The organism is Streptomyces sp. NPDC026246 (genome assembly GCF_055567995.1).
In genome coordinates, this window is sequence record NZ_JBVHPJ010000002.1 from 679,506 (window position 1) to 790,866 (window position 111,361).

104 protein-coding genes, 4 tRNA genes, 1 pseudogene and 1 riboswitch (2 of these 110 only partly in view) are annotated in these 111,361 nt (G+C 71.2%); of the genes and pseudogenes, 55 read left to right on the forward strand and 54 right to left on the reverse strand.

Annotated features, from left to right (window positions below):
* The 6 genes from ACZ4M5_RS07155 to ACZ4M5_RS07180 form a co-directional block, all read left to right on the forward strand.
* Positions 1-599: the 3' portion of a hypothetical protein gene (locus tag ACZ4M5_RS07155; RefSeq protein WP_467733911.1), read on the forward strand. Its footprint begins 574 nt before the window's first position; 599 of the gene's 1,173 nt are visible here — the last part of the coding sequence; its start codon lies off the left edge, out of view; its stop codon occupies positions 597-599.
* Positions 590-2,182, forward strand: a complete 1,593-nt coding sequence (locus ACZ4M5_RS07160; RefSeq protein WP_467733913.1) for a hypothetical protein — start codon at positions 590-592, stop codon at positions 2,180-2,182. Before ACZ4M5_RS07155 ends, ACZ4M5_RS07160 begins: the two co-directional genes overlap by 10 nt.
* Positions 2,179-3,513, forward strand: coding sequence for an AAA family ATPase (locus ACZ4M5_RS07165; protein WP_467733915.1), 1,335 nt, complete (start codon positions 2,179-2,181; stop codon positions 3,511-3,513). The genes ACZ4M5_RS07160 and ACZ4M5_RS07165 overlap by 4 nt, the downstream gene beginning before the upstream one ends.
* Positions 3,514-3,801: 288 nt before the next feature.
* Positions 3,802-4,170 carry a hypothetical protein gene (locus tag ACZ4M5_RS07170; protein ID WP_333933522.1) on the forward strand — a complete coding sequence of 123 codons (369 nt, stop codon included), beginning with the start codon at positions 3,802-3,804 and terminating at the stop codon, positions 4,168-4,170.
* A 163-nt stretch (positions 4,171-4,333) separates the two neighbouring features.
* Entirely contained in the window at positions 4,334-4,969 is a 636-nt protein-coding gene (locus tag ACZ4M5_RS07175; RefSeq protein WP_467733917.1) for a bifunctional DNA primase/polymerase, read from the forward strand.
* A tRNA-Lys gene (locus ACZ4M5_RS07180) sits at positions 4,960-5,033 on the forward strand. The genes ACZ4M5_RS07175 and ACZ4M5_RS07180 overlap by 10 nt, the downstream gene beginning before the upstream one ends.
* 82 nt (positions 5,034-5,115) lie before the next feature.
* Here ACZ4M5_RS07180 and ACZ4M5_RS07185 read toward each other — a convergent pair.
* Entirely contained in the window at positions 5,116-6,387 is a 1,272-nt protein-coding gene (locus tag ACZ4M5_RS07185) for a M6 family metalloprotease domain-containing protein (protein ID WP_467733919.1), read from the reverse strand.
* Between the two features lie 307 nt (positions 6,388-6,694).
* Here ACZ4M5_RS07185 and ACZ4M5_RS07190 point away from each other — a divergent pair, with 307 nt between their 5' ends.
* Complete coding sequence (locus tag ACZ4M5_RS07190; protein WP_467733921.1) at positions 6,695-8,560, forward strand: putative bifunctional diguanylate cyclase/phosphodiesterase; 1,866 nt, start codon at positions 6,695-6,697, stop codon at positions 8,558-8,560.
* Here the strand turns inward: ACZ4M5_RS07190 and ACZ4M5_RS07195 are convergent.
* A complete protein-coding gene (locus ACZ4M5_RS07195) occupies positions 8,530-9,627 on the reverse strand; it encodes an LLM class flavin-dependent oxidoreductase (protein ID WP_467733923.1) in 1,098 nt (365 codons plus the stop codon). The two genes, ACZ4M5_RS07190 and ACZ4M5_RS07195, sit on opposite strands and share 31 nt — an antisense overlap.
* A 150-nt stretch (positions 9,628-9,777) precedes the next feature.
* Positions 9,778-10,506 (reverse strand): maleate cis-trans isomerase family protein, encoded by a 729-nt coding sequence (locus tag ACZ4M5_RS07200; protein ID WP_467733925.1) that lies wholly within the window; start codon positions 10,504-10,506, stop codon positions 9,778-9,780.
* Positions 10,507-10,818: 312 nt separating this feature from the next.
* Between ACZ4M5_RS07200 and ACZ4M5_RS07205 the strand changes: the two genes are divergently transcribed.
* The 7 genes from ACZ4M5_RS07205 (at position 10,819) to ACZ4M5_RS07235 (ending at position 16,066) form a co-directional block, all read left to right on the forward strand.
* Positions 10,819-11,766, forward strand: a complete 948-nt coding sequence (locus ACZ4M5_RS07205) for a D-2-hydroxyacid dehydrogenase (protein ID WP_467733927.1) — start codon at positions 10,819-10,821, stop codon at positions 11,764-11,766.
* A gap of 120 nt (positions 11,767-11,886) precedes the next feature.
* Positions 11,887-12,813 carry an ectoine/hydroxyectoine ABC transporter substrate-binding protein EhuB gene (gene ehuB / locus ACZ4M5_RS07210; protein WP_467733931.1) on the forward strand — a complete coding sequence of 309 codons (927 nt, stop codon included), beginning with the start codon at positions 11,887-11,889 and terminating at the stop codon, positions 12,811-12,813.
* Positions 12,810-13,511, forward strand: a complete 702-nt coding sequence (ehuC, locus tag ACZ4M5_RS07215; protein ID WP_467733933.1) for an ectoine/hydroxyectoine ABC transporter permease subunit EhuC — start codon at positions 12,810-12,812, stop codon at positions 13,509-13,511. The genes ehuB and ehuC overlap by 4 nt, the downstream gene beginning before the upstream one ends.
* On the forward strand, positions 13,508-14,158 hold the full coding sequence (gene ehuD / locus ACZ4M5_RS07220; protein WP_467733935.1) for an ectoine/hydroxyectoine ABC transporter permease subunit EhuD: 651 nt from the start codon (positions 13,508-13,510) through the stop codon (positions 14,156-14,158). Before ehuC ends, ehuD begins: the two co-directional genes overlap by 4 nt.
* On the forward strand, positions 14,148-14,933 hold the full coding sequence (gene ehuA / locus ACZ4M5_RS07225) for an ectoine/hydroxyectoine ABC transporter ATP-binding protein EhuA (protein WP_467733937.1): 786 nt from the start codon (positions 14,148-14,150) through the stop codon (positions 14,931-14,933). The genes ehuD and ehuA overlap by 11 nt, the downstream gene beginning before the upstream one ends.
* Positions 14,934-15,130: 197 nt before the next feature.
* The gene (locus ACZ4M5_RS07230; protein WP_467733939.1) at positions 15,131-15,892 is read left to right on the forward strand and encodes an IclR family transcriptional regulator; all 762 of its coding nucleotides are present in this window, start codon (positions 15,131-15,133) and stop codon (positions 15,890-15,892) included.
* A 97-nt stretch (positions 15,893-15,989) separates the two neighbouring features.
* Positions 15,990-16,066: transfer RNA gene (locus tag ACZ4M5_RS07235), tRNA-Lys, on the forward strand.
* Between the two features lie 45 nt (positions 16,067-16,111).
* On the opposite strand, the gene ACZ4M5_RS07240 is transcribed toward ACZ4M5_RS07235, so the two are convergent.
* From ACZ4M5_RS07240 to ACZ4M5_RS07255, 4 genes are all read right to left on the reverse strand, one after another.
* On the reverse strand, positions 16,112-16,609 hold the full coding sequence (locus ACZ4M5_RS07240) for a hypothetical protein (RefSeq protein ID WP_467733941.1): 498 nt from the start codon (positions 16,607-16,609) through the stop codon (positions 16,112-16,114).
* Between the two features lie 109 nt (positions 16,610-16,718).
* Positions 16,719-17,324, reverse strand: a complete 606-nt coding sequence (locus ACZ4M5_RS07245) for a lytic polysaccharide monooxygenase auxiliary activity family 9 protein (protein WP_467733943.1) — start codon at positions 17,322-17,324, stop codon at positions 16,719-16,721.
* Positions 17,325-17,425: 101 nt separating this feature from the next.
* Positions 17,426-18,547 (reverse strand): SPFH domain-containing protein, encoded by a 1,122-nt coding sequence (locus ACZ4M5_RS07250; protein WP_467733945.1) that lies wholly within the window; start codon positions 18,545-18,547, stop codon positions 17,426-17,428.
* A 137-nt stretch (positions 18,548-18,684) separates the two neighbouring features.
* Positions 18,685-20,001, reverse strand: coding sequence for a peptidoglycan-binding protein (locus tag ACZ4M5_RS07255; RefSeq protein WP_467733947.1), 1,317 nt, complete (start codon positions 19,999-20,001; stop codon positions 18,685-18,687).
* Positions 20,002-20,200: 199 nt separating this feature from the next.
* Here ACZ4M5_RS07255 and ACZ4M5_RS07260 point away from each other — a divergent pair.
* The 3 genes from ACZ4M5_RS07260 to glxA all read left to right on the forward strand — a co-directional run bounded on the left by ACZ4M5_RS07260 (position 20,201) and on the right by glxA (position 24,834).
* Positions 20,201-20,274: transfer RNA gene (locus ACZ4M5_RS07260), tRNA-Lys, on the forward strand.
* A gap of 622 nt (positions 20,275-20,896) precedes the next feature.
* A complete protein-coding gene (locus ACZ4M5_RS07265; protein ID WP_467733949.1) occupies positions 20,897-22,897 on the forward strand; it encodes a glycosyltransferase family 2 protein in 2,001 nt (666 codons plus the stop codon).
* Entirely contained in the window at positions 22,894-24,834 is a 1,941-nt protein-coding gene (gene glxA / locus ACZ4M5_RS07270) for a radical copper oxidase GlxA (RefSeq protein WP_467733951.1), read from the forward strand. The genes ACZ4M5_RS07265 and glxA overlap by 4 nt, the downstream gene beginning before the upstream one ends.
* Positions 24,835-24,924: 90 nt before the next feature.
* Here glxA and ACZ4M5_RS07275 read toward each other — a convergent pair whose 3' ends face one another.
* The 6 genes from ACZ4M5_RS07275 to ACZ4M5_RS07300 form a co-directional block, all read right to left on the reverse strand.
* The gene (locus ACZ4M5_RS07275; protein WP_467733953.1) at positions 24,925-25,980 is read right to left on the reverse strand and encodes a glycoside hydrolase family 6 protein; all 1,056 of its coding nucleotides are present in this window, start codon (positions 25,978-25,980) and stop codon (positions 24,925-24,927) included.
* Positions 25,981-26,304: 324 nt separating this feature from the next.
* Complete coding sequence (locus tag ACZ4M5_RS07280) at positions 26,305-26,982, reverse strand: class F sortase (RefSeq protein ID WP_467733955.1); 678 nt, start codon at positions 26,980-26,982, stop codon at positions 26,305-26,307.
* A 2-nt stretch (positions 26,983-26,984) separates the two neighbouring features.
* A complete protein-coding gene (locus ACZ4M5_RS07285; protein ID WP_467733957.1) occupies positions 26,985-27,614 on the reverse strand; it encodes a hypothetical protein in 630 nt (209 codons plus the stop codon).
* Positions 27,615-27,734: 120 nt separating this feature from the next.
* A complete protein-coding gene (locus tag ACZ4M5_RS07290) occupies positions 27,735-28,514 on the reverse strand; it encodes an HAD-IIA family hydrolase (protein WP_398110075.1) in 780 nt (259 codons plus the stop codon).
* A 92-nt stretch (positions 28,515-28,606) separates the two neighbouring features.
* Entirely contained in the window at positions 28,607-29,386 is a 780-nt protein-coding gene (locus ACZ4M5_RS07295) for an LPXTG cell wall anchor domain-containing protein (RefSeq protein ID WP_467733960.1), read from the reverse strand.
* Positions 29,387-29,532: 146 nt separating this feature from the next.
* The gene (locus ACZ4M5_RS07300; protein WP_467734276.1) at positions 29,533-30,618 is read right to left on the reverse strand and encodes an ROK family transcriptional regulator; all 1,086 of its coding nucleotides are present in this window, start codon (positions 30,616-30,618) and stop codon (positions 29,533-29,535) included.
* A gap of 95 nt (positions 30,619-30,713) precedes the next feature.
* Between ACZ4M5_RS07300 and ACZ4M5_RS07305 the strand changes: the two genes are divergently transcribed.
* The 3 genes from ACZ4M5_RS07305 to ACZ4M5_RS07315 all read left to right on the forward strand — a co-directional run bounded on the left by ACZ4M5_RS07305 (position 30,714) and on the right by ACZ4M5_RS07315 (position 33,282).
* Entirely contained in the window at positions 30,714-31,805 is a 1,092-nt protein-coding gene (locus ACZ4M5_RS07305; RefSeq protein ID WP_467733962.1) for a Gfo/Idh/MocA family oxidoreductase, read from the forward strand.
* Positions 31,802-32,320: a heme-degrading domain-containing protein gene (locus tag ACZ4M5_RS07310; RefSeq protein WP_467733964.1), complete on the forward strand. Its 519-nt coding sequence runs from the start codon at positions 31,802-31,804 to the stop codon at positions 32,318-32,320. Before ACZ4M5_RS07305 ends, ACZ4M5_RS07310 begins: the two co-directional genes overlap by 4 nt.
* 95 nt (positions 32,321-32,415) lie before the next feature.
* Positions 32,416-33,282 carry an LLM class F420-dependent oxidoreductase gene (locus tag ACZ4M5_RS07315; RefSeq protein ID WP_467733966.1) on the forward strand — a complete coding sequence of 289 codons (867 nt, stop codon included), beginning with the start codon at positions 32,416-32,418 and terminating at the stop codon, positions 33,280-33,282.
* 98 nt (positions 33,283-33,380) lie between these two features.
* Here the strand turns inward: ACZ4M5_RS07315 and ACZ4M5_RS07320 are convergent, their stop codons facing one another.
* The 3 genes from ACZ4M5_RS07320 to ACZ4M5_RS07330 all read right to left on the reverse strand — a co-directional run bounded on the left by ACZ4M5_RS07320 (position 33,381) and on the right by ACZ4M5_RS07330 (position 35,491).
* Positions 33,381-34,238, reverse strand: coding sequence for a fumarylacetoacetate hydrolase family protein (locus tag ACZ4M5_RS07320; protein ID WP_467733968.1), 858 nt, complete (start codon positions 34,236-34,238; stop codon positions 33,381-33,383).
* A 144-nt stretch (positions 34,239-34,382) separates the two neighbouring features.
* Entirely contained in the window at positions 34,383-35,093 is a 711-nt protein-coding gene (locus ACZ4M5_RS07325) for a YidC/Oxa1 family membrane protein insertase (RefSeq protein ID WP_467733970.1), read from the reverse strand.
* An 86-nt stretch (positions 35,094-35,179) separates the two neighbouring features.
* Positions 35,180-35,491, reverse strand: coding sequence for a DUF6412 domain-containing protein (locus ACZ4M5_RS07330; protein WP_467733972.1), 312 nt, complete (start codon positions 35,489-35,491; stop codon positions 35,180-35,182).
* 170 nt (positions 35,492-35,661) lie between these two features.
* On the opposite strand from ACZ4M5_RS07330, the gene ACZ4M5_RS07335 reads away from it, so the two are divergent.
* The 4 genes from ACZ4M5_RS07335 (at position 35,662) to ACZ4M5_RS07350 (ending at position 39,995) form a co-directional block, all read left to right on the forward strand.
* Entirely contained in the window at positions 35,662-36,678 is a 1,017-nt protein-coding gene (locus ACZ4M5_RS07335) for an SEC-C domain-containing protein (protein ID WP_467733974.1), read from the forward strand.
* A 499-nt stretch (positions 36,679-37,177) separates the two neighbouring features.
* Positions 37,178-37,579: a very short patch repair endonuclease gene (locus ACZ4M5_RS07340; protein WP_467733976.1), complete on the forward strand. Its 402-nt coding sequence runs from the start codon at positions 37,178-37,180 to the stop codon at positions 37,577-37,579.
* A complete protein-coding gene (locus tag ACZ4M5_RS07345; RefSeq protein ID WP_467733978.1) occupies positions 37,576-38,571 on the forward strand; it encodes a DNA cytosine methyltransferase in 996 nt (331 codons plus the stop codon). Before ACZ4M5_RS07340 ends, ACZ4M5_RS07345 begins: the two co-directional genes overlap by 4 nt.
* Before the next feature lie 11 nt (positions 38,572-38,582).
* Entirely contained in the window at positions 38,583-39,995 is a 1,413-nt protein-coding gene (locus ACZ4M5_RS07350; protein WP_467733980.1) for a DNA cytosine methyltransferase, read from the forward strand.
* On the opposite strand, the gene ACZ4M5_RS07355 is transcribed toward ACZ4M5_RS07350, so the two are convergent.
* Genes ACZ4M5_RS07355 through ACZ4M5_RS07365 form a run of 3 tightly spaced genes read right to left on the reverse strand, consistent with a single transcriptional unit; the run spans position 39,970 to position 43,984 of the window.
* A complete protein-coding gene (locus tag ACZ4M5_RS07355) occupies positions 39,970-40,848 on the reverse strand; it encodes a DUF6339 family protein (protein WP_467733982.1) in 879 nt (292 codons plus the stop codon). The genes ACZ4M5_RS07350 and ACZ4M5_RS07355 overlap by 26 nt on opposite strands.
* Positions 40,845-41,840, reverse strand: coding sequence for a hypothetical protein (locus tag ACZ4M5_RS07360; protein ID WP_467733984.1), 996 nt, complete (start codon positions 41,838-41,840; stop codon positions 40,845-40,847). The genes ACZ4M5_RS07355 and ACZ4M5_RS07360 overlap by 4 nt, the downstream gene beginning before the upstream one ends.
* Positions 41,841-41,842: 2 nt before the next feature.
* A complete protein-coding gene (locus tag ACZ4M5_RS07365; protein WP_467733986.1) occupies positions 41,843-43,984 on the reverse strand; it encodes a helix-turn-helix domain-containing protein in 2,142 nt (713 codons plus the stop codon).
* A 526-nt stretch (positions 43,985-44,510) separates the two neighbouring features.
* On the opposite strand from ACZ4M5_RS07365, the gene ACZ4M5_RS07370 reads away from it, so the two are divergent.
* The 6 genes from ACZ4M5_RS07370 (at position 44,511) to ACZ4M5_RS07395 (ending at position 57,532) form a co-directional block, all read left to right on the forward strand.
* A complete protein-coding gene (locus ACZ4M5_RS07370) occupies positions 44,511-44,711 on the forward strand; it encodes a hypothetical protein (protein WP_467733988.1) in 201 nt (66 codons plus the stop codon).
* Positions 44,712-44,824: 113 nt separating this feature from the next.
* Positions 44,825-49,588, forward strand: a complete 4,764-nt coding sequence (locus ACZ4M5_RS07375) for a DEAD/DEAH box helicase (RefSeq protein WP_467733990.1) — start codon at positions 44,825-44,827, stop codon at positions 49,586-49,588.
* Positions 49,585-51,480 carry a UvrD-helicase domain-containing protein gene (locus ACZ4M5_RS07380; protein WP_467733992.1) on the forward strand — a complete coding sequence of 632 codons (1,896 nt, stop codon included), beginning with the start codon at positions 49,585-49,587 and terminating at the stop codon, positions 51,478-51,480. Before ACZ4M5_RS07375 ends, ACZ4M5_RS07380 begins: the two co-directional genes overlap by 4 nt.
* Complete coding sequence (locus tag ACZ4M5_RS07385; RefSeq protein WP_467733994.1) at positions 51,477-54,734, forward strand: helicase-related protein; 3,258 nt, start codon at positions 51,477-51,479, stop codon at positions 54,732-54,734. The genes ACZ4M5_RS07380 and ACZ4M5_RS07385 overlap by 4 nt, the downstream gene beginning before the upstream one ends.
* Entirely contained in the window at positions 54,731-56,593 is a 1,863-nt protein-coding gene (drmB, locus tag ACZ4M5_RS07390; RefSeq protein ID WP_467733996.1) for a DrmB family protein, read from the forward strand. Before ACZ4M5_RS07385 ends, drmB begins: the two co-directional genes overlap by 4 nt.
* Before the next feature lie 276 nt (positions 56,594-56,869).
* Entirely contained in the window at positions 56,870-57,532 is a 663-nt protein-coding gene (locus ACZ4M5_RS07395; RefSeq protein WP_467733998.1) for an HAD family hydrolase, read from the forward strand.
* Here the strand turns inward: ACZ4M5_RS07395 and ACZ4M5_RS07400 are convergent.
* Positions 57,513-58,787 (reverse strand): transcriptional regulator, encoded by a 1,275-nt coding sequence (locus ACZ4M5_RS07400; protein WP_467734278.1) that lies wholly within the window; start codon positions 58,785-58,787, stop codon positions 57,513-57,515. The two genes, ACZ4M5_RS07395 and ACZ4M5_RS07400, sit on opposite strands and share 20 nt — an antisense overlap.
* 286 nt (positions 58,788-59,073) lie before the next feature.
* Between ACZ4M5_RS07400 and ACZ4M5_RS07405 the strand changes: the two genes are divergently transcribed.
* From ACZ4M5_RS07405 to tgmC, 3 genes are read left to right on the forward strand one after another with little or no spacing between them, the layout of a single operon-like run.
* Positions 59,074-59,763, forward strand: coding sequence for a putative ATP-grasp-modified RiPP (locus tag ACZ4M5_RS07405; RefSeq protein WP_467734000.1), 690 nt, complete (start codon positions 59,074-59,076; stop codon positions 59,761-59,763).
* An 18-nt stretch (positions 59,764-59,781) separates the two neighbouring features.
* A complete protein-coding gene (gene tgmB / locus ACZ4M5_RS07410) occupies positions 59,782-60,768 on the forward strand; it encodes an ATP-grasp ribosomal peptide maturase (protein ID WP_467734002.1) in 987 nt (328 codons plus the stop codon).
* Positions 60,752-61,960, forward strand: a complete 1,209-nt coding sequence (gene tgmC / locus ACZ4M5_RS07415) for an ATP-grasp peptide maturase system methyltransferase (RefSeq protein ID WP_467734004.1) — start codon at positions 60,752-60,754, stop codon at positions 61,958-61,960. The genes tgmB and tgmC overlap by 17 nt, the downstream gene beginning before the upstream one ends.
* On the opposite strand, the gene ACZ4M5_RS07420 is transcribed toward tgmC, so the two are convergent.
* The 6 genes and pseudogenes from ACZ4M5_RS07420 to ACZ4M5_RS07445 all read right to left on the reverse strand — a co-directional run bounded on the left by ACZ4M5_RS07420 (position 61,934) and on the right by ACZ4M5_RS07445 (position 65,306).
* Positions 61,934-62,332 (reverse strand): hypothetical protein, encoded by a 399-nt coding sequence (locus ACZ4M5_RS07420; RefSeq protein WP_467734006.1) that lies wholly within the window; start codon positions 62,330-62,332, stop codon positions 61,934-61,936. The genes tgmC and ACZ4M5_RS07420 overlap by 27 nt on opposite strands.
* A 12-nt stretch (positions 62,333-62,344) precedes the next feature.
* Positions 62,345-62,722, reverse strand: coding sequence for a VOC family protein (locus ACZ4M5_RS07425; protein ID WP_467734280.1), 378 nt, complete (start codon positions 62,720-62,722; stop codon positions 62,345-62,347).
* 74 nt (positions 62,723-62,796) lie between these two features.
* The gene (locus ACZ4M5_RS07430) at positions 62,797-63,282 is read right to left on the reverse strand and encodes a MarR family transcriptional regulator (RefSeq protein WP_467734008.1); all 486 of its coding nucleotides are present in this window, start codon (positions 63,280-63,282) and stop codon (positions 62,797-62,799) included.
* A gap of 41 nt (positions 63,283-63,323) precedes the next feature.
* A pseudogene (locus ACZ4M5_RS07435) lies at positions 63,324-64,184 on the reverse strand (alpha/beta fold hydrolase).
* A 44-nt stretch (positions 64,185-64,228) separates the two neighbouring features.
* Positions 64,229-64,726: a DUF2267 domain-containing protein gene (locus ACZ4M5_RS07440; protein ID WP_467734010.1), complete on the reverse strand. Its 498-nt coding sequence runs from the start codon at positions 64,724-64,726 to the stop codon at positions 64,229-64,231.
* A 157-nt stretch (positions 64,727-64,883) separates the two neighbouring features.
* Positions 64,884-65,306: an Hsp20/alpha crystallin family protein gene (locus ACZ4M5_RS07445; protein WP_398110057.1), complete on the reverse strand. Its 423-nt coding sequence runs from the start codon at positions 65,304-65,306 to the stop codon at positions 64,884-64,886.
* A gap of 201 nt (positions 65,307-65,507) precedes the next feature.
* Here ACZ4M5_RS07445 and ACZ4M5_RS07450 point away from each other — a divergent pair, with 201 nt between their 5' ends.
* On the forward strand, positions 65,508-65,822 hold the full coding sequence (locus ACZ4M5_RS07450) for a hypothetical protein (protein ID WP_398110056.1): 315 nt from the start codon (positions 65,508-65,510) through the stop codon (positions 65,820-65,822).
* Positions 65,823-66,522: 700 nt separating this feature from the next.
* Here the strand turns inward: ACZ4M5_RS07450 and ACZ4M5_RS07455 are convergent.
* Both ACZ4M5_RS07455 and ACZ4M5_RS07460 read right to left on the reverse strand, forming a co-directional pair.
* A complete protein-coding gene (locus tag ACZ4M5_RS07455) occupies positions 66,523-68,055 on the reverse strand; it encodes an MFS transporter (RefSeq protein ID WP_467734013.1) in 1,533 nt (510 codons plus the stop codon).
* Positions 68,056-68,108: 53 nt separating this feature from the next.
* Complete coding sequence (locus ACZ4M5_RS07460) at positions 68,109-69,449, reverse strand: DUF445 domain-containing protein (RefSeq protein WP_467734015.1); 1,341 nt, start codon at positions 69,447-69,449, stop codon at positions 68,109-68,111.
* 196 nt (positions 69,450-69,645) lie between these two features.
* Here ACZ4M5_RS07460 and ACZ4M5_RS07465 point away from each other — a divergent pair, with 196 nt between their 5' ends.
* Entirely contained in the window at positions 69,646-70,980 is a 1,335-nt protein-coding gene (locus ACZ4M5_RS07465) for an SGNH/GDSL hydrolase family protein (protein WP_467734017.1), read from the forward strand.
* Positions 70,981-71,100: 120 nt separating this feature from the next.
* Here the strand turns inward: ACZ4M5_RS07465 and ACZ4M5_RS07470 are convergent, their stop codons facing one another.
* The 4 genes from ACZ4M5_RS07470 to ACZ4M5_RS07485 are packed head-to-tail and all read right to left on the reverse strand — an operon-like array spanning position 71,101 to position 74,483.
* Entirely contained in the window at positions 71,101-71,826 is a 726-nt protein-coding gene (locus ACZ4M5_RS07470; protein WP_467734019.1) for a DUF1707 SHOCT-like domain-containing protein, read from the reverse strand.
* Between the two features lie 33 nt (positions 71,827-71,859).
* Entirely contained in the window at positions 71,860-72,867 is a 1,008-nt protein-coding gene (locus ACZ4M5_RS07475; protein WP_467734021.1) for an ABC transporter ATP-binding protein, read from the reverse strand.
* Position 72,868: 1 nt separating this feature from the next.
* A complete protein-coding gene (locus ACZ4M5_RS07480) occupies positions 72,869-73,690 on the reverse strand; it encodes an ABC transporter permease (RefSeq protein WP_467734023.1) in 822 nt (273 codons plus the stop codon).
* Positions 73,683-74,483 carry an ABC transporter permease gene (locus ACZ4M5_RS07485; protein WP_467734282.1) on the reverse strand — a complete coding sequence of 267 codons (801 nt, stop codon included), beginning with the start codon at positions 74,481-74,483 and terminating at the stop codon, positions 73,683-73,685. Before ACZ4M5_RS07485 ends, ACZ4M5_RS07480 begins: the two co-directional genes overlap by 8 nt.
* A gap of 472 nt (positions 74,484-74,955) precedes the next feature.
* On the opposite strand from ACZ4M5_RS07485, the gene ACZ4M5_RS07490 reads away from it, so the two are divergent.
* Positions 74,956-77,352 carry a transglycosylase domain-containing protein gene (locus ACZ4M5_RS07490; RefSeq protein ID WP_467734025.1) on the forward strand — a complete coding sequence of 799 codons (2,397 nt, stop codon included), beginning with the start codon at positions 74,956-74,958 and terminating at the stop codon, positions 77,350-77,352.
* 36 nt (positions 77,353-77,388) lie between these two features.
* Here the strand turns inward: ACZ4M5_RS07490 and ACZ4M5_RS07495 are convergent, their stop codons facing one another.
* From ACZ4M5_RS07495 to ACZ4M5_RS07505, 3 genes are all read right to left on the reverse strand, one after another.
* Positions 77,389-77,709 (reverse strand): DMT family transporter, encoded by a 321-nt coding sequence (locus ACZ4M5_RS07495; RefSeq protein WP_333933570.1) that lies wholly within the window; start codon positions 77,707-77,709, stop codon positions 77,389-77,391.
* Positions 77,710-77,744: 35 nt separating this feature from the next.
* Positions 77,745-77,819, reverse strand: a riboswitch (guanidine-III (ykkC-III) riboswitch).
* 52 nt (positions 77,820-77,871) lie between these two features.
* Positions 77,872-78,228 (reverse strand): GroES family chaperonin, encoded by a 357-nt coding sequence (locus ACZ4M5_RS07500; RefSeq protein WP_369196488.1) that lies wholly within the window; start codon positions 78,226-78,228, stop codon positions 77,872-77,874.
* A 44-nt stretch (positions 78,229-78,272) separates the two neighbouring features.
* Entirely contained in the window at positions 78,273-78,602 is a 330-nt protein-coding gene (locus ACZ4M5_RS07505; protein ID WP_369196487.1) for a DUF3618 domain-containing protein, read from the reverse strand.
* Between the two features lie 95 nt (positions 78,603-78,697).
* On the opposite strand from ACZ4M5_RS07505, the gene bcp reads away from it, so the two are divergent.
* From bcp to ACZ4M5_RS07525, 4 genes are all read left to right on the forward strand, one after another.
* Positions 78,698-79,165: a thioredoxin-dependent thiol peroxidase gene (gene bcp / locus ACZ4M5_RS07510; RefSeq protein ID WP_467734029.1), complete on the forward strand. Its 468-nt coding sequence runs from the start codon at positions 78,698-78,700 to the stop codon at positions 79,163-79,165.
* Positions 79,166-79,305: 140 nt separating this feature from the next.
* Complete coding sequence (locus ACZ4M5_RS07515) at positions 79,306-79,947, forward strand: HNH endonuclease signature motif containing protein (protein ID WP_467734030.1); 642 nt, start codon at positions 79,306-79,308, stop codon at positions 79,945-79,947.
* The gene (locus ACZ4M5_RS07520) at positions 79,944-80,444 is read left to right on the forward strand and encodes an HNH endonuclease signature motif containing protein (protein ID WP_467734031.1); all 501 of its coding nucleotides are present in this window, start codon (positions 79,944-79,946) and stop codon (positions 80,442-80,444) included. Before ACZ4M5_RS07515 ends, ACZ4M5_RS07520 begins: the two co-directional genes overlap by 4 nt.
* A gap of 19 nt (positions 80,445-80,463) precedes the next feature.
* Positions 80,464-80,547: transfer RNA gene (locus tag ACZ4M5_RS07525), tRNA-Leu, on the forward strand.
* A 49-nt stretch (positions 80,548-80,596) separates the two neighbouring features.
* Here the strand turns inward: ACZ4M5_RS07525 and rdgB are convergent.
* From rdgB to ACZ4M5_RS07545, 4 genes are all read right to left on the reverse strand, one after another.
* Complete coding sequence (rdgB, locus tag ACZ4M5_RS07530) at positions 80,597-81,199, reverse strand: RdgB/HAM1 family non-canonical purine NTP pyrophosphatase (protein ID WP_467734033.1); 603 nt, start codon at positions 81,197-81,199, stop codon at positions 80,597-80,599.
* Between the two features lie 102 nt (positions 81,200-81,301).
* Positions 81,302-81,703: a hypothetical protein gene (locus tag ACZ4M5_RS07535; RefSeq protein WP_467734035.1), complete on the reverse strand. Its 402-nt coding sequence runs from the start codon at positions 81,701-81,703 to the stop codon at positions 81,302-81,304.
* Between the two features lie 142 nt (positions 81,704-81,845).
* A complete protein-coding gene (rph, locus tag ACZ4M5_RS07540; protein ID WP_467734037.1) occupies positions 81,846-82,583 on the reverse strand; it encodes a ribonuclease PH in 738 nt (245 codons plus the stop codon).
* 104 nt (positions 82,584-82,687) lie between these two features.
* Positions 82,688-82,921: a PTS sugar transporter subunit IIB gene (locus ACZ4M5_RS07545; protein WP_279552360.1), complete on the reverse strand. Its 234-nt coding sequence runs from the start codon at positions 82,919-82,921 to the stop codon at positions 82,688-82,690.
* Between the two features lie 176 nt (positions 82,922-83,097).
* Between ACZ4M5_RS07545 and ACZ4M5_RS07550 the strand changes: the two genes are divergently transcribed.
* On the forward strand, positions 83,098-84,411 hold the full coding sequence (locus tag ACZ4M5_RS07550) for a PTS transporter subunit EIIC (protein WP_467734039.1): 1,314 nt from the start codon (positions 83,098-83,100) through the stop codon (positions 84,409-84,411).
* 176 nt (positions 84,412-84,587) lie between these two features.
* A complete protein-coding gene (locus ACZ4M5_RS07555; RefSeq protein WP_467734041.1) occupies positions 84,588-85,850 on the forward strand; it encodes a PTS transporter subunit EIIC in 1,263 nt (420 codons plus the stop codon).
* Between the two features lie 64 nt (positions 85,851-85,914).
* Here ACZ4M5_RS07555 and ACZ4M5_RS07560 read toward each other — a convergent pair whose 3' ends face one another.
* On the reverse strand, positions 85,915-86,667 hold the full coding sequence (locus tag ACZ4M5_RS07560; RefSeq protein ID WP_467734043.1) for an MBL fold metallo-hydrolase: 753 nt from the start codon (positions 86,665-86,667) through the stop codon (positions 85,915-85,917).
* Positions 86,668-86,879: 212 nt separating this feature from the next.
* On the opposite strand from ACZ4M5_RS07560, the gene ACZ4M5_RS07565 reads away from it, so the two are divergent.
* Positions 86,880-87,329: a type II toxin-antitoxin system PemK/MazF family toxin gene (locus ACZ4M5_RS07565; RefSeq protein WP_467734045.1), complete on the forward strand. Its 450-nt coding sequence runs from the start codon at positions 86,880-86,882 to the stop codon at positions 87,327-87,329.
* A 52-nt stretch (positions 87,330-87,381) separates the two neighbouring features.
* Here the strand turns inward: ACZ4M5_RS07565 and ACZ4M5_RS07570 are convergent, their stop codons facing one another.
* The 7 genes from ACZ4M5_RS07570 to clpS form a co-directional block, all read right to left on the reverse strand.
* A complete protein-coding gene (locus ACZ4M5_RS07570; RefSeq protein ID WP_467734047.1) occupies positions 87,382-88,332 on the reverse strand; it encodes a PLP-dependent cysteine synthase family protein in 951 nt (316 codons plus the stop codon).
* Between the two features lie 2 nt (positions 88,333-88,334).
* Entirely contained in the window at positions 88,335-88,613 is a 279-nt protein-coding gene (locus ACZ4M5_RS07575) for a MoaD/ThiS family protein (protein ID WP_309096728.1), read from the reverse strand.
* Positions 88,614-88,733: 120 nt separating this feature from the next.
* Complete coding sequence (locus tag ACZ4M5_RS07580; protein ID WP_349362267.1) at positions 88,734-88,829, reverse strand: putative leader peptide; 96 nt, start codon at positions 88,827-88,829, stop codon at positions 88,734-88,736.
* A 99-nt stretch (positions 88,830-88,928) separates the two neighbouring features.
* Positions 88,929-89,351 carry a M67 family metallopeptidase gene (locus ACZ4M5_RS07585; RefSeq protein WP_467734050.1) on the reverse strand — a complete coding sequence of 141 codons (423 nt, stop codon included), beginning with the start codon at positions 89,349-89,351 and terminating at the stop codon, positions 88,929-88,931.
* A 132-nt stretch (positions 89,352-89,483) separates the two neighbouring features.
* Positions 89,484-90,908: an amino acid permease gene (locus ACZ4M5_RS07590; protein WP_467734052.1), complete on the reverse strand. Its 1,425-nt coding sequence runs from the start codon at positions 90,906-90,908 to the stop codon at positions 89,484-89,486.
* Between the two features lie 365 nt (positions 90,909-91,273).
* A complete protein-coding gene (locus ACZ4M5_RS07595; protein ID WP_467734054.1) occupies positions 91,274-91,882 on the reverse strand; it encodes a DUF2017 domain-containing protein in 609 nt (202 codons plus the stop codon).
* Positions 91,883-91,914: 32 nt separating this feature from the next.
* Complete coding sequence (gene clpS / locus ACZ4M5_RS07600; RefSeq protein ID WP_020270284.1) at positions 91,915-92,232, reverse strand: ATP-dependent Clp protease adapter ClpS; 318 nt, start codon at positions 92,230-92,232, stop codon at positions 91,915-91,917.
* A gap of 107 nt (positions 92,233-92,339) precedes the next feature.
* Between clpS and ACZ4M5_RS07605 the strand changes: the two genes are divergently transcribed.
* The gene (locus tag ACZ4M5_RS07605) at positions 92,340-93,689 is read left to right on the forward strand and encodes a nicotinate phosphoribosyltransferase (RefSeq protein ID WP_467734056.1); all 1,350 of its coding nucleotides are present in this window, start codon (positions 92,340-92,342) and stop codon (positions 93,687-93,689) included.
* A 124-nt stretch (positions 93,690-93,813) separates the two neighbouring features.
* Complete coding sequence (locus tag ACZ4M5_RS07610) at positions 93,814-94,404, forward strand: nicotinamidase (protein ID WP_467734058.1); 591 nt, start codon at positions 93,814-93,816, stop codon at positions 94,402-94,404.
* A gap of 12 nt (positions 94,405-94,416) precedes the next feature.
* On the opposite strand, the gene ACZ4M5_RS07615 is transcribed toward ACZ4M5_RS07610, so the two are convergent.
* Positions 94,417-94,761, reverse strand: a complete 345-nt coding sequence (locus ACZ4M5_RS07615; RefSeq protein ID WP_467734060.1) for a hypothetical protein — start codon at positions 94,759-94,761, stop codon at positions 94,417-94,419.
* A gap of 122 nt (positions 94,762-94,883) precedes the next feature.
* Positions 94,884-97,238 (reverse strand): immune inhibitor A domain-containing protein, encoded by a 2,355-nt coding sequence (locus tag ACZ4M5_RS07620; protein ID WP_467734062.1) that lies wholly within the window; start codon positions 97,236-97,238, stop codon positions 94,884-94,886.
* 412 nt (positions 97,239-97,650) lie between these two features.
* Between ACZ4M5_RS07620 and ACZ4M5_RS07625 the strand changes: the two genes are divergently transcribed.
* Positions 97,651-97,926, forward strand: coding sequence for a hypothetical protein (locus ACZ4M5_RS07625; RefSeq protein WP_467734284.1), 276 nt, complete (start codon positions 97,651-97,653; stop codon positions 97,924-97,926).
* Between the two features lie 16 nt (positions 97,927-97,942).
* Here the strand turns inward: ACZ4M5_RS07625 and ACZ4M5_RS07630 are convergent, their stop codons facing one another.
* Positions 97,943-98,722, reverse strand: a complete 780-nt coding sequence (locus tag ACZ4M5_RS07630) for an RDD family protein (protein WP_467734064.1) — start codon at positions 98,720-98,722, stop codon at positions 97,943-97,945.
* A 107-nt stretch (positions 98,723-98,829) separates the two neighbouring features.
* Positions 98,830-100,659, reverse strand: a complete 1,830-nt coding sequence (locus ACZ4M5_RS07635; RefSeq protein ID WP_467734066.1) for an RDD family protein — start codon at positions 100,657-100,659, stop codon at positions 98,830-98,832.
* 245 nt (positions 100,660-100,904) lie between these two features.
* Here ACZ4M5_RS07635 and ACZ4M5_RS07640 point away from each other — a divergent pair, with 245 nt between their 5' ends.
* Positions 100,905-101,315, forward strand: a complete 411-nt coding sequence (locus ACZ4M5_RS07640; protein ID WP_467734068.1) for an SsgA family sporulation/cell division regulator — start codon at positions 100,905-100,907, stop codon at positions 101,313-101,315.
* A 7-nt stretch (positions 101,316-101,322) separates the two neighbouring features.
* On the opposite strand, the gene ACZ4M5_RS07645 is transcribed toward ACZ4M5_RS07640, so the two are convergent.
* Entirely contained in the window at positions 101,323-102,723 is a 1,401-nt protein-coding gene (locus ACZ4M5_RS07645; protein ID WP_467734070.1) for an FAD-binding oxidoreductase, read from the reverse strand.
* 98 nt (positions 102,724-102,821) lie between these two features.
* On the opposite strand from ACZ4M5_RS07645, the gene ACZ4M5_RS07650 reads away from it, so the two are divergent.
* On the forward strand, positions 102,822-104,249 hold the full coding sequence (locus ACZ4M5_RS07650; protein WP_467734072.1) for a tetratricopeptide repeat protein: 1,428 nt from the start codon (positions 102,822-102,824) through the stop codon (positions 104,247-104,249).
* Positions 104,250-104,356: 107 nt separating this feature from the next.
* Here ACZ4M5_RS07650 and hppD read toward each other — a convergent pair whose 3' ends face one another.
* Positions 104,357-105,502: a 4-hydroxyphenylpyruvate dioxygenase gene (gene hppD, locus ACZ4M5_RS07655; protein ID WP_467734074.1), complete on the reverse strand. Its 1,146-nt coding sequence runs from the start codon at positions 105,500-105,502 to the stop codon at positions 104,357-104,359.
* 123 nt (positions 105,503-105,625) lie between these two features.
* Between hppD and ACZ4M5_RS07660 the strand changes: the two genes are divergently transcribed.
* From ACZ4M5_RS07660 to ACZ4M5_RS07690, 7 genes are all read left to right on the forward strand, one after another.
* Positions 105,626-106,096, forward strand: coding sequence for an Lrp/AsnC family transcriptional regulator (locus tag ACZ4M5_RS07660; protein ID WP_398110022.1), 471 nt, complete (start codon positions 105,626-105,628; stop codon positions 106,094-106,096).
* A gap of 19 nt (positions 106,097-106,115) precedes the next feature.
* A complete protein-coding gene (locus ACZ4M5_RS07665; RefSeq protein WP_467734077.1) occupies positions 106,116-106,763 on the forward strand; it encodes an ABC transporter permease in 648 nt (215 codons plus the stop codon).
* On the forward strand, positions 106,756-107,997 hold the full coding sequence (locus tag ACZ4M5_RS07670; protein ID WP_467734079.1) for a betaine/proline/choline family ABC transporter ATP-binding protein: 1,242 nt from the start codon (positions 106,756-106,758) through the stop codon (positions 107,995-107,997). Before ACZ4M5_RS07665 ends, ACZ4M5_RS07670 begins: the two co-directional genes overlap by 8 nt.
* Positions 107,994-108,794 (forward strand): ABC transporter permease, encoded by an 801-nt coding sequence (locus ACZ4M5_RS07675; protein ID WP_467734081.1) that lies wholly within the window; start codon positions 107,994-107,996, stop codon positions 108,792-108,794. Before ACZ4M5_RS07670 ends, ACZ4M5_RS07675 begins: the two co-directional genes overlap by 4 nt.
* Entirely contained in the window at positions 108,791-109,756 is a 966-nt protein-coding gene (locus ACZ4M5_RS07680; RefSeq protein WP_467734083.1) for a glycine betaine ABC transporter substrate-binding protein, read from the forward strand. Before ACZ4M5_RS07675 ends, ACZ4M5_RS07680 begins: the two co-directional genes overlap by 4 nt.
* A 62-nt stretch (positions 109,757-109,818) precedes the next feature.
* Positions 109,819-110,394 (forward strand): ArsR/SmtB family transcription factor, encoded by a 576-nt coding sequence (locus tag ACZ4M5_RS07685; protein ID WP_467734085.1) that lies wholly within the window; start codon positions 109,819-109,821, stop codon positions 110,392-110,394.
* A gap of 14 nt (positions 110,395-110,408) precedes the next feature.
* Positions 110,409-110,588: a hypothetical protein gene (locus ACZ4M5_RS07690; RefSeq protein ID WP_467734286.1), complete on the forward strand. Its 180-nt coding sequence runs from the start codon at positions 110,409-110,411 to the stop codon at positions 110,586-110,588.
* 19 nt (positions 110,589-110,607) lie between these two features.
* On the opposite strand, the gene ACZ4M5_RS07695 is transcribed toward ACZ4M5_RS07690, so the two are convergent.
* On the reverse strand, positions 110,608-111,361 hold the 3' portion of the coding sequence (locus ACZ4M5_RS07695) for a S16 family serine protease (RefSeq protein WP_467734087.1). It continues 38 nt past the right edge of the window; the window shows 754 of its 792 coding nt (coding positions 39-792); its start codon lies off the right edge, out of view — the gene reads right to left on this strand; its stop codon occupies positions 110,608-110,610.

Genomic DNA, 111,361 nt, shown 5'->3' on the forward strand with positions numbered 1-111,361 from the left:
CGGTCGTGGAGATCAAGTCCTTCCCGCTGCTGGACGGTTCGGCTGACCCGGCGAAGGTCGGCGCGGCGGCCCGGCAGGCGGCGGTGTACGTGCTGGCGCTGGAGGAGGTCGCCGCGCGGCTGGAGCCCGCCCCGCGCGTGCGGCACCGGGTCCTGCTGGTCTGCCCCCGGGACTTCTCCAACCTGCCGGCCGCCTCCGCCGTGGACATCCGCAAGCAGCGCGCGGTGACGGCCCGCCAGCTGGCCCGGCTCACCCGCATCGAGGAGATCGCCGACGCTCTGCCGGAGGGCACCTGCTTCTCCCCCGAGCTGCCCGCCGAGCAGCTGACGGCGGCCGTGGAGTCCGTCCCGGCGACGTACGCGCCCGAGTGCCTGTCCGCCTGCGAGCTGGCCTTCCACTGCCGGTCCCGGTCGCGCGAGTCGGGCGCGGTCACCACGCTCGGCCGCCCGGTGCGGGCCGAGCTGGGCGGTCTGACGACGGTCGAGGAGGTCCTCGCCGCGGCCCGCGGCGAGGCCGGCGACCCGGACGACCCGGCGGTGGCCGCGCTGCGCCGGGCCGCGGCCCTGCGCGCCGAGGCACTGGAGGCGGCGTGTCGCTGATCTCCACCCTGGCCCGCCTCGAGGCGGTCAGCACCGGCCGCGCCCAGCCCGCCGCCACCGTCCGCCACCGGCACCTGTCCGGTCAGCCGCTGGTCTTCGTGCCGCTCACCACCGCCGGTGAGGCGGGCGCCCCCCTCGGCGCGCTGGTCGGCACCGACCGGGACGCGCCGCGCCTGCTGGTCGTCCCGCAGCCCCGCGACCGCGACCTGCGCTTCGGCTTCCTGGCGGACCTGGCCGACGTGGTGCTGCCCTACGTGGACTCCTACGGTGAGGTCGTCGAGACCGCCGAGCGCACGGAGACGGACCCGGAGACGGGCAAGCGCGTCAAGGTCGAGGTCGACCTGTGCGCGGACGCGCCGCAGCTGATCGTGCCGAGCCGGGCGGGCATCGAGCTGGTACGGCTGCTCGGGCGCTCCACGCGGTTCCGCCGCACGGCCGAGCAGGACCCTGAGGCGCCCTACCCGGCGCCGCCGAGGGTGCCGCTGCTCGGCCGGTGGCTGACCCACTTCGGGGAGCGGGCCCGGGTGCCCGGCTCCTCGTTGCTGCTGGCGATCACCGACGTCCTGGGCCGTCACTGGGCGACCGGGCAGTCCACGCTGGAGGACCAGCACCTCGGGGCGCTGCTCGCCTGGATCGACCCGCCCGGGGGCGTCACCGGTGCCGAGGCGGCGCTGCGGGCCGAGCTGGAGCGGGACGAGCGGGGCCAGCTGCGCTGCCCGCCGGCCGGCCCCGCCACCGACCCGGCGTTCGACAACAAGCTCCTCGCCCCGGCCATCGAGCGCTACGACCGCGCCCGTACGGCTCTGCAGGCCGCCGAGGACGGGTTGGAGGCCGACGACCGGCTGGGCGCGGTGAGCGCCGCCGAGCGGGAGATCCGCGATCTGGTGCTGAGCCGGACCCGGCCGACCTGGGACGCGGTGTGGCGCGGTGTCGACCTGCTGCGCGAGCTGCCGGAGGGCGCACACGTGGAGGAGCGGTGGACTCGCGACCGCTGGTCGTTCACGGGCCACCGCGACCGGGTGCTGGCCGGCGAGCCCCCGCAGCCGCGCCGCGACGACGCGGTGACGGCGGCGAACAAGCTGGCGACGCGCGAGCGCGAGCAGGCCCGTCTCGAGGCGCAGGAGGCCCTCGACGACCCGCTGGTGCTGGCGGGGCGGCGGCTGTCCGGGGAGGCGTTCGCGGGCGAGGTCACCGACGTGGTGATGACGTACAGCGACGGCAAGCGCCCGAGCCCCCGCCCGCTGGTCACGGTCCGCACGGAGGACCGGCCGTATCTCGGGGAGCGGACGAAGGTGTACCGGTCGCTGGGCGGGAAGCCGCAGTCGGCGGAGTTCGTCGCGGCCGAGGAGGACGGCGCGTACGTCGTGCTGCGGGTCCTCGACAAGATGGGCCGCGGCAAGGAGCCCGAGCCGGGGTCGGTGCCGGAGAAGGGCGACCGGGTCTGCTTCACGCTCTTCGAGCACGAGCAGCGGGGCGGGGCGAAACTGCCCGACCCGGAGGAGACGCCGTGGACGCACGGCGGGCCGCCCGGCGAGGCGACCCTGGAGGCCGCCGATCCGGTGACCGAGGAGGATGTGCTGTGACCACGGTGTTCGACCCCTCGCTCGCCGCGGGCCGGGCGACGGAGGCGATCCTCCATGACACGCTGCACGGCACCGCGCGCGGGGTCGTGGTCGACTCCCCGCCGGGTGCCGGGAAGTCCACGCTGGTCGTCCGCGCGGCGCTGGAGCTGGCGGAGGCGGGCCGCCCGCTGATGGTGGTCGCGCAGACCAACGCCCAGGTCGACGACCTCGTGCTGCGGCTCGCCGAGAAGAACCCCGACCTTCCGGTGGGGCGGCTGCACAGCAGCGACGCCGACCCGTACGACAAGGCGCTCGACGCTCTGGACAACGTCCGCACGTCCGCCAAGGCGGCCGACCTCGCCGGTCTGGCCGTGGTGATCTCGACGGCGGCGAAGTGGGCGCATGTGAAGACCGACGAGCCGTGGCGGCACGCCATCGTCGACGAGGCGTACCAGATGCGCTCCGACGCGCTGCTCGCGGTGGCCGGGCTGTTCGAGCGGGCGCTGTTCGTGGGCGATCCGGGGCAGCTGGACCCGTTCGCGATCGTGGGCAGCGAGCAGTGGGCGGGCCTGTCCTACGACCCGTCGGCCTCCGCGGTGACGACCCTGCTCGCGCACAACCCGGACCTGCCCCAGCACCGGCTGCCGGTCTCCTGGCGGCTCCCGGCCTCGGCCGCTCCGCTGGTGTCGGACGCCTTCTACCCGTACACGCCGTTCCGCAGCGGCACCGGCCACGGCGACCGTGCCCTGGCCTTCGCGGTGCCGTCGGACGGCTCGGGCCCCGACCGGGTGATCGACGAGGCGGCGGCGTCGGGCTGGGGGCTGCTGGAGCTGCCCGCCCGCCACACCCCGCGCACGGACCCGGAGGCGGTCGTGGCGGTGGCCCGGGTCGTCCGCCGCCTGCTGGAGCGCGGCGGGGCGGCGACCTCGGAGCGCTCACCGGACCCCTCGCCCCTCACGGCCGACCGGATCGCCGTCGGCACGGCGCACCGGGACCAGGCGGCGGCGGTGCGCGCGGCCCTGTCCGGCCTCGGCGTCACCGACGTCGTGGTGGACACGGCGAACCGGCTGCAGGGCCGCGAGTACGACGTCACGGTGGTGCTGCATCCCCTCTCGGGCCGCCCCGACGCCACGGCGTTCCACCTGGAGACGGGCCGCCTCTGCGTCCTGGCCTCCCGCCACCGGCACGCCTGCATCGTGGTCTGCCGGGCAGGCGTCACGGACCTCCTGGACGACTACCCGTCGACGGAACCGGTCCAGCTGGGCACGGTGGTGAAGTTCCCGGACGGCTGGGAGGCCAACCACGCCGTCCTGGCCCATCTGGGAGAGCACCGGGTGGCATGGGAGACGTGACGAGGGCGCTCCAGCGAGACGCCCGTCCCCGCCGGCCGGAGGCCGGTCCGCCGCCGGAGGCGGCCGATGAACACAGCCCGGACGGCTGGGAGGCCGACCACGCCGTCCTGGCCCACCTGGCAGAGCACCGGGTGGCATGGGAGACGTAGCGGGCCGGAACGGCGCGGTGGGTGCCGGGTGGTGCGGTGGGTCGTCCGCGTCCGCGATGCCCACTTGCGCGCCGCGCGACAATGGACGGTGGCCCGATCCGCCGGGCGGGCCGAGCGCGCTGTACGAGGAGGAGAAGACATGGCGGAGCCCACGCCGCGTCGGAACGAGCCGCGGCTACGCCCCGCGCCCCTGCTGTTCGAGCCCGCGGAGGCGGCCTCGGACCCCGAGCACTTCTTCGACCTCGAGTCGATCGACGACCCCCGGGCGCTGCTGGCCCGGGCGACGGAGCTGACGCTGGCGTTCCGGGCCGCGGCGGACCGGGCGCTGGAGTTCCAGGCGATGGCGGCGGCGCAGCTGGCCGATCCGCGGCGGTTCGACCGGCTGACCACGGCGGACATCGCCGACCGGGCGGAGTGGACCGAGGACTACGCCAAGAAGATGGTCGAGTTCGGGCGGGACCTGATGCGCGGCGAGGCCGAGGGCCGCGGTCCCGGCGACCCCGCCTGAGCACACCCTGGCCCACCCCGACCCGGCCCCAGCCCAGCCCAGCCCAGCCCAACGATCACCTGGCATATGCCAGGCGGGCAAGATACTCCCCCTCACCCCCGGCTGTCCCGATTTCCCGCAACCCTGGGGAACCACTCGTTCACTGCCGGTAGACCTGTGTGCCATGAGCAGCACATGGAACGCCTCCGAAGTCACGCCGGACGGAGCCGCCTGGCTCGCCTCGGCAGGAACGTATCCGCGGAGCACGCTCGCCCTGTGGGACGAGCAGCCGGGCGCACCGGTCGTCCTGCCCTGCGGCTCGGTCTTCGACGTCGTCAGCGCGCCCGCGATCTTCGGGCGCCGGATGCTGGACCGGCTGTGGGACGACGGCCCCGGCTCGGGCCCCGTCGCCGAGTTCCGCGGTCGCATGCTGCTGTTCGCCGCCCCCGGCACGGCCCAGCGGCTGCCGGCGCTGCTGGAGTGGGAGGAGTGGGGCGCGCACGGCCGGAACGGCGGGGCCGGGGGTCGTACGGACGCGGTGCCGCCGCTGCTGTGCCACGGCACGGGCGACGCGGTGACCGTCCCGGCCCCGGCGTACGGCGACCTCACGGCTCTCCGGGTCGGAGCCGGCGGCGGCCCGGCCGCCGCCCGGTCCGGCTCGCGCTGGCTCGTCGCTCCCGACACCCGTCAGCCCTGGCTCCCCGGGCCCGAGGTGCTGCTGTGGGCGGCCGTGCGGGCGGCCCGCTCGGCCGTGCGGATTTCGATTTTTCCTCCCACCGACCAGGATGCTAAGGTCTACGACGTCAGCAGGCGCCGCTAGCTCAGTTGGTTAGAGCAGCTGACTCTTAATCAGCGGGTCCGGGGTTCGAGTCCCTGGCGGCGCACAGACGGTGAAAGGCCCCTCGCATCAGCGAGGGGCCTTTCGCGTGCGAGCGGGACGTGTCGCGACGCCGGTGGCGCCTGCGGTCAGTGGCCCACCCTGATCTTCACGGTCCAGGCACCCGAGGCCGTGCGTCCCTCCACCCGGACCTCCACCCGCACCCCCTCCCCCGGCACCGTGAAGCTCTCGCCGAGGGCGATCGGCGCGTCCGCCAGCGGCGGGTAGACGGAGTTCTCCCAGCACGCCTCGGTACGCGGATGGGCGTCGATCACCTCGATCGGTCCGCCTCCCGACTGCGCCCCGCCCCGCACCCGGTACACCAGCACCCCCGCCCGGCAGGCCTCGACGTCGTTGCCGACCGGCCCCCGCGCCTCCAGGGCGAGCACACTGTCGGGCCCGGTGCGCACCACGGCGAGCTTGGTGCCGCGCCCGAGCCCGAAGGCCTGGGCCCCGGCGGCACCGGCCGTGGCCGGCCCGGGGCCCGCCGTCAGCGGCTCCAGGGTCAGCCGGGCCGGACCGGCGTCCTGCACACAGCGCACCTGGCTCGGGTCGAGCCAGCCCAGTTTCCACTTGTGCCAGGCGAACAGGTCCGGGGCCAGGCCGAACTGGCTGCCCATCAGGTCCCAGTCGCCGACGTGCGTGTCCCAGTCGCCCTTGCCGTCGGCGGGACGGTGGTACAGGTCGGGCAGGTCGAACACGTGCCCGGTCTCATGGGCGAGGACGAGCCGGTCCGGCGGGTGCTGCTCGAACACCGTGACGACCCGGCGCAGATCGGTGCCGTCGGCCCGCAGCGGGCTCGTCAGGTTCACCACCTTGGTGGCGTCCGAGTCCACACCGGGCGCGTCCGGGTCGGCGACGAAGTACACGACGTCGTAGCGGGAGAAGTCGACCTGCGGATCGGCCACGGACAGGGCGTCGCGCAGGTACGCGGCCCGCCGGCCGGGGTCCCAGTCGCGCTGTATGTCGTAGGCCGTGGACGGCTGCGGCATCCGGATCCAGTGGCGGAGCGGATGCGGGCGCAGGGTGAAGCGGCCGTAGGAGGCGCGGTCGAAGAAGCGGGTGGTCGCCGGGAAGTGGTCGGCGGTCAGCTCCTGCGGGGTGGTCAGCGGGTGGGAGTCGGGGAAGGACAGGAACACCATCACCGCGTTCAGCGACCGGTTCGGCCGCGGATAGGCGGCGTTCCACGTGTCCAGGCCCTCCGAGTGGTGGGCGTCGGTGCGCGTCAGGGCGCAGGGCGCGGCCGAATCGGCCCCGGCGGAGGAGGGACTGGCACCGAGGGAGGTGGCGGCGAGCGCGGACATGGTGGTGAACACGGCCGCGGTGCTGCGCCATCGGGCGCGCGGGAACTGACGCGGCACAGGTACCTCCGGGTACGGTTCGCGGGACACCGCACCCAGCCTGTGATGATTTGTCGTACTGCGCCCTGTTTGCCTGCACCGGTCGGGTGAAGAGGTCGAAGAAATGCGAACGACGACGCCCCCGAAGCACTCACGGAACGTCACAACTGGTCGGGGGCCTGAAGAAGCCGTCCAAGGCTGAGCAGAAACGATCTGGCAGCAGCGCGGACGGGACCGGAACGCCGGACACCGGCTGGAAGGCCCTGGGGCCAGCCTCTATGATCGGCACACTTTCCTGACCTTTCCTGCACGGACAGAGATCGAATACATGCGGGAGCGAGCGGTGAGCGGAACCTCCGAAGGACCGGCGCCCGCGGTGGACCTCGACCGGCCGGTCGTCACAGAGAGTGAGATCGACACGTCTCCCCGTACCGAGACCCCGTCACGGCAGCCCTATCGCTCCGTCTTCACGGCCGCCCCGCTCGCCATGGCCGTCGTCGACCGCGAGGGCGCCGTCGTCAGCGCCAACGACGCGCTCGCCGCGCTGCTCGGCAGCGGACCGGACGAACTCGCCGGGTCCGCCGCCGCCGACCTGGTCGACCTCACCTCCGACGCGCGCACCTGGCACGCCTACCGCGAGGTGCTGCGCGGCCGGCAGTCCCGGCTGCGCTGCACCCGCCGTCTGAAGCACCCCGACGGGCACTCGCTGTGGGTGCAGGTGACGGTCGCCCCCCTGCCGGCCGAGGACCGGGGCGTACTGCTGTCGGTCGCCGACATCAGCGCCCGCCGGGAACTCCAGGCCCGTCTGCGGCACTTGCAGATGCACGACCCGGTGACCCGGCTGCCCAACCGCACTCTCTTCTTCGAACGGCTGTCCGCCGCACTGGAAGCCGAGTCGTACGAGCAGAGCGGCACCGGCCGGATCGGGCTGTGCTACCTGGACCTGGACGGCTTCAAGGCCATCAACGACACCCTCGGCCACCGCGTGGGCGACCGGCTGCTGGCCGCCGTCGCCGAGCGCCTCATGCGCTGCGCGGACGAGGCCGGGCACTCCCGGACCACCGTCCCGCTGGTGGCCCGGCTCGGCGGTGACGAGTTCGCCCTGCTCGTGGAGGACTCCACCGGCACCGAGCAACTGGCGGAGCTGGCCGAGTCGGCGCTGCGCGCGGTCCAGGACCCGTTCGACATCTCCGGGCAGCGGCTGTCGGTCTCGGCGTCGATCGGGGTGGTCGAACGGCATGCGGCCGGGACGACCCCGACGGCCCTGATGCAGGCGGCCGACACGACGCTGTACTGGGCGAAGGCGGACGGCAAGGCCCGCTGGACCCTGTTCGACCCGGAGCGCAACGCGCACCGCATGACCCGGCAGGCCCTCGCCTCCACGCTCCGCCCGGCCATCGACCGGGGCGAGTTCCGGCTGGAGTACCAGCCGCTGGTGGGCATGGAGGACGATCGGCTGCACGGCGTCGAGGCGCTCATCCGCTGGAATCATCCTCAGTTCGGCGTACTGACGCCGAATCGGTTCATCGGACTGGCCGAGGAGGACGGTTCCATCGTCCCGCTGGGCCGCTGGGTGCTGCGCACGGCCTGCGAGCAGGCCCGCCGCTGGCAGCTGGACCACCCCGGCGAGCCGCCGATCTTCGTCAGCGTGAACGTGGCGGTGCGCCAGATCTGGGACTCCGACCTGGTGGCGGACGTGGCGGAGGTCCTGGCCGGGACGAAACTCGAGCCGCACCTGCTGCAACTGGAGCTCACCGAGTCGGCCGTGATGGGTTCGGCGGGCCGCCCGCTGCAGACGCTGAAGGCCCTCAGCGACATGGGCGTGCGCATCGCCATCGACGACTTCGGCACCGGCTACTCGAACCTCGCCTACCTGAGCCGGCTGCCCGTGTCGGCGCTGAAGCTGGACGGCTCGTTCGTGCGCGGCTTCCAGTACGACGACCGGGAGGCCGCTGCCCGGGCCAACCCGGCCGACCAGGTGGTCGTCGAGGCGATGATCCAGCTCGCGCACCGGCTCGGACTGACCGTCACGGCCGAGTGCGTGGAGACCTCGGCGCAGGCCACCCGGCTGCGCAGCATCGGCTGCGACACCGGGCAGGGCTGGCTCTACTCCCGCCCGGTGCCGCCGGACCGCATCTCCGAGCTGCTGGGCACCCCGGGCGTTCAGGCCGAGGCGGGCGTCGGCAATCCATAGGCGTCGGCGATGAGCTCGTAGGAGCGCAGACGGACGTCCCCGCCGTGCGCGTTGGCCGTGATCATCAGCTCGTCGGCGCCGGTGCGCTTGGCCAGGTCGTCCAGGCCGGAGCGGACCTCGTCCGGGGTGCCGTGGACGACGTTGGCGTTCCAGGAGTCGACGAACTCCCGCTCCATGGGGCTGAACGGGTACGCCTCCGCCTCCTCCGGGGTGGGCACCAGACCGGGGCGGCCGGTGCGCAGCCGGACCATGTTGAGGGCGGCGGCCAGCACCTGCCGGCGGGCCTCCCGCTCGTCGTCCGTGGCGAGCGCGGAGACGCCGATGAGGGCGTACGGCCGGTCGAGCACGGCGGACGGCCGGAAGGACTCGCGGTACAGGTCCAGCGCGGGGATGGTGTTCTGCGCCGAGAAGTGGTGCGCGAAGGCGAAGGGCAGTCCGAGCACGCCGGCCAGCCGGGCGCTGAAGCCGGAGGAGCCGAGCAGCCAGATCGGCGGGCGGTGCGGGGACTGGACACCGCCGGGGGACGTGGCCTGCACGGGGCCCGGCACGGCGTGGATGCGGCGGTAGGGGTGCCCGTCGGGGAAGTCGTCGTCGAGGAAGCGGGTGAGCTCGGCGAGCTGCTCCGGGAAGTCGTCGGCGCCCTCGTTCAGCCGCTCGGTGCGGCGCAGGGCGGCGGCGGTGGCACCGTCCGTGCCCGGGGCGCGGCCGAGGCCGAGGTCGACGCGGCCGGGGGCCATGGCCTCCAGCGTGCCGAACTGCTCGGCGATCACGAGCGGGGCGTGGTTGGGCAGCATCACCCCGCCCGAGCCGAGGCGGATGCGCTCGGTGTGGGCGGCGAGGTGGGCCAGGATCACGGCCGGGGACGAGGAGGCCACACCCGGCATGGAGTGGTGCTCCGCGACCCAGTACCGGTGGAAACCGCGGCGCTCGGCGAGCCGGGCCAGCTCGACGCTGGTGCGCAGCGCGTCGGAGGCGGTCCGGCCGGCCCCCACGGTGACCAGGTCCAGTACGGAGAGGGGGACGGGGGCGCTGCCCTGCGCTGCGCCGCGAATCTCGTCTGCCGCCACGGTGGGGTGCCTCCTGCTGTGGGCCGTGTGCTGTCGTTCCGGCTCTAACAGGGGACTGTCTCCGTTTATTCCCGGCCCACGGGGACCCGGCCGGCCGGGCGCCCGGACCACGGGGGCCCGGCCGGCCCGGCGAGGGCGGCGCCCCCGGCGTCAGGCCTGGACGATCGGCTCGCGGGTGAACAGGGCTCCCAGTTCGGGGGCGTTCACGCGGCGGTCCGCCAGGCGCAGGGCCTCCCAGACGGTGACCTGGTTGGCGGTGAGGACCGGCTTGCCGAGTTCCTTCTCCAGGGCCGGGATGTGGGCGGCGGTGCGCAGGTCCGTGCCGGGCAGGAGGAGCGCCCCCGCGTCGGGATGGTCGGATGCGCGTGCGAGGGCGAGGAGTTCGGCCTCGCCCCAGTCGGCCCCGGCCGCCGCGGTGCCGCCCGAGGCGTGGACCGAGACGACGTCGACCCCGTCCGAGCGCAGGAACTGCGCGAAGAGCTGCGCCACGTCCTCCGGGTAGGCCGCGCCGATCGCGACCCGTCGCACCCCCAGTTCCCGCACCGCGTGCACGAAGCCGAAGGACGTCGAGGAAGCGGGCATGCCGGCTGCCTGGGCCAGCGTACGGACCTGGTCCTGCGCGCCGTCCCAGCCGTGCAGGAAACTGCCGGTCGTCGACGCCCACACCACGGCGTCCGCGCCCGCGTGCCGCAGTTCCTGCACCTCGGCCGCCAGCCGGCCGGCCGCGTCGCCCGCCGCCGTCGCGTCCACCCGGTGCGTCTCCTGACCGAGGTCGGTGTGCACCAGGTCCACCCGGATGTCGCTGCCCAGCAACTGCTCCATGCGCGGATAGTCGTCGTCGGCGAAGTGGCCCGGGTAGAGAAATCCCAGCGCTGTCATGTCCAGCCTTCCTGCTGCTCTGCTTCCCGTACTACGGGACCGGGTACCCAGTCGGCGCAGCGCCGCCCACCCTCGTCACCGGGTTGGCCGAGTTCGCCGGGTCGCGCGGCTCGGCGCGGCCTCGGCCGGGGCACCGGTGTCACGTGGGGCGACGGGCGGGCGACGGTGTGTGTTGACGGCCGCGTCCCGAGGGTGCCAGCGTGGTCGGTCCGCCCGGGTCCCCGCCCGGCCGGCTCCGGGCCTGCCCCTTCCCGTCCCCGCCCGGGGTCCGCGCCGGCCGGATCCGCCGAACGGCTGGAGGAACGGCTGCTCATGCCCACCCCCACCCTGCTCGTCCTGGACGCCGAGCCGCTCCCCCGTCTGGGCCGTCTCACCGGGCGCGTCCGCGTCGAGCACACCGACGCGTCCGGGCTCGCCGAGCGCCTTCCGTATGCGGACGTCCTCCTGGTGTGGGACTTCACCTCGCGGGCCGTGCGGGACGCATGGCCGGGCGAGGGCCCGCGTCCGCGCTGGGTGCACACGGCGAGTGCCGGTGTGGACCATCTGATGTGCCCCGAACTAGCCGCCTCCGACACGGTGGTGACCAACGCGCGGGGCGTCTTCGACCAGCCGGTCGCCGAGTACGTCGCCGCGCTGGTGCTGGCCATGGCGAAGGATCTGCCCCGCACGCTGGACCTGCAGCGCGAGCGGACCTGGCGGCACCGGGAGTCCCGGAAGGTCGCGGGCAGCCGGGCCGTGGTGGTCGGGTCCGGCCCCGTCGGCCGGGCCGTGGCCCGCACCTTGAAGGCCCTGGGCGTCACGACGGCACTGGTCGGGCGGACCGCGCGCGCCCGTGTGCACGGCCCGGAGGACCTGGACCGGCTGCTGTCCCGCGCCGACTGGGTGATCGCGGCGGCGCCCCTCACGGAGCAGACGCGTGGCATGTTCGACGCCCGCCGCTTCGGCGTGATGCAGCCCTCCGCACGGTTCGTCAACGTCGGCCGCGGCCCGCTGGTGGTGGAGGAGGCCCTCGCCGAGGCCCTGGAGAAGCGCTGGATCGCCGGGGCCGCCCTGGACGTCTTCCAGGCGGAACCACTGCCCGGGGACAGCCCGTTGTGGCGGGTGCCGGGCCTGATCGTGTCCCCGCATATGAGCGGCGACACCGACGGCTGGCGGGACGAACTCGCCGCACAGTTCGTGGAGTTCTTCGAACGGTGGGCGGCCGGTGAGCCGCTGAGGAACGTGGTGGACAAGAGGCGCGGGTACGTCCCCGGGCCGTGACGTGCCGGGGAGGGCGGACGCCCCCGCAGGCACCGGTCCCGGCCGGCGGGACCGTACGGCACGCGTGCGGGGCTTGAAAAGACCGGCATGACTCGAAGGCGTTCGGGTAGCCGCGCGCCCATGGCTCCACCACACAGAAGCCCGACAAGCCCAGAACACATATCGAGGCCCGGACCGAGACCCACACGCCGGTCGCTGCTCGCGGGGGTGGCGGCGCTCGGCGCGCTGGGCGCCACCGGATGCAGCCGGGTCGCCACCGCCTCGGACGTCGAAGGCGGTGACCTCCTCGACCGGCTCCGCGCGGCGGGCGTCGTCCGTCTGGGAATCGCCGGTGAGATCCCGTTCGGCTACATCGACAAGAACGGCGAACTGACCGGCGAGGCACCGGAACTCGCCGCAGTGATCTTCAAGCGGCTCGGCGTCGACCGGGTGCAGCCGGTGCCGACCGAGTTCGGCTCGCTCATCCCCGGCCTGAACTCCCAGCAGTTCGACGTCGTCGCCGCCGGGATGTACGTCAACCCCGAGCGCTGCGAGCAGGTCGTCTTCTCCGACCCCGACTACCAGATGCTCGACGCCTTCATCGTGCGCAAGGGCAACCCCAAGGGGCTGCGCGACTACAAGGACGTCGTCGAGAAGAAGGCCGCGTTCGCCACCGGGACCGGCTACGCGGAGATCCAGTACGCCGTCGAGGCGGGATACAAGGAGAGCGACATCCTCATCGTCCCGGACCAGGTCGCGGGGCTCAACGCCGTCGAGGCCGGACGCGTGGACGTGTTCGCCGGGACGGCACTCACCGTGCGCGAGGTCGTGAAGAAGTCCGCCAAGGCGGAGGCGACCGAGCCGTTCAAGCCCTTGGTGGGCGGCAAACCCCACGTCGACGGGGGCGCGTTCGCCTTCCGGCCGACCGAGACGAATCTGCGCGACGCCTTCAACGTGGAGCTGCGCAAGCTCAAGAAGAGCGGCGAGCTGTTCCGCATCCTCAAGCCCTTCGGTTTCACCGAGGCCGAGATGACGGACCTGACCGCGAAGGAGCTGTGCGGCGGATGACCTCGGGACTGTGGGAACTGGTACTCAAGGGCGTCTGGGTCACGATCCAGCTGCTCGTCCTCGGCACACTGCTGGCCACGGCGGTCTCCTTCGTCGTGGGCATCGCCCGCACGCACCGGCTGTGGATCGTCCGCTTCCTGGCGGGCGTCTACACCGAGGTGTTCCGCGGCACCTCCGCCCTGATCATGATCTTCTGGGTGTTCTTCGTGCTGCCGATCACCTTCGGCTGGCAGCTCGTGCCCCTGTGGGCGGCCACGCTGGCGCTCGGCCTGACCTACGGGGCGTACGGCTCCGAGATCGTGCGCGGCGCGCTGAACGCGGTCGACCCGGCCCAGCGGGAGGGCGGGATCGCGCTGAGCTTCACGCCCTGGCAGCGGATGCGGCTGATCCTGCTGCCGCAGGCCGTGCCGGAGATGATCCCGCCGTTCTCCAACTTGCTCGTCGAACTGCTCAAGGGCACCGCCCTGGTGTCGATCATCGGCATGGGTGACCTGGCGTTCAGCGGCAACCTGGTGCGGCTGGCGCTCCAGGAGAGCGCGGGGATCTACACGTACGTCCTGCTGATCTACTTCGTGATCGCGTTCCTGCTCACGCGGGGCATGCGCGGGCTGGAGCGGAAGCTGAAGGCGGGCGTGGGGAAGAGGCCCGGCGGTGCGACGCGGGCGCCCGAGCCGGTCGTGGTGGAGGCGGTGCGATGAACTGGGACTGGAGCGCGGTCTCCGACTTCATGCCGCACTTCTGGGACGGCCTGCTGGTCACCCTGCAGGCGCTGCTGCTCGGCTCGGTGATCTCCTTCGCGCTGGGCCTGGTGTGGGCGCTGCTGATGCGGGTGCCGTCGCGCTGGGTGACCTGGCCGGTCGGGGCGGTCACGGAGTTCGTCCGCAACACCCCGCTGCTGGTGCAGCTGTTCTTCCTCTTCTACGTGCTGCCCGAGTGGGGCGTGGCCTTCTCGGCGCTGACCACGGGTGTCGTCGGCATCGGACTGCACTACTCGACGTACACGATGCAGGTCTACCGCGCCGGTATCGAGGCGGTGCCGGCCGGCCAGTGGGAGGCGGCGACGGCGCTGAACCTGCCGCTGCGCCGCACCTGGACGGCCGTGATCCTGCCGCAGGCGATCCGCCGGGTCGTCCCGGCCCTCGGCAACTACGTCATCGCGATGCTCAAGGACACCCCGATCCTGATGGCGATCACGGTGCTGGAGATGCTCGGCGAGGCGCGGCTGTTCGCGCAGGAGAGCTTCCGGTTCACCGAGCCCGTCACGCTGATCGGCGTGGCCTTCATCGTCATTTCCTACCTGGCCAGCCTTGGCCTGCGAGCCCTGGAGCGTCGCCTTGCCCACTGACACCCTCCCCAACCCCGAGAAGAACCCCCTCAGGAGCACCGGCGAGCTGATCCGGCTGGAGCAGGTCACCAAGCGGTTCGGCGACAACACCGTCCTGGACCACCTGGACTTCTCCGTGGACGCCGGCAAGCACGTCACCCTCATCGGCCCCTCCGGATCGGGCAAGACCACGATCCTGCGGCTGCTGATGACGCTGGCCAAGCCCGACGAGGGCACCATCACCGTGGACGGGCAGCGGCTGTTCCCGGCCTCCGACAAGGAGGTCCGCGAGGTCCGCAAGAAGATCGGGATGGTGTTCCAGCAGTTCAACCTGTTCCCGAACATGACCGTGCTGCGGAACATCACCGAGGCGCCCGTCACCGTCCTCGGCATGTCCAAGGACGAGGCGGTGGAGCGGGCCAAGGGGTTGCTCGACCTGGTGGGCCTGGCCGACAAGTGCGACGCGCACCCGGCCCAGCTCTCCGGCGGCCAGCAGCAGCGGGTGGCGATCGCCCGGGCCCTGGCGATGCGCCCCCGGGTCCTGCTCCTGGACGAGGTCACCTCCGCGCTCGACCCCGAGCTGGTCGCGGGAGTGCTCGACGTCCTCAGGGACATCGCCCGCTCCACCGACATCACGATGCTCTGTGTGACCCACGAGATGAACTTCGCCCGGGACATCTCCGACCAGGTACTGATGTTCGACTCCGGTCGCATCATCGAGTCGGGCCCACCGGAGAAGATGTTCAGCGAGCCGGAGAAGGACCGCACCCGGGAGTTCCTCAGCGCAGTCCTGTGACTACGCCTGGTGACCAGGCGGAACGCGGACCGCCCGGACCGGGACATGCCACCGGCATGTGCCGGAGTGCCGTTGCCCCAGTTCGGGCGGTCCGGAATCTTGTCAACCCCCGCTCCGCACAAGGCGTTTGCCCGCTAGCCTGGAACAGGTCGACCGACCGGATCACGGCCCTACAGCACGCGCAGGGGGAGACCACCGTGGCGCTGAAGCACGAGCCGCCGACCACCCCGCACCACTCGGCCCAGGACGCGCTGCGCGTGCTGGAGACCGTGGCGCACCGCCCCGGCGGCGTCACGGACACCGGCCTCGCCCGGCACACCGGCATCGACCCCGAGCGGCTCCCCGCGCTGCTGCGCATGCTGCGCCGCGAGGGCTACGTCGAGCAGATCGCCGACGGCGTCTACGTCACCGGTGAGACCCTGGCCGGTCTCACCTCCGCCCGGCAGCGCGAGCAGGCGCTGCGGGACACGCTCCAGCACACCCTCGACCGGCTGCGCGACTCGGTCGGCGCGGCCGTCTACCTCAGCCGCTACGTCGACGGCGAGATCAGCGTCACCCAGTACGCCGACAGTCCCGCCCTGCCCAAGGTCAACGAGTGGGTCGACTTCCGCTCCTCGGCCCACGCCACCGCCATCGGCAAGAGCCTGCTCACCCAGCTCGACCACGCCGGGCGCCGCGACCACCTGGCCCGCCACAGGATGGCCCGCCTGACCTCCCGCACCATCACCAGCGACCGGCTGCTGCTGTCCCGGCTGGAGGCCCAGCCGCCGACCGTGCCCGTCCTGGACCTCCAGGAGTACGCGGTCGGCACGGTGTGCGCGGCCGTCCCGATCACGGCCGGATCCTCGGCCGGCTGCCTGGCCCTGTCCCTGCCCGTGGAGCAGGCTCACCGCCTGCGCCGGGCGGCCGAGACCCTCAACCGCAGCGCGGCCCCGGTCCTGCTCTCCCTGGCGATCTGAGGCCTGCCGTCCGGGTGGTCCGGAGCACCCCTTCGGACCGGGTAATATTTTCTCGTCGCCAGCCGCGGAACACGTTCCGGCGGCCGGCGTGGGTCATGCGCCGCTAGCTCAGTTGGTTAGAGCAGCTGACTCTTAATCAGCGGGTCCGGGGTTCGAGTCCCTGGCGGCGCACCATACGTCGAAGGGCCCCTCGTGGGAGCGAGGGGCCCTTCGACGTGTTCAGGGCAGCATGGACGTCCCGTTGTCGACCACCCCGACGACGCTGTCGCCGTAGGTGCCGAAGGTCTGGCTGTAGGCGGTCATGAAACCGGCGCAGAAGACGACGACCACGCCCAGGAAGGCCAGGACGCCGACGGCGCTCACGGTCTGCCGCACCCGGCTCGGCGGCTGGGCCGTGGCCACCACCCGGGGGCCGCCGCTGTAGTACACGGTGACGTAGTCGCCCTCGATGGTCGTGCCGGGACCGCCGTCCTCCTCGAAGCGGACGACCCGGCCGTCATGGGCGATGAACTCGTAGACGTGGTGGAGCGTGGTCCGCACGGACGTGTCCCCGCGCCCGCCGCCCACCGTGGTGTACGCCCGCACGCAGCGCCCGTCGGCCGTCAGCCCGCTGTTCCAGGCGCCCCGGATCTGCAGCCAGCGCCGTACGACGCGGTAGGCCATGAAGAGTGCCAGGGCCATGATCGAGCCGGGCACGACGTAGAAGACCACGTCCATTGCGCACCCCCGAGGTCCGTGCGCCGTCCCGAGCGGCCGGCGTGGCAGCAACCTACCCACGCCGGCCGCGCCGGTGACTCAAGGGAACCTCAGAGGTGCGCGGTACGCGTCAGAAGGTGACGTCCGAGCAGGCGTAGAACGCGTTGGCCGTGTCGGCGATCGTCCACACCGCGACGATCACATGACGGCCGCTCAGCCCCGACGGCAGCCGGCCGCTGTGCGAGAGCGTGGACGGCGGCCGCTGGCCGTTGTACGGCACCGTGAAGAACGGCGTGAGGTTGAGGTCGGACCGGGACAGGTTGTGGTTCTGGTTCCAGCCCGGCTTGGTGATGTAGTACTTGAAGTCGCTCGTGGCGTGCATGGCGGTGAACTGCCAACGGAACGTGTAGTTCTGACCACCCGTCACCTTGGTGGCCGGCCAGGCCGCACCGGACGGCGTCCGGGGCGCGCTGAGCTGGCTGAAGTGGCCGACGCCACCGTTGCAGATCTGCCCGTCGGCCGGCCCGGAGGCCGGGAAGCCCTTCGGCCCCTCGACGCTCTGCGGTTCCCACTGGATGGAACCGCAGTTGGTCACGGTGCCGTTCTGGCAGAGCTTCTGCCTGCTGATGGGGAGGTCGGTGTAGCCGTGGCCGCTGGCCCCGCCGGAGGAGAGTACGAGAGCTCCGGTCGTGGCCAGTCCCACCGCGAGTGCGGACGCCTTGGTCCTTGTGCGCATGCTGCCGCTCCTGGGAAACGTGGGGGAGGGTTCAGTGAGCCGTGCATGTAGGTCTAGACCAAGGGGAGCGTATGACCGTTAGTTGAACATGTCCATACCAATCACGGAGCTGTTTCGCCGCGGCCCGAGCAGAACGCCACCGTCAGGTCCTTCACCAGCACCTTGCGCTCGTAGTCGTCCAGTTCGACCAGTCCCCGCATGGTCAGCCGGGTCACCGTGTCCTCGACGGAGTCCACGACCGAGGTGAGCACGCTCGCCCGGTGCTGGGCGTCCAGTGCCGCGATCCGGCGGCGGTGCATCGCGGCGGCGACCTCCGGGGCGTACTCCACCCGCAGCGGCTGCACCGCGTACACCTCCAGGCCGACCGGTGCCGCGTCCGCCGCCACCAGCCGCGTCAGCGCCTCCCCCGCCGCTGCCCCCGGCCCCCGGGCCCCGCCCGGCATCTCCACGGGCACCCGGGCCAGCGCCGCCTCGACGCACTCGCGCAGGTACGTCTCGTGGTCCTCGACGCCCAGCGTCGCCCGTGCGGTGTCCCGCACCCGCCAGACCACCAGGACCACCACGCGCAGGGCGACCCCGCTCGCGTCGGCCGCCGGGACCGGCTCGCTGCGCCAGTGCCGCAGCCGCACGTCCACCCGGCGGCGCAGCAGCAGCGGATTGACCCACAGCAGGCCGGAGCGGCGCACGGTCCCCCGGTAGCGGCCGAACAGATCCAGCACCCAGGCCCGGCCGGTACGCCCCCGGGCCAGTCCGCCGAACCCGAACAGGCCGAGCGCACCGGCTCCCGCGTACGCCGCCCACTGCGCGGGGCCGAGCCCGGCCCCGGAGACGGCCGGCAGCCCCAGCGCCTGGACCGCCAGGGGCGGCAGCACCCCCGCCCACCAGGAGGTGGCCGCGCACCCCGCCGCCCCGCACAGCCCCGCGAGCACGCCGGCCGCGCCCGGCAGCACCCGCGCGGGCCGCTCCGCGAGGCCCGGGTCGGCCCGCGGCACCGCGTGTGCCGGAGCGGCCCCCGGCCGGCGCAGGCGCGGCTGCTCCCCCGTGCCGTGCCTGCGGCTCACGACCGCCGGCTTCAGCGCCACCGCCGCCGGGTCGGGGTCGTCGCGGAACAGCAGGTGGACGGGGATCTCGGTGGTGGACTCGTTCTGGATGAGCCGGGCGGGCCGGACCGGCCCCTCGGCCGGTCGGTCGGGCTCGGACGTGTGGGAAGTGGTCGTACTCATGCGTGCCTCCAGCCTCCGCGCCAGATGCGTCACAACGGTGGTCCCGCCGCCGGACCCGTTCGACGGGCCCGGCCCGGGTGTCTGGGCCGGCCGGCCGGGGGCACGGCCCGGGGGCCGGGCACCGCCGGCCGGCGGCGTCACAGGAAGAGCCGCCGCCAGGTCTCCGGGCCCGGGTAGCCGTCCGCCGCTCCACCCCGCCAGCCCTGGGCGCGCTGGAACGCCTCGACGGCCCGCCGGTCGGCCTCGGTCCAGTGGGGGCCCGGTCCGATCTTGTAGAACCTGCCGTACCCCTTGCGCACGAGCTGCTGCCCGAGCCGGGTGACGTAGGCGTTGTCGGCTCCGGGCCGGAACATCGCCCGCCCCGGGTAGCCGGGCACTCCGTGGGAGGCGGGCGGCGGCCCCTCCACCCCGCCCGTGACGTCCTTGCCCTTGCCCGTGACCAGCAGCTCCCAGGTGAGCGGGCCGGGCAGTCCGTCGGCGTCCGCGCCCGTCCAGCCCTGCGCCTGCTGGAACGCGCGGGTCGCCCGCCGGTCGGCGTCGGTCCACCGGGGTCCGGGGCCGGCGGCGTAGGCACCCCCGGCACCCCGGGCGACGAGCAGGCGGCCGAGCTGGGTGACGTACTTGTTGTTCGCGCCGGGGCCGAAATACACCGCCCCGGGGTACGGCGTCACGGCCGGGGAGCCCGGGTTCCCGCCGCCCGGTCCGGGAGCCGGCTCCTCGGCGGTGACGCCCTTGTAGCGATAGGGGACGTACCGGTCGGAGTCGCTCCAGTAGGCGTACGGGGTGGACTGCCGGCGGGTGTGCGGGCGGGTCTGCTCGTAGGCGGTGTAGGTGGTGTGCGCCGCGTCCGTCCAGCCGCCGAAGATGGTGACGTGCGAGCCGCTGGTCGGGGAGGCCGCATTGTGGAACAGCAGAATGTCGCCCGGCTGGAGTTCTTCTTTCGTGATGCGTTCCCCGTACTGGGCGAGACTTCCGGTCCATTCGTTCCCCGGCAGTTTCCAGGCCATCGAGACATAGCCGGAGCAGTCCTGCCGGTAACCGTCGGACCAGTACGCGCTCATGCTGTACGGCACTTTCGCCGCGACCCAGATCTTGGCCCGGTCGATGATCTCCGTGCGGGTGATGGCGGTGGGCTTCGGCGCGATGGACTGCGGCGCCGCGTGCCCGCCCGGACCGTGCAGCGGTGCCCTCTCGCCCTGCGGCGTGTCGGGCTCGTCACCTGCGGGAAGGCCACCCGGGCGGTGCGATGCGTGCGGGGCGGCGGCGGCCGGTACGGCATGCCCCGCGCCGAGGGCGGCGGAGGCCACGGCGGCCAGGGCGAGCGCCCGGTGGGCGGCCGGGTGGGCGGTGCCGCGGCCGGCCCGGGAATGCGGCAGGACCCGCCGCCAGTACAGGCATCCGGGACAGTCGCAGTCGCTCGCGGGGTCGAATTCCTCGAATACCGGAGACTCCATGCGATTCCCCTCACACTTCCGGCGGAATGTACGGCACCCGTGCACGTGCGGGAGCGCGTCGTCAGTTTCGCAACTGTCTTCCCGACGCGCATGCTGACGGTCCGAATGATGTACGCGGGACCCGCCGGGGGGCGGCCCGGGCCGGCCGGGGATGGTCCGGAGCACCCCCGGGCGTCCTGTAGAGTTTCCGTGTCAGCAGGCGCCGCTAGCTCAGTTGGTTAGAGCAGCTGACTCTTAATCAGCGGGTCCGGGGTTCGAGTCCCTGGCGGCGCACAGACGGTGAAAGGCCCCTCGCGGAAGCGGGGGGCCTTTCGCGTTCCCGGAGGTGCTCCGCACTGTCGGCTTCCTTGGCTGAAACCTTTCTCTGCGGAGAACGCCCACCCTGCGCCCGCGGGGCCGGATACCCTCTCGCCGTGAACAGGGCGCACCCCTCGTCCGCACCTGCTGCCGAGTGCGTGCACGGGCGCGGCGCGAGCGGGAGGGGCGGGAGGAGCACGCCTACGGCATCCGCGCCTTTTTGTCCACACCCGCCCCACAAAGCTCCTGTGCGCACCATAATGAGCGCGGATGACCGGTGAACACCGTGTTGCGCATCTTGCGATCATGAGGGACGCCGTAGAACGCTGAGCCCCAGTTCATCAGAAAGCTGCGGCTTCGTGGCAGTTGGGGGGATCCGTACCGGTTGTGCGGAGCGGCGGGAGTAGGGGCTCCCGGACCGTGAAGCGATGCCGTGGGGCGCATCTGCAACCGGAAGGTCGCATTTCCATGTCTATGGGCGTGTATGACGTGGTGATCGCGACATATCACCGAAAGACGCCTGTGCCGGTCTAGGGGGACCCGCAGGCGGCACGAAAGCTACGCGACACGCGGCTGTCCGCGTGTGGGGGGAAGACACATGACGTCGAGGCCCACGGGTGCCCGGCAGGACCACGACCCGTCCCGGACCACCCAGCTGAGGGTGCCGGCTCACCGGATGAGTACCACGGGCACGTTCCGGCGGATCAGGAAGACACTGCCGCGCTACGACTACGAGCACTACAGCCGGCTCGCAGGTCCCCTCACCCAGCCCGATCCGCACAAGCCGTACCGGGTGCAGTACCGCTCGCTCATCTCCCGGGAACCGCACCGCATCCGGGTCGCCCTGATGCTGGCCGCGGCGCCCGTGCTCTCCCTGGTGCTGCTGTTCTGGCTGCTCCAGCCCGAGCACTGGACCGAGCGCGACCACCCGGCCTTCGACTGGCTGCCCGCGCTGGACCTGGTCATGCTCGTCTCGATCGGCCTGATCGAGTTCTTCCGCTGCATGAACGTGCTGTCCAACGCGCACGCCACGCTGGTCGCCCGCGACCCGGTCCCGGTGGTGCCCGAGACCGGCACCAGAGTCGCCTTCCTCACCTCCTTCGTGCCCGGCAAGGAGCCGCTGGAGATGGTGACGAAGACCCTGGAGGCGGCCGTCAGGATCCGCCACCGCGGTCTGATGCACGTGTGGCTGCTCGACGAGGGCGACGACCCCGAGGTGAAGGCGGTCTGCGAGCGCCTGGGCGTGCACCACTTCTCCCGCAAGGGCGTCGCGAAGTGGAACCAGGCCACGGGTCCGCACCGCGCCAGGACCAAGCACGGCAACTACAACGCCTGGCTGGAGGCGCACGGCGACGACTACGACTTCTTCGCCTCGGTCGACACCGACCACGTGCCGCTGCCCAACTACCTGGAGCGGATGCTCGGCTTCTTCCGTGACCCGGACGTCGGCTTCGTCATCGGCCCGCAGGTCTACGGCAACTACGACAACCCCATCACCAAGGCCGCCGAGTCGCAGCAGTTCCTCTTCCACGCGCTGATCCAGCGCGCGGGCAACCGCTACGGCTCCCCGATGTTCGTCGGCACCTCCAACGCCGTGCGCATCAAGGCGCTCAAGCAGATCGGCGGTCTGTACGACTCGATCACCGAGGACATGGCCACCGGCTTCGAGATGCACCGTCACAAGAACCCGGCCACGGGCCGCAAGTGGCGCTCGGTGTACACCCCGGACGTGCTCGCCGTCGGTGAGGGCCCGAGCGCCTGGACGGACTTCTTCACCCAGCAGATGCGCTGGTCGCGGGGGACGTACGAGACGATCCTCAAGCAGTACTGGAAGGGCTGGTACTCACTGCCGCCGGGCAAGCTCTTCAACTACACCATGATGATCGTCTTCTACCCGATGTCGGCCCTGAACTGGATCCTGGCGGCGCTGAGTTGCTGCCTGTTCCTGGGGCTGGGCGCCTCGGGTGTGAACATCGACCCGGCCGTGTGGCTGATGCTCTACGGCAACGCCTCCGCCCTGCAGATCGGCCTGTACGTCTGGAACCGCCGGCACAACGTCTCACCGCACGAGCCCGAGGGCTCCGGCGGGGTGGCCGGCATGGTGATGTCCGCGCTGTCGGCGCCGCTGTACGCCAAGGCGCTCATCGACTCGATGCTGCGGCGCAAGAGCAAGTTCGTGGTCACGCCCAAGGGCGACTCGGCGAGCCCGGATCGCTGGTTCGGCACGTTCCGCTACCACTGGTACTTCGTCCTGATCTTCGGTGGCTCGATCGCGGCCGGCCTCACCCTGGGCCACGCCCACCCGGCCATGATCATCTGGGCGACCTTCGCGCTGCTGATCACGGCCTCACCGGTGTTCGCCTGGCGCTGGCAGCTGCGGCAGGACGCCAGGAGGCCCGGCGGTGACGCCGGGGGCCCGGAGCAGGGACCCGAGGCGCCGCACCGCACGCGGCCGCCGGACGCTCCGCGCGCGCAGACGCCGCACACCCCGCGGCACACGCCCGGCTGGGCCGCCGCCCCCGACCCGGAGGGGGAGGCCCAGGGAGCCGGCCAGACCATGCAGATCGCCCTTGGTGGACTTGGGGGACGTAAGAAATGAAGGACCGTGCAGGCCGCCGCCGGGCCCGTCGACTCGCGATCGGCACGGCGGTGGTACTCGCGCTGGCCGGGATGAACGGACCGTGGCTCTACCGCTTCGGCACCGCGAAATACCACCAGTACACGATCAACAAGCCGGAGTACAAAGCCGCCAACGGCAAGTGGGAGATCGTCGACTTCCCCGAGGAGTACCGGCAGAACACCATCCACGCGGCGCTGCTGCGCACCGGCAAGGTGCTGCTGGTCGCGGGGTCCGGCAACAACCAGGACAACTTCGACGCGAAGAGGTTCGACACCCGGATCTGGGACCCGGTCAGGGGCACCGTCAAGAAGGTCCCGACGCCCGCCGACCTGTTCTGCACCGGCCACACGCAGCTCGCCGACGGCAACCTGCTGATCGCGGGCGGCACCAAGCGCTACGAGAAGCTCAAGGGCGACGTCACCAAGGCCGGCGGCCTGATGATCGTCCACAACGAGAACCCGGACAAGCCGATCACACTGCCCGCCGGCACGGCGTTCACCGGCAAGGACAACCACCGGACGTTCGTCTCCAAGGACCCGGTGCTCGTCCCGCGCGCGAAGAAGGTCTTCGACAAGGCGACGGGGAGGTTCCTGCGCAACGACCCGGGGCTGGGCCGGATCTACGTCGAGGCGCAGAAGCGCGGCAGGAAGTACGAGACGGGCACGCAGGACAACTACCGGGTGCACGGCCTGCAGGGCGCCGACGCCCGGAACACCTACGGCATCGCGCAGAAACTCGCCCTCGACAAGAAGGACTTCCAGGGCATCCGGGACGCCTTCGAGTTCGACCCGGTGGCCGAGAAGTACATCAGGGTCGACCCGATGAAGGAGGCTCGCTGGTACCCGACGCTCACCACCCTGAGCGACGGGAGGGTCCTCAGCGTCTCCGGCCTCGACGACATCGGCCAGCTCGTCCCCGGCAAGAACGAGGTGTTCGACCCGAAGACCGGGAAGTGGGCGTACACCGGCAAGGTCCGGCAGTTCCCGACCTACCCGGCGCTGTTCCTCATGCAGAACGGCAAGGTCTTCTACTCAGGGTCCAACGCGGGCTACGGGCCGGACGACGTGGGCCGTGAGCCGGGTGTGTGGGACGTGGACACCAACAAGTTCACCGAGATCCCCGGGCTGAGCGACCCCGAGCTGATGGAGACGTCGGGCACGGTGCTGCTGCCGCCGGCGCAGGACGAGAAGTACATGGTGATCGGCGGCGGCGGTGTCGGCGAGTCCCAGCGGTCCAGCGAGAAGACCCGGATCGTCGATCTCAGGGCCCCGGACCCGAGGTTCGTGGACGGCCCGGCCCTGGACAAGGGCACGCGCTACCCGAACGCCTCGATCCTGCCCGACGACAGCGTGCTGATCTCGGGCGGCTCGGAGGACTATCGGGGCCGTGGCGACTCCGACATCCTCGAGGCACGGCTGTACGACGCGGAGAAGAACGCACTGCGGCGGGTCGCCGACCCGCTGGTGGGCCGCAACTACCACTCCGGGTCGATCCTGCTGCCCGACGGCCGCGTGATGTTCTTCGGCTCCGACTCGCTCTACGGCGACAAGGCCAACACCAAGCCCGGCGAGTTCGAGCAGCGCATCGAGATCTACACACCGCCGTACCTGTACGGCGGTGCGGAGCGACCCGAGCTGTCGGGCGGTCCGCGGACCGTCGAGCGGGGCGGGACGGGGACGTTCACCTCGCGGGACGCGGCGAAGGTCGAGAAGGTCCGGCTGATCCGGCCGAGTGCGGCCACGCACGTCACGGACGTCGACCAGCGGTCGATCGCGCTGGACTTCACGGCCGACGGCGACAAGGTGAAGGTGACCGTGCCGGAGAACCGCAACCTGGTCCAGTCCGGCTGGTACATGCTGTTCGTGACGAACGCCGACGGCACACCGAGCAAGGCCCGGTGGGTGAAGGTGCCGTAGGACCGTCCCGGCCTCCCGCGTGCAAGGGGCGCCCCCCGCTCGGGGGCGCCCCTTGCACGCGGTCGGTGGGCCCGCGGCCCGGTCGTCACGTCAGCCGGTGGCCTTCGCCAGGTCCAGGGCGTAGTCCTGCCACCACTGGCCGGCCTTGGGGCCGCCCTTGCACTCGCCGTCGGACTCGCCCGGCCGCTTGACCCACAGATAGGCGTCGACCAGCGGGTCGGCAGTCCGGGTCGTCGGGGTCTCACCGAGGGCGCGGCCGGGCGGGTTGCACCAGCGTTCGTCCGGATCGCCGCCGGTGTAGGGGCCGTTGCCGTTGCGGCTGGTGTCGATGACGAAGTGCTTGCCCCCGACCCTGGCGGACAGCTGCCTGCCGTAGGCGAGGGAGTCCTCGGTGGAGTAGAAGTTGGAGACGTTCACCGAGAAGCCGTCGGCGCGGGCGATGCCCGCCCGCTCCAGGGGCTCGAAGATCCGGTCGGGGTCCTGCCAGCCGGCGTTGCCCGCGTCGAGGTAGACCTTCGTGTTCTTCAGCGCCTTCAGCGCCGTGACCGCGCCTTCGAGGAGGTCGTAGCGCTCCTCGTGGTACTTCTGCGGGGTGCAGCCGTCCACGAGGTGGAGCAGCGCGTCCGGTTCGAGGACGACGGTGGCGGACCGGTCGCCGATGCCCGCGGCCACGCCGTCGACCCAGGCGCGGTAGGCGTCGCCGTCGGCGGCGCCGCCTTGGGAGTACTGGCCGCAGTCACGGTGCGGGATGTTGTAGAGGACGAGCAGCGCGGTGCGGCCCGCCTCGTCGGCGGCTTCGGTCAGGCCCCGCGTCTGCCCCTCCGGGTCGTCCGGTCCGATCCACTCGGCGACCGGCTGTTCGGCGATGCGGCGGATCTGCCCGGCTTCCCGCTTCTTGCCGGCCTTCTCCAGGGCGGCCACCTGCCGCGCCGCCGTCCCGTCCGGGTTGACCCAGAACGGGGCGCTGCCCCGGGGCTGCCGCGTGTCCCCCGCACCCGCGGTCCCGGCGTCGTCCTTGCCGTCCCGGCCGTCCCCGCCGTTTCCTCCGTCGCCCGGGGAACATCCCGTGACCAGCAGCGCCGCCCCCAGCACCACCGCGGACGCCCGCCTCCCCGCGAGCGCCCCGACCCCCCTGCTGCCGTACATCCCATTCCCCCTCGGGTACACCCGTACAAGCCTCAATCCTGACATACGTCCCGTGGCGCCCAGGCGGTTCGAAGTCCACCCGCACGGTGACGCAGCGCCACCGTATCGGGACTTCCCGTCATCCACCCCCTAGGCCCGGACGACCCCCGAGCCCTACAGTCGGTGGGGGCCGTGTCTTCGGCCAGAGGTTCACCCACCGTGGCTCCCATGGCCTCCCGCGCGGTGCGCCGGGTCACTCCCGCAGCCCGTGCGCGCGCGGTCGAGGACCGACCCGGTCGGCGGCTCCAGGGGGAGCGGGCCGCCGACCGGGTCCGGTGGCCGCCGTCAGGGGCCGGTTCCGGTCAGGTACGCCGAGACCACCACGTTCGCCGTGTAGCTGCGGGTCGCCCGGTCGAAGCTGCCGCCGCAGGTGATCAGCCGCAGCTCGGCCCGGCCCGACTCGCGGGGGCCGTAGGCCTGGTGGGCGTCGAAGTGGTCGCGGCTGAGGACCTGGACGGACTCCACGGTGAACTCGGCGACCTCGGCGTCGGCCCGGACCACCCGGATCGTCTGCCCGGGGCGCATGGCGCTGACCCGGAAGAAGACGGCCGGCCGGGAGTCGGTGTCGACGTGACCGACCATCAGCGCGGTTCCCCGGGCCCCGGGCGCCGCCCCTGCGGCGTACCAGCCGACCACCCCCGGCTGGTCGAACGGCGGCGGATCGAGGGCCCCTTGGGCGTCGAGGCCGCGCGCCACGACCGGGGCCTGGACGCCGAGCCCGGGGATGTCCACGCGCTGCGGCACCGCGTCGCCCAGCGGCCGGTGCGCGGGCGGCAGCTTCACGTCCGGGGGGCGTCCGGCCGCGGCCATGTCACCGGTGGTGGGCGCCGAGATGCCGTGCCGCACGTCGGTGACCTCACGGCCCCAGAGCCACAGCCCCAGCAGCAGCACCACCCAGGCCACGCCCGCGAGCATGCGGCCGGTGCCGGAGGGGCGCCGGTACGTCTGTTCCTGGTCGGACATGGTCAGCCCGTCCCCCGTCGCCTGCGGACACCGCCCCGTACGACGACCGTGGCGGCGACGCCCGCCAGGACCAGGCCGGTCACGCCCTGGGCCGTGCCGGGTCCGGCCGCGCGCTCCCCGCCCGCCGCGAGTCCCGCGGCTCCTCCGCCACCGGCCCGGACGGGCGCGACGGGTGTGGCCGGTGGGCTCGGCACCCGCTCGTCCTCGGCGGGAGCCGACGGCTGCCCGCCCTTGCCGGGCACGGGCGGCTGCCCCGCCGCTCCGGGCGCGGGCACGGACGACGACCGCGGGCGGCCGTCGCCGTCCCGGACGGTGAGGACGCCGGTCCGCGCCGTGCCCCCGCAGGCGATCCGCACCGGGTACCTGCCCGGCTCCAGCGTGGAGCGGACACGGCTCTCACCGGTGAGCGTGCGGTCGCCGGCGACGGTGAGCCGGGCGTCCGCCACGAACGCCCGCGAGACGGCGACGGCCGTGCGCCGCGCGCAGTCGGTCACGCGGAGCGTGACGTCACCGCCCGGTGCGGGGGCCGCCGGGGCCACCGTGACGCCCCCTCCGTCCGCCGCGTGCGCCGCCGGGGAGAGGAGAACCGCGGCCAGGGCGCCGGTGCAGACAGTGACTCTCAGGGAACCCATCGTGAACCTCCAGACGCCTGGAGCCTCCCCCGCACGGTGGGCCGCCGCATCCGCAGGGACGCGGCGGCTGCTCCGTACGGGTGGTGACGGGTTTGGCCCGCGCGGGTGCCGGTGCCCGGGTCAGATCCGGTCGACGAGGTCGGCGATGGAGTCCACGACCTGCGACGGCCGGTACGGGAAGTCCTCGACCTGGTCGGGCCGCGTCAGGCCGGTGAGCACCAGGAACGTCTGCATCCCGGCCTCCATGCCGGCCAGCACGTCGGTGTCCATGCGGTCGCCGATCATGGCGCTGCTCTCGGAGTGCGCCCCGATGGCGTTCAGGCCGGTCCGCATCATCAGCGGGTTCGGCTTGCCCGCGAAGTACGGCTTCTTGCCGGTCGCCCGGGTGATCAGGGCGGCCACCGCGCCGGTCGCGGGCAGCGGGCCCTCGGTGGAGGGGCCGGTCTCGTCGGGGTTGGTGCAGATGAAGCGGGCACCGCCGTTGATGAGCCGGACCGCCTTCGTCATGGACTCGAAGGAGTAGGTGCGGGTCTCGCCGAGGACGACGTAGTCCGGCTCGTGGTCGGTGAGGATGTAGCCGATGTCGTGCAGCGCGGTGGTCAGCCCGGCCTCGCCGATGACGTACGCCGAGCCGCCCGGCCGCTGGTCGTCCAGGAACTGCGCGGTGGCCAGGGCCGAGGTCCAGATGCTCTCGACCGGCACCTCCAGGCCCATGCGCCGCAGCCGGGCGTGCAGGTCGCGCGGGGTGTACATGGAGTTGTTGGTGAGGACCAGGAAGGGCCTGCCGGACTCCCGCAGCTTCTTCAGGAAGGCGTCGGCGCCGGGGATCGGTACGCCCTCGTGGATGAGGACGCCGTCCATGTCGGTGAGCCACGACTGGATGGGCTTGCGGTCTGCCATGTGCGGGATCTCCTGCCGTACGCGGTCCAGCGTGCGATCCAGCCTAAACAGTGCCGGGATCTTGGGGAACGGCCCGGCCCCATGGACGCGGTCTAGCGGCGGCGGCGTGCGAGGAGCAGGGCGCCGCCCGCGGCGAGCAGCAGGGCCGACGCGGCGGCCGCGATCCGGACGCCGGACCCGGTGCTGGCGAGTTCCTCCGCGAACGGGAAGCGGTCCTCGCGGGGCGGGGCGGAGGAGTCGGGGCTCGGTTCGGGCTCGGCGTCGGGCCGGTTCCCGGTGCCGGGGTCGGTGTCGGTGTCGGTGCCGCCCTCCTCGATCCGGAAGCGGTAGTCGCCGGACTGCCCCACCCAGTCGCCGTCGTCGTCGTGGCGCTGGACGACCGCCGCGTTGACGGTGACGTCGTTCGGCACGGCGTCCGAGGTGAGCGCGAGCCGCACCTTCACGGTGACGGTCCCGCCGGGGCCGACGGTGAACCCGCGGAAGCCGCCCTCCTCGTCGGAGAACGCCCCCACGAGTTCGTCCTCGCCGGTCTGCTCGAACCGCACGGGGTGGGCCCGCGGGCCGTCGAAGAACTCCAGCCGCGGCTGGGAGGGTTCCAGGGCGCGCTTGTCGTCGACCAGCACCACGACGGGGTGGATGTCCTCGCACGTGCGGTCGGTCGTGTTGGTCAGGTCGACGTACCAGGTACCGAACCCGCCGCCGGCCGTGTACGTGCCGGGTCCGCCGTGGACGCGGGTGGTGAGCGGGAAGGTGTGGTCGTCGGGCGCGGCACAGGCGGGCGCCGGGTCGTCCGCGTACGCCGGGTGGGCACCAGGGAGCAGGACGGCCGCCGCCGTCGCGAGGCAGAGGTGTACGGGCGTGCAGGGTCGCATGATGACGTGACCTTGCCGCGCGGGGCCTCCGGTACATCAGCCGCGCCGGGAAGCCCCCCGAACGGCGGCGCACAACCGCCCGGTCGGCGGACACCGTCCTCGGCCCGCCCGCCCGGCACGACCCCGCCGGGCCCGCGCGGGCGCCCTCACCCGCCCCCGCGCCCGAACACCGGCCCCAGCACCAGGTGGGCCGCTCCGGCCGCCACGACGCGGTCGCCGCCCGGGGCGATCCGCACGGGCACCTCGTCCTGGCCGGTGCGCCGGGCCCGGGCCGTCAGGACCGCGCCGACGCCGCGGACGAACGCCTCCGGCGCCGCCGCCACCGTGCGCCCGCCCAGCAGGACCACGTCGATGTCGAGCAGGCTCACGAGGTTGCCCGCCGCGGTGCCCAGCACCCGGGCCGCCTCCGCCGGGTCGCCGCGCCCCACCGCGGCCAGGCACAGCGCCTCGACGCAGCCGCGCTGGCCGCAGGTGCACGGCGGGCCGTCCAGCCGGATCACCTGGTGGCCGAACTCCCCGGCCCCGGTCCGGGCGCCCCGGTGCACGGCGCCGCCGAGGACGAGCCCGGCGCCCAGGCCCGTACCGAGGTGCAGGTAGGCGAAGGAGCCGGCCTCTCCCGCGGCGGCCAGGCCGAGGGCCGCCGCGTTGGTGTCCTTGTCGACGACCACGGGCATCGCGAGCCGTTCCGCCAGGGCCTGCCGCAGCGGGAAGCCGTCCCACTCGGGGAACCCGGTCACCCGGTGCAGCACGCCCCGGGTGTGGTCGAGCGGCCCCGGCAGCGCGACGCCCGCGCCCAGCAGGGCGCCGCCGGACCCGTGCGCCGCCTCCCGCACCGCGCCCGTCACCGCCGCCAGCACGGACGCTGCTCCCGCGCCCAGGTCCAGCGCGGCCCGCCGCTCCGCGACCACGCTCCCGCGCAGGTCGACGAGCACGGCCCGCACCTCGTCCCGGTCCAGGTGGACGCCGACCGCGTGCCCGGCCTCGGGCACCAGCCGCAGGACCGTGCGCGGTTTGCCACCCGTCGAGGCGCGCCGCCCGGCCTCCGCCGCGAGCCCGTCCTGCCGCAGCCGGGCCGTGATCTTGCTGACCGCCTGGGGGGTGAGACCGGTCCGCTCGGCGAGTTCGAGCCGGCTGATCCCCTCCTCCCCCGCGGTGCGCAGCAGGTCCAGGACCAGGGCGGTGTTGTGGCTGCGCAGGGCCGGCAGGTTCACCCCACCGCCCGTGCCCCGCATGCCGCCCGCTCCGCCCGTCCTGTCGTCCGCCCTGTTCACGCCCCCATTGTCCCTGGCGCTTGCACTTTGGCAACAGCGTTGCGAAAGTGGACGGCATGACTGGCACACCCACCGGCACCGCTTCCGGCTCGCCGCTCCGCGTCGGCCTCGTCGGCTACGGCCTCGCCGGCTCCGTCTTCCACGCCCCGCTGATCGCCGCCACCGAGGGCCTCGTGCTCGACACGGTCGTCACCTCGAACCCGGAACGGCAGCAGCAGGCCCGCGCCGAGTTCCCGGACGTCCGCCTGGCCGCCTCACCGGACGAGCTGTTCCAGCGGGCCGGCGAGCTGGACCTGGTCGTGGTGGCGTCACCGAACAAGACCCATGTGCCGCTCGCGACGACCGCCCTGAAGGCCGGTCTGCCGGTCGTGGTCGACAAGCCCGTGGCGGGCAGCGCGGCCGAGGCACGCGCCCTGGCCACCCTGGCCGAGGAGCGCGGACTGCTCCTGTCGGTCTTCCAGAACCGCCGTTGGGACAACGACTTCCTCACCCTGCGCAAGCTCCTGGACGAGGGCGAGCTGGGCGACGTCCTGCGCTTCGAGTCCCGCTTCGAGCGCTGGCGGCCCAAGCCCAAGGGCGGCTGGCGGGAGTCCGGCGACCCCGCGGAGATCGGCGGCCTGCTCTACGACCTCGGCAGCCACGTCGTCGACCAGGCCCTGGCCCTGTTCGGCCCGGCGGCCTCGGTGTACGCGGAGACGGACGTCCGCCGCCCCGGCGCGGAGACCGACGACGACACGTTCATCGCCCTCACGCACACCGGCGGCGTCCGCTCCCACCTGTACGTCTCCGCGACGACCGCCCAGCTCGGCCCGCGCTTCCGCGTCCTGGGCTCCACCGCCGGGTACGTCAAGTACGGCCTGGACCCCCAGGAGGCCGCCCTGCGCGAGGGCCGGCGCCCCGGGCCCGGCTGGGGCGTGGAGCCCGAGTCGCTGTGGGGCCGGGTGGGCTCCGGCGAGTCCCCGGTGACCGGCGGCGGCCGCCCCGAGCCGACCCTCCCGGGCGACTACCCCGCCTACTACGCCGCCGTGGCGAAGGCCCTGCTGGAGGGCGCCCCCAACCCGGTGACGGCGCGCGAGGCGGCCGCCGCCCTGGACGTGCTGGAAGCCGCCCGCCGTTCGGCGCGCGAGAAGGTGACGGTGACCCTGTGACCGCCAGGAACAACCCGCACGGCCAGGAGCTCGGGCCGAGGTTCCACCCGGAGCTGACCCCGAGCCTGGAGGAACTGGAGAAGCAGGAACGCCGCCTGGTGTTCCGCCGGTTCACCCACGACGACGCCTGGGCGCTCGGCTCGCTGCTGGTCGAGATGGCCCGGGAACGGCAGGCCCCGGTCGCCGTGGACATCCACCGGGCCGGACAGCAGCTCTTCCACGCCGCGCTGCCCGGCTCGACCCCGGACAACGACGCCTGGATCGCCCGCAAGCGCCGGGTGGTCGAGCGGTACGGCTCCGCCTCCTACCTGGTCGGCGCCCGCTTCCGCGCCAAGGGCACGACCTTCGAGGAGTCCTCCCGCCTCGACCCGGACACCTACGCGGCCCACGGCGGCTCCTTCCCGATCACCGTCGAGGACGTGGGCGTGATCGGGGCGGTGACGGTGTCCGGCCTGCCGCAGCTCGAGGACCACCGGCTCGTGGTGGAGGCGCTGGAGCGGTTCCTCGACCTCTAGGGGTCGTCCGCCCAGTCCGGCGGAATCAACCCCGGCTCCCTCCGGTTGGCACCTGCCGTACGCAGGACCTGGCGCCCACCGGAGGGAACGGACAGATGAGCACGCCCGTCAAGGAAGCGGTCGGCCGGTACGGCGTCTGGAGCGTGGGCCTGCGCTCGGAGGACCCGCAGCGGCGCGGGGAACTCACCGAGGCCGCCGCCGAACTGGAGGAACTCGGCTTCGGCGCGCTCTGGCTGGGCGGCAACTCCTCCGCGGCCAACGCCGCCCCGCTCCTCGAGGCGACCTCCCGGGTCGTCGTCGGCACCAGCATCCAGAGCATCTGGCAGCACGAACCGGCCGCCGCCGCCCGGGCCTTCGCGGACCTGGAGTCCGCGCACCCCGGCCGGTTCCTGCTCGGCCTCGGCGTCAGCCACGCCCAGCGGGTGGAGCAGTACGCCCGCCCCTACACGGCCCTGGTCGCTCACCTCGACGCACTGGACGCCGCCGGGATGCCGGCGGACCGGCGCCTCCTGGCCGCGCTCGGCCCCAGGTCGCTGCGCCTGGCCCGCGACCGGGCGGCGGGCTCGATCCCGTACCTGGTCACTCCCGAACACACCGCGCACGCCCGGGAGATCCTGGGCGACGGTCCGCTGCTCGCCCCGGAGCTGGGCGTGATCCCGGAGCGGGACCCGGACCGCGCCCGCGCGCTGGCGCGCGCGTTTCTGGAGCTCTACCTGCCGCTGCCGAACTACACCGACAACTTCCTGCGGCACGGCTTCACCGAGGACGACCTGCGCGACGGTGGCAGCGACCGTCTGGTGGACGCCCTGTTCGCCTGGGGAGACGCCACGGCGATCCGCACGAGGATCGACGCCTTCTTCGAGGCGGGCGCGGACCACGTGGCCCTCCAGGTCCTGACCGGCGAGCCCCGCGACGCCCTGCCGAGGAAGGCGTGGCGGCACCTGGCTTCGACACTGGCGTGAGCGGAGCGCCCTGAGGGGCGCGGGGAACTGCGCGACCAGCCACCGACTGCCCGCAGCCGGAAAACGGACCGGAGTTCCCCGCTCCTCCCGGCGAAGCCCTACGCGTCCTTGACCTCCTGCCGCTGCCGTCCGAGCCCCTCGACCTCCAGCTCCACGACGTCCCCGGCCCGCAGGTAGGGCTTCGGCTCGGGCTGCCCCATGGCCACGCCCGCCGGGGTCCCGGTGTTGATGACGTCTCCCGGGTAGAGGGTCATGAACCGGCTGACGTACCGCACGACCTCCCCGACCGGGAAGATCTGCTCGGCGGTCGTCCCGTCCTGTTTCAGCTCCCCGTTGACCCACAGTCTCAGCGACAGCGCCTGCGGATCGGGCACCTCGTCCGCGGTCACCAGCCAGGGCCCCAGGGGATTGAACGTCTCGCAGTTCTTGCCCTTGTCCCAGGTGCCGCCCCGCTCGATCTGGAACTCCCGCTCGGACACGTCGTGCGCCACCGCGTATCCGGCGACATGCGCCAGCCCTTCCGCCGCCGACTCCAGATACCTGGCCGTACGCCCGATGACGACGGCCAGTTCGACCTCCCAGTCGGTCTTGCGGGAGCCCCGGGGCACGAGCACGGTGTCGTCGGGGCCGATGACCGTGTCCGGTGCCTTCATGAACACGACGGGCTCGGCGGGCGGTTCGGCCCCGGTCTCGCGGGCGTGGTCGTGGTAGTTCAGCCCGATGCACACGATCTTGCCGATCCGCCCCAGCGGCGGCCCGATCCGCAGCCCGGCCGCATCCAGGGCGGGCAGCGTGCCGGCGTCGGCGGCCGCCCGGACCCGGGCGAGCGCCTCCTCGTCGGCGAGCAGCGCGCCGTCGACGTCCGGGACGACACCCGACAGGTCCCGCAGGATCCCGTCGGTGTCGAGCAGCGCGGGCCGCTCCGCCCCGGCCGTACCGACTCGCAGCAGCTTCATGATCAGTCTCCCTCGATCGCGGGCGCCCGTCCGACGCGCGCGACCCGGATGCGGCGGGGAGCCATCGGCAGGGCTGGTCGATCCTCCAAGGTCGGGGTGCAGTCCGCAATACCCCGTTCACGTACTGGACCCCGCCCCGGTGGGTCAGCGGTACAGCGCGGCCCGCTCCATGACACTCCACGTCGTGCTGGTGACGACGTACAGCGCGGCGGCCAGCGGCACCACGGCCACGGTGACCAGCGTGAAGAACGACATGAACGGCATGACCCTGGCCACCGCCCCCGCCCCGGGCACCTGTTCGGCGTCCCCGGAGGGCAGCACCGGGTGGGCGGCCATCATGCGCTTGCTGAGCCGGTAGCTGAACACGGCGACGCACGCCACCACGGCGAACAGCCCCGCGTACACCAGCCCCGCCCCGCCGAACAGCCCGCCCTGGAGCGCATCGGCCCACCGCCCGCCGAGCGGCGCGGCGAGCAGCCGGTGACCGAGCAGCCCGTTGGCCTCGCCGCCGATCGTGTCGCTGGAGAACAGGTGGTAGAGCAGGAAGAAGGCGGGGACCTGCAACAGCCCGGGCAGGCAGCCGGCCAGCGGCGACACCTTCTCCTCGGCGTGCAGGTCGAGCACGGCCCGCCGCAGCTTCTCGGGATCCCCGGCGTGCCTCCCGCGCAGCTCGGCGATCCGCGGCTGCAGCGCCGTCCGCGCCTTCTGGCCCCGCGCGGCGGCCCGGGACAGGGGATGGACGAGGAGCCGTACGAGCGCGGTGAACAGGACGATCGCGGCGGCGGCCGCGGAGGCGCCGAACAGCGGCTGGAGCAGGTCGGCGAGCTGCTCGACCAGGTGAGCGAAGACGGACATGGGTGAGCCCTCCGGGGGTCTCGTCGTGCCGGAATCAGGACAGGCGGCATGACGACCCGCGCGGGGTCACCTACACGGAGACACCCCTACGCGACGGTCGCCCGGAGGGCGTGACCGGGAGCCCGGGGCCGGGTGCGTCCCCGGGCGTCGGGATCGCGCTGGGGCAGGAAGGCCGTACGGCGGTCGCGGTCGCGGATGGCCGTGCGCACCCGGGTGCGCGGCACGGCGGGCGCGCAGCGCGAGGCGACGACGGAGCAGACGGCGAGGGCGGCCGAGGCGGCGGCGGTCGCGGCGAGGGCGACGGTGGCGAAGAGGCTGCCGGTGTCGAGCAGCAGCACCGAGGCGACGAGGAGGAACAGCGCGAGGACGGGACGCAGTGCGGACCTGGTGCGGTTCACCGACTGCCCCTCCTCTCGTACGCGCGTATCCCTGCTGACGTTATACAGGATCGCCCTCCCGGCCGGACCGGTGCGGAGCGCGGGTGCACGGCCGGGAGCCGTCCGTCCGCCATCGGGTCCGGCCTGCGCATCTCTCACGCTTGTCACCTCCCGGCAGTACGGTGTCCCCCATGCGCCCCGACACGCCTGCCGAAAACGTCGACCACACCGCCGAGGCGGCACGCCTGGAGCGGACCGCCGGCCTGTACCCCGAAGACGCCGAGGCCCTGCTGCTGCGGGCGGCGGCCCATCTCGAACTGTCCGGCGACCGCCCCAGCGCCACCAAGCTCTACGACCGCCTCCTGGCCTCCCCCGGCGGCCTGGACGACCCGCACCTGGTCCGCGCCCTCAAGGCCTCCAACCTCTGGGAGTACGGCCACGAGGCCGAGGCCCGGGCGATCATCGAGGGCGTCCGCGCCTCGGCGCCCCAGGACCCGGCCCCCTGGGTCATCGTCGCGGAGGCCCTGGAGAACCACGACGAGCTGGAAGCAGCGCACGAGACCTTCACGGAGGCGGTGCGCCACCTTCTGACGGACGTGGCGCACCCCGCGCAGCCGACCCACCCGCTGCTCTTCGGCCGCCACCGGGTCCGCCGCATGCTGGGCCGCTCCCACGACGAGTGGGACGCCCTGGCGGACTCGGTGCACTCCCTGCCGGTCTCCCTGGACGAACTGCACGACCCCAAGCGCGTCTGGTCCCTCGGCTCGGAGAACCCGGCGGAACTGGAGGCGGAGATCCTCCGCCTGCGAGCGGAACTGGGCGCGTACCGCGCGGCGCTGTCCCGCCCGTTCCCGGTGGCGATCCTGCACTGGCCGGCGCCGGAACTGACGGAACTCCTGGAGGCGTACCCGGCGTTGGCCGAGGAGTACCCGTCCCAGGAGGAGCACCTGGCCTCGATAGAGCGCGCCCTGCGCGAACTGTCCGCCTCCGGCACCCCGAACCTGGGCATCGTCACGGGCACGGTCCCCTCCTACGAGGCCTTCGCGGCCTCGGAGGGCAGCTCCCCGACGGACCCGACGCTCCTTCCCCAGTACGCGACGACCTTGGCGGCACGGGGGCGGGCGGTGGCTTGGCCACCGCAGCAGGGGGCGGGGTGCTGGTGTGGGTCGGGCGAGGCGTACGCCCGCTGCCACGGCAACACCGCCTGAGATCCCACTGCCCTCGTCCAGGCGGACCACCGGCAGGTCACCGCTGAGCCGACCCGGCGTGCGCGGAAACGCTGACGCGCCCGTCACGCCGGGCACCTGCGCAGCACACTGCGGCGCTCCCCACCGTGGCCCCCGCTTCCCCGGGCCGCCCGCTCGCCTCTCTCCCGTGCTGGAGCGGCCCGGGTCAAGGGTGGCCCGCAGGGCCATCGGCGCAGCCGACGCGGAACGCAGCGCAGCGGAGTGAAGCGCCCTTGAGGCGGGGCGCGGAAGCGCGACACTGGGCATGGATGCGGGCGGCCCGACAGCCGAGGACGATCAGCTTGCGGTGAAGGCCCTTCGGATGTCAGCGGCTACTGCTAGAACTGATCGCATCGCCAAGAGTGATCGGGGGCGGATCAGCCGGCGACCGAAAGCAGCGATCATCGACCGTGACGACATGCATGCGTGAGGCTCGACAGTGAACAGCATGACGCCTTCGTCTCCCGGCATCTCGGCCCGCATGAGCAGACAGGCGAGCAAGGACACCGCTGTCGAGTTGGCCGTGCGGAGGCTGCTGCACGCTGCCGGCCTGCGTTACCGCGTGGAATACCCGGTGCCAGGTCTGCCGCGACGCCGTATCGACGTGGCGTTCCCGCGAGCGAAGGTGGCCGTCCTCATCGACGGGTGCTTCTGGCACGGCTGCCCTCAGCACGCCACCCACCCGAAGGCCAACGCGGACTGGTGGCGGACCAAGCTCGAACGGAACATGGCCCGGGACAAGGAGACGACGGAGCATCTGATCGCAGCAGGGTGGGCTGTGCTGCGGTTCTGGGAGCACGAGGCCCCCGAGGATGTGGCGGTACGAGTCGCAGCAGCGGTGCACGAACGTCGGTCGGTACTGAACAGGGGGAAAGAAGAGTGAGCGGCCTCACTTTCGTGGATGTGTGCTCCGGGGCGGGCGGGCTTGCCCTCGGTCTTGAGCGGGCGGGGTTCGAACCGCGTCTCCTGTTGGACGACGACGATTCCTCCGTCGCGACTCTGCGGGCCAACCGGCCACAGTGGAACGTGCTGCACACCAATCTGCTGGACTTCGACCCGGCCGAGCACCCGGTGAGCCACGACGTGGACCTCCTGGCGGCGGGCCTGCCGCGGGTGAAGTCGAGTGCGACCGTCGGACGGGCCGATTCGGACATGGAGGAGCGGCTGTTGGAAGCCGCCGTCTATCTCGTCCATGCGATCAGGCCTCGGGCAGTGCTCATCGAGAACGTCCCCGGCCTCGCCCACGCGGACGAGTACCAGCCGTTCCGCGACTTCGCCCGGGCTGAACTCGCCCACTTAGGGTATGAATTCAGCTGGTTCGTCATGAATGCTGTCGATTTCGGGGTGCCGCAGAGTCGTAAGCAGGGCGTGCTGGTCGCCGTGGAGCGGAACCGCGCCCAGGCGTTCCGACCGCCGACGCCCACCGTGCTGGAGCCGACGACGGTCGGCGCCGCCCTCGGCCCGTCCATGGCCGCTCGCGGCTGGCAGGACGCCATCCGCTGGGCCGCACAGGCCGACCAGCCGGCTCCCACACTGGTCGGAGGGTCGAAGAACCGGGGCGGTGCCGACCTGGGCCCGACCGGAGCCAAGAACAAGTGGGCGACCATGGGCGTCAACGCGCACTCGCTGGGTGACACGGTTCCCGGCCCGGAGTTCGTCTGGAACCCCGAACTCGGCAGGGACAACATGGTGAAGATCACGGTCGAACAGGCGGCCCTGCTGCAGGCGTTTCCCGAGTGGTGGCAAATCACCGGGCTCAAGACCGCCCGCTACCGCCAGATCGGACATGCCACCCCGCCGCCCGTCGCAGAGGCCTTGGGACGGGCCTTCGCGGAAGCACTCGACGGCGAGCCGGCAGTCCCCTCGGCCGGCTAGACTTCCGCCACATGACCAGCACGGCGCCACACCAGTCCGTCCTCGACAAGCCATTTGTCCTGGATCTCTTCGCGGGTCCTGGAGGGCTGGACGTCGCCGGGCACGCACTCGACATCCCGAGCCTCGGCATCGAGTGGGACAGGAGCGCGTGCCTGACGAGATACGCGGCGGGGCTGGACACCCTCCACGCGGACGTGAGCGCGGTACGCAGGGATGCCTTCGAGTCGCTCCCGCCGGAGGTCAACGTGCTCGCCGGTGGCCCCCCGTGCCAGACGTACTCGGTGGCCGGCAAGGGCGCCGGTCGTAAGGCCTTGGAAGAGGTCAAGGAATACATCGAGCGCCTGATGGCCGGGCACTCCGACGAAGCGATCGACAAGAGCTTGAAGAAGCTCAGCGATCCGCGCACCGCGATGGTCCTGGAGCCCCTCAGGTACGCAATCCAGGCCACCAGGAGCCCCAACAGGCAGAAGCGCCCCTACGACGTCATCGTCCTGGAACAGGTCCCCGCCGTCGAGGCGCTCTGGAACCACTACGCCAAGGTGTTGGAGCAGACCGGCCTCCCCGACGGCACCAAGTACAAGGTCGTCGTCGACGTCCTCGACACCGAGACCTACGGGGTACCGCAGACACGATCCCGGGCAGTGCTGATCGCTCGTCGCGAAGGACTCGGTCAGCCGTCGCTTCCCGCGCCGACGCACCGCGCGTACGAGGCGAAGGAATGGAATCGCAGGGCCGAACTGTCGGCGAGCGGAATCCACCAACCCACACTCGACGACAAGGACACCGACGAAGAGGCCGAGAAGTCCCGGGCAACCGACGACAGTGCCCTGAGGCCTTGGAAGTCGATGGGGGAGGTGCTCGCCCGTCCGGTGGGCACGCACCCGGGTCGGCGCACTCCCTTCCTGGTCCGCTCGAACTACGGCAGCTCCGGTGTTCCGGGGCGGCGCGGGGTGCGGACCGATCTGCAGCCCGCCGCCACCGTGACCGGTCGCATCTCCCGCTTCGTGGTCTTCGAGCACCTGGACGAGCAGGTCGTGCGCGAGGGCGCGCGATTCAGCATGAACGAGGCGGGCATGCTGCAGAGTTTCCCGCCGGACTATCCCTGGTCCGGTACGGCACAGGCCCAGCAGGTGGGCAACGCCGTGCCGCCCGTGTTCGGCGCCCACCTGCTGAGCGCCGCGCTCGGTCTTCCCGTTCCGAACCCGGATGTCCTCAGAAAGCCGTGGGTACCGGCCACGGAGGAACAGCGGGCCAAGCTGCGCAGCCACGGCTGCGGAGCCGCGGACACCTGTACCGCCAGGTGCCCGCGTCCCGAAGATCAGGCTCCGGCCCGCTCCGCCGCACATCCCCGGACCGATACGTCGAAGAAGCAGTCGGCGGAGCCGGAAGCGCGACGGGTCAGTCGACGCCCTTCCTACCCCTGACCGGCGCTGTCTCGAACAGCTCCGTGAAGTACTTGGTGAGCGCGGCCACAGAGTCCTCCGGAACGGGGTCCTCGTCGGGCCCCTCCGGGAGGTTGTGCCGCCCCACCGGCAGCGCCGATCCCGCCTCGGCGATCCAGTCCCGTAGACGAGTCGGGTCCTTGGGCGCGTCCGGGGCCAGGACGTCGTAGATCAGCGTCGCTCCTGCCGCGTTGATCGCGACACTGAGTCCGTTGACCTCTCGCCCGCCGGTGACTTGTCCGTTCTGCAGGAGACGGACCAGGGCCTGAGCGGTGGGGCGGTGATCGACCAGGCCGCCCCTCAGAACTGTGTGGATGAGGTCCTGGTTCCCGCAGGCGACCTCGACGGGCGCGTAGTCCGGCCCGTTCCGAAAGAGCTCGGCCGCCCACCAAAGACGGGAGAAGCACTGGCGGTCCGCGGGACCCCGGAAGCGCTCCGGGGCGATTCGCCTCTCCGGCCTTTTCGCTGTCGGCTCCGACAAGTGACGCCAGGCGACGTAGTCGGGAGCCACCGCCAGGGCGATGTGGTTCCACAGCCTCTTGTCCGCCGCCTCCCGCCGTGTCAGGCGCAACGTGGCGTGAAGCCGCGGAGCGAGCCACGCGTCAGCTCTGGTCCGGTCCTCCCGGAACTCGAACATGGCGTCTTCCACCAGGCTTCGGATCGGCTCGACCGACCATCTGGCGTCGTCGTCGGGAAGCGACTCGACGACCTTGGCGAGATCGATACCGCCGTGCACCTGTTCGCCTTTGAGCAACTCCTCGGTGAGGAACGGATCGACGGCCGAGGCGGAGAGCAGCCCGAGCCGCTCCGGTACGTGGTTCGGTTGCTTGATCACGTCTCGCTCTCCCGGTTCATCTGTTCCAGACTGCGGATGGCGTAGGCGAGCGCCTTGCCGGCATCGGCACGACGGGCCGCCGCGTAATGGATACGGGTCTGCAGCTCCACCCAGCCCGAGTCGCCCGTTCGCCTGCGATGGACCTGTCGTAGGGCCTCTTCGACGTGCACGCCGGGGACGACGTCCGGGAGCATCTCCCGCAGTACCTCGCCCTGCCAGTCGTCCGGGAAGACCGGTCCACCACCCGCTTCCACCTCCAGCTCGCCGATGGCACCGTGGAAGACCGCAGTCCAGACATCGGTGGCCATCTGAGCGACGAGGAGGTCACGCACCTTGCCCTCCACGCCGGAGCCGCTGCTGCCCAACAGCGCGATGATCCCGTCCACGTCGGTGTTCACGAACACCGTCGGGACTCTGGCGGAGACGTCCACGATCCAGGGCACGTCGGCATAGGGGTGCAGCCACTCCCTGGAACTCTTGCTGAACGAGGCTTTCTGTACATCCAGTTGGAGGCCACGTACCGGCTCGTCGGAGACCGTGTCGACGAGCCAGCTCCGATCGGTCTCGGCGATCGACCGGCCCTCCACTCCGTCAACCGTCCCGACGGCGTGCACGGCCAGGGAGGCGCGACCCAGGTGATCGTCACGCAGCACCTCCAGCGAACCCGACCAGTCCCGACCGTCCTCGGAGTCACGAGTGAGAGCGGTGGAGGTGCGCACATTCGTCTCGCCGTCCGTCAACACGGCGAGAACGCACAGGTCCGACCACGCAGCGTCCGGCGCGTTCGCACCTGGTGGCAGTGTCGCCGAGAGACCGATTGTGGCACTCACCCAGTCGGTGTGACCCGCGATGCCCAGCGCCACGGCTTGTTGCTGGGTCGAGTAAGCAGTGGTCTCCAACTGGTCCCTGGTGCCGTCGGAGAGCTTGAGGGAGACCGAGGTCACCCTGAGTGTGACCGGTCGGTTGAGTCGCTTGTACGGGTAGATCTTCACCGTCACTCCCCCTTGCCGGCACGGAGTTCCACCACGAGGCGGGTGAGTGTGGTCCTGACGGGGTGGCTGGTGACGTCGGTGGAACCGCGGAATTTCGCGCGACGCACGCCTGGTGTGAAGCGCAAGGTTCCGTTCTCCACCTCACATCCCTCGACGGCCGCGAGTTCCGCCCAGTCCAGCTTCGGGCGGCCGCCGGAGCGTACGTCCATCTGGGCGACCGGAACCATCGGCACGATTTCGTCGCCACGCGGAATGCTCACTTCCGCTGTGATCTGCCACTCTCCACCGTCGCCGATGGCCGCGTCGAGCCCGTCCAGGACCGGGACCACGGGCCCGGAGGGCGCCTTGGCCTTGGGCCTCGACTTCACGGTCAATGCCTTGCGCAGCGCCTCACCACCCTCGCGGCTGCCGCGCTTGGGCCGTGCGACGAGTTCCCTCACCGCTGTGTTGACCTCGGTGGTCAACGCGTTGATCCGTCTGTACGCGGAGGGTGACCAGCGCAGGGTCAACTCCTCCGTCTGTCCCCAGCGGTCGTGCTCGGGCGGTTCCGCCGCCCGCAGGAACTCCTCCGCCTCCTTGGCGAAGGGGGCCGATTCTCCGGCAGCCTCCCCCATCAGAAGTACGGCCTGGAAAGGGTTGGTCCCGATCGGCAGGTTCGGAACACCCGCCCTTTTCACGGTCATGCGGTTGCCACGCAGCGAGTGCACCTGGTTCTTGGGGGTGTCCTTGTCGTTGTCGGCGTCCGTCACCAACAGGACGGCCTGGTGCGTGCCGAGGGACCCGTGCGCTCCTCCGGAGAGCGGCAGCTTCAGCGGCACGCTCCGCGCGGCCACCTGCCCGGCCTCGGTGAGCCGATCCACGGTGGTTCCCTCGTAGTGCGCCCGCAACGCACGGGTTCGAGACGGTTGCTCGGCAGACGGGTCCACCTGCTCCTCCGCCACGACGACATCACCGTTGCGCAGGGTACGGACCGACACCTCCAGGAGCGGAAGCTTGTTGCCTCCTCCGGTCATCGCCGCCCAGAAGTCACGTCCCAGCGCCGTGACCAGACGACGGTGCATCTTGCGGATGTCGCGAGTGTCCCCGCCGTCCTCGTCCAGGTTCTCTTCGTCGGCGTCGGACGAATCGTCCTCGAGGCTGGCCACGTCGTGCGCGCCGACGATGAGGAAGGACGTACCGGGTTCGTCGCTGTCCCGGGTCAGGTGCAGACGAGCCACGGTCTCCTCGTCCGCCCACCAGGAGCGGGCGACCATGGCGCCGGGCGAGTCGGGATCCGGGCGCCCGAACCAGGCGGGTCCCGCGTAGGGCTCACCATCGACCTCACGCCACGGCAGTTCGAGACGGCCGATGACCCGTCGCTCGGTACGCCCTTCGTGGGGCTCGGACAGAGTGGAGTTGATGAGTACGAGGCCGAGCGCGCTGGTGGCCCACAACGTGGCCTTGCCCAGGCCGTACGAACCGCCCGCGCCATGACCGGACTTGAGACTCTCCAACTGGCGCCTGACCACGGCCGCGAACTTGCCGTCCGCGTAGTCGTCTCCGATCAGCCCCGAAGCGTTGTAGTCGTCGACCCGGAGCAGGACCAAGCGGCCCTTCTCGTACATGTCACGGACTCCGGCGTCCACGACCCGGCCGACCTTCTGGTTCCCGGCGATCTCCGAGACGGCGGAATAGTGCGGGAAGAGGTCGTTCCAGAGAATCGCCTCGCGGAAGGCCTCCAGTGCCTCACCGGTCAGCTCGTGCAGGGTGTAACGGACGCGGACCGGGCGACCGTTCTCCGTCTGTCGCTCGTCGAGGCTGTTCTGGCAGGTCTCGCGTGCGAGCACCTGAACGTCGGCATCGAACGCGAAGGCCGCGGCATTGCCCAGGTCACGGCCACCGTCGGGATAGCCGGGTCGGTGGTACCAGGTGACCGGCAGGCCGGCTTGGGTGTCGGTGGTGCGGGTGTGCACTGTGCCGAGGTCCGTGCCGAGCGCCTTGGCGATGTCCGACATGACCGTCGGGCGCGGAGTCGATCTGCCGGTGATCCATGCGGAGACGGCAGCTCTTGTCAGCTTCAACTCCTCGGCCAGTTCGGCCTGTGTCTTGCCCGCGAGTTTGAGCTGCCGAGCCAGCCATGGCCCGAACTCCTCACTTGTCTCCACGCGCCACCTGCTCTTCCTCGAGTGTCCCAAGGAGAGGCTAATTTGACGAGACGGAGCTCGTCAACCAAAAGTTAACTACCCTGGATCACCTCAGGGTCATCAGATCAATGCCCGAACTGTCCGAATATGCGCACATTGCCCGGGTGCGCCTGCCCCAAAGAACGGAACGACCAACTCCCTTTAAGGGAACGGAAGTTCGGGGTTGCACATTCGAGTGACCCCCGATAACTTCGGCGACGGTGGAGAATCCACCTCGCTCGAAGGACTGAAACGGGGTTTCGGGCGGCCGTGGAACCCGTATGCCAAGAACCAGCGTCATAAGGGGATCGAAAGCCTCCACAGAGGGGCCATCCCCTCGCCCGGAAGCAGTTCTTCAAAAGTGCTGGCGAGGGGAAACGTTCAACCGCTAGCGTCATTCTCGGGGGAGAAGCCATCCCTCGAGATGCAACTCGTTCCACGGGGACGTGTACCCAAATACACCCCTGTAGGACCATCAGGACACGACCTATCAGGGGTGTAGCACTCAATGGACGAGCAGGATTGTGGCGACTTCCTGGTTTCGAGCCGGGAATTAGCCTCGTTCGAGGCGACGATCAAGACGGCAAGAAGCAAGGTCGAGGTGGCGAGAGTTCTCCAGACGCACGACCTGTCCGAGGACGACTTCACCCGCAGCTTCCCTTACCTGGCCAAGGTGGTTCGAGACCTGCCGGACATCGACGCTCCATAGGCCTGACCACAGCACACCGTATGAATCACGGGCCGGCCACTTCGTCGAATCCGGAAGCCGGCCCGTCATTCACGATCCAGCCCGGCCATCGCTACCTCAGGAGCGCAGAAGCAATGCCGTCTTCGACCTCTCCCGTGATCCAAACAGTTCTCGAACAGTCCTCCCGCGTCCTGCAGACCTACGCCGTGGATCCCGGGCTTGTGGCCGAACATGCCAACGGCGAGCGCCGCATCACCAAGGGTGGATATGGCGACCGTCAGCTTTTCGAACTCGTCCAGAATGCCGCCGACGAAATCGCCGACCAGCCCGGCGGTCGCATCCATGTCGTCCTCACGGAAAATCACCTGTACTGCGCGAACGAGGGGAATCCGGTCACCGCAGAAGGTGCCGAGACGATCCTCCGAATGAGCATGTCGAAGAAGCGCGGAGGCCAGATCGGTCGATTCGGTGTCGGCGTCAAATCGGTGCTCGTGGTGACGGACGCTCCTGAATTCTTCAGCCGTACGGGAAGCTTCGGATTCGACCGCGCCTGGTCGTACGAGCAGATCAAGGCCGTTCCCGGCGTGGCGGCACGCTACGGCCCGGAGTTCGACGCCCCTGTGCTGCGCATGGCCCGTCCTCTCGACCTTCAGGCCGAGCGCGCGTCCGACCCCGTCCTGAACGAGTTGCTGACCTGGGCGACCACTGTTGTACGACTCCCCTTGCTTCCGAAGGCCGATGATCGGCTGGGCCGGGACATGCACGGAGGCCGCGCCAAGGACCATGGCGAGCCCCGTGAAGAGTTCCCGTTGGGCTTTCAGCTCTTCTCCCCGCATGTCGCAAAGGTCGTGCTGGAGGACCGCCGGCCCCGGCCCGTGGCCCGACGCATACTCAGCGCCCAGCAGTCCGGCGACCTGCACACCGTGGCCGAGGAACGGACCGGAAGGGCCGTCGCCACCGAGCGGTGGCGGGTGTTCACGACCTCCCACGAACCCGGCCCCGCAGCCCGCGACGACGCCGGAGAACTGCACGACCGCGTCTCTCTCGAACTCGCCTGGGGCGTGCCCTCTCTGGAGAAGGACGCGGAGAGCGGTCTGCACATCAGCCCTCGGTCCCGTGGTCGTGGCAAGTTCTGGTCCTTCTTCCCCACCAAGTACGAGATGTCCCTGAGCGGCATCCTCAACGGAGCTTGGAAGACCAATGAGGACCGTCAGAACCTGCTCGATTCATCCCCGTTCAACCAGGAGATGATCAGGGTCTCGGCGCAGTTGGTGGTCAGCGCCCTGCCGGCCCTGTCCCCCGCCGAGGATCCGGCCGCCTACCTCCCCCTGCTTCCCGGACGCGTCAAGGAAGCGATCAGTTGGGCCGACGAGTACCTGACCCGAGAGATCTGGTCTCGTACAGCGGAGAGCCCTTCCCTGCCCGACCAGGACGGCGTCCTGCGCGTCCCGACGGAGCTGCGGATCCATCCTCGCCTCGACCGAGACCTGAAGAGGCTCTCCGGTTGGCTCCGCATGTGGCACGAATGCCCTGGTCGTCCCACCGACTGGCTGCACCCGAGCGTCGAGGCCGACTCCCTGCGCTCGGGAAAGGTCGAGCACGTTCTCGCGGCGGCCGGGCACGGACGGACCGATGTCCGTGAATGGCTGGAGGCGCTGGTCGAGAGCGGCAGCCCCGAGGCGTCGGCCGTGGCCATCCGCATCCTTGCGGACATGATCGAGGTCCGTTCCCCGTACGCCGACGAGGCGCGCAGGGCCCGTGTCGTACTGACGGAGGAGCACGGCCTCGTCGCCCCGGTCCACGGCAAGGTGTTCCGCCGGGCCGACCAGGGCGGACTGCGCGAGTCGCTGGTGTACGTCGTCGACCGGCTCGCCCAGGACCCGTCGCTGATGCACGCGCTCAACGTCCTGGGCATCCGGGAGGCCGATGTCGAGGGCCGGTTCTTCAGCGTTCTCGACCAGGGCTTCGACCACTACAGCGAGTCGGACTGGCAGCGGTTCTGGGAACTGTTCCGTCAGGCCGGGGCACATCGCGTGGCCCACAAGCTGTTGGAGCGGGTGCCCACGCCACGCTCGACGCTCCGCGTGCGGACCGCGGACGGACGGTTCCGGCCCATCGAGGACTGCATGCTGCCGGGTGTCGTGGTCGACGCGAAGCGTGATCCGAGCGTCGCCGTCGACATGGCGTTCCACTCCGACGACACTCCCTTCTTCTCACAGATCGGGCTGCGGGAACGACCGTCCGGCGGGGTGCAGCCCCGGGCGGACGAGGACTGGTTCGAGGAGTACCGCGAAGCCGTTCATGCCGCCTACTTGCGCAGTCTGGACACCCGCGCCCCGCGCCCGGCACTCAACCGGATGAAGGTCGAAGGTGCCGCGATCGGTGGCCCGCTCCATCTCTTCCGCGCCCTTTCCGAGGAGTCGCGCGCGGCCTTTCTGAAAGTGCTGCCCGACGACGCCGTGGTGGACAACTGGACGCGCCAGATCGGCGCGCAGACCAGCACACGCCAGGCCGTGGCCTCGCCGATCCGGTGGATGGTGCGAAAGTACGGCACGGTCTCCACCTCCCAGGGGATCAAGCCCCTCAGGGAGGCCGTCGGCCCACAACTCGCCGCCTACCGCGACGTGCTGCCGGTCGCCGACATCACCCCCGAGAAGGCCCGCAAGCTTCGCCTTCCGACCACCGTCGACGAGGTTCCCGCCGATCGTTGGGACGCGCTCCTCGACGAGGTGTCGCGCAGCGAGGACGACTCGTTCGTCGGCGCGACCTACGTGATGCTGACCCGCTTCGGTGCCGACTTCCCGGAGGACTCCCTGACCCGCTGCCGGGTCGGCGACACCTGGGACACCCGTCCCGACGACGAGATCACCCTTGCTGTCGGTGCGGCCGAGTACCGGGCGCTTCGCGCAGAGCAGCTACCTGCGCTGCTCGTCCAGACCGTCGACGATGCGGAACTGATGGTCGAAAAGTGGGGCATGCTCCGCTACGCCGACGTGATCAGCCGAGAGACCCGTGAAGTGCCGGAGGGCGATCCCGTTCCTCTGGTCGAGCTTTTTCCCGCTCTGCGCCAGCGTCTGAACAGCGGGAACCGGAACGCCATGGTGCAACGGTGCACCGAGCTGGAGGAGGTCGTTCGCAGCCCCAAGGGCACGAAGCCCTCAGTTCTGGACGCCGTTCGTCAGGACGGCATCGTCAAGGTCCGGGTGCCCTTGGAGCGGGAACCGATGTTGCGGTTGATCGACCGCGAACTCGGCCTCGGTCTGGGTGCCGCCGGTTGCCGTGCGGTGCTGGAGCACCAGGACCGCATGGCTCGGGACAGTGAACTGAAGGCGGCGCAGAAGGCGGTCCGCGAGGCCGAGGACGTCGTGTCCAAGATCGAGCTGCTGATCGGTGCGGACGCGCTCCGGAGCGGCCTGCCCGAGGGGCTGATGGAGGCCGAGTTGCAGTCTGCAGACGGCGCGGAGCCCTCCGGGCGGCGCATCGCGCAGATGGCGTTCAACGCGCACGGGGACGGGGTGCTCCAGCAGCATGCTCGGGACATCCAGGCCCGCTTCCCCAACGCGCCTGTCTCCTACGGTGGGTCGTCGGCGGCCATCGCGTTCGTCACGGAACTGAAACTGCCTGTCGCGTTCGCCGGTTCGAGGACTCCGTCGCCGCCTCCGTTCGAGACCGTGGAGGGTCCTCGAGACTTTCCGAGCCTCCACGACTACCAGGAGGACCTGGTCCGGAACATCTCCACCATGCTCGACCGGCTGGCTCCGCAGCGCGGCATGCTCTCCCTGCCCACCGGCGCCGGCAAGACCCGGGTCACCGCCGAAGCGGTCATCCGCTGGGTGAAGCGGGTCGGAGACCTCAAGGGCCCCCTGCTGTGGATCGCGCAGACCGAGGAACTGTGCGAACAGGCTGTACAGAGCTGGAAGTTCGTGTGGTCCAAGGTCGGCGCCGAGCGCCCTCTCACGATCAGCCGACTGTGGAGCAGCAACGAGGTGGGAGACGTCGTCGATCACCCCCACCTGGTGGTCGCCACCGACGCCAAGCTGGAGCGCTGCCTGGGCACCGACCAGTACGCCTGGCTGCGACAGTCCGCGTTGGTGATAGTGGACGAGGCGCACACCGCGATCTCCAAGCGGTACACCGAGATCCTGGGGCGGTTGCAACTCACCCAGTACGAGACCGGTCGCCATCTGCTCGGCTTGACGGCGACTCCGTTCCGCAACACCAACGAGGAGGAGACCCGCCGCTTGGTCAACCGCTTCGGCAACCGCCGACTGGACGAAGGAGTCTTCCCCTCCGGGGACCCCTACCGGGATCTCCAGGAGTGGGGGATGCTCGCTCAGGTCGAGCATCGCACCCTCAGGGGCGGCAAGATCGAGCTGACCCGGGACGAGAGAACGCACGCGGACCGCATGGCGATGCTCTCTCGCTCCGCCGAGCAACGGCTCGCCGAAGACCACGAGCGCAGCCGCCGCATCGTCGACGAGGTCGCCGGCCTGGCGGACGAAGGGCCTACGCTGCTCTTCGCCACCTCCGTGGACCACGCCAAGTATCTGGCGGCCATGCTCAACGATCGTGGCATCCGCTCGGCCGCGGTCGACTCGACCACCAACACGCAGGACCGTCGCACCCGTATCGAGAATTTCCGAAACGGCCGCATTCGTGTGCTCACCAATTACGGTGTTCTCACCCAGGGCTTCGACGCGCCTGCCACCCGCGCCGTGGTCGTGGCCAGGCCGGTCTACAGCACCAACGTGTACCAGCAGATGATCGGTCGCGGCCTGCGCGGACCTCGGAACGGCGGCAAGGCCTGCTGCCTGATCCTCAACGTCAGCGACAACATCGAGAACTTCGACACTCAGCTCGCCTTCACCCAGTTCGAGCACCTCTGGAGCCGTTCGTGACCGACGCCTACCTCGACAGTCCGCCGCTCACCGAGGAGCAGCGGACCGTCGTGGAACAGCCCTGGGACGCCCGCGTCCTTGTGACCGCCGGTGCGGGGGCCGGCAAGACCCACACCCTGGTGCGCCGACTGGACGCGCTGTGCGGGAACTCGGCCTCCGAGGAGGCGCTGGAAGCCTACGAGATCCTGGTGCTGACCTTCTCGCGGGCCGCGGCGCGGGAGCTGCGGGAGCGGATCAGCAGGCACGGCGAGCGAGCCCGCCGGGTGCGGGCTCAGACGTTCGACGCCTGGGCGCTCGGGGTGCTGCGGCAGGCGTACCCGGACGAGGATTGGAGCGCGACCCCCTTTCTGGAACGGATCGAGGCCGCTGCCCGCGCGGTCGAGAAGGGGGCCCTGGAGGCCGGGGACTCCGTGCCCCCGGCGCACGTGGTCATCGACGAGGTGCAGGACCTGATGGGCGACCGCCGGGATCTCGTGGAGACCCTGCTCGACCGCTATCAGGACAGCTGCGGCTTCACCGTGGTCGGTGACGCCGCACAGTCCGTCTACGGCTTCCAGATCACGGACCCCACCGAGCGGGCCGACGAGACAGGCCGCTTCTTCGACTGGCTGCGAGCCTCGTACCCGGACGACCTCGTCGAACTCCGACTGACCGAGAATTTCCGGGCGACCACGCCGGAGGCCGAGATAGCGCTGGCGCACGGGGAGCGCCTGCAGAACCTCACGGACGCGGACGAGGCCGAGACTCTTTACGAAGAGATGCGCGAACTGCTCCTCGATCCGACGAACGGCATGGGAGCCCTGACGGACCCGTTCACCCTGGAGTGGTTGCGGGACTTCCCCGACACCTGCGCGATCCTCACCCGCGACAACCACCAGGCCCTGGTCGTCTCGGAGCTGCTTCACGAGCATGGTGTGGAGCATCGGTTGAGACGGCCTCTGGAGGACCGCCCCACTCCTTACTGGGTGGCCGAGTTGTTGCGTCGTACGGAGTCCGCGACGCTTTCCGAAGAGCGGTTCCGGTCGTTGCTGGCGGAGATGACCCTGCCGTACGAGTCGGCCCCCGAAACGGTGTGGACCGTGCTGCGCCGGGCGGCGCGAGGCCCGGGGCGAGGTGTACTCGACCTGGATCGGCTGCGTCGCCTGATCGCCGACGGTCGCTTCCCGGACGAGCTGGCCGATCCGGAGACAGCGCGCGTCGTGATCTCGACGGTGCACCGGGCCAAGGGCCTGGAGTTCGACCGGGTGATCGTCCTGGCTCCGCCGACCGTGGCGGAGTTGCGCCGGCGATACAAGGAAGAGCTGGACCTTCCGGCCGAAGCACGTGCCCTGTACGTGGCCCTGACCCGCGCCCGTCAGGACCTGTACCACTTGGACCCGCCGAAGCTGCCGATCATCAGGCGCGCCGGTGGCGGGAAGAACGGCCGCAGGTTCCTGGGGGGTTGGAAGGCGTACGACCGGTACGGGATCGTCGGCGAGCCCGGAGACGTGTGCGCGGACGCCCCTCCCGGCCACGATGCCGGCGCGACCCAGGCCTACCTCCTGGAGCACGTCGCCCCGGGCGACGAGATCCTGCTTCGCAAACTTCACGACCTGCCGCCTGGTGAGTGGCAGAGCCCGCCGTACGTTCTGTTGCACGACGGGCGGGAGATCGGCGAGGTCTCGGAGCGGTTCCGACTCGATCTGTTCCAGGTGCAGAAGGTCAACCGTAGGTGGGACCCCTGGTGGCCCGACGAGATTCACGGTCTGCGGGTGGACACCCTGGAGACGTTGGCGGGCAGCACCGCCGCCGGTGCCAACGCCGGCCTCGGCGACCGGGGTGTGTGGATCGCGCCCCGGATCACCGGAATCGGCAGGTACCGACGGTCGGACGACGAGGAGCAGCGCGCATGAGCGACACGGACCACCGGCACGCCGAGCACTACCGGGTCCGGGACGAGGAACTGCTGGTGGGTCTCCGCCGCGAGCTCCTCGGACCTGCCCCGGACGCCGCTCCGACGGACCGAGAGGAAGTCCTGGCCCAGGACGCCCCGATCGACCGCTATCTCACCGGTGTGCTGTACCCGCGGTCGGCGGATGCGGAAGCCGAGCAGCGGCTGCTCGAAGACGAGGCGGAACACGAAGGGCTGGACGACTCGCCCCTGCGGACCCGCGACAACCTGGAGGAGTCCGGGACGGCGCAGGAGGTCGGTGCCGCCGGCTCCCGCCGCCCCTCCTCCATGGGGCTCACCTTCGCGATCGACCCGGCCATAAGCGGCTCCGTCGTGGTCCGTGCGCGAGCCGCCGCGTACCGGCCCACGGACGCGGACGGCAGGCCTGTTCCCGCTCGCCGTGCCGAGGCACGCACCATCGCCGATCAGCACGAGCAGTGGCGACGCGAGGAACTCGCGCTGTCCGAAACCACGGTGGACGTCACCACTCCCGCCCCGGACCTTCGGTTCGAACTGGCCGAAGGCGTCGGGCTGCGCGTCAACGTCCGGCGTCCCGACCGGGCCATGGGCACGGTGACCGTCACCGTGACCCTGGTCAACACGCACAAGGTCGGCGAGCGTGAACTGCAGGACGCGTTCTCCCTGTTCCAGTGCGGCCTCGTGATCCGCGCGGCCGACGGATCCAGCGCCTTCGTCGAGCGTCCCGCCCCCGACCTCGCGCACGACCCGGAGATCGCCACCAGCCGTCTGCTGCACCGCCATGCCCCGACCTTCGCCGTCGGGCACGGCTGCGCCGCCGATTGGGACTGGACACCGCCACCGATCGGCATGACCGATTCGCGGCGGGCGGGTGTGCCCGAGGTGCGCAGCGAGTTCGTGCCGAGCGTCGAGGTGTTGCTCACCGACTCCAATCCGGAGATCGACAGCTCCGCCCTGTCCATGCTCGGTCTCGCCTCGAACCCGGACGCAGAGGTCCTCGCCGCCCTCGAAGAGCTGGCCACGGGTTACGAACGATGGATCGACCGCAAGCAGGCCGAGGCCGACGCCCTGATCGGCAGCCCGCACGAGAAGGCCGCGCAGAAGCAGGTCGACGCGTGCCGCGAGGCACTGGGCCGGATCCGGGAGGGCATCGACCTCCTGCGCGACAAGCCCGACCTCATGACGGCGTTCAGGTTCGCCAACCAGGCCATGGCCGACCAGCGGGCCCGCAGCGCCTGGGTGCAGAACGGCCGCCAGGGATCCCCGGAGCCGGAGAAGGGCCGTTGGCGGCCGTTCCAGATCGCCTTCGTCCTGCTCTGCATGGCCGGCATCGACGATCCCGAGCACAGGGACCGCGAGATCTCCGACCTCCTGTGGTTCCCCACCGGCGGTGGCAAGACAGAGGCGTACCTGGGCCTGATCGCGCTCACCTCCTTCCTGCGCCGGATCCGGCTCGGGGCGAACGGCGGTGGAGTCACCGTGCTCATGCGATACACCCTGCGCCTGCTGACACTTCAGCAGTTCGAGCGCGCCACGATCCTGCTCTGCGCCATGGAGCGGATGCGTCGCGACAAGGTGTCCGAGCTGGGCAGCGAACCGTTCTCGCTCGGTATGTGGGTCGGCGAGTCGGCCACTCCCAACCGGCTCAAGGACGCGAGCGACCAACTGGCACAACTCCGCAAGGACCTCGACAAGCGACTGGCGACCAAGAACCCCGTCCAGCTGCACGCCTGCCCCTGGTGCGGCACGCGCCTGGACGCCCGCGCGTACGAGGTCGTCGAGGACGCCAAGCGCATGCACGTCCGCTGCCCCGGCGTGGACTGCGACTTCGCGGACGGTCTGCCCGTCCACCTGATCGACGAGGCGGTGTACGACGCCCGACCCACACTGGTCATCGCCACTGTCGACAAGTTCGCGTCGATGCCTTGGCGTCCGGCCACAGCGGCCCTCTTCAACCGGGACGACCCGAGCGACCGGACCCCGCCGCCCGAGCTGATCGTCCAGGATGAGCTGCACCTCATCTCGGGACCGTTGGGCACACTCACCGGCCTCTACGAGACAGCCGTCGACGAACTCGCCGGACGCCCCAAGGTGATCGCCTCGACGGCTACGATCCGCCACGCCGCCGATCAGGGCCGCAGCCTCTTCGACCGCGAGGTCCGCCAGTTCCCACCCGCGGGCCTGGACTCCCGGGACTCCTGGTTCGCCGTGGAGACGCCGCGCGAGGACAAGGCGAGCCGACGCTACGTCGGTCTCCTGGCACCCGGCACCAGCCAGTCGACCCTCCTCATCCGCACGTACGCGACCTTGCTGCACAGGGCGAAGCAGGCACAGACCTCGGACCAGGTGCGCGACGCCTACTGGAGCCTGGTCGGCTACTTCAACAGCCTCCGGCTGCTGTCAGCGGCAGAACTCCAGGTCCACGACGACGTGGTGGCGTACCTGGAGCTGCTGGCCGCGCGTGAGGAGACCACTGTGCGTACCGTCGAGAACTATTCGGAGCTGACCAGCCGCGTCGACGCGAGCGAGATCCCGGCCCGCCTAAAGGGCATCGAGCGTGAGTACCCCGAGCGGGATGTCGTGGACGTCCTCCTGGCCACCAACATGATCGCTGTCGGCGTCGACGTGAACCGGCTCGGTCTGATGGCGGTGATGGGTCAGCCTCAGACCACCGCCGAGTACATCCAGGCCACCAGCCGCGTCGGCCGCGCCCACCCCGGCCTGGTCACCGTGATGCTCAACGCGACCAGGTCGCGCGACCGCTCTCACTACGAGAACTTCCTGCACTTCCACAACGCGCTGTACCGCGAGGTCGAGTCCACCTCCGTCACCCCCTTCTCGGCCCGCGCCCGCGAGCGGGGACTGCACGCCGTCATCGTCGCCCTGACCCGGATCCTGCTCCCGGAGGCTCGCCCCAACGAGGCCGCGGGCAACGTGGAGTCGTACGCCCACCGCATCCGCGACGAGATCAAGCCCGTCCTCCTGGACCGTGTTCGTGCCGTGACGCCTGCGGAAGCCGAGGCTGTCTCCCTGACCTTCGACGAGTTCCTCGACTGGTGGTGCGACGAGGCCGACGTCCATGGCGGCCTGCTCTTCGAACCGAAGAAGGGCAGGCGCACCCCCTCGCTTCTGCAGCCCTACGACGACGAGGCGGAAAACGCCGAGGCCTGGCCCACTCTCTGGAGCCTGCGTGACGTCGATGCCGAGTCCGCCCTGTTCATGGAGGCCACCCGATGACACCGCCCCCCGCCCGCAGGCGTCGTTCCGGCGCCGATGGTTCGGCGCCTGCCCACAACCTGCCTCGTCGCGGTGCCATCCGTCGCGCCCAAGCGATCACCACGTACGGCGTCGGCTCACTGATCGCGGTCGATCACGAGTCCTTCGTCGTGTCGGGCCTGGACGGGGCCGATGAGCAGTGGCGCATCGACGAGGCGCCACGCATCTATGAACGTCGACTCGCGCGCATCCTGGGGGTGGAGCACTTCCGGCTGCCACCGGCGTCCGACGAGAGCAGCAAGGACGGCCTCCGGGTCCGTCGCTTCCCGCTCATGCATTCCTGCCCCGACTGCAATGAGCTGCGCCGCCATCGGGACTTCAACCCGCCGCCCGGCAGGAGCGTCTGCGGTACCTGTGAGGCGGATCTGGTCCCCTCTCGCTTCGTGATCGCCTGCGAGGCGGGCCACCTCGACGAGTTCCCCTACTGGCACTGGATCCATCGAGCCGCGGGGCGCGGTACGACGACCGCGGGTCAATGCGGCGGCACGCTCAGGCTGCGCACCTCCGGACGCAGCGCCTCGCTCCGATCGATCCGCGTCTCGTGCAGCTGTGGAGTGCCCGAGGTGTCGATGGAAGGCTCCTTCCGCAAGAGCGCGCTCAAGGATCTCGGCCTGCGCTGCCGGGGCACCCGGCCGTGGCTCGGCACCTCGGTCCCGGCGGAGTGCTGCAGTCTCACCCCGCGAACCCTCCAGCGTGGTTCCTCCGCCATCTGGCAACCGGTGTTGAAGTCCGCGCTCTCCATCCCGCCGTGGAGCGACGGACGCGCAGATCCGCTGTCGCCGTACTGGGATCGACTGCGCGAACTCGACAGCCGAGCGGAAGTGGAGGATCGCCTCAAGTTCGTCTTCGGAGACGACCTCCCCGTCCCCGTAGACGAGGTGATGGCGCTCCTTGCCGCGGAACGCGAGGAGGACCTCACGGGGGACGAAACACCCTCCTTCGACCACCGCTACCGTGCTTTGCGCAACAAGGAGTACGAGCGCCTCCGCGCCGGCAACGACGAGCGCGAGCGCTCCCGCAAGGAACAGTTCATCTGCGAGACTCCGCTCGGCGACACGACCGTTCTCGACGGCATCGGGGTCACCAGCCCCATGCTGGTCAAGAAGCTCCGCGAAGTCCGCGCGCTCAAGGCCTTCACCAGGGTCGCCGATCCGGACTCCGTCTCCGAGGCCAACGAGGCCGAGCTCTCCTCGGCCGCCATGAGTTGGCTGCCCGCCATGGAGGTTCGAGGAGAGGGCGTCTTCCTCCGGCTGGCCGAGGGCCGGCTCGCCGACTGGGAGAGCGTCACCGAGGTGGCCGAGCGGGCCAAGCGGATTCGTACGGCACACCGCCGCATGCTGGAGCGCAGGGCCTCCGACCCCACCCAGGTTCCGCCTTCTCCGGCCACCCCTCGCATGGTGCTGTTGCACACCCTCGCTCACGTACTGATCAACGAGTGGAGCCTGGACGCCGGCTATCCGGCTGCCGCCCTACGCGAACGCCTCTACGCCGACGAGGAAATGGCGGGGTTGCTCGTCTACACCGCCACCAGTGACTCCGCGGGCAGCCTCGGCGGACTGGTCGCCCAGGGCGAGCCCGATAAGCTGGCGAGCACGATACGCTCCGCAATCCGACGGGCCTCGTGGTGCTCCGCCGATCCCTTGTGCATCGAGGCCGAGGCGTCCGGCACCGGCGGCACGAACATGGTCGCCTGCCACGCGTGCGTGATGCTGCCGGAGACCAGCTGCGAGCACAACAACACCCTGCTCGACCGCGCGCTGCTGGTCGGCACCCCGGAGAATCCCGAACTCGGCTACTTCGCAGACATCCTGCGCCAATGACCGTTCGGCCGGTGAAGCTGCACTACGGGGCCTTCCGGCGGCCGTGTTGATCGAATCGATCTTGAAGGATTACACGTAGTGATATCACCCGAATCCGACGCCGACAGCCGTACTCGAAGATGACGAAAATGTGCGGGATCGCGGTGGACGCTGATGCGTGGAGATCCTTCGTCCTGGCCATGGACCGCACCAGCGTGAGGCCCTGATCGAGACGTGACTCAGCACACCCCTTCGATTGGGCAACGCTGAACAGCTACACGTCGATAACCTGCCCCCATGATTCGCGCAGTGGTCTTCGATGTAGGTGAGTGCCTCGTGGACGAGACCCGGGAGTACGGGACCTGGGCCGACTGGCTGGGTGTGCCGCGGCACACCTTTCATGCGATGTTCGGGGCCGTCATCGCCCAGGGACGGGACTACCGGGAGACGTTCCAGGAGTTCCGGCCCGGGTTCGATCTGTACGCGGAGCGGGAGAAGCGGGCTGCGACCGGCAAGCCGGAGTCGTTCGGCGAGGACGACCTGTACGCGGATGTCCGACCCGCTCTCCGGCAGCTCCGTGCCGACGGACTGTGGCTAGGTATCGCCGGAAACCAGACCGTACGGGCCGGAGGAATCCTGCGGGAGCTGTTCTCCGAGGACGTGGACCTGATCGGCACCTCCGACGACTGGGGCGCGAGCAAGCCCGACCCCGAGTTCTTCAAGCGCGTGGCCGCGATCGTGCCCTTCGAGGTGGGCGAGATTCTGTACGTCGGTGATCGGTGTGACAACGACATCCGGCCGGCGGGGCAGGCAGGGATGCATACGGCGCTGGTCCGTCGCGGGCCGTGGGCCCACATTCAGTGGAACAGCTCGGAGGCCGAGCGCCTGCCGACCTTCCGTGTCGAAAGCCTCGGCGAACTGACCACTCACATCGCCGACTTCAACGCCTCAATGCGCTGAGCGTCGTCGACCAGCCGTACAGCCGGTCGTCGAGATCCCGAACACACCGCTCGTGCCGGTGCGGAGTCAGCGCGCGTCGGACTTCCCGCACCCGGTCCATACCGGTGGCGTACCAGGTGAGAGCCAGCTGATCGAGTGCCTTGCCCGCGTACTCGCAGGCCTCCTGGGGGTTGCCCGAGGCCGCTTCGACGGCTGCCAAGTCGCCGTACACGACAGTTCGTTGTTTCTCCTCGCCCGGAGTCATGGCTTCGAGGGCCTGGAGGAGCGCGGCCCGGGCTTGCGGGAGGTGACCGGCGAGCAGTTGGGTGTTTCCCTTGAACGCCATGAGCCGCGCCGGGGAGAACCAGTCCATCCACGGGGGTGACGGATGCTCGTTGCCGTCCTCCAGGACGTCCTCGGCGTGGGTGATCAGGTTCAGCGCGGTTCGGGTGTCGCCGCACCTGGTCTCGCACTCGGCTTCCACGGCGTCCAGCCATGCGAGGAACTCGGCGGAGGCGGGGGCTCGGCGGGCGTAGGTCCTGGCTGCGATCATTCGCTCCTGTGCTCCCTCCTGATCGCCCGCCCAGCCCGGGATGAAGGCCATGTGCGCGATGATCGCCGATCCGAGCAACGGATCGTCCGCTTCACCCGCTGCCTGCAGGGCGAGGAGAAGCGTGTCGTGCGCGGTGGTCGGCTCGGAGAGATCGAAGAATTCGATCCGGCCCGCCAAGAGGTAGGTCTCGGCCACCGCGGCCGCGATCGTGCGGCGAGTGGAGTCGGACGTCTCCGGAAGCAGGGCGCAGCCCAGCGTCGCGTGTGCCATCACGGCCGGGTGCAGTGTGGTCGGTGCGACCGACCAGTAGAGCCTGCGGTGGGAACGAGTGACCGCCTCGAAATCCGCCCCGGCGGTCGGCGGATGCGCGGTGGCTACTGCACGGCCTGAGCCCATCGCCAGACCCAGCGCTGCGGTCCCGCCCGCGGCCGGCCTGCGTCGGATCGGATCGGGTACCACTCCCTCCGCGCCCCACGGCGGCGCGAAGCCGAGCGCCTCCAGGTTCTGACCGAGCAGGTGGACCAGTACGCGCTGACAGTCTGGTTGCGGCCAGGGTGGGTTGTCCGACTCCCAGCGTCGGACCTGACGCACCCCGATGGACAGGCCTCGAATGCCCATGCCCTTCGCGTGCTCGGTGAGCGCGTCGGCCAGGTCCTGTTGTGAATTGAAGCCGGCGGCCACCCGAGCGGCTTTGAGTCGAACGTTGCCTGTAGGCCTTGGCACGAGCCACCTCCTTCTGCTGACTGCGCGTTCCAACCCTCCCATGTGAGTCCGCTACGGAACACCTATTCCACCCCAGGGAGGTATTCAAGCCCTCTCCACGTCCGCTCAACGGCCTTCCAAAGTCCTCGAATAGGCAAGCCGATCAGTGGACTCTGTTGCCCCGTACGCAACCGCAGGACAACGAGGGAGCACGTTGGTGTACACACACGAGGACGTGGACGGAGGGGTCTCGGAGTGGCTGGCACGGACACATCCGACGCCCGAGCGCGTATGGACGGAGTGGGCCATGCAAGGCGTCGCGCTGCTGCCGCTCGGCGAGCGAATCGCCGCGGTGCGAATGGCGTCCGAGATCGTGCACGCCGCCGTCCGGTCCGAGGACCAGGACGACGTGGCGGCTGAGCTCGGCGACTTACTGGGAGGAGGGATCATCTTCGACCGCCGAGTGGCGGGCGGCACCTACTACGCATTGGTCGACGTGCGTGCCGGCCTCACGTGGGCTCACGACGATGTCGTCACGTGCCTCGGTCGCGGCACGTACCTGGGGGTGCCGCGCATCGACAGACGGCAACCACCTGGGACGTACTGGGTGGTTCCGCCTCGGCACGAGGGCGACGTGTGTTCCCCGCTTTCAGTTCTCGGTCTGCTCGAAGCAGGTCGCGCTCGTCAGGCTGCCGAGCGGGAGCTCCGTTCGCCCGACAACGAGGAACTCATGACTGCTGTGGTTGTTCAGGGCCCCTGGGCCATGCGGCTGGTGACGGACCGGCTGCCCGTACACCCGCCGTCTTACGCGAGCGTCGCCCTGGACGGGCCTTCACAGACGGCTCGGTACATGGACACCGATGGCCGGGTGGTCGAAATGGGTAAGCACGGCACGTCGAGGACGACAGGTACGGCATCGGTCTCCGGAGGCGGAGACGGGCAGAATCCGCAGCCGCAGACCCAGGACGACCACACCACCGACTACGAGTCGGACTGACCCGTGGCGTCCACGGTATTGGTCATCACGGCGCTGGAGGATTTCACCGCGGACCGCGTCATCCGTGCGCTCAATGAGCGCGAGGTGCCTGTCGTGCGCATCGATCCCGCCGACCTCGGGCCCGACCTGACCTTCGGGTTCCGCCTTGACGAGGACGAGCCCGCGTGGGTCGGACGGCTCAGCACCCCGAGCCGAGAAGTGGATGTGCGGGAGGTGGCGGCGGTCTACTACCGTCGTCCCACCCCGTACGCCGACCGCTTCCGGCACCTTCCGCGACAGCAGAGGGAGTTCGGCGCCGCAGAGGCGCGGCACGGGCTCGGTGGTGTCCTGAACGCCCTGCGCCCGGCGATGTACGTGAATCATCCGCACGCGGTGACCCGCGCGGACTTCAAGCCGGCCCAGTTGCGGAGATTCACGGAGCTGGGCCTGCGCGTCCCACCCACACTGATCACCAATGAGGCGGATGAGGCCAGGAGGTTCGCGGCCGATCACGGGCGAGTCGTCTACAAGACGTTCCGTGGTCTTCCTTGTGGAGAGGACGGCCACGCCGGCGCGATCTGGACCCAAAGGGTCCAGCCGGACAGCTTCGACGAGGCCCTGGCGGTGACGGCGCACTTGTTCCAGGCCGAGGTGCCCAAGCGCTCGGACGTACGGGTCACCGTCGTCGGACCCCACGTCTTCGCCCAGCGGATCGTCGCTCCGGACGGAGCTGTGGACTGGCGTCGGGGCGACTGGGACGAACTGTCGCACTCCCCCGTCACCGTGCCCGCCCCGATCGAGGCCGCCCTGCACAGCTACCTGGAGTCCTTCGACCTGACGTTCGGCTGCTTCGACTTCGCGCTCACCGGAGACGGAGACGAGCCCGAGGACTGGTGGGCCATCGAGTGCAATCCGAATGGACAGTGGGGCTGGCTGCCGGACGCCGCGGACATCGCCGAGGCATTCGCCGACATCCTGAACACGGAAGACCGGAAGGAGACGGTAGGTCATGGCAATGCCCGCTGATCCCGAGAAGGACGCGGTCCCCCTGCGCGCAGCCATGGTGCACGCCCTCGCTCGGAACGATGTCCCGGTGGACCCGGCATGGTGGGCGGCGGTGGACGCGGTCCCGCGGCATCGCTTCGTTCCCGGGTTCTACCTACCCGGGGGGCGGCCTGACGCAATGGGTCCGACGGCCTGGGAACCGGTCACCGCCGAGCTCGACTACGGACGGTGGCTGACGGCCGCGTACTCGGACACGACTCTGATCACCCAGTTCGACGGCGAAGAGCCCGACTGGCGGACCCCGGTCGTACGGCATGGTGGCGCTCCCACCTCGTCCTCCACGCTGCCGTCCCTGGTGGTGCGTATGTGGGACGACGCCGAAGTGGCAGACGGTCACACCGTGTTGGAGATCGGGACCGGCACGGGTTACTCGACCGCGCTGGCCTGCGAACGCCTCGAAGCGGGAGATGTCACCAGCATCGAGGTCGACCCGCGCCGGCTGGAGGCCGCGGCCGACGCGCTGTACGGCTGCGGCTACACCCCCACCCTGGCCGTCGCGGACGGGCTGTACGGGTACTGGCCCGAGGCCCGCTTCGATCGAATCGTCGCCGCCTGTTCCTTCCGTGCGGTACCGCCTGCCCTGCTCGCACAGACCCGACCGGGTGGAAAGGTCCTGCTCACTCTGTCGGGGTGGCTCTACGGCTACGCGCGTGTGCTGCTCACCGTCGCCGGAGACGGCACGGCGGAGGGCGCGTTGTTGCCCGGCACGGTCTCCTTCATGGCTGCCCGGACACACGCCGCGCCGCCGTTCGGAAATCCCGCCCACTGGGCAGCTGGGCTTCCGGACAAGCCCAGAACGGCCCGACACGGTCCGGAGCGCCTCGCGGCCGCGACCGAGGAGGCGTTCCATCTGCGGTTCCTTGCCCAATGCGCCGTGCCGGACGCACAGATGGTCACTGTCGACGAGGTCGTGTACCTGGTCGACGTGGTGAGCGGCTCTGCTGCCACGCTGACGCCCATGGACGGCGAATGGCATGTGCGAGAGGGCGGCCCGGCGAGGTTGTGGGAGCGTGTCGAAAGCGTTCTGGACGCCTTCGATGCAGCGAGCCGTCCGGGGCCGGAGGCTTTCGTGCTGCGGGTGTGCGATCAGGAGCAGCGCCTGTGGCACCCGACGATGCCTGGTCTTCTACTGCCCGCGGGCGTTCCCGACTGAGCCCAGCCCTCTCTCGAACCGATACTGCTCAACCAGCTCCCCCCACTCCCCGGCCTCGCCCTCCCTCACATCGACGGTCCGCGTCTCACCCACGAGCGTGCGCACGCGGTCCGCCACCTGTGTGGCCCGGGTGCCGGACGTATACGCGCCCAGGACGAGGGCGGTGGACGCGTCGTCGTCCCCGCCGGCGAGGGTGAAGCTCCAAGGGATCTCGCAGGGCGGGGCGTGGTCGGGGGCGGGGCACAGGAGGCGTTCGATCGGGTCCTGGAGTGTCAGCGCCTCTCGCAGGGTCCGGCAGCCGTGGATCCGGATCTCGTACACCCCTGGTTCGTCTTCGAGAGATGGCACCCGCCCCTCCTGGTTCGAGGTCATCCGCGCCTCCGGCTAGCCCTGTTCCCCGCGCTCGACGCAGAACTCGTTGCCCTCCGGGTCCGTCATCACGACCCAGCCTCGGCCGTTCGGGAGGGTGCGGTCCGTCTCGATGCGGGCGCCCAGAGCCACCGCTCGGTCCACTTCTTCCGCGCGGGTGCGGCCCGTCGGGGCGAGGTCGAAGTGGATGCGGTTCTTGGCCGTCTTCGGCTCCTCGACCCTCACGAAGAGCAGGCCGGGCGTGCCGGCCGGGAACTCGATGAGGACTTCGTCGTCGCCGGGCTTGTCGGTGTCCGAGAGGGGGTGGCCGAGGAACTCGGACCAGAAGCGGGCCAGTTCGTAGGGCTCGCCGGTGCAGTCGAAGGTGAGGTGGCGCAGGGTGGGGTTCAACAGTCGGTTCCGTCCCGTCGGTCGGCAGGGGTGTAGTGCGCTCCGCAGCATCGCCAACCGGGACGAGGGCTGTCGAACTATTTGACGGGATTCGGAAGGTTCCCGTCGCCACCCAGGTTGGCGACCATGCGCCTCAGGACGTTGATCGTGGTGATGAAGTCGGCCCGGGAGACGCCGCCGTGGGTGCGGGTGTGGATGCGGAGGTTGCGTTCCCGGGCGCGGAGGCGGGCCGCCTCACCCTCTTCCGTCAGGGCCATGCCGCCTCGCGGGTCCTCCCGGAGCCAGCCCCGGGCCGTCAAGTCGTCGTAGACCGCGTCGAAGTCGGTGCTCTGGTCGTCGTAGGGGGTGAGGCGGGCGGTGAGGGACGCGCGGGTCCAGTGGCCGGGCGCGCCGGAGGCGTGGGTGAGGGTCCACCAGTGGGGCTGGGTGAGGTTCTCCACGGCCAGCTGGGCGCGGATCGCCCCGACGACCCTCCGGTACGCCTCGCCGGTCCAGGCTCCGATCGGCTGGGCGGCCAGTTCCTCGTCCGGGTAGTCCTTCAGGTCGTCGGTTCGCGTGGTCATCCTCGTCCTCCCTGGGCTCTGGTGGCGACGACGGTAGGACCTCAAGTTCGGTCGAGGTCAAGGAGGAAGGCCCGTACCGCCTCGTGCAGGCGGGCCGGCTGGTCGAGGTGGACGTCGTGGGACGCGTCGGGGATGCGGACCAGGTGGGTCTGTGGGCGGTGGGTGAGCATCGTCGCGGGTTCGCCGACGCGCATCGTGCTGTGTTCGGCCTGGACGAGCAGGGTGGGGCAGGTGATGCGCGCCCAGTCCTGCCAGTAGGCCCGGGTGGCCAGTTCGGCGACCGTGGAGATCATCGTCGCGCGGTCGAAGGACGGATGCCAGCCGTCCCGCCGTCGCTCCAGCGTTCTCGTCCAGGCCTCATGTCCGAGGAACTCTGCGGCCTCTCCCAGGGACGCGAACGGCGTCGGCCAGCTGTCCAGCCGGCGTGCGATGCGGCCCGGGAGTTCGGGAGCCGGGCCGCCTGGACCCGCCTCGACCAGGATCAGGGATGTCACCAGGTGGGGGTGTGACGCGGCCAGCAGGAGGGCCGTGTGACCGCCCAGGGACTGCCCGAGCAGCGTCACGGGGGTTAGGTTCAGTGCCTCGATCACCGTGACGGCGTCCTAGACGTGGGCCGCGCGGGTCGTGTCCGCGGGGGTGCGGGTGCTGGCTCCGTGGCCCCGGGCGTCGTACGTCGCCACGCGGTGTCCGTCGGCCGACAGCCGCGCGGCGAGGGCGTCCCACTCGCCCTGGTGGCCCGCCAGGCCGTGCAGCAGGAGGAAGGGGGCTGGTCCCGGCGGGTCTGCGGGGCGGTGGTCCGTGCAGGCGAGGCGCGTGCCGTCGGGAGCGGTGAGGGTCACGGGGCTTGGCCGGGTCACGGGGCTCCTGGCGTGGGGGGCGGGGCTCCCGGGCGCGACGGTCACCCACTGGGCGTTGCCGGGGTGGCCGTCGCGCCGGGCATCGGGTCCTACGATGCCGGGCTCAGGTCCGCTCGTCCGAACAGGAGGGCGTAGCCGGGCGGGAGTTGGGCCAGGATGCGGGTCACCAGGTCGTCGCCGATCAGGTGCGGCAGCACGCTGAGGACGGAGCTGACGTCCCAGCGGGCCGTCGCGGAGGTCGCTCCTTCGATGCGGGCCGCGACGGAGTCGACGAACTCCGCGGCGGTGAGCCGGCGGGTCGCCGGGATCTGGGAGGCGACGACCCTGGCCGCCTCCTCCGGCAGGGCGCGTGCGAGGTCGACCCGTTCGTCACCGATGACGTGACCGCCGAGGGCGGACAGGACGATACGGGTGATCCGCTCGGCCTCCGGCCTGGTGGGGTACTGGCCCAAGTCCCGTACTGCGTCGACCAGTCGGGCCCAGGCGCTGTCGTCGTCCCGGGGTCCGCGGTGCCGGGACGGGCCGGGGATCAGGGTCTTGGGGGGCGTGGGTGTCGTCGTCACACTGGGCACCGTCGTCACGCTCATCTGCGGGTCTTCCTCCGGATCCGGTGCTGCTGCCGCCTTCCGTGCCGCCGGTTCCTGCGACGCCGTCGGCACGGGGCGCGGGTGGGGTGTGCGGGGACCGTCCCCCGGGGGGCGGGGGGGGGGCGGTCCCGTACCTGCGTGGGTGTGGTCGGCCGGGTCAGCCGCTGATCTGCCTGCGCGCGTCGCCGCCGGTGATCTGGATGCGGCGGGGCTTGGCCTGCTCGGCCACCGGGATGCGCAGGGTCAGCACGCCGGCCTCGTAGGACGCGTCGATGCGCTCCGTGTCGAGCGTGTCGCCGAGGAACAGCTGGCGGGTGAACGTGCCGGTGGGACGCTCCGCCACCAGCGGTTCCGCACCCTCGGGGGCCGGCGAGCGGCGCTCGGCCCGGACGTTGAGGACGTTGCGCTCCACGTCCAGTTCGATCGTCTCGGGGTCGATGCCGGGGAGGTCGAAGTGGACGAAGAAGTCGTCCCCGGTGCGGTAGGCGTCCATCGCCATCGCGGACGGGCGGGCGGCGGAGCCGAGAACCTGCTGGGTGAGACGGTCGAGTTCACGGAAGGGGTCCGTGCGCATGAGCATCACTGGTCACTCCTCTCTTCAGGCGCAGTAGGTGCGATGCCCAACGGTCTGCGTCTTCTTATATAGCTCGGAGGAGGAAAGTTGACAAGCCTCGGCTCATGTTGGGGTGAGGTGTTCTGCCACGCCCTGACGCGGGCGCAGCGCCGCGCGCGGGTTAGCCTCGGGCTTCGAGGGCTCCTCGAACTGATCAGGAGGGCAGTGATGGCGAAGGTTCCCAGCGCGGTGGTCGCCGCGAGCGGGCTCGTGGGCGGATACGGGGCGGCCCGCTGGACCCGGCAGCGGCCGCTCGGCGGGGTCGTGCTGGCCGCCGCCGGGGCGGTGGCCGCCCGGCAGTGGCGGCAGCAGGCGGGCGGGGTGGCCGCGGGCGCGTTGTCCGCCGCGTACGTCGCCGCGTTCGCGGGGTCGCATCCGCTGGCGAAGAAGGTGGGCGCCTGGCCGGCCGTGTTCGGCGTCGCCGGCGCCGTGGCGCTCGCGTCCTGGGCGGTGGCGGACCGACGAGGGCGCGGCGACGCGTAGTTGCCCCAGGCCGGGGCGCCGCAGGGCCCGTACGCCATAGGCCCGTAGCCGGTGCGTGGCAGGCCCGCATGCCGCAGGGTCCGTACGCCGCAGGGCCCGTAGCTGGGTACACGGCAGGCCGGTACACCTCGGCTGGGGCGGTCGCATGCGGGGCGCGCCGTCGGGCCGACACGGCAGCGCGCCTCGGTGAGCGGCCGCCCGGTCCGCCGGACTCGGCCCGGCGGTCCGCCGACAGCGCGCCTGCCGACCCGTGACCGGGCCCTGCGGGCCGCCCGTTGGACACCCGGTGCCCACCGGCCGAGGGCCTGGCGACCGCCTGACGGGCGCCCCAAGGCCCGTCGAGCCAGCCCTGCGGGGCCGTACAGCGGCCAGACCCATTGAGCCGGCCCACCCGCCCACGCACAGCACAGCCGCCCGCGCACAGCAAAGAACCCGGCCCTGAATCCCAGGGCCGGGTTCTCGTCGGAGCGCCGGGCAGGCCTTGCACCTGCATCTCCCCACAGGAAGTGGGGCGTCTTTCCTTGGACCACCAACGCACTGTCCGCCGACCGGAGTTCCGGCGACTGGACGCAGATCAACTATAGCGCAGTTCCGGCGTGCCGCTCGCCGGGCGGCACGCCAGGGGGACGAGAGCGGCCGAGGACGGGCGGCGCCAGAGGCCCGCCCGTCCTCATGCCCACACTCACACTCACACTCACCCTCACGCCGTCGCCGGCGTGGAACCCCCCGCTCCGGGGCCGTCGGGGTCGCTCCCGCCCCCACTTCCGCGCTTGACCTTGTTCGCCGCCGCGGTCAGCGGCTTGGCGATGTCCTCCAGGGAGCGCTGCTCCGCGTTGACGGCCAGGAAGACCGCCACCAGCCCCGCCAGGCACATCAGCGTCGCGCCGATGCAGAAGGCGAGGACCGCGTCGCCCACGACCCCGCTCTCCGTCAGCGTGGCGAACAGCAGCGGGCCGCTGATGCCGCCGGCCGCCGTGCCGATGGCGTAGAAGAAGGCGATGGACATGGCCCTGGTCTCCATCGGGAAGACCTCGGAGACCGTCAGGTAGGCGCTGGAGGCACCGGCCGAGGCGAAGAAGAGGACCGCGCACCAGCAGGCCGTCATCGTGGTCGCGCTCAGCGAGCCCTGGTCGAACAGCCAGGCCGTGCCGAACAGGAGCAGGCCGGACAGGATGTAGGTGCCGGAGATCATGATGCGGCGGCCGACGGTGTCGAAGAGCTTGCCGAGCAGCAGCGGGCCGCAGAAGTTGCCCACGGCGATGACGGCGAAGTAGTAGCCGGTGTTGCCGCTCGGGACGTCGAAGAACGTCGTGAGGATCGCGCCGAAGCCGAAGGTGATGGCGTTGTAGAGGAAGGCCTGGCCGATGAAGAGGGAGAAGCCGAGGATGGCCCGCTTGCGGTAGTCGGAGAAGACCGTGCGGCCGATCTCCAGGAAGGAGACGCTGCGGCGCTGGTGGATGGTGATCTCACCCTCGGCGGGCGGCAGCGGCTTGCCGTTCTCCCGTTCGATTTCCTTCTCGATGGAGGAGACGATGCGTTCCGCCTCGTCGTCGCGGCCGTGGATCAGCAGCCATCGCGGGCTTTCGGGGACGTGCCGCCGGACGAGGAGGATGACCAGGGCGAGGACCGCGCCGAGGGCGAAGGTCAGGCGCCAGCCGACGTTCGCCGCGAAGATGTCGGTGTCCAGGGCGACGATCGACAGCAGGGAGCCGAAGACCGCGCCCAGCCAGAAGCTGCCGTTGATCATCAGGTCGACGCGGCCGCGGTACTCCTTGGGGATCAGCTCGTCGATCGCGGAGTTGATGGCCGCGTACTCGCCGCCGATGCCGAAGCCGGTGAGGAAGCGGAAGAGGAGGAACCACCACGTGTCGAAGGAGATCGCGGTGAGGGCGGTGGCCGCCAGGTACACCGCGAGGGTGATCATGAAGAGTTTTTTACGCCCCCATTTGTCCGTCAGGCGGCCCCAGAACAGGGCGCCGATGCAGGCGCCCGCCACGTAGAGGGCGGCCGCCAGACCGGTGACCTCACCCGAGGTGATGGGCAGGCCGCTGCCCGGTTCGGACAGGCGGCCTGCGATGTTGCCGACGACGGTGACTTCGAGACCGTCGAGGATCCACACGGTGCCGAGACCGATGACGATGGTCCAGTGCCAGCGTGACCACGGGAGGCGGTCGAGGCGGGCGGGGATGCTGGTCGTCACGGTTCGGCCGGTCCCGGCCTGCGTGGTGGTCATGGGCTCCCTCCTCAGCGAGAAGAACGTTCTCCAAGTGCCCTGACCCGATCCGCTTACGCCCCGAGCGCGTGCGTCACCGTGTAGATCAGCAGGCCGGCCAGGGAGCCGACGACCGTGCCGTTGATGCGGATGAACTGCAGATCGCGGCCGATGTTCGCCTCGATCTTCTTGGTGGTGTGCTCGGCGTCCCAGCTCGCCACGGTGTCGGTGATCAGGGAGGTGATCTCCTTGCGGTAGGTGGTGACGACGTAGACGGCGGCGTCCTCCACCCACTTGTCGACCTTGTCCTGCACCTTGCGTTCGGCCGCCATCCGCGAGCCGAGCGACAGCAGGGACGCCCGCACGCGCAGGCGCAGCTCGCTGCGCTCGTCCTCCGCGGCCGCGACGATCATGGACCGTACGGCCGTCCAGGCGCTGGCGATGAGGTCCTGGACCTCGCCGCGGCCGAGGACCTCGCTCTTGAGCCGCTCCACGCGGGCACGGGTGTCGGTGTCGGACTGCAGGTCGGAGGCGAAGTCGGTGAGGAAGCGGTCGAGGGCGCCGCGGGCGGGGTGGGCGGGCATGTCGCGCATCTCGGTGACGAAGCGCAGCAGCTCCTTGTAGACGCGCTCGCCGACCTTCCTGTCGACGAACTTCGGGGTCCAGCCGGGGGCGCCGCCCTGCACGGCGTCCATCACGGAGTCGCCGTGCAGCACGAGCCAGTCGTGCGCGCGGGTGACGACCAGGTCGACGACCCGTTTGTGGCCGCCGTCGGCGACGACCTTCTCCAGCATCTTGCCGAGGCCGGGCCCGATCTCCTGGGCGCCCGCCCGGCGGGTGATCGCCTCCCCGACGACGGCCTGGACGTCGGAGTCGCGCAGCACGGTCAGGGCGCCGCGCAGGGCGGCGGACAGCTCGGCCGTGACCCGGTCGGCGTTCTCGGGGACGGCGAGCCAGGCGCCGAGGCGGCTGCCGATGCCGACGGCCCGCAGCCGCTGGCGCACGACGGCCTCGGAGAGGAAGTTCTCCCCCACGAACTCGCCCAGGGAGACGCCGAGCTGGTCCTTCTTCTTGGGGATGATCGCGGTGTGCGGGATGGGGATGCCCAGGGGGTGGCGGAAGAGGGCGGTGACGGCGAACCAGTCCGCGAGGGCGCCGACCATGCCGGCCTCCGAGGCGGCGGCGACATAACCCGCCCAGGCACCGGCCCCCGAGTTCTGGGCCCACTTGGCGAGCACGTAGACCACGGCGACGAAGAGCAGCAGTCCCGTGGCGGTGAGCTTCATACGGCGTACGCCGCGCCGCTTCTCCTCGTCCGCCGGGCTGAAGGTCGTCATCGCACGGTTCACCCCGGCGCCGGGGCGGGCATGCTGCCCCTCGGTCTCGCCCGCTTGTTCGCTCTTCGTCCGATCCATCCGCTCCACCCGCTCGGTGATCCCGCACACACATTGTCCCTTCCTGTCCGACTCCTGGAACGGAACAGGAGTTCCCGGCGTCTGTCGGAAGGGGGCTTTGCCACGGGGCCCTGTGAGCTTCCCCCGGCCCATGACGCATCATGGGCACATCAGATCGGAGCCTTGGGCTCCCATCGCCCGAGGAGAACTGCACAGCATGACCCGAGGACGTGGCTACGCCCTCCTGGCCGTCGTCGTCACAGCGATCATGGCCCTTTCCGCCGCCCTGTACGCCGGTACGGCGTCCGACGACGGCACCCGCGACCGCAGCGCCCTCGGCGACGGCCGCGCCCCCCGCAACTCCGCCGCGCCCGCTTCCACCGGCACCTGGGTCGGCACCTGGTCCGCCTCCCCCTCCGCCGCCGAACCCGGCACCGAGGTGACCGGCATGGCGGACCGATCCGTGCGCAACGTCGTCCACACCAGCGTCGGGGGTACGAGTGCCCGCGTGACGCTGTCCAATCTCTACGGCCAGTCGCCGCTGAACATCACCCAGGCCTCGATCGCGCTCGCCGCCGGCAGCGGCACGCCCGCGGCGGTCGGCGACACCATGCGGCAGCTGACCTTCAACGGCGGCCCGGCGGTCGTCATCCCGCCCGGCCGGCAGGTCCTCAGCGACGCGGTGCGCCTCACCGTCCCGGCCGACACGGACGTCCTGGTCACGACCTACACCCCGGCCGCCTCCGGCCCGGTGACCTACCACCGGCACGCCCGGCAGGTCTCCTACGCCGCCCCGGGCGACCACACCCGGGACGCCACCGGCGTCCCCTACACCGAGCGGACCGGCTCCTGGCGCTACCTGACCGCGCTGGACGTGCTCAGCAACGAGTCCGAGGGCACCGTCGTCGCCCTGGGCGACTCGCTGACGGACGGCGTCACCTCCACCGTCGGCGCCAACAGCCGGTGGACCGACGTCCTGGCCGACCGGCTGCGCGAGGAGATCGCGGCCGGGCGGGACCTGCCGCGCTACAGCGTCGTCAACCAGGGCATCAGCGGCAACCAGGTCCTCGCCGACGGCCTCGGCCGCCCGGCGGACAACCCCAGCGGCCTGAACCGCTTCCAGCGGGACGTGCTGGAGCGGACCAACGTCAAGGTCGTCGTCGTCGACCTCGGCGTCAACGACATCCTGCGCAACCCCCGCCTCGCCGACCCGAACGCGATCCTGGGCGGCCTGCGCACGATGGTCGACCAGGCCCACGCGCGCGGCGTGAAGGTCGTCGGCGCCACCCTCATGCCGTTCCACGGCCACCGCGGCTACACCCCGGCGCGCGAGGCGGTACGGCAGCAGATCAACGCCGAGATCCGGGCCGGCCGCGTCTTCGACGCCGTGGCCGACTTCGACCAGGCACTGCGCGACCCGTACGACCCGCGCCGGCTGCGTCCGGTGTACGACTCGGGCGACCACCTGCACCCCAGCGACCAGGGCTACGCGCGGATGGCGCAGTCCTTCGACCTGCGGACGCTGACGGGCTCCGCGCCCGCGAAGCTGTAGGTCCGCCGAGCACCCGCCCGGCCCGGCGGGACGGGCGCTCACCCGCAGGCCGGCACGCGCACCCTCCGCCGGCGCCTTCCACGGTGACCGCGGGACAGCACCGACACCCCGCTCAGCGGCTCAGTGCTCCCAGTGCGAGTCCCGGCGGCGCGAGGAGTCCAGCTCCCGCCGGCCCTCCTTGCGCTCCAGCTTCTCGCGGCGCCGCTCCTCACGGATCCGCAGCTTCTCCGCCCGGGTCGGCTTGCGCTGCACCCCCACACCGCCCCAGAAGGCGAACCCGGTCACGATCACCCGCGGCGCGCCCGGCTCGCCCGGCACGCCCTCCTCGCGGTGGTCGAAGCCACCCATGACGCCGATGCCCCGGACGACGACCTCGACGCCGGGCGGGACGACGACGTCCACGCCGCCCATGACCGCGATCGCGTTGATCTCCACCTCGCGGTCGGTGAAGTTCGCCTCGCGCAGGTCGATCTCGCCGCCGCCCCAGAAGGCGAAGCAGGTGAACCGGCGGGGCACCGTCCAGCGTCCCTTGCGCTGGAAGCCGGACATCACGGCCACGGCCCACGTCGAGGAGCCCTCGCCGCCGACGATCCTCCCCTGCCAGTCCGGCCCGGCGGCCGGCTCCTTGTGCAGCGACACCACCGGCGCCGTGACCCCCGCGGCGGGCAGGTCCCGCGTGATCGGCGCCAACTCCCCGTACGTCCGTGCCCGGTAGGTCGCGTCCAGCCGCTCCTCGAACTCCTCCATGTCCAGACGGCCCTCGGCGAGGGCGTCCCGCAGGATGTCGGCGACCCGCTCACGGTCGGCGTCGGAGGCGCGGAGGTCCGGCACAGCGTCGTCGGTCATACCCAGCAGCCTACGAGTTGACCGCGCCGGGCACTATGCGGTCGCACGCTCCGCCGGCGGTTCCGGCGCCTCGCCCAGCGAACGCAGCATCTTCGCGATCACCGCCTCGATGTCCGGCTCCCGCACCGACAGGTCGACCAGCGGGTACTGCGCCGCGATCCGCGCCACGAGCGGCGCCGCCGACTCGGCGGCGGGGAACGCCAGCCACTGCCGCGGCCCCTCCACCCGCACCACCCGCGCCGGCGCCGGCACCTCCACCGGCGGCAGTTCCCGCTCCAGGTCCACCACCAGGGTCCGCTCGCTCTCCCCCACCGAGTGCAGCCCGGCGAGCGCCCCGTCGTACATCAGGCGCCCGTGGTCGATCACCATCACCCGCTTGCACAACTGCTCGATGTCCTGCAGGTCGTGGGTGGTCAGCAGCACCGTGGTGCCGCGCCCGGCGTTCACCTCCCGCAGGAACTCGCGCACCTTCGCCTTGGAGACGACGTCCAGGCCGATGGTCGGCTCGTCCAGGTACAGCACCTCCGGGTCGTGCAGCAGCGCCGCCACGATGTCGCCGCGCATCCGCTGGCCGAGGCTGAGTTGCCGCACCGGCACGTCCAGCAGGCTGGAGAGGTCCAGGAGTTCGACCAGGCGGTCCAGGTTCTCCCGGTAACGGGCTTCCGGGATGCGGTACATGCGGTGCATCAGCCGGTAGGAGTCGACCAGCGGGAGGTCCCACCACAAGGTGGTGCGCTGCCCGAACACCACTCCGATGCGGTGCGCGAGCCGCGTGCGCTCCGCCGAGGGGTCGATCCCGGCCACCCGGAGCCGGCCCGCGGTGGGCGTCAGGATGCCCGTCAGCATCTTGATCGTGGTCGACTTCCCGGCGCCGTTCGGGCCGATGTAGCCGACCATCTCGCCGCGCCGCACCCGGAAGGAGATCGAGTCGACGGCCCGCACCAGCCGCCGCTCGCGCTTCAGGAAGCCGGTCCTGCGGCGCACCTCGAAGACCTTCTCCACACCGTCGAGTTCGATGAAGTCACTGTCCGACCCGGTCAACTCAGCTCCCTGTACTGCGGTACGAACGAAGCCCCGTCCGCCAGGCCAGCCCGGCCAGGACGGAGCAGGCCACCGCCACCAGCGGCGAGGCGTAGGCCGTCCACTGCGGCAGGCCGACCGGATACGGCCGGCCCAGCACATGGGCGGCGGGCACCCAGTTCACGAAGGCCAGCGGCAGCACGAACGTCACCCCCCGCACCAGGTCCTTCCCGAACACGCCGGGCGGGTACTGCAGCAGCGTCGTCCCGCCGTAGGTGAAGGCGTTCTGCACCTCGGCGGCGTCCTGCGCGAAGATCTGGAACGCCGCGCCGGCCACGAACACCGAAGAGAAGATCACCGCCCCGCTCACCACCATCACCGGCACCAGCAGCACCTTCTGCGGGTTCCAGCCGACGTCCACCGACACCAGCGCCCAGCCCAGCACCACCACCCCCTGCGTGATCCGGCCCAGCCGCCGCAGCGCGAACCGGTCGGCGCCGACCTGCGCCAGCACCGGCGCGGGACGCACCAGCAGCGTGTCGAACGAGCCGTCGCGCATCCGGGCACCCAGCACGTCCATCGACCCGAGCGCCAGGTCCGTGATGCCGAAGGCCGTCACCGACAGCCCGTACAGGAACGCCACCTCCGGCAGCGACCAGCCGCCCAGCGAGTCCACCTGCGAGAACATCAGCAGGATCCCCACGAAGTCCAGGCCCGTCAGCACCAGGTTGCCGCACAGCGTGACGGCGAACGACGTGCGGTAGGTCATGCTGGAGCGGACCCACATCGCCGCGATCAGCCGGTAGGCCCGCACCCCCTCCCGCAGGGCACCGCGCTCACCCACCCTGCACCACCACCCGCCGCGTCGCCGCCGACTGCACCACCCGGCCAGCCGCCAGCAGCACCACCGCCCAGCCCGCCTGGAAGGCGAGCGCCCCGAGCACGCCCGTCTCCCCCATCAGCACATCGGCCGGCATCTGGATCTGCGCCGCCCACGGCAGCACCCGCACCACCTCGCCGAGCACGCCCGGGAAGGCGTTCAGCGGCAGCACCATGCCCGAGAAGAAGATCCCCGTCACCGCCAGCACCTGGCTGACCCCCATGCCGTCCATCAGCCAGAACACGCTCAGGGCCGCCAGATGCCGCAGCGCGAAGCTGACCACCGCCGCCAGCAGCAGCGTCACCGCGAACGCCGCCCAGCGGCCCACGTCCGCGGGCAGGGCCATGGGGAAGAACAGCGCGCCGAACAGGAAGGGCACCACACCGCGCCCCAGCAGCTGGAACAGCGCCCGGCCCAGGTCACCGGCCATCCACCACAGCTGCAGATCGGCCGGGCGGTACAGGTCGACGGCGATCTCACCGGTACGGATCCGCCCCATCAGGTCCTTCTCCGCCCCGCCGCCCTGGATGGCCAGCGTCGCGTACAGGCACTGCCCGAGCCACACGTAGGTCACGGCCTGCGCCTGGCCGTACCCCCCGAGGTGCGGCCTCTCCTCCCACAGCGCGAGGTAGGTGTACACGAGGATGACCCCGAAGACGGTGTTGGTGAACACCCCGGCCAGCGTGGCCGCCCGATAGGTCGCGAACCGCCGGAAGCCGCCCGCCGCGACGGCCGCGTACAACCGCCACGAACCCACGTCCACCGACCCTCCTCGCCGCCGGGCACCGAAGCGCAGGAGCCTAGTGGCGCGCGCACGGCGCCCGCCACGGGTTTTCGCCCGCCCCCGGGCGCGCACGACGGGCCGCGCCGGGCCAGGCGGTACGATCCGACACGTCCGCGTGGGCCGGGGCGCACGCGGCCGGGGCGAGCAGTACGGCAGCGACGCCGGCCGGAGCGGGGCGCGCGACCCGCTCGCACCGTCGGCCGTGCCCCCTTCGGGGGACCCGGCGCGAGCAGGACGGTGACGAACAGGCGTACCGGGCGCGGGAACCACCCCGCACCCGCCTGCACGTCCGCCCGCCCGGCCCCGGAGCGGCCACCCGCCCCACGACACGGCCCCCGATCAGGGAACTGATCGCCGGATGCGACAGTCTTCATCACAGGGGCACAAGAGCGAGCAGAGACGTACGGGAACGACGTACGACGCGACACAGGAGTCCGTGCACGACATGAGTGACGAGTCTCAGCAGCCGAGTCAGGGCTGGGCACCGCGAGAGCCGCAGGCGGACGCCGGCGGCGACCCGGGCGCGCCCGAGGGCCAGGCCGCCGGGAAGCGCAAGCGGACCGGATGGCGCCGGCTGGTCCCGACCTGGCGCATGACCCTGGGCACCTTCCTCGTCGCGGCCCTGCTGCTCATCGGCGCGTTCTTCGTGGGCTACTCCCTGGTGAAGATCCCCCCGGCCAACGCGCTCGCCACCCAGCAGGCCAACGTCTACCTCTACGCGGACGGCTCCGTCATCGCCCGCGACGGCGAGGTCAACCGGGAGAACGTCACCCTCGGGCAGATCTCCAAGGACGCCCAGCACGCCATCCTGGCCGCCGAGGACCGCGACTTCTACTCCGAGTCCGCCGTCGACCCCAAGGCCATGGTCCGCGCCGCCTGGAACACCGCCCTCGGCAAGGGCAAGCAGTCCGGCTCCACCATCACCCAGCAGTACGTGAAGAACTACTACCTGCGCCAGGAACAGACCGTCACGCGCAAGGCCAAGGAGTTCTTCATCGCGATCAAGCTGGACCGCGAGGTCAGCAAGGACCACATCCTCGAGGGCTACCTCAACACCAGCTACTTCGGCCGCAACGCCTACGGCATCCAGGCCGCCGCCCAGGCCTACTACGGCATGGACGCCAAGGACCTCGACCCCGCCCGGGCCGCCTACCTCGCCGCGCTCGTCAACGCCCCCAGCCAGTACGACGTCGTCGCCCACCCCGAGAACCGCCGGGCCGCCGAGTCCCGCTGGAACTACGTGCTGGACGGCATGGTCACCAAGGGCTGGCTCAGCCGGTCCGAGCGCACCGGCATGAAGTTCCCGGTGCCGAAGGAGTCCACCCTGTCCACCGGCATGTCCGGGCAGCGCGGCTACATCGTCCGGATCGTCAAGGACTACCTCGTCCAGAACAAGATCGTCGACGAGAGCAGGCTCGACGCCGGCGGCTACCGCATCACCACCACCCTGCAGAAGCCCAAGCAGGACGCCTTCGTGAAGGCCGTCGACGACAAGCTCATGAGCAAGCTCGACAAGAAGAACAAGGTCGACCGCTACGTACGCGCCGGCGGCGCCGCCGTCGACCCCAAGACCGGCAAGGTCGTGGCGATGTACAACGGCATCGACTACGTCAAGCAGTACACCCCCAACGCCACCCGCCGGGACTTCCAGGTCGGCTCCACCTTCAAGCCGTTCGTCTTCACCGCGGCCGTCGAGAACGACTCCCGGACGCAGGACGGCCGCACGATCACCCCCAACACCGTCTACGACGGCACCAACCAGCGCCCCGTCCAGGGCTGGACCGGCCAGCCGTACGCCCCCGAGAACGAGGACCAGGTCTCCTACGGCGACATCACCGTCACCGAGGCCACCGACAAGTCCGTCAACTCGGTGTACGCGCAGATGGCAGCCGACGTCGGCCCGCAGAAGGTCAAGCAGACCGCCGTCGACCTCGGCATCCCCGAGACCACCCCCGACCTCGCCGACGGCCCCGCCATCGCGCTCGGCACGGCCACCGCCAGCGTCCTGGACATGGCCGAGGCCTACGCCACCCTGGCCAACCACGGCCGGCACGGCACCTACACGATCGTCGAGAAGGTCGCCAAGGGGGGCGTCCCCGTCGACCTGCCCGACCGGCGCACCCGGCAGGCCGTGAGCCGCGAGGCCGCCGACACCACCACCAAGGTCCTGCAGAGCGTCGTCCAGAACGGCACGGCCTCCGCCGCCCAGGCCACCGGCCGCCCCGTCGCCGGCAAGACCGGCACCGCCGAGAAGGACAAGGCCGCCTGGTTCGCCGGCTACACGCCCGACCTCGCCGTGGTCGTCTCCGTCATGGGCCAGGACCCCGTCACCGCCGCCCAGAAGCCGCTGTACGGCGCGCTCGGCCTGCCCCGCATCAACGGTGGCGGACCGCCCGCCGAGATCTGGGCCCAGTTCACCCGCGACGCCCTCAAGGGCAAGCCGGTCAAGGCCTTCGACCTCGACCTCCAGGCCGGCTCCGACGTCACCGAGATCCCCCGCACCACGGCCCCCTCCGACCCGGCCACGGGCGACCCCGACGACAACGGCACCACCGGCGGCCAGGACGAGGGCAGCCAGACGCCCGAGCAGAGCCCGAGCGCCCCCGAGGGGCAGAACGAGGGCCAGACCGGCGGCGGCACCACCGACGGCACCACCGGCGGCGAGTCCCCCACCGGCGGCGGCACCGCGGACGGCGGCACCGGCGACGGCGGGGCGACCGGCGGCGACGCCGGCACCACCGACGGCGGCGCGACCGGCGGCGACACGGACGACGGCGGCGCCACCGGCGGCCCGACCGGCCCCGGCTGGGGCGTGGTCCCGCAGACCGTCCGCCGCGAATAGAGCCCGGCGAAGAGGCCGGTGGGGCCGTGCGAAAGGTCAGTGACCCGAGGTCGCCTTCAGCCCCACCACGGCCACCAGCAGCAGACACACGAAGAAGATCCGGGCGGCGGTCGCCGGCTCCCCCAGCACCGCCATGCCGAACACCGCCGCCCCGGCCGCGCCGATCCCCACCCACACGCCGTAGGCGGTACCGATGGGCAGGGTCTTGGCCGCCTGCGACAGCAGCAGCATGCTGACGACGATCCCGGCGCCGGTGAGCACACTCGGAACGGGACGCGTGAAGCCGTCGGTGTACTTCATGCCGACGGACCACGCCACCTCGAGCAGACCGGCGACGACGAGCAGAACCCAGGCCATGACGGGCACCTTCCGGGAAACGGGCTGACGATGTCGGTGCGTCGTCTTTGCCTTGATCCCGGTACGGCGCGTCTCGTCGGGGGGCCCTCCACGCTAGCAAACGGCACGCCGAAGGGGCCGGTGACCATGGTCACCGGCCCCTTCACGGACCTGCCGGCAGGCCTACAGGTACAGGCCCGTCGAGTCCTCCGACCCCTCGAACCGGTCCGCGGCGACGGCGTGCAGATCGCGCTCGCGCATCAGCACGTACGCGATGCCCCGCACCTCGACCTCGGCCCGGTCCTCCGGGTCGAACAGGACCCGGTCGCCCGGCTCCACCGTCCGTACGTTCTGCCCCACCGCGACGACCTCGGCCCAGGCCAGCCGCCGGCCCACCGCCGCCGTGGCGGGGATCAGGATGCCGCCACCGGAACGCCGCTCGCCCTCGCCGGTCTCCTGCCGCACGAGTACGCGGTCGTGCAGCATCCGGATGGGCAGCTTGTCCGGGTGGGTGCTGTGCTCGTTTCTCTTGGCGCTCACGCCCTGAAACCTACCTGTCTTCCCGGCCCGCGTCGGCAGTCGGGTCAGCCCTTGCGCCGCCGCGTGCCCAGCGCGAGCAGCCCCACCACACCCACCACGACGAGCGCGACGGGCACGACGCGCTCCAGGCGGGGCGCCCCGTCCTCGTCCACGAAGCGGGCGCGCACATCGGTGACGGCCTTGTTGACCCCCACGTAGGCCCGCCCGAGGGTGTGGTCGATGTTCGACGCGACCTTGGCCTTGGCATCGCCGACGATCGTCTTCGGGTGCACCCGCACCCCGATCTCGTCGAGCGTCTCGGCCAGGGTCGCGCGGCGGCGCCTGATGTCCGCCTCGATCTGCGCCGGGGTCCTGGTGTCCGCCGTGTCCGCCACCGTGTCGCCTCCGAAGTCGGTATGAAGCCTGTGCCGGACAGTCTGTCAGCTCCACGGCTCGTCGCACGGTCAGGACCCCCGGTTACCCTGGTCCGATGAGCGAGCGACTCCAGCCGGGGGACGTGGCCCCCGCCTTCACCCTCCCCGACGCCGACGGCACCGAGGTGTCCCTGTCGGACCACAAGGGCCGCAAGGTCATCGTCTACTTCTACCCGGCCGCCCTCACCCCCGGCTGCACGAAGCAGGCCTGCGACTTCACGGACAACCTGGAGCTGCTGACCGGCGCGGGCTACGACGTCATCGGCATCTCCCCCGACACGCCGGAGAAGCTGGCGAAGTTCCGCGACAAGGAGTCCCTGAAGGTCACGCTCCTCGCCGACCCGGACAAGCAGGTCCTGGAGTCCTACGGCGCCTTCGGCGAGAAGAAGCTGTACGGCAAGACGGTCGTCGGCGTCATCCGCTCCACGGTGATCGTGGACGAGGAGGGCAAGGTCGAACGGGCCCTGTACAACGTCAAGGCGACCGGCCACGTGGCGAAGATCATCAAGGACCTGGGGGTCTGACACCCTCTGCCCTCCCGCGAGCGGCCCGTACCGACGACCCCGGTACGGGCCGCTCCGCATTCCGGGCGTGACCGTCCGACACACGGTTCGTTACTCCGTACGAGAGCACGAACGCGTGGTCGAGCGGGGAGGGATGAGGGATGGGGACGAGCGCGTACCCCCGGCAGCGGCTGGAGGAGGCGGCCCGGGGTTCACGGACCCTGTCGGAGGCGCTGAGGCGGCTGGGGGTGGACCCGCGGAGTTCGACGCGACGGTACGTGCTGGAGCGCATGAAGAAGCTCGGCGTGGACGTGTCGCACTTCGAGCGGGAGGGCGTGAAGTGGACGAGGGAAGTCCTTGAGAAGGCGGTCGCCGGGTCGACGAACATGTGCGAGGTGCTGCGCACGCTGGGGCTGGAGGTCGTCGGCGGGCATCACACGCACATCAGCCGCCGGATCAGGGCGTACGGCATCGACACCTCGCACTTCCGGGTACCGACCCGGCGCGGGAAGCCGTGGCGTGCGCGAACCCCGGAGGCATTCCTCGTCGAGCAGCCGCCGGGGCGCGCCCGGCGTGTGCCGGGCGACCGCCTCAGATGGGCCATGACGGCCTGTGGAGTGCAGGAGCGCTGCGCGCTGTGCGGCACCGGACCGGTCTGGCGGGGCCGTCCCCTTGTCCTGGAGGTCGACCACATCAACGGCCGCTGGCAGGACAACCGCATCGGCAACCTCCGGCTGCTGTGCCCCAACTGCCACGCGACCACGGACCGGTACCGGGGACGCGGCAAGAGGCGGGTCTCGTGACCAGCAGGCGGCCACGCCCCGCACGCGAGGAGCTGCGTGCCGCGGTAGCCGACTCCCTTTCCGTCGCCGAGGTGCTGCGTCGCCTGGGGCGTTCGGGCAGCGGCACCCAGCGCGCGCATCTGCGCCGGTGGATCGCGGAGGACCAGCTGAGCACGGAGCACTTCCTGGGCCAGGCACACCAGCGCAGCAAACCCCGCCCAGGCCTGGTGAGGCCACCCGAGGCAATCCTGGTCAAGCACGAAGGCGAGCGGCGCACCCGCACGGCGGTCCTGCGCCGCGCGCTGCGGGAGGTGGGGGTGCCCGAGGTCTGCGCGGAGTGCGGCGTCGGTCCGCAGTGGCTGGGCAAGCCCATGACGCTCGAGGTGGATCACATCGACGGGGACTGGAGCGACGACCGGCTGGCGAACCTGCGGCTGCTCTGCCCCAACTGCCATGCGGTGACGAGCACCTGGTGCAGAGGCGGCGGCAGGTATTCCCCGCGGACCCGCCCCGACTGACCGGTACCATGACCTGGATGCGGCCGTGGCGGAACTGGCCTACGCGCAGCACTTAGGATGCTGTGGGAGAAATCCCTTGAGGGTTCGAGTCCCTCCGGCCGCACAGCTTCGGATCGATGGCCCGCCCGGTGCAGACCGGGCGGGCCTCGTCGTCAGCCCACCAGTTCCCGTACCACCGGTACCAGCGCCCGGAACGCCTTGCCGCGGTGGCTGATCGCGTTCTTCTCCTGGGGGGTCAGTTCCGCGCAGGTGCGGGTTTCGCCGTCCGGCTGGAGGATCGGGTCGTAGCCGAAGCCGCCCGAGCCCGCCGGTGCGTGGCGGAGCACGCCGCGCAGCTGGCCCTCGACCACCCGCTCCGTGCCGTCGGGCAGGGCCAGGGCCGCGGCGCACGCGAAGTGGGCCTGGCGGTGTTCGTCGGCGATGTCCGAGAGCTGCGCGAGGAGCAGGTCGAGGTTGGCCTTGTCGTCGCCGTGGCGGCCGGACCAGCGGGCGGAGAAGATGCCGGGGGCGCCGTGGAGGACGTCGACGCACAGGCCCGAGTCGTCGGCGACGGCCGGCAGGCCGGTGGCCCGGGCCAGGGCGTGGGCCTTGAGGAGGGCGTTCTCGGCGAAGGTGACGCCGGTCTCCTTGACGTCGGGGATGTCCGGGTAGGCGTCGGCGCCGACGAGTTCGTGGGGCAGTCCGGCTTCGGCGAGGATCGCGCGGAGTTCGGTGATCTTCCCGGCGTTGCGGGTGGCGAGGATCAGGCGGCTCATGACCACCACAGTATGGCCGGGCAGGAACCGCGCCCCCTCAGGGGCGCGGGGAACCGCGCGAGCGGCCACGGCGCACCCGCACCCGGCCGGCGCCCCGCAGCGCTACGGCGTGCAGACCTTCGTCAACTCGCCCGCCGCGTCCGTGACCGGGCTGATGTCCGGCGTCTCGTCGCCGTTCCCGATCGAGGTGCGGACGTTGTCGACGGCCTTGTTCAGGTCGTCGACGGCCTTGCCGACATCGGCGTTGTCGGTCTTGTCGCCGATCTGGCCGAGGTTCTTGTCGATGGAGTCGAGGGACTCGTCGAGCTGCCCCGGGTCGTTCGCGGCGCTGTCGACGGCCTGCTGGAGTTCCGTGACGCTGTCGGCGATGGCGTCGGCGGTCTGGACGCAGTCCAGTGCCTTGTCGACGGCGGCGCAGCCGGTGGTGAGTCCGGCGGTCAGCGCGACGGCCGCCAGGGTGGCGGCGACGGCGGCGGTGCGGCGGCGTCGGCGGCTCGCGGCCATGGAGCGGTCCCTCTCGTTCGACGGGCTGGTCGGGCCCGGTGGCTGGCCGGGCGCACAGGGATGAGCCGTGCGCCCGTACTCCTTCAGACGCGGGTGTGCTCGGCCCGGTTGCCCGGGCCGAGCACCGTTCTTGGCGCGGCCTTTACTTTTCGAGGAGCGTGTCGAGCGCGGTGCGCTGGTGCGCGGCGAGCTCGGTGCAGCCGGTGACGGCGAGGTCGAGGAGGGCGTTGAGTTCGTCGCGGGCGAAGGGTTCGGCTTCGGCGGTGCCCTGGACCTCGACGAAGCGGCCGTCGCCGGTGCAGACGACGTTCATGTCGGTGTCGGCCTTGACGTCTTCCTCGTAGCAGAGGTCGAGGAGGGGGACGCCGCCGACGATGCCGACGGAGACGGCGGAGACGGTGCCGGTGAGGGGCTGGCGGCCGGCCTTGACGAGCTTCTTGCGCTGGGCCCAGGCGACGGCGTCGGCGAGGGCGACGTAGGCGCCGGTGATGGCTGCGGTGCGGGTGCCGCCGTCGGCCTGGAGGACGTCGCAGTCGAGGACGATGGTGTTCTCGCCGAGGGCCTTGTAGTCGATGACGGCGCGCAGGGAGCGGCCGATGAGGCGGCTGATCTCGTGGGTGCGGCCGCCGATCTTGCCGCGGACGGATTCGCGGTCGCCGCGGGTGTTGGTGGAGCGGGGCAGCATGGAGTATTCGGCGGTGACCCAGCCTTCGCCGCTGCCCTTGCGCCAGCGGGGGACGCCTTCGGTGACGGAGGCGGTGCAGAAGACCTTGGTGTCGCCGAAGGAGACGAGGACGGAGCCTTCGGCGTGCTTGCTCCAGCCGCGCTCGATGGTGATGGGGCGGAGCTGCTGGGGGGTGCGGCCGTCGATTCGAGACATGCGGCTGAGCCTATCGGGAGGGACGGAAGAGGCCCTTCCCGTGGGGGGAGGGGCCTCTTGCGTGCGGGGTGCCGGGGCCGTCGCCGGGGACGGTGCCCCGTGCGTCACATCATGTCTTCGATCTCCGCCGCGATGGGGTCGGCGTCGGTGCCGATGACGACCTGGATGGCGCTGCCCATCTTGACGACGCCGTGGGCGCCGGCGGCCTTCAGGGCGGTCTCGTCGACCTTGGCGGGGTCCACGACCTCGGTGCGCAGGCGCGTGATGCAGCCTTCGACTTCCTCGATGTTGTCGATGCCGCCGAGCCCGGCAACGATCTTCTCAGCCTTGCTGGCCATCTTCGTTCTCCCTGATCCGAACCGCTTTGTCGCAGTAACCCACAGTTGGCCCATCTTCGCGAGCGGTCGTGTCGTGTGTGCCGAAGGATGGCGTCACGTCTGCGCGACCGTCCGTTCGACTGGTCTACACCACGAGCGCGTCTCTCGACAAAAGTCTCTCGGCGAAGGGGAGCGGAATGAGTGCTGACAGCCCGGCCGCTTCGGAGGGGGCCGTCAGTCCGGGGCGTGCCCGCTGGAGCCGGTTGTTCCAGGGGCTGCAGAAGATGGGCCGGAGTCTGCAGTTGCCGATCGCGGTGCTGCCGGCGGCGGGCATCCTCAACCGGCTGGGGCAGCCGGACGTGTTCGGGGACGAGGGGCTGGGCTGGACGAACGTCTCGAAGGTGATGGTGGGGGCGGGCGGTGCGCTGCTGGACAGTGCGCTGGGTCTGCCGCTGCTGTTCTGTGTGGGTGTCGCGATCGGGATGGCGAAGAAGTCGGACGGTTCGACGGCGCTGGCGGCGGTGGCCGGGTTCCTCGTGTACTTCACGGTGTTGCGGCAGTTCCCGGAGGACTGTCCGGAAGGGTCGGTCGCGGTGCCCAACGTGGGGTGCCAGGTGACCGACGGCAGCCGCGAGGTGACGGCGTTCGCGTTTCAGAATCCGGGGGTGTTCGGCGGGATCGTCATGGGGCTGCTGGCGGCGTTCTTCTGGGCGCGTTTCCACCGGACGCGGCTGGTGGACTGGCTGGGGTTCTTCAACGGGCGGCGGCTGGTGCCGATCATCATGGCGTTCGTCGCGATCGCGTTCGCGGCGCTGTGTCTGTGGGTGTGGCCGCCGATCGGTGACGCGCTGGAGAGCTTCAGCGACTGGATGGACGGCCTGGACGCGTGGGGCGCGGGTGTGTTCGGGGTGGCGAACCGGGCGTTGCTGGTGGTGGGGCTGCACCAGTTCCTGAACGTGCCCATCTGGTTCCAGTTCGGTTCGTTCACGAAGCCGGACGGGACGGTGGTGCACGGTGACATCAACATGTTCCTGGCGGGCGATCCGGACGCGGGTCAGTTCACCTCGGGGTTCTTCCCGATCATGATGTTCGCGCTGCCGGCGGCGGCCCTGGCGATCACGCACTGCGCGCGGCCGGCGCGGCGCAAGGAGGTCGGCGGTCTGATGCTGTCGGTGGCGCTGACGTCGTTCGTCACGGGCATCACGGAGCCGATCGAGTACTCGTTCCTGTTCGTCGCGCCGGTGCTGTACGTGGTCCACGCGCTGCTGACGGGTGTGTCGATGGCGGTGACGTGGGGGCTGGGTGTGCACGACGGGTTCAGCTTCTCGGCGGGGCTGATCGACTACGTCATCAACTGGAACCTGGCGACGCGGCCGTGGCTGATCGTTCCGATCGGGCTGGCGTTCGCGCTGGTCTACTACGTGATCTTCCGGTTCGCGATCACGAAGTTCGACCTGAGGACTCCGGGGCGGGAGCCCGAGGAGGACGTGGAGGACAGCGCCAAGGCGTGATCCCCGCAGCGGGCGGAATTGGCGGGTTCCACTCGTTCGGCCTACCGTGCTACAACTGGTCTACACCACTCATCGGTGGAGGTCGCGCGGTGGTCACCGCGTTCCCCTTTCTTTGAGACGCCGCCGTCCCCCTTCTCATGCTTCCTGGGCGGCGCCGTGCCCCCTGGAGGAAGTTCATGTCCACAGACACAGCCGCGCCCGCGAGCCCGAGCAAGGGCTCGGCCGTGATGGCCGTCATGCAGCGCATCGGCCGCAGCCTCATGCTGCCGGTCGCCGTGCTGCCCGCCGCCGCCCTGCTGGTCCGGCTCGGCAACGACGACATGCTGGGCCGTCCCGAGTTCCCCGCGTTCCTGACGAAGATCGCTAGCTTCATGGCGGCGGGCGGCAACGCGATCCTCGACAACATGGCGCTGCTGTTCGCCGTGGGCATCGCGATCGGCTTCGCCAAGAAGTCGGACGGCTCCACGGCGCTGGCCGCCGTCACCGGGTACCTGGTCTTCCAGCGCGTGCTGTCCACCTTCACCGACCCGAACCAGCCGAAGGTGCCGACCGCCGTCGACGGCAAGGTCGTCATGGTGGATAAGGCGGTCAACGCCGGTGTCCTCGGCGGCGTGGTCATGGGCATCGTTGTCGCCCTGCTCTACCAGCGCTTCTACCGCACCAAGCTGCCGGACTGGGCCGGCTTCTTCGGCGGTCGCCGCCTGGTGCCGATCCTGTCCGCCTTCGCGGGTCTGATCATCGGCGTCGTCTTCGGTTACATCTGGCCGGTCCTCGGTGCGGGGCTGCACAACTTCGGTGAGTGGCTGGTCGGTTCCGGTGCCGTCGGTGCGGGCATCTTCGGTGTCGCCAACCGCGCGCTGATCCCGGTCGGCATGCACCACCTGCTGAACTCGTTCCCGTGGCTCCAGGCCGGCGAGTACGAGGGCAAGAGCGGTGACATCGCCCGCTTCCTCGCCGGCGACCCGACCGCCGGGCAGTTCATGACCGGCTTCTTCCCGATCATGATGTTCGCCCTGCCGGCCGCCTGCCTCGCGATCGTGCACTGCGCCCGGCCCGAGCGCCGCAAGGTCGTCGGCGGCATGATGTTCTCCCTCGCGCTGACCTCGTTCGTCACCGGTGTCACCGAGCCGATCGAGTTCACCTTCATGTTCATCGCTCCGGTGCTGTACGCGATCCACGCCGTGCTCACCGGTGTCTCGATGGCCCTGACCTGGGCCTTGGGGATGAAGGACGGTTTCGGCTTCTCCGCCGGCGCCATCGACTTCGCTCTGAACCTCGGCATCGCGACCAACCCCTGGGGCCTGGCCCTGGTCGGGCTGTGCTTCGCGGCCCTGTACTACGTGGTCTTCCGCTTCGCGATCATCAAGTTCAACCTGCCCACGCCGGGCCGGGAGTCGGACGAGGAACTCGCCGAGCTGCAGAAGGCCGAGGCGAAGTAGCCCGCTGACGGCGAAGGCCCCGGAACCCGCTCGGGTTCCGGGGCCTTTCGCGTGCGTCGGGCGTTCAGATCTCGTACGTCTGCCCGGGCGCGGCGAGGTTCACCGGGCCGTCGTACACCTCGCGGGCGTCGGCGAGGTTGACCTGGGGGTCCGTCCACGGCGGGACGTGGGTGAGGACGAGGCGGCGGGCACCGGCCCGGGCCGCCGTCTCACCCGCCTCGCGGCCGTTGAGGTGCAGGTCGGGGATGTTCTCCTTGCCGTGCGTGAACGCCGCCTCGCACAGGAACAGGTCGCTGTCCCGGGCGAGTTCGTCCAGGGCGGGGCTCACGCCGGTGTCGCCGGAGTACGTCAGGACCCTGCCGTCGTGCTCGATGCGGATGCCGTACGCCTCCACGGGGTGGGCCACCCGCTCGGTGTGGACCGTGAAGGGGCCGATCTCGAACGTGGACGGCTTGACCGTGTGGAAGTCGAAGACCTCGCTCATCGAGGAGGCGGAGGGGGTGTCCGCGTAGGCGGTGGTCAGCCGGTGTTCCGTGCCTTCGGGGCCGAAGACGGGGAGTGGATCGCAGCGGCCGCCGTCGTGGCGGTAGTAGCGCGCGACGAAGTACGCGCACATGTCGATGCAGTGGTCGGCGTGCAGGTGGCTGAGGAAGATCGCGTCGAGGTCGTAGAGACCGCAGTGGCGCTGCAGCTCGCCGAGGGCACCGTTGCCCATGTCGAGAAGCAGCCGGAAGCCGTCGGCCTCGACGAGGTAGCTCGAGCAGGCCGATTCCGCGGACGGGAACGACCCCGAGCAGCCGACGACGGTGAGCTTCATGAAGCAGAAACCTCCGCTGGCGGGACGATTCGGTGAGGGGCGTCGGGGGTCGTGCGGTCCGTCGAGCGTAAGGCGCGAAACCTCCGGCAGCTCCTCCGCCAAGGCCTGTTGTGGGCGAACTCACCTGTGGTGTCACCGGTTCGGCTGGCAGGGCCGGAGGTGATCCTGGTGAGAGGGGCGCGCGACAGGGATGGCGCCGGTAACGTCTCAGTATGGACACGTCCTGGTGGCTGGCGCTCGCCGCGGTGGTACTGCTCGCGCTCGTCGCCACGCTCGTCGACGGCTGGGGGCGCAGCCGTCGGCCGCCGAAGCGGCGGGACCGCACGACCGGACCGGGCACCGCGCCGGCGGGCCGGCCGCGGCCGGCGGAGATCTGGTGGGCCGAGGTGCCCTACGAGGACGAGCCGCGCAGCAAGGACCGGCCCTGCCTGGTGCTGGCGGTGCGCGGCGAGCGGGCCACGGTCGTGAAGATCACCACGCGGTTCCGCGACGAGCGTGCCGGGGTGATCCCGTTGCCGCCCGGCTCGGTCGGTGACGCGCGGGGCCGGGCGAGTTTCCTGGAGACGGACGAGCTGCGCGAGGTGCCGGTGCGCGGTTTTCGCCGCCGGGTCGGCGTGGTGGACCGGGCGTTGTGGGACCGGGTGCGCCACCTGACGAAGTGAGCAACAAAAAGGGCCGGAGTCGCTGCCGACTCCGGCCCTTGGGGCGGTCGTGCTACGCCCAGAGCTGGCCCTGGAGCGTGTCGATGGCTTCCTCGGTGGTGGCCGCGGTGTAGACGCCGGTCGAGAGGTACTTCCAGCCGCCGTCGGCGACGACGAAGACGATGTCGGCGGTTTCTCCGGCCTTGACGGCCTTCCTGCCGACGCCGATCGCGGCGTGCAGCGCGGCGCCGGTGGAGACGCCGGCGAAGATGCCCTCCTGCTGGAGCAGCTCGCGGGTCCGGGTGACCGCGTCGGCGGAGCCGACGGAGAAGCGGCTGGTGAGGACGGACTCGTCGTACAGCTCGGGGACGAAGCCCTCGTCGAGGTTGCGCAGGCCGTAGACCAGGTCGTCGTAGCGCGGTTCGGCGGCGATGATCCGGACGTCGGGCTTGTGCTCGCGCAGGTAGCGGCCGACGCCCATGAGGGTGCCGGTGGTGCCGAGTCCGGCGACGAAGTGGGTGACGGACGGCAGGTCGGTGAGGATCTCCGGGCCGGTCGTGGCGTAGTGGGCGCCGGCGTTGTCCGGGTTGCCGTACTGGTAGAGCATCACCCAGTCGGGGTGCTCGGACGAGAGCTCCTTGGCGACGCGCACGGCGGTGTTGGAGCCGCCCGCGGCCGGGGAGGAGATGATCTCCGCGCCCCACATGCCCAGCAGGTCCCGGCGTTCCTGCGAGGTGTTCTCCGGCATCACGCACACGATGCGGTAGCCCTTGAGCTTCGCCGCCATGGCCAGGGAGATGCCGGTGTTGCCCGACGTCGGCTCGAGGATGGTGCAGCCCGGGGTCAGGCGGCCGTCCTTCTCCGCCTGCTCGATCATGTGCAGGGCGGGGCGGTCCTTGACCGAACCGGTCGGGTTGCGGTCCTCCAGCTTCGCCCAGATGCGGACGTCGGCGGACGGCGACAGCCGCGGCAGGCGCACCAGGGGGGTGTTGCCGACCGCGGCCAGGGGGGAGTCGTAGCGCATGATCAGACCATGCCGCCGGCCACCGCCGGCAGGATCGTGACGTTGTCGCCGTCCGACAGCTTGGTGTTGATGCCGTCGAGGAAGCGGACGTCCTCGTCGTTGAGGTAGACGTTGACGAAGCGGCGCAGCTGGTCGCCGTCCACGATGCGGGCCTGGATGCCCGCATGCCGGGTCTCGAGGTCGTTGAACAGCTCGGCGAGGGTGTCCCCGGTGCCCTCCACCGCCTTCTGGCCGTCGGTGTAGGTGCGGAGGATGGTCGGGATGCGGACCTCGATGGCCATGCCTGGGGCTCCTGTCGGAAGGTGTCGTCGGGTGAGTGGCGCGCGGCGGCGCGGAAGTGCGTGGTCGTACGCGGGCGGAGCGTTTCGCCGCGGCTCACGGCCGTACGGCGGCAGGGTGCGTCAACAGATGGCGCTGGCGAGCCTGCACAGGTCGACGTGCAGCCGCGCCACGAGCAGATCGCCCGGCGTCTTTTCGCTCACGTCGTGGAGAACCATGGGCTCATCGTATCGATTCCCGGCCCGGCTCCCGGAGTGTGATCCCACTCTTCGGACGCTATTCATCCACATGTCGAGATCAGCGCTCCTGTGACGGGCTCAGTACGCCTCGACGATCTCGACGTCCTCCTCGGTGACCTGGCCCTCGACGATCCGGAAGGAGCGGAACTGGAACGCGCCGGCCCCGTCGGTGTCGGCGGTGGAGACCAGGACGTAGTGGGCGCCGGGCTCGTTGGCGTAGGAGATGTCGGTGCGCGAGGGGTAGGCCTCGGTGGCGGTGTGGGAGTGGTAGATCACCACCGGCTCCTCGTCCCGGTCGTCCATGTCGCGGTAGAGCTTGAGCAGATCACCGGAGTCGAACTCGTAGAACGTGGGCGACATGGCCGCGTTCAGCATGGGGATGAAGCGCTCCGGGCGGTCGGAGCCGGCCGGCCCGGCGACGACGCCGCACGCCTCGTCGGGGTGGTCCTTGCGCGCGTGGGCGACGATCTGGTCGACGAGGGCCTGGGTGATGGTCAGCATGCGGGCAAGGATAAGCAGAAGGGCCGTTCCGTACCGAGGGTTGGTACGGAACGGCCCGTATGCCGGACACCCTGAGCGGCGGCCGCAGGGAGTGCCACGAGTACTCCCTGCGGCGGGCGTCCTGCCAGGTGGTCAGCCGACCTGCTCGAACTCCGGGTCGCGGCGCTCGGTGAGCTGCGGGTTGCGGCGCTTGAGGACCGCCCAGCCGATGCCGAGGGCGACGGCCCAGCCGGCGGCGACGTACAGGCAGACCCGGGCGTCCTTGTCGTAGGCGATCATGCAGGTCACGCCGATGAGGAAGAGAAGCGCGACCCAGCTGAACAGGGCGCCGCCGGGGGCCGGGAAGGCCGAGGCGCGCAGCCGGCCCGCGTCGACCGCCGCGCGGTAGCGGATGTGGCTGACGAGGATCATCATCCAGGTCCAGATGCCGGCCGCGGTGGCGACGGAGGTGACGTAGAGGAACGCCTTCTCCGGGACGACGTAGTTCAGCACGACGCCGATGCCCATGAGGGCCACGGAGACGGTGATGCCGACGGCGGGCGTCTTGCGGGCGTTGAGCCTGCCGAACGCCTGCGGGGCCTCGCTGTTGGCGGCCAGGTCGCGCAGCATGCGGCCGGTGGAGTACATGCCCGAGTTGCAGGACGACAGGGCCGCGGTGAGGACGACGAAGTTGACGATGCCCGCGGCGAGCGGGATGCCGATCTTGCCGAAGGCGTGCACGAAGGGGCTCTCGCCGGCGGAGAACTCGGTCCACTTCACGACGGAGAGGATGACCAGCAGGGCGCCGACGTAGAAGACGATGATGCGCCAGGGCAGGGTGTTGATGGCCTTGGGCAGGGTCTTCTCGGGGTTCTCGGACTCGCCCGCGGTGACGCCGACGAGCTCGACGGCGAGGTAGGCGAACATGACGCCCTGGAGGGTCATCAGGCTGGAGCCGATGCCGTTGGGGAAGAAGCCGCCGTGCGACCAGAGGTTGGAGACGGTGGCGGTGTCACCGGCGTCGGAGAAGCCGAGGGTGAGCACGCCGAGGCCGATGACGATCATGCCGATGATGGCCGTGACCTTGATCATCGAGAACCAGAACTCGACCTCGCCGAAGATCTTGACCGAGATCAGGTTGACGCCGAAGAGCACCACCAGGAACACCAGGGCGCTGACCCACTGCGGGATCTCGGGGAACCAGAAGTGGATGTAGATGGCGGCGGCCGTGAGCTCGGCCATGCCGGTGACCACCCACATGAGCCAGTACGTCCAGCCCGTGACGAACCCGAAGAACGGGCCGAGGAACTCGCGTGCGTACTCCGCGAAGGAGCCGGAGACGGGCCGGTAGAGGAGCAGCTCGCCCAGGGCCCGCATGATGAAGAAGATCACGACGCCCGCGAGGGCGTACATGAGGATGATGCTGGGTCCCGCCTTGGCGATGTTCGCTCCGGCACCCATGAACAGGCCGACGCCGATGGCGCCGCCGATCGCGATCATCTGGACCTGGCGACTGCCGAGTCCCCGCTCGTACCCCTCTTCGGGCACGTTTTCCGTGTCGACCTTCGCAGAGGTCATGTGTGGTGCGCCTTTCTCCATGCCGACCCGGGCCTCTCGTCGGCCTCGGATCGGGTTTCGATCCCCCCGGAAATGATGGAGTTGAGCGAGCCCGCGAGCCCGCTCGTGCCTGGCCGGCGGTCGCCGGCTCGGTGGCGCACCCGGCCGAACATTCGGGTGGTGCTCGCCGGGCGGTCGTGAAGATTTATCACGCCCGCAACACTGATCACAGGTCGGGGATGTGGCGCACTGCACAGGGAGAACCGGACAAAGAGCACCCGATGGGGTCATAGAGGGCGGGCGCGGTGACGCGATCGTTATCCGGATTTGAGTGTCCTCTGAGCGAACACCGCGCTGTCACCCGACGGTCACCGAACCTGCACGAATCAGGGCATCAGCGTCGTGACCAGCGTTTCCTGCAGTCCGCCCAGCCACAGATAGGCCATCACCATGGGCTTGCGCGGGTCCTCGTCCGGGAGGCTGAAGAGGAGGTCGCTGTCCTCCTCGTCGGTGATCTCCAGGCGGGAGCCGATGGCCAGCCGCAGATCGTTCAGGGCGCCCAGCCACTGCTGCGACTCCTGCGACGACAGCTTCAGCACCGCCCCGCCCTCGCCGGCCGAGGCGGAGGACAGCGCGTCCAGCGAGCGCACCACGGCCAGGGCGTTGTCCCGCTTGCCGGCGCGCAGGTCGTTCTCCGTGTAGCGGCGGAACTCGGCGGAGTACGCGCGCTGCTCCTCGGCGTCGCGCGGCGAGGCGGGCTGCTCGGGGTCGCCGTAGGCGTCCGGGAACAGGCGCCTGAGCACCGGGTCGGAGGGCGGCTCGCTCGGGCCCTCGGCGAACAGTCCGGCGAGCGGGTCGCCGGAGGCGTCCTCGGCGGGGCCGGGGCCGATCAGCTCCAGGAGCTGCACGGCCAGGGACCGGATGATGGAGATCTCGACGTCGTCGAGGGCGACGGCCGCGCCGCCGCCGGGGAGCGGTTCGAAGGTTCCGGGCATGAACGCCTTTTCGCTGCTGGGCGGGGTGCGGGCTACTTGCGGTCCTGCTGGAGGGTGGCCCACAGGCCGTAGCCGTGCATGGCCTGCACGTCGCGCTCCATCTCCTCGCGGCTGCCGCTGGAGACGACCGCCCGGCCCTTGTGGTGGACGTCGAGCATGAGCTTGGTGGCCTTGTCCTTGGAGTAGCCGAAGTACGTCTGGAACACGTACGTCACGTAGCTCATGAGGTTGACCGGGTCGTTGTGGACGATCGTGACCCACGGGAGGTCGGGCTCGGGTACGGCGAAGACCTCCTCCGCCGATTCGGTGCGTTCGATCTCCAGGGGCGCGGGTGACGTCACACTGCCCATGCTGCCACCCGAGGGGGGTGGTCGCACAAACGGGCCTGGCCGCAAGGCGATCGGTGACTCCCGGCCCGCAATCGTCAGATTGACGAAATGGGGGTACGCTCCTGTCCATGAACACAGCGGACCTTTCGCTGCCGGTGGATGTCCCGTCGACGGCGCTCTTCACGGACCAGTACGAGCTGACGATGCTGCGCGCCGCCCTGGCGGCGGGTACGGCCGAGCGGCGCAGCGTGTTCGAGGTCTTCACCCGGCGACTGCCGGAGGGGCGCCGCTACGGCGTCGTGGCGGGCACCGGACGGGTGCTGGACGCGGTGGAGAACTTCCGCTTCGACCCGGCCGTCCTCACCTTCCTGCGCGAGCGGGAGATCGTCGACGAGCGGACCCTGGAGTGGCTGGCCGGCTACCGCTTCGGCGGGGACATCTGGGGTTACCCCGAGGGCGAGGTGTACTTCCCGGGCTCGCCGATCATGCGGGTCGAGGGCACCTTCGCCGAGTGCGTCCTGCTGGAGACGGTGATCCTGTCGATCCTCAACCACGACTCGGCGATCGCCGCGGCGGCCTCGCGGATGTCGGCCGCCGCGGGCGAGCGGCCGCTGATCGAGATGGGCGCCCGGCGCACCCACGAGCTGGCCGCGGTGGCCGCCTCCCGGGCCGCCTACGTCGGCGGCTTCGCGACCACCTCCGACCTGGCCGCGGGTTTCCGCTACGGGATCCCCACGGTCGGCACCTCCGCCCACGCCTTCACCCTGCTGCACGACAGCGAGCGGGACGCCTTCCAGGCACAGGTGGAGACACTGGGCCGGGGCACGACGCTGCTGGTGGACACCTACGACGTCGCCGAGGCGGTCCGTACCGCCGTGGAGGTCGCGGGGACCGGGCTGGGCGCGGTGCGGATCGACTCCGGGGACCTGCTGCTCGTGGCGCACCGGGTGCGCGACCAGCTGGACGAGCTGGGCGCGACCGACACGAAGATCGTCGTCACCTCGGACCTCGACGAGTACGCCATCGCCTCCCTGGCGGCGGCGCCGGTGGACGCCTACGGAGTGGGCACCCAGCTGGTCACCGGCTCCGGCCACCCGACGTCCTCGATGGTCTACAAGCTGGTGGCCCGGGCCGGGTCCGACGCCCCGGACGCGCCGCTGGTGGCGGTGGCGAAGAAGTCCAGCGGCGGCAAGACGTCGGTGGGCGGGCGCAAGTGGGCGGCGCGGCGGCTGGACGCCCACGGCATCGCGGAGGCCGAGGTCGTCGGGACCGGGCCCGTGCCGGGCGAGCTGGCCGACCGGCAGCTGCTGGTGGAGCTGGTCAAGGGCGGCGAGGTCGTGGCCCGCGAGCCGCTGGACGCGGCGCGGGAGCGGCACATGACGGCGCGCGCGGGCCTGCCGATGTCGGCCACGCAGCTCTCGCGCGGGGAGCCCGTGCTTCCCACGGAGTACGTGCACGGCACCTCGGGTAACCAATAGCGGTGTGCCGTGACGCGCCGACCCGTCCCCTCTCCCCTTCTCCCGACCCCGACCCCGACCCCGACCCCCGGCTCGGCCGTCCACCGGCCGGGCCCGCCGACCCCATAGCCGAAGGATGCCGACCATGCGCCGCGCCTTGATCGTCGTAGACGTGCAGAACGACTTCTGCGAGGGGGGCAGCCTCGCGGTGTCCGGCGGTGCCGACGTGGCCGCCGCCATCACCGAGCTGGTCGGGCAGGCGGCCGGCTCCGGCTACCGGCACGTCGTGGCCACCCGGGACCACCACATCGCCCCGGGCGGGCACTTCTCCGCCAGCCCCGACTTCGTGCACTCCTGGCCCGCGCACTGCGTCGCCGGCACGGAGGGCGTCGGCTTCCACCCGAACTTCGCGCCGGCGGTCGCCTCCGGTTCGGTCGACGCCGTCTTCGACAAGGGGGCGTACTCGGCGGCCTACAGCGGCTTCGAGGGCACCGACGAGAACGGCACCGCGCTGGCCGACTGGCTCCGCTCGCGCGAGATCACCGAGGTCGACGTGGTCGGCATCGCCACGGACCACTGCGTGCGGGCCACGGCCCTGGACGCCGCCCGCGAGGGCTTCCGCACCCAGGTGCTGCTGGACCTGACGGCCGGGGTGGCGCAGGCGACGACGGACCGGGCGCTGGAGGACCTGCGCGCGGCGGGCGTGGAGCTGTCGGGCAAGCCGGTGGTGCAGTAGCCGCCGGCCGGGTCAGGCCCGGGCCGTCGGACGCCGCAGCAGGGACCTGATCGGGCGCCACAGCTCCTGGACCAGCTCCGGGGCGGTCGCGACACCGTTGTCGGGGGCCGTGCGCCATATGAGGCCGTCGGGGTGGTGCAGGACGGCCGTGATCTCGTCCGGCGTGGGCGGGGCGGCGTTGCCGCGCAGGTAGACCGACCGCAGACCGAGGTTGCGGAGCCTGGTCAGGGCCCGCGCGCGGTTCACGGAGTGGACGAGGACGCGGACGGCCGCGGGGCCGTCGGCGGCGGGGCTGGGCAGGTTCAGCGCCACCACCACCGTGCCGTTCGGCAGCTTGCAGAAGCCTCCTGCGGCCATGCGCTCATCCCCCCGTGTCGGTCGGTGTCAATAAGAGAGCCACAGGACGCACCTAAACACGGATCGGCGGTGACCCGCCAGGGGGTCACCGCCGATCATGTTCTGACCTGCAAGGATGCGGATTACCTACCCGCGGGGCCGACCTCCAGCTCGATGGTCGAGCCGTTCTTGGCCTCCTTGAGGATCTTGATCTTCGTGTTGGTGTCAGTGATCTTGACACCCGCGGTCGGGTTCGACTCGTCGTAGTAGTCGTTCTTGCGGTCGTTGAAGACCGAGACGCCCTTCGAGCCCGGGATGTACTTCGCCACGTCCGCCTTGTGCAGCGTCATGCCGTCGGTGCGGTAGAGGCTGAACGGCGAGTCGTAGGCCTGGATGCGGTTGCGCATCAGCGTGCCGTCGGCCCACTTCAGCGCGTCCGGGTGCGAGTCGATCGGCAGGACCAGACCGGTGCCCTGGTGCTGGCTGGTGTTGTTGTCCGCCTGGGAGGTGTCCCACTTCCAGATCAGCAGGCCGTTCTGGTACGCGTAGTGCTCCACCCAGTCCGGACGCGCCGTGAAGCCGAAGTTGTACGGACCCGTCTTCAGCGTCTTGTCGTACGACACGTACTGCCGGTTCTCGGCGATGTAGTACTGCGCGTAGTCCTTGGTGAAGGACGCGCCGATGCGGGAGAAGCCGGTGGCCTTCCACGCGGCGTCCGCGCTCTCGGCGTTGTCGGAGAAGACCGGCGTGCCGTCGGCGGTCACCGTGATCGAGTCGGCCGCGAAGCCCTTCTGGGCCACGCCACCGTCGGTCTGGTAGCGGAAGCGCAGGTCGATCTTCTTGCCCGCGTAGGCGTCCAGCGAGAAGGCGAGCTTCTTGTAGCCGTCGACCGTGCCGGTCAGGGCCGGCTTGTCGCTGCCGTCACGCGGGATCGGCTGGCCGTCCACCGTGCCGTCGAGGGCGGTCCAGTTGGCGCCGCCGTCGGTCGAGACCTCGGTGTAGAGGTAGTCGTAGTTGGCCTCGATGTCGTACCAGCCGTCGAGGGTCAGCTGCGCCTTCGACTTGCCGGTGAGGTCGACCGAACGCGTCAGGGTGTTCTTGAGGTTGTCACCGCTGCCGCTCCACCACTGCGTCTTGCCCTCGGCGGGCGTGACGATCTCGGTGGTGACCGCCTTCTTGGGCAGGTCGACGACCAGGGCCTGCTTGTGCTTGGTGTTGTACTCGGCCACGCCCAGCTTGTGCCAGGAGTTGACGCCGGCCTTGGCCTTGTCGTAGTTCAGCCAGCCGAGCTGCAGCTTGTCCCAGGCGGTCATGTCGCCGGGCAGGTCGCCGATCTCGTTCTTGCCGGTGCCGAGCCAGGAACCGGACGACATCAGCGTCCAGAAGCCCGTGGAGTTCTCGCCGCCCGCGGTGTCGTAGTGGTCCGGCAGACCGAGGTCGTGGCCGTACTCGTGGGCGTAGACGCCGAGTCCGCCGTTCTCCGGCTGGACGGTGTAGTCGCCGACCCAGATACCGGTGTCGCCGATCTTCGCGCCGCCAAGCTTGTTGTTCGCCGGGCCGGTGGCGCCGGCGTCGGTGCCGAAGGCGTACCAGCGGTGCGCCCAGATCGCGTCGGTGCCCTGGGCGCCGCCGCCTGCGGACTCGTCCTCGCCCGCGTGCACGATCTGGAAGTGGTCGATGTAGCCGTCGGGCTCGTTGAAGTCGCCGTCGCCGTCGAAGTCGTAGCGGTCCCACTCGTCGAACCGTGCGACGTCCGCCTTGATCTGGGCGTCGGTCCGGCCGGCCGCCTTCTGCTGGGCGACCCAGGCGTTCAGGCCGTCGCTGACGACGTTCCACACGCTGGAGCAGTTGGTGTCGCCGCAGGCGTTGTTGCCGTAACGGGCCTCGTTGTAGGGCACCTTGACCCAGTCGGAGACCTCACCGGCGACCGAGTAGCGGCCCGAGGACTGCTTCTCGTAGTACGTCTTGACGGAGTCGACGCCCTTGCCGGACCCGAAGTACAGGTCCTGGAAGTACTCCTGGTCGTAGTCGGCCCGCCAGGCCGTGGAGTTGTCCTTCTTGCGGTCGGGCTTGGGGATCGTGTTGTGCAGCGGTCCCGGGGTGCCGCCGTAGCGGCTGTCGACCTTGTCGCCGAACTCGACCAGGATCGTGAAGATCTTGTCGGTCTTCTCGCGGCCGAGCTCGACGTACTTGTTGTCGCCCTTCTTGCTCTTGAGCTGGACGACCTTGGAACCCTCGCGGTTCTTGACCTTGGTCTTGCCGGATATGACCTGCTTGAGGGCTTCCTGGCGCTGCGCCTCCTGGGTCTTGCTCAGAGGGCCTTCGAGGTCGTGCCCGTCGTGGTGACGGTCCGCCGGGTCGTGCCGGTCCACGGTGGTGGACCGGGGTGCGGAGGCGTCGTCGGCCACCGCGTACGTCGAGGCGGTGACGGTGGCGGTGGCCGCCGCGAGCGCCACTCCGATGGCGGCTGCTCTGAACGTCCAGGGTCTACTGGTCACTTGCTTTCCTCCCCCGCGTTCGCGCGTGCGGAAGGGAAGGGGGTATGTGCGGTCCGCAAGCGCGCGTGATCAACGCGTGTAGTCAAGTGACGACATTTGACTAGAGGTTCACCAGAAAAGACAGACCTTGACTTGGACAAGTCAAGTGCACTATGCGGAGTCGACGTTCGTTTTACGAACAACCAAACGGTTGTCCCGAGTCGCCCGGGCCGGGCCGCGGGCGCGTGCCCCCGTCCACTCCGTGGACGTCATGACTCCGTGCGCCCCCCGTGCACCGCCCTTGTTGAAGAGGTCACGCTTACCGCGCGTTCCGCTCGGGCACCCTGCGGGAGAGAATGTCGGTCGGCAGACGCCCGGAAGCCGGCGCAATGCCAGGACGACACCCCCGTGGACCCCCACTTCCGAGGACATGATGGCCATGCCCCGTCCGACTGCCGCACAGCTCGCCTACGGCGCGTGCACCGTGATCTTGTCGACCCTCGCCATGCTGCTGCTGTCGCAGACGAGTTCGGGCGCGTGGATCGCCGTCATCGCCGTCGCGGCCCTGGCCCTGGGGCTGCTGGTCGCCATGACGGTACCGCTGCCCCAGCGGCGCCGGGCCGCCGTCGAGCAGCCCGCGCCACGGGAGCCCGTCCGGACGTCGAGGACCGCGCCGGCCCGGGAGCCGGTGCGCGGGCGGGCGGCCTGACCGGCCGCCCACCGCCTCACTTGGTGCTGACGACGACCGTCTTGGCCGCCTTGTCGTGCAGGCCCTGCTTGTAGGGCCGGTCGAAGAAGCTCCAGCCGCCCGCGATGGCGGTCCACACGCAGGCGCAGCAGAAGGCGAACGGGATCCACAGCACCGCCGCGCGCATCAGCGCGCTCTGCGCGGAGGGCGTGGCGCCGTTGTCCAGGTTGGCCACACGCAGGTGCAGCAGCTTCTTGCCCAGGGTCTGGCCGGTCCGGACGGTCATGACCGTGTCGTAGGCGATGTACAGCACGGCGGCGACCGCCGACTGCCAGAAGGACTTGCCGACTTCGATGCGGTCGCTGTCCACGTCGTACTCGCTGACCCCGAAGCCCCAGGTGAGCAGCCAGACGACGACACCGACCAGGATCATGTCGATGATGCGGGCGAGGGTGCGCTTGCCGCTGTCGGCGAGCGGGGGCATACCGGCGAGGGGGTCGGCGCGGCCACCGCCGTAGGGGTCACCGCCGTAGGGGCCGCCACCACCGCCGGGAGGGCCGCCGTAGGGGCCGCCACCGCCGGGAGGGCCGCCGCCGTACGGGCCGCCGCCACCGCCCGGGGAGTCGCCGTACGGGCCTGAGGAACCACCACCGGGGCTTGCCGGGCCGCCGGGACCTCCGCCCGGGTAGGACGGCGGGGGCTCGCTGCCGTAGGGCGAGCCCGTTCCCCCGCCGGGCTGCTCGCCCGGCGGGCGCTTCCTGAACGGGTCGTCTTCCGGGGGCTGCTGACCGGAGCCGGGAGGCGGTTCACTGCTCATGGCCCGAGTCGACCGCGAACACCCCCGCTCCGCATCCGGCAGACGGCCGTCCGGAGTACCCGCTCCACCGCGGCGGTGGGAGCGGGCCTGCCGCCCGGTCCCGTCGGTCAGCCCGCCACGAAGGTGTGGGCCGCCTTGTCGTGCCAGCACTGGCGCCAGGGCCGGTCGAACAGGCACCAGGCGACCCCGACGATCCCGACGCCCAGCAGCCCGGGCACGCTGTAGACCAGCCAGCGCCGCAGGGCCGCGCCGAACTGCGGTGGCTCGTGGCCCTCGATGTCCCGCACCTCCAGACCCATCAGCTTCTTGCCGAGCGTGCGGCCCCACTTGGCGGTGGGCAGCACCTCGCACACGACGCCGGCGAGCAGCAGGACGGCCAGGACGATGCCGAGGTGGACGGAGGTGGTGCCGTCGAGCAGCCAGACCGTGACGGTCTCGCCGGAGAGCCTCGCGGCGTCGATCTTCTCGTTGACGTGGTCGAGGGCCTTCGCGCCGAGCGGGACGGCGGCGACCGCGGTGACACCGGCGAGGACGACCGTGTCCAGCAGCCGGGCGACCAGCCGCTTGCCCAGTCCTGCGGGACGGGCGGAGGCCTGACGCCGCGCGGCCGCCTGGAACACGTCCTCGACCGGCGGCTTCCAGGGGGCGACGGGCTGTTCGTCCCCGGCCCCGCCGGCGAGCCGGTGCACCTGCTGCGCCCAGGAGGACTGGCCGCCGCCGGGGCCCGGACTGAGCGGGGCGGCGGACGGGGTGCCGCCGGGACCGGCGGACTGCGGCGGCACGGTGGGGCTCGCCTGCGGACCGGACAGGGCCGTGGGAGCGGCGCCTGCGGCCTGGACACCGGCCTGCGCGGCGGCGGCCCGGGCGGCGGCGGCCTTCCCGGCGGCGAAACCGGGCCCGTTGCCGGCCCCGCCCGGTCCCGCGGGGGCTCCCCCGCCGACGGCCCCCGCGCCGGCGCCGGGCGCCGGAACACCGCCCTGCGCGCCGAAGGCGGCCGCGGGCGGAACGCCCTGGCCCGGAGCACCGGAGCCCGCCGCCCCGGCGTGGCCGCCGGCCCCGGCGGCGCCGCCCTGCCCGCGGAATGCGGGACCTGCCGGGGCGCCACCCGGTCCGGCGGAGGCGCCACCGGCCGCGCCGCCCGGCGCCGCGGCACCGCCCCGGCCGCCGAAGGCAGGCCCTGACGGGGCGTCGCCCGGGGGCGTCGGGGAGGGCGGCGCGCCGGGCGCCGTGCCCGGCGCGGCGTTCGCGGCCGGGGGGGCGGGTGCCGCTCCCCCGGGCGGGACCGCGCGGAACGTCATCGTGCCGTCGTCGCGCGCGGCGGCGGCGGACGGTGCGCCCGGCTCGGCCGCCGGGCGGCGGAAGACGAACGTGCCGTCACCGGCGGCGTCCCGGTCCGCGGCGGACGCCGTGCCGTCGGCCGGGGCGGTCGCGTCGCCCGCGGAACCGCCGTCGGCTCGCGCCACCCTCGGGTCTGCCCCCGGCCGGCCGGCCGCACCCTGCGGCGTCCCGCTCTGCCGATCCGCCCCTTGGACGCCCTGCGGGGCCGCGCCCTGCCGGCCCGCGGCCTGCGCGCCCTGCGGTGCCCCCCATGACACCCGGCGGTCCTGCTCGCCCCCGAAGCCGGACTGGCGCGCACGGTCCGCGCCCCAGGCGGAGGCCGGTTCGGGCCGGCTGCCGTGCTGGGCGTCGGCGGGGGACGGCTCGTCGACCGGGTCCTCGTCGAAGAAGTGCGGGCCGGTCTCCTCGACCGAGGCGGCGGGGGCCGCCCCCGCACCGGGCGGCGGCGCGAGCGACTCGCCGTCCCTCGGCGCCGGACGGCTGGTGCCGGGCACCCAGGACGCTCCGTTCCAGTACCGGACGTATCCAGGGATGGACGGGTCCGGGTAGAACCCTTCGCGGGGCCTGTCGTCACCGGGGGCCGGGGTTGGGGCGCTCATGTCCGTCGTCCCGTATCTGCTCGGGGGCCAAATGGGGGCCTCCACATCTATCAGACCCGCGCCACCCCCACGGCCGCTCCCACCGGACCCGCCCCTTTCGAGCACCGATGTGCTACGCCGCTCGCCACCCCGGCGGATCCCCCTGCGAAAAAACTTCCGCGACCCGCGTAATGCCGGGCCCCCGCCCCGCTCTCCACCGGGTGAACGGCCTTCGCGGCCGGCCGTCAGACGGAAGGGAACACGTCATGCACAGCGTGGTGGAGCGGGAACTCGAACTGAACCTCGTCCTGTCGCCGGAACACCGGATCGCGGTGCCGGCCCGGCTGGGCTACCTGACCGGCGATCCCTACGCCGTCCACGTCACCTTCCACGTCGACTGCGAGCAGCCGGTGCACTGGACGTTCGCCCGGGACCTGCTGGTGGAGGGCGTGTTCCGGCCCTGCGGCCAGGGGGACGTGCGGGTGTGGCCCACGAAGGCCGAGGGGCGCGGCGTCGTGCTGATGGCGCTGAGCTCACCCGACGGGGACGCCCTGCTGGAGGCCCCGGCGGCGCAGGTGTCGGCCTGGCTGGAGCGCACCCTGCGCGTGGTCCCGCCCGGGACCGAGGCGGAGCAGCTCGGCCTGGACGACGAACTGGCCGAGCTGCTCGCGCAGTGAATCCGGGTCAGAACAGCTTGCCGGGGTTCAGGATGTTCAGCGGGTCGAAGGCCTGCTTGACGGCCCGCTGCATCTCCATCCCGACGGGGCCGAGTTCGCGGGCGAGCCAGTCCTTCTTCAGGACGCCCACGCCGTGTTCGCCGGTGATGGTGCCGCCGAGCTCGAGGCCGAGGGCCATGATCTCGTCGAAGGACTCACGGGCCCGCCGGGACTCCTCGGGGTCGGCGGGGTCGAAGCAGACCGTCGGGTGGGTGTTGCCGTCACCCGCGTGGGCCACGACGCCGATGGTCAGCCCGTACTTCGCGGAGATCCGGTCGACCCCGGCGAGCATCTCGGCGAGCCGGGACCGCGGCACGCACACGTCGTCGATCATCGTCACGCCCTTGACCGCCTCCAGGGCGGTGAGGGACAGCCGGCGCGCCTGGAGGAGCAGTTCGGACTCGGCGGCGTCGTCGGCGGGCACCACCTGGGTGGCCCCGGCCGCCTCGCACAGCGCGGCGACGGCGCCCAGGTCGGCCGCCGGGTCGGTGGTGTCGAAGGCGGCCAGGAGCAGGGCCTCGGTGGACTCGGGCAGGCCCATGTGCGCCAGGTCGTTCACGGCCTTGACCGTCGTGCGGTCCATGAGTTCGAGCAGGGACGGCACATGGCCGCCCTCCATGATCCGGCAGACGGCGTCGCAGGCGGCGGCGCCGGAGGTGAACTCGGCGGCCAGCACCAGCTGGGCGGGCGGCTTGGGACGCAGGGCGAGGACGGCCCGGACGACGATGCCGAGGGAACCCTCGGAGCCGACGAACAGGCGGGTCAGGTCGTAGCCGGCGACGCCCTTGGCGGTACGGCGGCCGGTGGACATCAGCCGGCCGTCGGCGAGGACCACGTCGAGGCCGAGGACGTACTCGGCGGTGACGCCGTACTTCACGCAGCACAGGCCGCCGGAGGCGGTGCCGATGTTGCCGCCGATGGTGCACATCTCCCAGCTGGAGGGGTCCGGCGGGTAGGAGAGGCCGTGGTCGCCGACGGCCCGGGACAGGGCGGCGTTGACCACCCCGGGTTCGACGACGGCGATGCGGTCGACCGGGCTGATCTCCAGGATCCGGTCCATCTTCGTCAGGGACAGCACGATGCAGCCCTCGGAGGCGTTGGCGGCGCCGGACAGCCCGGTGCGGGCGCCCTGCGGCACGACGGGGACGCGCAGGGCGGTGGCGGTGCGCATCACGTGCTGGACCTCTTCGACCGTGCGCGGCAGGACGACCACGGCCGGGGTGCCGGCCGGGCAGAAGCTCGCCATGTCGTGGGCGTAGGAGGTGGTGACGTCGGGGTCGGTGAGGACCGCCTCGGCGGGCAGGCCGCCGAGCAGCAGGTCGACGAGGTTGCCGGTCCGGTCGTCGCGAGGCGCTTCGATACGGCTCATGATCACAGGTTCGCACCCGGGGCCATCGGTGTGAACCCCGTCGGCGGCGGCCTTCACCTGCCCGGGCGCGCTCGCCGGGGTGACGCACAGTGAGCGCCATGGAGAACCAGGAGGAGGGTCCCCGGCGGCGGGAGAGCGGCCTCTGGCGCCGCGTCCGCGCGCGGCGGGTGCTGATCGGCTCCGCGGCGGGGTGTGCCGTGCTCGGCGGGGCGTTGTGGGCGCTGCCGTGGGGGCGGCCCGCCGAGCCGGCCGGGCCGTCGCCGGGGGCGCTGGCGATGGCGGCGGTCGGGGCCGGGGTGCCGGCCGACGCGGCGGGTCTGGCGGAGCTGATCGACGACCGGGAGAGGCACGTACGGGCGCGTCCGCGGGACGCGACGTCCTGGGCGGTGCTGGGGACGGCGTACGTGGAGCAGGCGCGCAGGCTGGGCGACCCGGCGTTCTACCCGCGGGCCGAGCGGGCCCTGCGCACGTCGCTGTCCGTGCGGCCGCGGCGCAACGTGCGGGCGCTGACGGGGCTGGCCGCGCTGGCCAACGCGCGGCGGGACTTCCCCGCCGCGCGGCGCTGGGCCGAGCAGGCGCGCAGGCTGGAGCCGCGGCGGTGGACGACGTACCCGCTGCTCATCGACGCCTGCACCGGGCTGGGCGAGCACGCGGCGGCGAAGCGGATGCTGGACCGGCTCGCCGCGTTGCGCTCCGGGCCCGCGGTGCTGGCGCGGGCCGCGGGGGTCTACCGGGACCGCGGCTGGCGCGAGGACGCGGCGGCCTCGCTGGCGGACGCGGCGGCGGGCGCGCGGGAGCCGGCCGAGCGGGCGGCCTACGTGGAGCGGGCCGGGCAGCTGGCCTGGGAGCGCGGGGACCTCCAGGTGGCGCTGCGGCACTTCCGGGAAGCGCTGCGTCTGGACGCGGACCTGCGGTCCGCGCAGATCGGCCAGGGCCGGACCCTCGCCGCGCTGGGCCGTACGACGGAGGCCCTGAACGCCTACCGGGCGGCGCTCGCCCGGCAGCCGCTGCCCGGTTACGCGCTGGAGCTGGGCGAGCTGTACGAGTCGCTGGGGATGGGCGAGGCGGCCCGGGAGCAGTACGGCCTGCTGCGCGAGCGGGTGCGGGCCGCCGGCGCGGTGGGGGCCGACGAGGAGCTGGTCCTCGGGCGGTACGAGGCCGACCACGGCGATCCCGAGGACGCGGTGCGGCGGTTGCGGGCGGAGTTCGCCCGGCAGCCGGGCACCGAGGTCGCCGACGCGCTCGGCTGGGCGCTGCACCGGGCCGGGCGGTCCGGTGAGGCCCTGCGGTACGCGGTGCGGGCGACGGACGGGGAGCGCGGGGGCGGGGTGCGCAGCGCGGCGTTCATGTACCACCGGGGCGTGATCGAGCGGGAGCTGAAGCGGTACGGCGCCGCCCGCCGGCACCTGGCGGAGGCGCTGCGCGTCAACCCGCACTTCTCCCCGCTGCACGCGCCGAGGGCCCGCGCGGCGGCGCGAGCCCTGGGCGATCCACCGGACGTGCGGCCGCCGGAGCTGTCCGGCTGAGGAGCCGGACCCGGGCCGCGTCTCTCGCCGGGGCGGCGCCGGTGACGGAGCCGGCTGGGCCGTGCGGGTGCCCCGTGACACCCGCACGGTCCGTGGGCCGCCGGGGGCTACAGGTTGCCGCGCCGCGCCTGCTCGCGCTCGATCGCCTCGAACAGGGCCTTGAAGTTGCCCTTGCCGAAGCCCATCGAGCCGTGGCGTTCGATGATCTCGAAGAAGACGGTCGGACGGTCCTGGACCGGCTTGGTGAAGATCTGCAGCAGGTAGCCGTCCTCGTCGCGGTCGGCGAGGATCTTCAGCTCGCGCAGGGTGTCGATCGGCACGCGCGTCTCGCCGACCCACTCCCCCAGCGTGTCGTAGTAGGAGTCGGGCGTGTTGAGGAACTCCACGCCGGCGGCGCGCATCGTGCGGACCGTCTGCACGATGTCGTTGGTGTTGAGCGCGATGTGCTGCACACCGGCGCCGCCGTAGAACTCCAGGTACTCGTCGATCTGGGACTTCTTCTTGGCGATGGCCGGCTCGTTGATCGGGAACTTGACCTTGAGGGTCCCGTCCGCGACGACCTTGGACATCAGCGCGCTGTACTCGGTGGCGATGTCGTCGCCCACGAACTCCTTCATGTTCGTGAAGCCCATGACCTTGTTGTAGAACTCGACCCACTCGTTCATGCGGCCGAGCTCGACGTTGCCGACGCAGTGGTCGATCGCCTGGAAGGTGCGCTGCGCGGGCGGCTCGACCATCGGCTTGGCCGCGACGTAGCCGGGCAGGTAGGGGCCGTCGTAGCCGGAGCGCTCGACGAGGGTGTGGCGGGTCTCGCCGTAGGTGGCGATGGCGGCCAGCACGACCGTGCCGTTCTCGTCCTTCTGCTCGTACGGCTCGGCCACGGAGCGGGCGCCGTGCTCCAGGGCGTAGGCGTACGCGGCGCGGGCGTCCGGGACCTCGATGGCGAGGTCGACCACGCCGTCGCCGTGCTCGGCCACGTGCCGGGCGAGGAAGTGGCCCCAGTCGGTGGTCGGCTTGATGACCGAGGTGAGGACGAACCGGGCGGAGCCGTTCTCCAGGACGTAACTCGCGGTCTCGCGGCTGCCGTTCTCCGGTCCGGAGTAGGCGACGAGCTTCATGCCGAAGGCGGTGGAGTAGTAGTGCGCGGCCTGCTTGGCGTTGCCCACGGCGAAGACGACCGCGTCCATTCCCTTGACCGGGAAGGGGTCGGCCTGCCGGGCGGTGTCGGGAGTGTGGTGTGTGGTCTGCGTCATAGGCGCAGGGTCTCCCCAGTCGGCAAGGTGCGCAATAGTTTGCGTTTTGGCTGGGCAATCTGTTCAGCAATACGGGCGTACCGACGGCATTTCTGTACAGGATGACCATGCCGGGAGGCTGCTGTGGCGATCGATCATCTGGACGGCCGGATCCTGTTGCTGCTGGCGCGTGAGCCGCGCATCGGGGTGCTGGAGATGTCCCGGCGCCTCGGCGTGGCCCGGGGCACGGCGCAGGCCCGGCTGGACCGGCTTCAGTCGAACGGAGTCATCCGCGGATTCGGCCCCGAGGTGGATCCGGCGGCGCTCGGCTACCCCGTCACGGCGTTCGCCACGCTGCAGATCCGCCAGGGCCAAGGCGCGGACGTGCGCGCCCACTTGACCGGGGTGCCGGAGGTGCTGGAGCTGCACACCACGACCGGCAGCGGGGACATGCTGTGCCGGCTGGTGGCGCGCTCCAACGCCGATCTCCAGCGTGTGATCGACCGGGTCGTCGGTTTTGATGGCATCGTCCGGGCCTCCACGGCGATCGTCATGGAGAACCCCGTTCCGCCGCGAATCATCCCGCTCGTGGAGCAGGCCGCGGAGGAGACCTGACGTGTAGGGGTGAGCGCGTGTGAACTTCTGGGAGTACCTGGTCAACCGGCACCAGCAGCTGCTCACGGACGCCTACCAGCACGCGAGCGCCGTCTTCCAGTGCATGGTCGTCGCGACGGCGCTCGGGGTGCTGATCGCCGTCGCCACCTACCGCAGCGAGTGGGCGGGCAACCTCGCGACGACCACCACCGCCACCATCCTGACCGTGCCGGCGCTCGCGCTGATCGGTCTGCTCATCCCCATCGTGGGTCTGGGCGTGCCGCCGACGGTGGTGGCGCTGACCCTGTACGGGCTGCTGCCGGTGGTCCGCAACGCCATCGTGGGGCTGCGCGGGGTCGACCCGTCCCTGGTGGACGCGGCCACCGGCATCGGCATGTCCCGCCCGGCCCGGCTGCTGCGGATCGAGCTGCCGCTGGCCTGGCCGCCGATCCTGACCGGTATCCGGGTCTCCACGCAGATGCTGATGGGCATCGCCGCCATCGCCGCGTACGCCTCGGGACCGGGCCTGGGCAACGTCATCTTCCGCGGGCTGGCCTCCCTGGGCAGCGCCAACGCGCTCAACCAGGTCCTGGCCGGCACGCTCGGCATCATCGTCCTCGCCCTGCTCTTCGACGCCGCGTACGTCCTGATCGGACGGCTGACCATTCCCAGGGGGATCCGTGTCTGAGACCGGCGACCACGGTGCCTCGATCGAGCTGGAGAGCCTGACCAAGCGCTTCCCGGGCAGTGCGCAGCCCGCCGTGGACAACGTGAGCATGGAGATCAAGGCGGGCGAGGTCGTGGTGTTCGTCGGGCCCTCGGGCTGCGGCAAGTCGACCACGCTCAAGATGATCAACCGGCTGATCGAGCCGACCGGCGGCCGGATCCGGATGGGCGGCGAGGACGTCACCGACATCGACCCGGTGAAGCTGCGCCGCAAGGTCGGGTACGCGATCCAGTCCGCCGGGCTCTTCCCGCACATGACGGTCGCGCAGAACATCGGCCTGGTGCCGAGGATGATCGGCTGGCCGAAGGCCCGGATCAAGGAGCGGACGGAGGAGCTGCTCGACCTGGTCGGCCTGGACCCGGGCGAGTTCCACGGCCGCTACCCGCGCCAGCTCTCCGGCGGTCAGCAGCAGCGCGTGGGCGTGGCCCGGGCGCTGGCGGCCGATCCCCCGGTGCTGCTGATGGACGAGCCGTTCGGGGCGGTCGACCCGATCACCCGGGACCACCTCCAGGACGAGCTGATCCGGCTCCAGCACGAGCTGCACAAGACGATCGTCTTCGTCACCCACGACTTCGACGAGGCCATCAAGATCGGCGACCGTATCGCGGTGCTGCGCGAGCGTTCGCACATCGCCCAGTTCGACACCCCCGAGGCGATCCTCACCAACCCGGCCGACGACTTCGTGTCCGGGTTCGTGGGCGCCGGGGCGGCACTGAAGCGGCTGAACCTGACCCGGGTGCGGGACGTGGAGATCACCGACTACCCGACGGTCACGCTGGACGACCCGCTGCAGCAGATCTTCAACCGGCTGCGCGGCAGCGGCACCAACGAGATCCTGCTGCTCGACCGGCGGGGCCGCCCGTACAAGTGGCTGCGGCGCGGCGACCTGATGCGCGCGAAGGGCTCGCTGGCCCGGGCCGGGACGCTGGTGCACGACACGGTCACCCGGGACGCGACCCTGCGGGACGCGCTGGAGGCGGTGCTCACCGACAACGCCGGGCGGGTGGCGGTCACCGGGCGACGCGGGGAGTACACGGGCGTCGTCGACATGGAGACGCTGATGAACTCCGTGCACGAGATGCTGGAGGCCGACCGCCTGGAGGCGATGGAGCACCAGCACGAGTTGGAGTCGTCGCGGTCCTCGCAGACCCAGGCCGAGCAAGAGGGCGCGGGCGGCCCGGGAGCGGTGCGGTGACGGTCACCGAGGCCGAGGAGACCACGGGGACGGCCGGGCAGTCGCCCCCGCCGCCGCGCCGGCCGTCCCCGGTCACCTGGCAGAAGCTGACGTTCCTGCCCGTGGCCCTGATCCTCGTGCTGCTGGCCACCTGGCTGTGGTTCCAGCAGGCCGACCTGGACGCGCTGACCCGCAACGCGCTCTCCGGCGGCCAGGTCACCAAGGCGCTGTGGCAGCACATCCAGCTCACCGCGATCTCCACGTTCTTCGTGCTGATCATCGCGATCCCGCTGGGCATCCTGCTCACCCGCGGCCCGGCCCGCCGGGCCACGCCGGTGGCGATGGCGTTCGCCAACATGGGCCAGGCGACCCCGGCGATCGGCCTGCTGGCCCTGCTGGTCATCTGGCTGGGCATCGGCCGCAGGGCCGCCCTGATCGGCATGATCATCTACGCCATCCTGCCCGTGCTGTCGAACACCATCGCCGGGCTGAAGGCCAACGACCCGACCCTGCTGGAGGCGGCCCGCGGCATCGGGATGTCCCCGGCGGGCGTGCTGACCCGGGTCGAACTCCCCCTGGCCGTCCCGCTGATCCTGGCGGGCGTGCGGACGGCCCTCGTCCTCAACGTGGGCACGGCGACGCTGGCGGTCTTCGGCGGGGGCGGCGGCCTGGGCGTGCTGATCACCACCGGCATCACCAACCAGCGGATGCCGGTGCTGGTGCTGGGCTCGGTCCTCACGGTGGTGCTGGCGCTGCTGGTCGACTGGCTGGCCTCGCTGGCGGAACTGCTGCTGCGGCCGAAGGGGCTGCAGCCGTGACCCGGCGCGGGTGCCTGCTGGCAGCGGGCCTGCTGACGGCGGCGGCCGGCTGCGGCCTGACCAGCGGCTCGCCCCTGACCGACGACGTGGAGCCCGGGTCGATCGGCCAGGGTGAGCCGCTGAAGGGCGCGCAGCTGACGGTGACGTCGAAGTCGTTCACCGAGCAGCTGATCCTGGGCTCGATCATGGGCATCGCGTTCGAGGCGGCGGGCGCGGACGTCATCGACCGCACGGGCATCCAGGGCTCCATCGGCAGCCGCGAGGCGGTCCGCAAGGGCGACGCGGACGCCGGATACGAGTACACGGGCACCGCGTGGATCACCTACCTCGGGCACAACCGGCCGATCACCGATCCGACCGGGCAGTGGGAGGCGGTGAAGAAGGAGGACGCCGGGAACGGGCTGGTGTGGCTGCCGCCGTCGAAGCTCGACAACACCTACGCCCTCGCCATGAACCAGGAGAACGCCAAGAAGTACGGCACGAAGACCATGTCCGAGGTGGCGAAGCTGGCGAAGTCCGACCCGGGCGCGGTGAAGCTGTGCGTGGAGGTGGAGTTCGCCAACCGGGCGGACGGCCTGCCGGGCATGCAGAAGCGGTACGGGATGGCCGTACCGGCGCGCGACATCACGCAGATGGACACCGGGATCATCTACACCCAGACGGCGAAGGGGAGTTGCACGTACGGGGAGGTGTTCACCACGGACGGGCGCATCAAGTCGATGAACCTGGTGGTGATGGACGACGACAAGAAGTTCTTCCCCAACTACAACGCCGCGCCGATGGTCAACGCCAAGACGCTCAAGGAGTGGCCGGCGATCACCGAGGTGCTGAACCCGATCACGGCGAAGCTGGACAACGCGGTGGCGCAGGAGCTGAACGCGAAGGTCGACGTCGACGGCGAGGACCCCCACCAGGTGGCCCTGGACTGGTTGGTGAAGGAGGGGTTCGTCAAGGAGGGGTGACGCCGGGGAGACTTACAAAGAACCCGTTGCAAAGCTCTCTTTGCAACGCTACCTTTGCATGCATGCCCGACGAACACTCCGCACGGCTTCTCGACGCCCGCTCCCTGCGCGGTCTGGCCCACCCCCTGCGGATGCGCCTGCTGATCACGCTGCGGCGCGGCGGACCCGCCACTGCCTCCCAACTCGCCGAGAAACTGGGCGAGTCGAGCGGCGCCACCAGCTACCACCTGCGCCAGCTCGCCGCGCACGGCTTCGTCGCGGACGACCCGGAGCGCGGCAAGGGACGGGAGCGCTGGTGGAAGGCGGTGGACCAGGGCGTCCAGCTCGACGAGACTCTGATCAGCAACCCGGACCCGGCCGTGCGCGGCGCCGTCGCGCTGTTCCGCTACGAACTGGCGAACGTGCACACCCAGGAGATCGCCACCTGGCTCGGCACCGCACACGACTGGGCCGAGGAGTGGGACGGCGCCACCGACCTGAGCGACTTCACCCTGCGGCTCACCCCGGAACTGGCCCGTGAGCTGGTCGGGAGGATGCACGACCTGGTGCAGGGCTACCGCACCGTGCCGGAGGACACCCCGGGCGCGGAGACCGTGCGCGTCCACACGCACCTCTTCCCCAGTCAGACGACGCCATGAGAGGCGACCAGCCGATGCACCCGGACATCCACCTCGCCCTGCACCACGCCCGCGCAGCCGAACTCCATGCCGAAGCCGCGGCCCCCGGCACCACCGCCGGCAGCGACAACCTGCGCACCCGGCTCGGCTGGGCCCTGGTCGAGGTCGGGCTGAAGCTCGCCCTGCGGCCGCCCCCGGCGGTCCCCGCCCATTAGCCCGGGCGGTCCCCGCCCATTAGCAGCGGGGGACGGATCCCTTGCCCGTCTCCAGGGCCTCCAGTGCGGCCACCGTGCCCTTCAGCGTGGTCACGGGGATCAGCCGCAGACCCTCGGGCAGTTCGGCACGGGCGTCCCCGCACTCCGCCTTCGGCACCAGGAACACCGTCGCCCCGTCCCGCCGGGCGGCCTGTGTCTTGAGGGCGACGCCCCCCACCGCACCGACCTTGCCGGCCGCGTCGATCGTGCCCGTACCGGCGATGACCCGGCCGCCGGTGAGGTCCCCGCCCGTGCCGTCACCGTCGAGCTTGTCGATGATGCCGAGGGAGAACAGCAGCCCCGCGCTCGGCCCGCCGACGTCCGCGAGCTTCAGGGTGACGCGCACGTCCTCGTCGTCGAGGCCCAGGTAGTCCAGCGCGGCCTCGGTCGCCGCGTCCTGGGACTGCTTCATCTGCTCCTCGTTGTGCCGCTCGATCTCCCGCACGTCGCCGCCGCCCGGATAGACCGAGTCGCGCGGCATGACCGTCTGGTCGGTGCGGAACCAGCTGTCGACGACGTCGGGGAGCGAGACGCGGGTGTCCGGGGAGGTGGCCTCGATGGTGGTCATCCGCAGTTGCCCGCGGGTCTCGCGGACGGGCGCTCCCGAGATGGTGATGACCTCGGAGCCCTTGTTCTCGCCGAGCACGTTCGCCGTCATGCCCGGCTGCGCCACCGAGAACGGCAGCGGCGCGAACACCGCCGTGGCGAGCAGGCCGACGACGGGCAGGGCGCAG

What these genes read in the sequence shown, in the direction of transcription:
- ACZ4M5_RS07170 (WP_333933522.1), top strand. Translation starts at nt 3,802, where the DNA reads ATGGCGGAGCCCACGCCGCGTCGGAACGAGCCGCGGCTACGCCCCGCG.
- ACZ4M5_RS07175 (WP_467733917.1), top strand. Translation starts at nt 4,334, where the DNA reads ATGAGCAGCACATGGAACGCCTCCGAAGTCACGCCGGACGGAGCCGCC.
- ACZ4M5_RS07190 (WP_467733921.1), top strand. Translation starts at nt 6,695, where the DNA reads ATGCGGGAGCGAGCGGTGAGCGGAACCTCCGAAGGACCGGCGCCCGCG.
- ACZ4M5_RS07200 (WP_467733925.1), bottom strand. Translation starts at nt 10,506, where the DNA reads ATGACAGCGCTGGGATTTCTCTACCCGGGCCACTTCGCCGACGACGAC.
- ACZ4M5_RS07205 (WP_467733927.1), top strand. Translation starts at nt 10,819, where the DNA reads ATGCCCACCCCCACCCTGCTCGTCCTGGACGCCGAGCCGCTCCCCCGT.
- ehuB (WP_467733931.1), top strand. Translation starts at nt 11,887, where the DNA reads ATGGCTCCACCACACAGAAGCCCGACAAGCCCAGAACACATATCGAGG.
- ehuC (WP_467733933.1), top strand. Translation starts at nt 12,810, where the DNA reads ATGACCTCGGGACTGTGGGAACTGGTACTCAAGGGCGTCTGGGTCACG.
- ehuD (WP_467733935.1), top strand. Translation starts at nt 13,508, where the DNA reads ATGAACTGGGACTGGAGCGCGGTCTCCGACTTCATGCCGCACTTCTGG.
- ACZ4M5_RS07240 (WP_467733941.1), bottom strand. Translation starts at nt 16,609, where the DNA reads ATGGACGTGGTCTTCTACGTCGTGCCCGGCTCGATCATGGCCCTGGCA.
- ACZ4M5_RS07245 (WP_467733943.1), bottom strand. Translation starts at nt 17,324, where the DNA reads ATGCGCACAAGGACCAAGGCGTCCGCACTCGCGGTGGGACTGGCCACG.
- ACZ4M5_RS07250 (WP_467733945.1), bottom strand. Translation starts at nt 18,547, where the DNA reads ATGAGTACGACCACTTCCCACACGTCCGAGCCCGACCGACCGGCCGAG.
- ACZ4M5_RS07255 (WP_467733947.1), bottom strand. Translation starts at nt 20,001, where the DNA reads ATGGAGTCTCCGGTATTCGAGGAATTCGACCCCGCGAGCGACTGCGAC.
- ACZ4M5_RS07265 (WP_467733949.1), top strand. Translation starts at nt 20,897, where the DNA reads ATGACGTCGAGGCCCACGGGTGCCCGGCAGGACCACGACCCGTCCCGG.
- glxA (WP_467733951.1), top strand. Translation starts at nt 22,894, where the DNA reads ATGAAGGACCGTGCAGGCCGCCGCCGGGCCCGTCGACTCGCGATCGGC.
- ACZ4M5_RS07275 (WP_467733953.1), bottom strand. Translation starts at nt 25,980, where the DNA reads ATGTACGGCAGCAGGGGGGTCGGGGCGCTCGCGGGGAGGCGGGCGTCC.
- ACZ4M5_RS07280 (WP_467733955.1), bottom strand. Translation starts at nt 26,982, where the DNA reads ATGTCCGACCAGGAACAGACGTACCGGCGCCCCTCCGGCACCGGCCGC.
- ACZ4M5_RS07285 (WP_467733957.1), bottom strand. Translation starts at nt 27,614, where the DNA reads ATGGGTTCCCTGAGAGTCACTGTCTGCACCGGCGCCCTGGCCGCGGTT.
- ACZ4M5_RS07290 (WP_398110075.1), bottom strand. Translation starts at nt 28,514, where the DNA reads ATGGCAGACCGCAAGCCCATCCAGTCGTGGCTCACCGACATGGACGGC.
- ACZ4M5_RS07295 (WP_467733960.1), bottom strand. Translation starts at nt 29,386, where the DNA reads ATGCGACCCTGCACGCCCGTACACCTCTGCCTCGCGACGGCGGCGGCC.
- ACZ4M5_RS07300 (WP_467734276.1), bottom strand. Translation starts at nt 30,618, where the DNA reads ATGCGGGGCACGGGCGGTGGGGTGAACCTGCCGGCCCTGCGCAGCCAC.
- ACZ4M5_RS07305 (WP_467733962.1), top strand. Translation starts at nt 30,714, where the DNA reads ATGACTGGCACACCCACCGGCACCGCTTCCGGCTCGCCGCTCCGCGTC.
- ACZ4M5_RS07315 (WP_467733966.1), top strand. Translation starts at nt 32,416, where the DNA reads ATGAGCACGCCCGTCAAGGAAGCGGTCGGCCGGTACGGCGTCTGGAGC.
- ACZ4M5_RS07320 (WP_467733968.1), bottom strand. Translation starts at nt 34,238, where the DNA reads ATGAAGCTGCTGCGAGTCGGTACGGCCGGGGCGGAGCGGCCCGCGCTG.
- ACZ4M5_RS07325 (WP_467733970.1), bottom strand. Translation starts at nt 35,093, where the DNA reads ATGTCCGTCTTCGCTCACCTGGTCGAGCAGCTCGCCGACCTGCTCCAG.
- ACZ4M5_RS07335 (WP_467733974.1), top strand. Translation starts at nt 35,662, where the DNA reads ATGCGCCCCGACACGCCTGCCGAAAACGTCGACCACACCGCCGAGGCG.
- ACZ4M5_RS07340 (WP_467733976.1), top strand. Translation starts at nt 37,178, where the DNA reads ATGAGCAGACAGGCGAGCAAGGACACCGCTGTCGAGTTGGCCGTGCGG.
- ACZ4M5_RS07350 (WP_467733980.1), top strand. Translation starts at nt 38,583, where the DNA reads ATGACCAGCACGGCGCCACACCAGTCCGTCCTCGACAAGCCATTTGTC.
- ACZ4M5_RS07370 (WP_467733988.1), top strand. Translation starts at nt 44,511, where the DNA reads ATGGACGAGCAGGATTGTGGCGACTTCCTGGTTTCGAGCCGGGAATTA.
- ACZ4M5_RS07375 (WP_467733990.1), top strand. Translation starts at nt 44,825, where the DNA reads ATGCCGTCTTCGACCTCTCCCGTGATCCAAACAGTTCTCGAACAGTCC.
- ACZ4M5_RS07385 (WP_467733994.1), top strand. Translation starts at nt 51,477, where the DNA reads ATGAGCGACACGGACCACCGGCACGCCGAGCACTACCGGGTCCGGGAC.
- drmB (WP_467733996.1), top strand. Translation starts at nt 54,731, where the DNA reads ATGACACCGCCCCCCGCCCGCAGGCGTCGTTCCGGCGCCGATGGTTCG.
- ACZ4M5_RS07395 (WP_467733998.1), top strand. Translation starts at nt 56,870, where the DNA reads ATGATTCGCGCAGTGGTCTTCGATGTAGGTGAGTGCCTCGTGGACGAG.
- ACZ4M5_RS07405 (WP_467734000.1), top strand. Translation starts at nt 59,074, where the DNA reads ATGCAAGGCGTCGCGCTGCTGCCGCTCGGCGAGCGAATCGCCGCGGTG.
- tgmC (WP_467734004.1), top strand. Translation starts at nt 60,752, where the DNA reads ATGGCAATGCCCGCTGATCCCGAGAAGGACGCGGTCCCCCTGCGCGCA.
- ACZ4M5_RS07420 (WP_467734006.1), bottom strand. Translation starts at nt 62,332, where the DNA reads ATGACCTCGAACCAGGAGGGGCGGGTGCCATCTCTCGAAGACGAACCA.
- ACZ4M5_RS07430 (WP_467734008.1), bottom strand. Translation starts at nt 63,282, where the DNA reads ATGACCACGCGAACCGACGACCTGAAGGACTACCCGGACGAGGAACTG.
- ACZ4M5_RS07440 (WP_467734010.1), bottom strand. Translation starts at nt 64,726, where the DNA reads ATGAGCGTGACGACGGTGCCCAGTGTGACGACGACACCCACGCCCCCC.
- ACZ4M5_RS07445 (WP_398110057.1), bottom strand. Translation starts at nt 65,306, where the DNA reads ATGCTCATGCGCACGGACCCCTTCCGTGAACTCGACCGTCTCACCCAG.
- ACZ4M5_RS07450 (WP_398110056.1), top strand. Translation starts at nt 65,508, where the DNA reads ATGGCGAAGGTTCCCAGCGCGGTGGTCGCCGCGAGCGGGCTCGTGGGC.
- ACZ4M5_RS07455 (WP_467734013.1), bottom strand. Translation starts at nt 68,055, where the DNA reads ATGACCACCACGCAGGCCGGGACCGGCCGAACCGTGACGACCAGCATC.
- ACZ4M5_RS07460 (WP_467734015.1), bottom strand. Translation starts at nt 69,449, where the DNA reads ATGGATCGGACGAAGAGCGAACAAGCGGGCGAGACCGAGGGGCAGCAT.
- ACZ4M5_RS07465 (WP_467734017.1), top strand. Translation starts at nt 69,646, where the DNA reads ATGACCCGAGGACGTGGCTACGCCCTCCTGGCCGTCGTCGTCACAGCG.
- ACZ4M5_RS07470 (WP_467734019.1), bottom strand. Translation starts at nt 71,826, where the DNA reads ATGACCGACGACGCTGTGCCGGACCTCCGCGCCTCCGACGCCGACCGT.
- ACZ4M5_RS07490 (WP_467734025.1), top strand. Translation starts at nt 74,956, where the DNA reads ATGAGTGACGAGTCTCAGCAGCCGAGTCAGGGCTGGGCACCGCGAGAG.
- ACZ4M5_RS07495 (WP_333933570.1), bottom strand. Translation starts at nt 77,709, where the DNA reads ATGGCCTGGGTTCTGCTCGTCGTCGCCGGTCTGCTCGAGGTGGCGTGG.
- bcp (WP_467734029.1), top strand. Translation starts at nt 78,698, where the DNA reads ATGAGCGAGCGACTCCAGCCGGGGGACGTGGCCCCCGCCTTCACCCTC.
- ACZ4M5_RS07515 (WP_467734030.1), top strand. Translation starts at nt 79,306, where the DNA reads ATGGGGACGAGCGCGTACCCCCGGCAGCGGCTGGAGGAGGCGGCCCGG.
- rdgB (WP_467734033.1), bottom strand. Translation starts at nt 81,199, where the DNA reads ATGAGCCGCCTGATCCTCGCCACCCGCAACGCCGGGAAGATCACCGAA.
- ACZ4M5_RS07535 (WP_467734035.1), bottom strand. Translation starts at nt 81,703, where the DNA reads ATGGCCGCGAGCCGCCGACGCCGCCGCACCGCCGCCGTCGCCGCCACC.
- rph (WP_467734037.1), bottom strand. Translation starts at nt 82,583, where the DNA reads ATGTCTCGAATCGACGGCCGCACCCCCCAGCAGCTCCGCCCCATCACC.
- ACZ4M5_RS07545 (WP_279552360.1), bottom strand. Translation starts at nt 82,921, where the DNA reads ATGGCCAGCAAGGCTGAGAAGATCGTTGCCGGGCTCGGCGGCATCGAC.
- ACZ4M5_RS07550 (WP_467734039.1), top strand. Translation starts at nt 83,098, where the DNA reads ATGAGTGCTGACAGCCCGGCCGCTTCGGAGGGGGCCGTCAGTCCGGGG.
- ACZ4M5_RS07555 (WP_467734041.1), top strand. Translation starts at nt 84,588, where the DNA reads ATGTCCACAGACACAGCCGCGCCCGCGAGCCCGAGCAAGGGCTCGGCC.
- ACZ4M5_RS07560 (WP_467734043.1), bottom strand. Translation starts at nt 86,667, where the DNA reads ATGAAGCTCACCGTCGTCGGCTGCTCGGGGTCGTTCCCGTCCGCGGAA.
- ACZ4M5_RS07565 (WP_467734045.1), top strand. Translation starts at nt 86,880, where the DNA reads ATGGACACGTCCTGGTGGCTGGCGCTCGCCGCGGTGGTACTGCTCGCG.
- ACZ4M5_RS07570 (WP_467734047.1), bottom strand. Translation starts at nt 88,332, where the DNA reads ATGCGCTACGACTCCCCCCTGGCCGCGGTCGGCAACACCCCCCTGGTG.
- ACZ4M5_RS07575 (WP_309096728.1), bottom strand. Translation starts at nt 88,613, where the DNA reads ATGGCCATCGAGGTCCGCATCCCGACCATCCTCCGCACCTACACCGAC.
- ACZ4M5_RS07580 (WP_349362267.1), bottom strand. Translation starts at nt 88,829, where the DNA reads ATGGTTCTCCACGACGTGAGCGAAAAGACGCCGGGCGATCTGCTCGTG.
- ACZ4M5_RS07585 (WP_467734050.1), bottom strand. Translation starts at nt 89,351, where the DNA reads ATGCTGACCATCACCCAGGCCCTCGTCGACCAGATCGTCGCCCACGCG.
- ACZ4M5_RS07590 (WP_467734052.1), bottom strand. Translation starts at nt 90,908, where the DNA reads ATGACCTCTGCGAAGGTCGACACGGAAAACGTGCCCGAAGAGGGGTAC.
- ACZ4M5_RS07595 (WP_467734054.1), bottom strand. Translation starts at nt 91,882, where the DNA reads ATGCCCGGAACCTTCGAACCGCTCCCCGGCGGCGGCGCGGCCGTCGCC.
- clpS (WP_020270284.1), bottom strand. Translation starts at nt 92,232, where the DNA reads ATGGGCAGTGTGACGTCACCCGCGCCCCTGGAGATCGAACGCACCGAA.
- ACZ4M5_RS07605 (WP_467734056.1), top strand. Translation starts at nt 92,340, where the DNA reads ATGAACACAGCGGACCTTTCGCTGCCGGTGGATGTCCCGTCGACGGCG.
- ACZ4M5_RS07610 (WP_467734058.1), top strand. Translation starts at nt 93,814, where the DNA reads ATGCGCCGCGCCTTGATCGTCGTAGACGTGCAGAACGACTTCTGCGAG.
- ACZ4M5_RS07615 (WP_467734060.1), bottom strand. Translation starts at nt 94,761, where the DNA reads ATGGCCGCAGGAGGCTTCTGCAAGCTGCCGAACGGCACGGTGGTGGTG.
- ACZ4M5_RS07625 (WP_467734284.1), top strand. Translation starts at nt 97,651, where the DNA reads ATGGCCATGCCCCGTCCGACTGCCGCACAGCTCGCCTACGGCGCGTGC.
- ACZ4M5_RS07630 (WP_467734064.1), bottom strand. Translation starts at nt 98,722, where the DNA reads ATGAGCAGTGAACCGCCTCCCGGCTCCGGTCAGCAGCCCCCGGAAGAC.
- ACZ4M5_RS07635 (WP_467734066.1), bottom strand. Translation starts at nt 100,659, where the DNA reads ATGAGCGCCCCAACCCCGGCCCCCGGTGACGACAGGCCCCGCGAAGGG.
- ACZ4M5_RS07640 (WP_467734068.1), top strand. Translation starts at nt 100,905, where the DNA reads ATGCACAGCGTGGTGGAGCGGGAACTCGAACTGAACCTCGTCCTGTCG.
- ACZ4M5_RS07645 (WP_467734070.1), bottom strand. Translation starts at nt 102,723, where the DNA reads ATGAGCCGTATCGAAGCGCCTCGCGACGACCGGACCGGCAACCTCGTC.
- ACZ4M5_RS07650 (WP_467734072.1), top strand. Translation starts at nt 102,822, where the DNA reads ATGGAGAACCAGGAGGAGGGTCCCCGGCGGCGGGAGAGCGGCCTCTGG.
- hppD (WP_467734074.1), bottom strand. Translation starts at nt 105,502, where the DNA reads ATGACGCAGACCACACACCACACTCCCGACACCGCCCGGCAGGCCGAC.
- ACZ4M5_RS07685 (WP_467734085.1), top strand. Translation starts at nt 109,819, where the DNA reads ATGCCCGACGAACACTCCGCACGGCTTCTCGACGCCCGCTCCCTGCGC.
- ACZ4M5_RS07690 (WP_467734286.1), top strand. Translation starts at nt 110,409, where the DNA reads ATGCACCCGGACATCCACCTCGCCCTGCACCACGCCCGCGCAGCCGAA.